Here is a 115343-nt window from a genome sequence, read left to right as displayed (position 1 = left end):
GGGAGCGAGCTAAATTTTCAGCAGGCTCACTCCCACAGGTTTTCTCGGTACAATCCGCCCCCGTCTTCAACTCCCCCAAGGAACCCCCATGTCCGGGCTTGAACTGTTTGCCGCCGCTCTCGGTGTGATCGCCGTGTGGCTGACGGTCAAACAGAATCCGTGGTGCTGGCCGATCGGGCTGGTCATGGTGTTGCTCTATAGCTGGATCTTCTTTGAAGTGAAGCTGTATTCGGACATGTTGCTGCAAGTAATCTACGCCGCTTTGCAACTCTACGGCTGGTGGCAGTGGACGCGTGCGGGGACGATGCATGACGGGCGCGAGGTGACGCGTCTGGATACTCGCTCGGTGTTGCTTGGCCTGAGTGTTGGCGCTGTCGGCAGTGTCCTGCTCGGGGCGGCCATGGCCCACTGGACTGACGCCGCGCAACCGTGGCTGGACGCCGCGCTCACCGGTTTCAGCCTGGTCGCGCAGTTATGGATGGCACAAAAACGCCTGCAATGCTGGGCACTGTGGTTTGTGCTTGATGTGATTTTTGTCGGCTTGTTCCTCTACAAGGGGCTTTACCTGACCGCCGCCCTGTATGCACTGTTTACGCTGATTGCGATTCAGGGCTGGCGCGAATGGCGCGCCGATCCGGCGTTGCGTACTTGAAGGTCGTGGTTTTGACCGGCCCCGAATCCACTGGCAAGAGCTGGCTGGCGGCAGGCCTTCAGCAACGGTTCGGCGGACTGCGGGTGGACGAGTATGTGCGCTGGTTCATCGAGCAGAATCCCCGTGACACCTGTCTGGCGGACATTCCCGAGATCGCCCGCGGCCAGCTGCAATGGGAAGATCAGGCGCGAGCGCAAAAGCCGTCGCTGCTGATTCTCGACACCCACCTGCTGAGCAACATCCTCTGGAGCCAGACCCTGTTTGGCGACTGCCCGACGTGGCTTGAACCGCAATTGCTGTCGCGACATTACGATCTGCATCTTTTGCTGTCTCCGGAACAGATCGACTGGACCGATGACGGCCAGCGCTGCCAGCCGGATCTGGATGAGCGCCTTGGGTTCTATCGAGCCACTCGCGACTGGCTTGAGCTACATCGACAGCCGTTCCAGATCATTCAGGGCGACTGGTCCGAGCGCCAGACGCAAGCGTTTGCCGCTGTGGCGACTTTGCTGGACGAGTAAGGGTATTCGGCCCAACCTCCCCACTGTTTACCCCTGCTTTGGGGCAAAAGTGTCCATTCCTGAAACACTCGCGTGAGTGCAAAGTGCCCGTTTCAACGGCATTCATCGCTTTGTCACACCGGTTGTTACGCCGTTGAAACACCCCGCCGCAAACCCTTGTTCCAGAGCATTGCTCAGCCAATAGACCGGTCGGCAATCCTGTACGTGTTTCAACAATGAAACAGCTTGCGCATCAGGCATGCCCGACTTCGCCTTAACTCATTGATATTGCGCAACAATCAAAAAGCGGCACAGCTTTCGCTCTTTCCTTCCCAACGCTGACTAGGGCCAGCCCACTGAAGAAGGAATTGCCGCCGTGGGGAACTTCAATAAAAGCTTGACCTGCCTCCTGCTGATCGGATCAGCAGCCAGCACAATCCTCAGTTTCAACGTTCAGGCCGAAGGCAACGGCGTTATCGTCCTCAACCGCGATGTACAGCCTATCCCTATTGGTCGCAGCGGCGGCAAAGACCCCTACCCAACGACCGTCAACGCCAACCCTTCGGCGCGCATCAACCAAGCGATGAACAGCACCGAACTCAACGACGGTGACTTTGCCAGTGTCGCCAGCGGCTCTTCGATTCGCGGCAACATCACCACGCCTACGGCAAACATGCCGGGCATGAACACCCTCACCAACCCCAACGGCATGCCCGGCATGAACGGCGGTCACGGCGGCGGCGCTGGCGGTTCGATCTCCAACACCGTCAATCGCGCAATGAGCTCCGGCCTTGCTCCGCTGACCCGCATGGCTGGAGGCCAATAAGATGAATCGCACCCTTGTGCTGCTCGCCCTTCTCGGCTGCACCCACGCAATGGCCGACCCCGGCTCAGTGAACAACGCGAACATTCAGGACACCGGCATCCAGTACCGCGGCAATTACAACGTCAACCAGGCCGCCGGCGACCAGATGCAACAGACCAACACCAAGGCTATCGCCATTGGTACTTCGGCCAGCGCCACTACCAACGTCAGGCAGCGGATCGATACTCCGGCCAATGCCTCGACGAATGCCAGCGCAACCATTGGCGGCAACTCTTTCAGTAACGGCAACGGGATCCTGGGCGTGAACCAGGGCGCCGGGGCCAACAACCAGATGGCCAACGTGACGCGCGTCAGCATCAGTGCTGCCCCGCAGAGCGTTGACGACAGCGCCCTTTCGCAACAGAACGTGGCGTTGTTACCGAGCTCAGGAGCAACTGGTACCTCAATCGGCAGTCGCCAGGTCACGACAAGTGATCAGGCCTTCACCGGCAGCCGAGGGGTAATCCAGGTGAACCAGAGTGCCGGGGTGGGGAACCGTATGGCTAACACCCTGAGCATCCGGGTCGCAGACTGACCCAAATAAAAAGCAGTGCAATTAGAAAGTACCAACACTTAACCAACTAATAAGCACGGAGAAACACCATGAAACCTACAATGGCTCTCAAACCACTGGTTTTCGCACTTGCAGCAGTGATGGCAATCGCAGCACAGGCAGGCGGTCGTGATGACGATCATGGTAATGGGCACGGCAATAATCACGGGCCTAAAGGGCCAACTTTAGAACAACTGCTGCAAATCGGCGCTGGCGCCGGGGCTGCCGTACTCGACACCCAAAACAGCGATGGCAACCTGGTCGGCAACCAAGGCACCAAAAATGATGCCAGCGTCAGAGACTCGGCAAACGGCACCAACGGCAACGTCGGCATGAACAACACCGCCGGTGATGGCAACCAGCAAGACAACGCCGCTGCATTGGCTACCGCTGACGAAAGCTTCATCTTCGGCACTGCCGTGGCCGTTTCCAGCGCCACCCAGGTCAACAACAACAACGCGGTTGCCAACTACTCGACAACCAACAACGCCAACCTCAACAACGTGGGTAACGGCGGTTCCGGCAACATTGGTGTGAACAACAGTGCCGGCAACTTCAACCAACAGAAAAACAACCTGGCTATTGCTGTATCGGGTGGTCGTGTAGCTAACGCCGCTGCTGCTGCGAACCAAAGCTCCACAGGCCTTGTGGTGTCCAACAACGGCACTCAAGTCTACAAAAAAGAAACCCTCACTGGCACCATCGCCGCTGCCGGCGCGTTCGCTGCAGTTGGCAAGGCTACCATCGAAGGTGATAAAGGCCATGGTGGTTATGGCGGCAACGACCGCGGTAACGGCGGCTATGGCGGCAGCAAAGACCAGAAAGCAACCTTCGAAGCTGTGGGCATCTTCGGTCTCGCTGGCGTAACCACGCAACAAGTGCTGACCCCAGACGGCTGGAAAAACCCTGTGACCAACAACGCAAACGTCTCCAACGTTGGTAACAACTTCTCCGGTAACGCTGGTTACAACAACGCCGCTGGTGTGGGTAACCAACAAAGCAACTCGCTGTCCATCGCCGCAGGTTGCAAAGCCTGCATGTAATCGCGATCGAAACGAAAGCCCCGGAAACGGGGCTTTTCCTCAGTCCGCAAAGGCGTATCGATCATGCGTAAGACTGCCCTTCTCGCTTTACTTTGCCTGTCCGGCCTGACTCAGGCCGCCCAGATGCCAGTGGCCGCCCTGCCGGGTGGCGTGTTGGTCTACAAGGACGTGCAAAGCATTCGTGAGCGCAAGTTTGCCGACATTGTCGAACAGAAAACCGATTTCAGCTGCGGTGCCGCCGCACTGGCCACGGTGTTACGCCAGGCTTATTGGCTCGACGTCGATGAGGAGCACATCATCAAAGGCATGCTGGTCCACGCTGACCAGGACCTTGTTCGTACTCAGGGTTTCTCCATGCTCGACATGAAGCGCTACATAGAAAGCATCGGCATGCGCGCCAGGGGCTACAAGATTCCATCGGAGAAGCTAGACGCAATCACGATTCCGGTGGTGGTACTGATGGACATTCGCGGCTACAAGCATTTCGTGGTGTTGCAGCGTGCGGACAAGGATTGGGTTTACATCGGAGACCCGGTTCTAGGGCACAAACGCTACAGCCATGGTGACTTTGTCAAAGGTTGGAACGGCATTGTCTTTGCCATCGTCGGTCCCGGATACGACAAGGCCAATGCCTTGCGCAGCCCGCCGACACCGCTGACGGCCAAGAACAAGCTGGATGGCTTCAACCCGGTCAAAGATGCTGAATTGATGGATTTCGGGTTCATACAGAGCGACTTCTTTTAATCGCCGATTATAAAGAATGGGACTGGATGTCCCGGGAGCAGCAAATGAAAACCTCATACTGGCTGGTCGCCGCCTGCCTGGCAGCGAGTGCGTCAGGCTATGCCAATGCAGGATTCAAACCTATAGAAATCAAGGACCAGGAGCTCGCCGAGCTACGCGGTCGTTATGTCATGCCGGGGCGGATCATCAGCTTCGGCATTGTCATGAGCAGTACCTGGCGCAACGCCAGTGGTGATTTGATCGGCGCATCGACCTCGATGCAACTTCAGGCCGCAACGGTCAAACCAGAATTCTATGTCCAGACAATCAAGGAACATGGCAACGGCAATGCCCTCGCGGCGGGTACCGGCACGATTACCGGTGGCGCCGGCCTCGACAGCAGCCAGGGCGTGACACAAAGCGTGCGCGCCGCCGGCGACAGCAACACGGCTTACAACAACGTCGCGATCAATGTCTCCGAAGCCAAACAGGCACCGGCGCTCATGCCCGCTCAGGGTCAAGCCTTGATGGCCGGACAAACCATCGGAGGCAGCAACGCCGCCGGCAGCGTGGCGGTTTCGGCCACCGGCAGTGGCGTTCAAATGGCCATTCAGGCGTCCGGCAATCAAGGCAGCTCCCTGCAACAAGTCGCCCAAGGTGGATTGTTACAAAACACCCGCCTGCTCGGCAGTGCCAACGTGGTCAACAACATGACCCAACTCAACGTTGTACTGAACAATAACGGTATGAGCGCCGGTGCACTGGACTGCAACCTGACTCAGCTCAGGGCACTACGCAATATCGGATATTGAACTACGCTGAGTCTCGATCATTGGGCTTAAAGGGACGGCTTATTCATGTATCGATCAGTATCACTGCGCGCTGCTGTATGTTTGAGCGCTCTTCTACCGGCGACGATGCTGCAAGCTGCACCTGACGCCGATTTAGAAGCTCTGAAACAGGAACTTCTGGAGCTTAAGCAACGATACGAAGTACAACAAAAAGCCTTGGCGGTACTCGAGCAGCGAGTCCGCCAGGTTGAAGATCAACCCGCCGCTCCACCACCCAAACGTCTGGCCAAGTCGCCGTCCGACATGAAAGGCAATCCGAAAGTGGCCACCGGTACCGGGGCCGCAGCCGCGTCGGGGGGCGCTGCCGGGGGTAGTGGCGCTTCCTACGGGCAGTCGCTGGCCGATGATTCGCAACCGGCGCAAAGTGTCTCCAACCTGTATGACGAGGCCAGTGGCTTCTTTGGTGGCGGCAAATTCAGCGTTGAAACCGGCATCACTTATTCGCGCTACGATACCCGCCAGTTGATCCTCAACGGGTTCCTGGCGCTGGATTCGATCTTCCTCGGCAATATCAACCTGGACCGGATCAAGGCGGACACCTGGACGCTCGATCTCACCGGCCGCTACAACTTCGATAACCGCTGGCAATTCGACTTGAACGTGCCGGTGGTGTACCGCAGTTCGACTTATCAATCCGGCGGCGGTAATGGCGGCGCTTCCAACGTCACCACCGAACAGGACGTCGACCGCGATCCAACCATCGGTGACGTGAACTTCGGCATCGCCTACAAGTTCCTCGACGAGTCGGTCAATACCCCGGACGCCGTGGTGACCTTGCGCGTCAAGGCCCCCACCGGCAAGGACCCGTTCGGCATCAAGCTGCGCCAGACCGACGCCAACTCGAACCTGTTCGTGCCTGACACCCTGCCCACCGGCAATGGTGTCTGGTCGGTCACCCCCGGCATCTCGCTGGTCAAGACGTTCGACCCGGCCGTGCTGTTCGGCAGCCTGTCCTACACCCATAACCTGGAGGAGTCGTTCGACGACATCAGCTCCACCGTCAACCAGAAAAACCCGGGCAAGGTGAAGATCGGCGACAGCTTCCAGATCGGCGCAGGTATTGCTTTTGCGCTGAATGAGAAGATGAGCATGTCGTTCTCGATGTCTGACCTGATACAGCGCAAGAGCAAGCTGAAACAGGATGGCGGCGAATGGCAATCTGTGGTGTCCAGTGACGCCAACGCCGGTTACTTCAACGTCGGCATGACCATTGCGGCCACCGACAATCTGACCATCGTGCCCAACCTGTCCATCGGTTTGACGGACGATGCCCCGGACTTTTCCTTCAGCCTGAAATTCCCGTACTACTTCTAAGCGTCAGGACATGAAAAAGGCCCGCTGCGAGATGATCGCAGCGGGCCTTTTCCATGCTCCCGCCCTAGCGGATCTGGTGCTTGTGCAGCAAACGGTAAAACGTCGGCCGGGAAACGCCGAGCACTTTTGCCGCAACGCTGAGGTTGTCACTGTGCCGGTTCAACACATCGCAAAGCGCCTGGCGTTCGGCGCGGGTCTTGTAGTCCTCAAGCGTGCCCATGGGCGTGGCGATCGAGTGCTGGCTGATCAGCCCCAGATCACGTGCTTCGATCTGCCGCCCTTCAGCCAGGACCAAGCCGCGACGCACGCGGTTGGCCAGTTCACGCACATTGCCCGGCCAGTCATGTTTGCCCATCGCAATCAGCGCATCTTCACTGAAACTGCGCGGTCGACGCCCGGTTTCGTGGCTATAAAAGTGGGAAAAGTGGTTGGCCAGCATCGACAGATCACCATGGCGCTCTCGCAACGGCGCCGTGACCACTTGCAGAACGTTGAGCCGGTAATACAGGTCTTCGCGAAAACGCTTCTTCTCGATCGCCGCTTCGAGGTCGACGTGGGTCGCCGCCAGAACGCGGACATCGACAGGGATCGGTTGACTGCCACCGACCCGCTCAATGTGTTTTTCCTGAAGAAAACGCAGCAGGTTGGCTTGCAGCTCCAGCGGCAGATCACCGATTTCATCGAGAAAGAGGGTGCCTCCGTTGGCCGCTTCTATGCGCCCGACCTTGCGCTGATGAGCGCCGGTAAATGCACCTTTTTCGTGGCCGAACAGCTCGGACTGAATCAGATGCTCGGGAATAGCGCCGCAGTTGATCGCCACAAACGGCTTGCTGTGGCGCTGAGACTGCCGATGCAGCGTGCGCGCGACCAGTTCTTTACCGGTGCCGCTTTCGCCGCGGATCAACACCGGCGACTCGGTGGGCGCCAGTTTGCTCAGCAATTTACGCAGCTCGCGGATCGGTTTGCTGTCGCCCAACAGTTCGTGCTCGGGCTGATCCACATGGATCGTGCCCTGGCCACGCAGGCGCGCCATGCCGAAGGCGCGGCCGAGGGTGACTTGCACCCGCGAGACGTCGAACGGCAAGGTGTGAAAATCGAAAAACCATTCGCAGACGAAGTCACCAACATTCTGCAAACGCAGGACTTCCTGATTGAGCACAGCGATCCATTCAGTGCCGCTGCGGCTGATCAGTTCCTTGACGGCTTCGGGACGTTCCAGGTGAAACGGCTGCAAACGCAGAAGGCCGACGTCACAGGTGCGGTCGGCCGCGTTTTCCAGCGTACAACTGTCGACATCCCATCCCACCGCGCGCAAACCGGGCAATAGTCGATGACAGTCGTCACACGGATCGACCACCAATAAACGTCGTAACGCAGGCGCTTCACTCATGACTGTTCCTTGGCGCCAAATTATAGGAAATGATTGTAAAAACAGTCATTTGGCAGACCTGGCTGTAACATTAGCAAGATTTTGACAGCGCCTTGTATCAATTGCTTATACGTGTGCAGGCAAACTCGTTATAAGTGGCTCGGTTGTTAGTTAGCTATCGACTTACTTCCTCTTACAGAGCTTTCACCAGGCTTTCAAAAACTCCCGGACAAGCCGGTAAATGAAAGAAAGTTGAAATTTCTTTGTTTCAGGTGTGACCTGCTCCCCGGTTGCGTGCATCAGTACAAGTAACCAGCCGCACGGTAAGCCCAACCGACGGCACATCATTTGATTGGGCACGACAGAGAGAAGACCCCATGACCGCCCCGCTCCGTATCAACGAAGCTCTTTTGATTGCCAACCACGCGTTCAAACCTTTCCAGTGCGTGGCCTGGGCGCCTCAAGACGGCAATGGCGAACTGAGCCTGACCGTGATTGATCGCACCAATTCCCATATCGGTCGTAAACAGATTCCAAGCAGCGCCTACTCCGATCCGGCACAGCTTGAGCAACTTCTGCAGCAAGCCCGCGCCGAACTGAGCGATGAAGGTTACACGCTGCAATCCTGGTCGATGCCACACTAATAGCCGGGTGATGCGGATGACGTTCAAGTCATCCGCCCTCCTCTTGTTAGTTGCTCTTTCTATTATTTATCCGCACTTCTGTACAACTTTCCGTAACGGGTCCCAGCATAATTGCTTGGCAGGCTCGCTATTGGTTCCAAAAGACACTGTTCTGGCACAGTGTGACCCTCCACCTGTTATTTCTTACAGTTGTACTTCCTCTTGTTCAGGGATTGAATGTTCCGCTCATGCAGTTACCGCCGGTTCCCGGTATTGGTCTACTCGCAAGGAGATGCGTGCATGTCCACACTGAACGCTTTTGCGCTGCCATCGTTATCTAACGATGCCGGTCAACTCGACAAAACGTTTGCCGTCAACGGCGTCGCTCAAGTGTATTTCGCGGGTAGTTTGTCCAGCCTGACTCAGGATGTTGCGCTCGATGCGCAGGGCCGGATTCTGGTGGCAGCCAAAGTCGGGGTGGCCGCCGGCAGCCGTTTCGGCCTTGCGCGGCTGCTCGCGGATGGCTCCGCCGATTTGTCCTTCGGCGAGCAAGGCAGCGTGATCGACACCTTTGCGCATGGGTTCGACGCCACGGCCAGCAAAGTGCAAGCATTGCCCGATGGGCGAATCCTGTTGGCCGGCCTGCATTATGAAAACAGCCATCGCACCCTGCCCGCCCTCGCCCTGTTCGATGCGCAAGGTAATCCGGAGCAAATCTTTGGTGACAATGGTCGTCAGGTGGTTCGCCTGCCGGGCGATTTGTCGATGGGCGCCCGCGACACCTGGCTCCCGCCCGGCGTGCCCGGTGCCGAAGCCTGCGACTTCGCGGTACAGGACGATGGCCACATTCTGTTGATTGCCAACCATCACTTCGAACTGGCCGACCATGCCGGGATGTTGATTCGCCTCAAACCCGACGGCAGCCTGGATGAAACCTTCAACGGCCGTGGCTTCGTGATGATCCGTCACTTGCTGCTCAATACCTGGCTCAATAGCCTGCTGCTTCAGGAAGATGGGCGAATCGTGGTAGCAGGATCAATCGATTTTCCTCAGCAAGGCCTGTTGGCCCGTTACCTGCCCGATGGGCGTCTTGACGAACGTTTTGCGGTGGACGGCTTCATGGCGTTCACTGCCAACGGTCAAAGTGCCCAGGTCAGTCAGGTTCTTGAGTCCACGAACACGCTGCACTGCTTCGGCAGCAGCCGCGATCCGATCCGCTGCCTGGCGTTCAGTCTGCATCCCAATGGCCGCCCGGACTTGCATCGCAACAACGGCCAGCCGCAACTCCTGGAAATCGGCCCCAGCGGCTGCCAGTGGAGCGCCGCCCAACGCATGGCCGACGGTCGCATGATCGCCGTAGGTGCAACGATTGGTGGGTTGGAAGCTGATTTCATCGTTGCCCGCTACTGCGCAAATGGCCATCTGGACTCGAGCTTCGGCAAAGGCTGCGGATGGTTGCGCACACGCCTGGGCCGCAGTCTCGACACGGCCAACTCACTGGCGGTGCAAACGGACGGCGCAATTGTGGTTGGCGGCTACTCGCTGGATGGCAACTACCGGGCAATGGTTGCGCGGTATCTTAATCCCTGAGAGCTTGATCTTCCTCGACACATCCGGCAACTTGCGCGCTTCTTAAAACAAGGAGCAACCGATGTCCGGTTCAATGGCCCAGGCGTTCGCGCAAAATTTTCTCGGGCATTCGCCACGCTGGTACAAGGCGACCATCGTTGGCTTCCTGATCCTCAATGCGCTCGTGCTGTTCACCGCAGGTCCGGTCGCGGCGGGTTGGCTGTTGGTGATTGAGTTCATCTTCACTCTGGCCATGGCCCTCAAGTGCTATCCGCTGATGCCCGGCGGACTGCTGCTGATCGAAGCCCTGCTGTTGAAGATGACCACGCCGCAGGCGCTTTATGATGAACTGGTACACAACTTCCCCGTGATCCTGCTGCTGATGTTCATGGTTGCTGGCATCTATTTCATGAAGGATCTGCTGCTGTTTTTGTTCTCGCGGCTGTTGTTGGGCGTGCGTTCGAAAGCGGCGCTGGCGCTGATGTTCTGCTTTCTCTCGGCATTTCTGTCGGCATTTCTCGATGCATTGACGGTCACCGCCGTGATCATCAGCGCCGCCGTGGGTTTTTATTCGGTCTACCACCGCGTGGCGTCTGGCAACGATCCGCGCCAGGACAGCGGGTTCAGCGATGACCAACATCTGCCGACCTTGCACCACGAGGATCTGGAACAGTTTCGCGCCTTCCTGCGCAGCCTGCTGATGCATGGCGCGGTCGGTACCGCGCTCGGTGGTGTATGCACGTTGGTTGGTGAGCCGCAGAACCTGCTGATCGGCCATGAAATGGGTTGGCACTTCGCAGAGTTTTTCCTGAAAGTCGCGCCGGTATCCTTGCCGGTATTGGCAGCCGGTCTGGTGACTTGCGTATTGCTGGAGAAACTGCGCTGGTTCGGTTACGGCACGCTGCTGCCGGACAACGTTCGCGCGGTGTTGGCCAATTACGCGGCCGAAGATAATGCCGAACGCACCTCACGCCAACGCGCCGCATTACTGGTGCAAGGCGCCGCGGCGTTGATTCTGATCGGTTGTCTGGCCTTTCACGTTGCTGAAGTTGGCTTGATCGGTTTGATGGTAATCGTGTTGATCACCGCGTTTACCGGTATCACTGACGAGCACCGTCTAGGTAGCGCATTCAAGGACGCCATGCCGTTCACCGCGTTGCTGGTAGTGTTCTTTGCCGTGGTGGCGGTGATTCATGATCAACAGCTGTTTGCACCGCTGATCGAGTGGGTGCTGGCACTGCCGGTCGATCAACAACCGGGCATGCTGTTTATCGCCAATGGTCTGCTGTCGGCGATCAGCGACAACGTGTTTGTCGCGACCATCTACATCACCGAAGTGAAACAGGCGTTCCTGGCCGGGCACATGAGCCGCGAGCACTTCGAGACGCTGGCAATTGCGATCAACACCGGTACCAATCTGCCGAGCGTTGCCACACCGAATGGTCAGGCGGCGTTCCTGTTCCTGTTAACCTCGGCCATTGCGCCGTTGGTGCGGTTGTCTTATGGGCGGATGGTGTGGATGGCATTGCCGTACACGATCGTGATGGGCCTGCTCGGCTGGTACGCCGTTAGCTTCTGGCTGTAACACCGCAGAGTAAAACTGTAGGAGTGAGCCTGCTCGCGATGAGGGAGTGTCAAACACCATTCTTGGTCTGACACACCACCATCGCGAGCAGGCTCACTTCTACATTTGTTTCTGTGTCAGTCAGCGCGCGAGGATGTACTGCTCGATCGCCTGAGCCACGCCGTCTTCGGTGTTTGAACCGGTGACAACATCCGCCTGACGCCGCACCGCCTCTTCCGCCTGCCCCATGGCAATCGACAGTCCCGCGCAATGGAACATCGCCGGGTCGTTGCCACCATCGCCAATCGCCGCTGTCTGCTCCAACGGGATGCCGAGATGCGCGGCAATGGTTGCCAGCGCCGTGCCCTTGTTGGCCTCCAGCGCCGTGACGTCAAGATACACCGGCTGAGACCGCGAAACCTGCGCCATGCCGTTGACCTTCGGTAACAGGCGCGCTTCCAGTTCGATCAGAAACTCAGTGTTGTTGCTGGTCGCGACAATCTTGTCGATGCGCTCCAGGTACGGTTCAAAGCTCTCAACCACGACTGGCAGATAGCCGAGACCGTGCTGCTCACGCGGCACCATCGGCCCATGCGGGTCTTTGACCAACCAGTCGCCGCCACTGAACACCCACACTTCGACGTCTGGCTGGTCAGCGAACGTCGCCAGAGCAATCAGTGCGGTCGTCGCCGGCAGGTAATGCGCAACCAGCAAACTGCCGTCCGGATTGACGATGGTGCCGCCATTGAATGCCGCAGTTGGCAGGTCGACGCCCAAGGCTTCAATCTGCTGCAACATCGCTTTCGGCGGGCGCCCGGTGGCGAGGCTGAACAGCACGCCGGCCTCGCGCAACGAACGAACAGCGTAGACAGTGCGCTGGCTCAGTGTGTGATCGGGCAGCAACAACGTACCGTCCATGTCACTCAGGAGAAAACGGATCGGTTTACTCATCCGAGGCCGTGCCAGACGCGACCATCGCGAGTCAGTAGATCTTCGGCAGCCTGCGGGCCGTCTTCACCGGCAGCATACGTTTGCATGCTCGCATCCTGCTGCCACGCATCGAGGAACGGCTGCACCGCACGCCAGCCGTTCTCGATGTTGTCGGCGCGCTGAAACAGCGTCTGATCGCCGGTCAGGCAGTCGTAGATCAGCGTTTCATAGCCGGTCGAGGGCTGCATCTCGAAGAAATCCTTGTAGGCGAACCCCAGCTCGATGTTGGCCATGTTCAGCGCCGGCCCTGGCCGCTTGGCCAGCAGGTCGAACCACATGCCTTCGTTGGGCTGAATCTGGATGCGCAGGTAGGTGGGCTGCAACTCGTCGACTTCGGTATCGCGAAACTGCGCATAGGGCGCGGGTTTGAAGCAGATGACAATCTCGGTATCACGCACGCTCATGCGTTTGCCGGTACGCAGGTAAAACGGCACGCCGACCCAGCGCCAGTTATCGATCATCACTTTTAATGCGACGTAGGTTTCAGTGCTGCTGTCGGGCGAGACGTTGGCCTCTTCGCGGTAACCGGGCAGCGATTTACCGCCGACTTCACCAGCGCTGTACTGGCCGCGTACTGAGTTGGCGCGCGCCTCTTCGACAGTCCATGGGCGAATAGCGCCAACTACTTTGGCCTTCTCGCCACGCACGGCATCGGCGCCGAACGCCGCCGGTGGTTCCATGGCGACCATGGCCAGCAACTGGAACAGGTGATTAGGCACCATGTCACGCAGTGCGCCAGTGTGCTCGTAAAAACTGCCACGGGTTTCTACGCCGACGGTTTCGGCGGCGGTGATTTGTACGTGGTCGATGTAATGGTTGTTCCAGAAGGCTTCGAACAGGCTGTTGGAGAACCGGCTGACCAGAATGTTCTGCACGGTTTCCTTGCCCAGGTAATGGTCGATCCGATAGATCTGCTTCTCGGACATCACCTTGAGCAGGCAGGCGTTCAGCGCTTCGGCGGTTTGCAGATCGGAGCCGAACGGCTTCTCGATCACCACCCTTCTGAACGCATCAGGGGTCTCTTCCAGCAGTTTGGCGGCGCCGAGACGACGCACCACTTCGCTGAAGAAACGCGGAGCAGTAGCCAGGTAAAAGACCGCATTGCCGGTGCCGCTGTCGGCGATTTTCGCCGCCAGGGCTGAATAGGTGCTGTCGTCGAGGAAGTCGCCCTGGACGTAGCTGATACCTTTGGCAAGCTTGGCCCACAAGGCCGGATCAAGCATCTGATCGCCCTTGCCGACCTTCGCCGCCACTTCGGTACGGATGAAGTCTTCAAGCTTCTGCGCGAAGGCTTCATCGGTAATGGCGTTGTGGTCAACGCCGACGATCCGCAGACCATCGTCAAGCAAGCCGTCGCGACTGAGGTTGTACAGCGCCGGCATCAGCAAGCGCTTGACCAGGTCGCCGTGGGCACCGAACAGAAACAGCGTGGTCGGTGGTGCGGGTTCTGCCTTGGATTTTCTGCGGATCGTATGGGTCATTTCTTCGGTGTCTCCACATGGCCGCCGAAGCCGAAGCGCTGGGCCGAAAGAATCTTGTCGCCAAAGGTGCCCTGGCCACGCGAGCGATAACGCGAGAACAGCGAGTTCGACAACACCGGCACCGGCACCGCTTGCTCCATGGCCGCTTCGATGGTCCATTGACCTTCGCCGCTGTCAGCCACCGAACCCGAGAAACCGTCGAGTTTCGGGTCGCTGGCCAGCGCGTCTGCAGTCAGGTCGAGCAACCACGAGGAAACTACGCTGCCACGACGCCAGACTTCGGCAATGTCCGCCACGTTGAGGTCGAAACGCTGATCTTCCGGCAGGCGCTCGCTCGATTTGGTCTTGAGAATATCGAAGCCCTCGGCGAAGGCCGCCATCATGCCGTACTCGATGCCGTTGTGGATCATCTTGACGAAGTGCCCGGCACCGGCGGGACCGGCGTGGATGTAGCCGTGCTCGGCACGGTGGTCATCGGACTTGCGATCCTTGGTGCGCGGAATGTCGCCCATACCCGGGGCCAGAGCGGCGAACAGCGGGTCGAGACGCTGCACGGTTTCGGCGTCACCACCGATCATCATGCAGTAGCCGCGTTCCAGGCCCCAGACGCCACCGGAGGTGCCAACGTCGATGTAGTGCAAGCCCTTCTCGGCCAGGGTCTTGGCTCGGCGAATGTCATCCTTATAGTTGGTGTTGCCGCCGTCGATGATGGTGTCGCCGGCTTCAAGCAGGTTGCTCAGGGTTTCGATGGTGTCTTCGGTCGGTGCGCCCGCCGGCAGCATGACCCAAACCGCGCGCGGCTTATCCAGGCCGGCAACCAGTGCTGGCAAATCGGCAACGCCAGTAGAGCCCTCGGCGACCAGGTTATCGATGAAAGCGGTATTGCGGTCGTAAACAACGGTGGTGTGACCGTTGAGCATCAGGCGCCGCGCAATGTTACCGCCCATGCGGCCCAGTCCAATAATCCCGAGTTGCATGTGCTGATGCTCCTTACTACAAATAAATGTGTGTCAAAGGTTATAGCCCAACGCGACTAATGGAGGTTAGTCCAGAGCGTCGGGATGAAGTTTCCGGGCATTGTGCCCGATTCAGACTGATAACGCCCTGAATCGTGCCGAAGACACACCGACCATGAAAAATAAAAAAGTTCCCTTGAGGGGCAAAAGAAACCAAAATTGGTGCCGATAGTAAGTCAGCAACCCAGAACGGGGGCTATTTACAGTTGAGACACGCCATTTGCGAGGTGAGCAATGGGCACAGTTGTTAACGCACTACCTCCACAGACTCTTTACGTCACCCTTCGTCGCGACGAATTGCGCGAACTCAAGGCAGAGCGCGACCGCCTTCAGGGCGAAGTAGCCCTTCTGCAAGAGCGCCTGCAAGCGCTGCAGCCGGCCGAAAGGCGCCTGCCAACCACAAAAAAAGCCGCGCTCCCCAACAGCCGGACCCGCCACGGATAATCCGGGCAGGTCAAACAAGGCTTGGCCGGTCAAATCACGTTGACTGGTCTGCTGGCGGCAGACGCTTGAAAAAAAGCCTCGCCGCCACGCTGCTGTTGATATTGGCACTTTCTATCGCCTCTACCTGGCTGAACTGCGCTTCGCGCAACTGGTCGGCGTAAGTCTTGTATCTCAGTGCTGCCAATTTCAGATGCCCCTTTCTCAAAGTGCGGGTGTTTCTTGTCCGGCAATGGAAGTGCGCGTACCACAGCAACTTGTGCTTGCGGTTCGACAGGCTTTTCTCATCGAGCACTTCAAATTCCAGCAGAAAGTCTGGCCCGCCAGAAGCCGTGGACTTGTCCGTCCAGCTCGAATTGCCGATACGCACTTCGCCCTTCTCCAGCAGATACTCCAGATTCCCTACTGTCGGCGGCAGGCTACGCGCACCTTGAATGCGCAGACGCCCCCCTTCATCCAGGAGGTTTTGACTGCCCTCCAGCAATTGCCGGCAGACCCCATTGACGACCTCGCGTTGCGCCAGGGGAAACTGATCAAGCCTGCCACTCAAATCTGCGGCGCTTTGCTTGAGTTTGTTCGCCTGACGCTCAAGAATTTCTTCCTGGCTTTTTGGTTCCATCGGCCGGTTGGCCGTCTGACCCACCCGAGCCTTGAGTGCGTCAACCCCGTCCAGTAACGATCGCGCGTCCTTGAGCAACTTGTTCAGCGCCGGTGCTGGCCTGGTCACGGGCAGTTCGGGCGAAGGCGTTTCAACCTGTCGAGCCCTGTAAACCGTCTCGGATTCATCGTGCCGATAATAGGTGGTGCGCTTGCGGGTATAGGGGTCGACAGCGACAACCGTTTCATCCGGCTCACCCTCATCTTCACTTGACTCGCCCATAACGACGCCATCGGTCGTTTCGATGACTCGCCTGCTGGCGCTGCGGATGAGTTTGGCGCGCGGCTTTGCTCCGCTCACGCCGGGCGCTTCCGGTTCGCCGCCCGCCATCTGCGAGCGAGCCAGCTTCGCCAGATCCTCTTCGGCCTTGGCGCGAAAAACCTTTATTCGCGCAAGAAACCGGCTGACAAAATCCTCGGGCACGTAGGACGTGGTGCCCGGCACCCGTTCAAGGTAATGCGCAAACGCCTCGGCATCGCTGAAGTGACGGATGGCGTCCCTGAGCAAGAGCGTGCGCTCAATAGGAGTAAATCCCTCCGTAGAATCGAGTTCCAGGAGGTTCGCGGTCACACGTCCGACAGGAATCTGGCTGAGACCATCCATACCCGCGATTTCGAACATGCTCGGTTCCTGCGCTGGATCGCCAGTCAAAGCGCCACGAATAGAGACCAGTTCGAACGCCCTGAGGCCATCGGTGGTCTGCCAGCGCTTGTTGAAATACTCAATGTGCTTCACCGCCCGCCGCCCCTGGAAAAACTGCTCATCCACTGACGCCAGTTCGGCCATCGTTTCTTCGAGATTCTGACTGACCTCTATGCGCTGCGGGTAATACTTGAGGATCCGTTTGCGTACTTCCAGCAAGGCGTTGTAGGGAATCCCCTCTGGGGACACTGGCGTATCGTAAGCCAGAGGAAAAACGTTTTCCTTGGTAAATCCCAGTTCCGGCAGCGTGCCGGAAGCGCTTTCCAGTGCGACTTCCGTCATGCCGTAACGCACCAGCTTTTCTTCAAGATAATTGAAGCGCTCTTCGCGAAGGTAATGCTCGTCGGCGGCAAGCACTGGCCGAACCTTTTCCAGTTGCGCCAGATACTTGAGCTGCAAGTCGATATACGCTGCGTGGGCCTTGATTCTGGCCTGATTGATGATGCGCAACTTCTGCACAGAAGACGCCATGTCACGCTTGTACTGCGCCAATGCTGCACCTTCAGACTCGGCAGCGCCCTTCTGCGCCTCGTTGAGCCGAGTGGCTTCTTTCTGGAATTCAAGGTGCCTGGCGTTGGTGATATCTCGGGCATTGAAGATCGTCTTGTCCAGCTCCGCCCTTTGTTCCTTGAGCGTCTGCAACTTGTTTTCTCTGGCCGCGCGCTCGGCGTTGAGTTGAGGATCGCCCCACACGTAGGCACTGAGGCGACTGGCCACACGGCCACCATGACGCACACGAAATTCGGGGGCAATGTCCCATAAACCCTCTCCGTTGTTGCGCAGCTGCAGCCATTTGACCGGCGCTCCGGTGTGATCGAGCATTACCACGTTTGCGTTTTCGGCAGGCATGACCCGTGCCCAGCCCCAGCCCGCGATCCGGCCCGGAACGCGGGCATACCAGCGGCCCTCGCGCACCTCAATGCCTGGCCACGGCGGGATGTCGACAACAGGGCCGATATTCTGCACTGACGCACTGATAAAGCGTTCCAGTGCCAGACGAGTCTGTCTCGGTGGATCGCTGGAAAAATCCAGCGTCGATGACAACATCCCGGCTGTATTGCCGGATGATGGCGTAAAGCTCACGGATATTGGCGGTACGGTCTTGTGTGTGCTGGGCAATACGCTCGGCGCATTCCTCGCACCAGAGGTAAATCGATGCACCAGCATTGCAACGGCGAGCTGGCTCAGCACATTGAACAACAACAGTTTCGCCGGCGTGGTTTCGCCCTTGTCCAGTGACTGCAAGGCCTGCAGGACGCCCAGCTCCAGGGTCAACACCCAGCCCACCGCCGCTGCCGGACCCCGCACATAGGGCATGATGCCGCCCAGCAGCACATCAAATGCCTGACGGCCCAATCCGAGCAGAACCGCCCAGCGATACTCGGCATCGGACACGGTTTGATCGTCCGCAAGCTGCACGAGAACCTCCGCATGGGCCAGATAAAGGCCCGCCAGCCAATCCCCGGCCATGACCTGTTCACGCAGCTCAGGCGATACGGGTGCCACCCACGTCGGGAAATCGACATCAAACATGATTCTCGGCAAATGTGGTTCGATAAACCCGCAGTTTCGATAGACCTTGCGCGCCTCCGGCGCCATCCAGTCGATGATCGTTTTGGATAACGCTGCGTCGCTGCGAATGGTGTTCAGCAATGCCGACCAGGATGCAAACTCCAGCAGCGCCGGCGAATACAGCGGACGGTACAGCACGTGAGGCCCGCGACTGACATCCTCAGGGCCGATAATGAACATGTCGTGGATGGCGTCTGTCCGATTGGCTTCTTCGAGTTCAAAGGCCAACGGACGGACGACGACCGGTTGCCCATCGACGCTGCGAGCAAGTGGATCGGTTTGCATGGCGGCAGCGATGTAGCGATAGCCGGCGACCGTCATCCCGCCTTGGCTGGTGATCGCGTATTCAAGGGCCAACATCGGCAACTGCACCCGTAGCTGATCGCAGAAAGACTTCTCTCGCTCGCTGCGTTTGTCGAGATCATCCAGCAGCTCGCGCCGAACCATTTGTGGGTAACCCAGCCCGATATCTGCACGCGAAATCAGTTCACGCACTGTCTGCTCGTTGACCCAGTCCGGCAGTGGCGAGTCGTCCTGGTTGCGCAACGCCGTGGTGGCATGGGTCAATCCACCCAGATTCCGCAGTGCTCGTTGGGTCAGGCTCTCGGTTTCGACGACCACACTCCCGGTCGGCACACCGGGGGCGTCGGCCAGGTAATGGCTTTGCGAGACCTGCAGCACGTCCGGATCGAACACCTCGCCGAAATGTGCCATTGCCCCTTCGAGGGCTTTTTTTGCGAAAGCCGAGGCACTGTCGATGTCGTGATCAAAGGCTTTACCGTCGGTGGCTTGTTGCAGCGCCGCCAGTTCCAGTAAATAACCGCTGTAGGTCAGCAATTCGTCGGGCGTGGCCTGCGCCAGCCAATCCGGTTGTTGGTTAAGGACGGAATCCAGCAAACCGGACTGCACGTCGCCCAGCTCCGGCAAGGCAAAAAGCGCCGCGGTATCGCTGATGAGCGCGTACTGGCGCTCAAGCGCTGCCAGGTCCGCGCCGATAAAGTCACCCATCTGCGCCACGCGCTGCAATTGGTCTTCCAGAATGGCTTGCGCCAGCGAAACGAAGGCGTCGCCACTCATCATCCAAGGCTGGACTTCGAGCACCTGCCCGGCCTTCGCCATCGGATAATCAGCTCCCCGTGCATCGGCAAACGCCTGCAAGGAGTCGAACGCGGCGATCCGCCCTGCGATCCCGAACGACAATACGATTTGCCGGCCTTCGACTGTGCGTGTTGCGAGGATTTCAGCACCGAGCTTCGTCTGCGCCATCGCGTCCTCGCCGTGGCTGTAAGTCACCAGAAAGGCTTCGGTACAATCGGCACCATAAGCCGCAATCCTCGCGCTCTTCTCCGGGCAGTGCGCTATTTGGCGCAACGTCAGCATTTGTTCCCTATCCAGCTTCAGCGTGCTCTGCCCGGCGCTGAGGCTGATCAGCAATGCACCTTTAAAAAGATCACTGAGCCATTGCCAGCGTCGCGTACTTTCTGTACACGGTTCGCTCCAGAACTGTACGAGCGCAGATTGCATCGCCTCGAGCATCACTTCAGGTAGCGCACGCAGTAACATTTCGATGTCACGCATATCGACGTTCAAGCGCTTTTCGTCGCCATCGGTGAGAAAGTGCCCGCGCGTAAAAAACAACGACGCTTTACCAGTAATGCTGTGAATCATGATTTCAAACAGCGGCACAGTGCTGTGCGTGGCACCATAGCCCACATTGTCGGGGAGTAAATTGTCGCGCTCGTGCCCGCTATCCCAGCGTGGCACATGGACAGTAGCGCTCAGGACATCGATATCAAGGCTGGAGTAAAGCCGGTGCAGCGCCGCAGTGAACTGCTTGAGGGCGGCTGTTATCACTATCGGCCGGCCACTGAAAGCCTGGGCGACAGCTCGCTGAAAAACTCCAGCGGTTTCTAGTCGGGATGTGACGGGGGGAAGTCCGTTCATTTCGTGATTCTGCCAAGTTGGGGAAAATCGCAGGTCGTCGGCCTGTGCTTCACCCATAAAACCCGAATGCCAATCTGTCGGTGCGGTATCCCGTTACCGCCACACCCGTCGACGGTTGTAACTCACAAACTTTTCACACGTTTTTACGGATAATCAGGGTAACTATGGATGCCTATGCAGCCGTCGGTGCCCGACACGCGCGTTCGCCGCGCGTGCGCGAGTCAATTGAGTGGAGTGTTGAATGACGATGTTTAAACGCAGCCCCAAGTCTGCGACAGGTTTCGACTGGGCCGGTTTCCTCTGGCTGTTTGTGTTCTTCTGGTACTTTTCCGGCATTACCCAACTGCTGATTCAGATCACCGGCACCTCCGGTTTCACCGGGTTCCGTCAGGCGTTCGTGATGAGCGCGATCTGGCTGGCTCCGATGCTGCTCTTCCCCAAGCGCACAAAACTGCTTGCCGGCATAATCGGTCTGGTGCTGTGGGCCTGTTCGATGGCCAGCCTGGGCTACTTCTTTATCTACCAGCAGGAGTTTTCCCAGAGCGTCATCTTCATCATGTTCGAATCGAACGTGTCCGAAGCCGGCGAGTACATGACCCAGTACTTCGCCTGGTGGATGGTTCCGGCGTTCCTCGCTCATACCGCGTTTGCCTATTTCCTGTGGACTCGCCTGCGCCCGGTGTACATGCCCCGTGGCCGGGCCATGGTCGCTGCCGCCGCCATCGTGATCGCGGTGGTCGGCTATCCGCTGGTCAAGCAAACCCTGCGCATGGGCACCTTCGCTCAGGGTTTCGAGAAGTTCGAAACCCGCATCGAGCCAGCCGTGCCATGGCAAATGGCCGTGGCGTATCACCGCTATCTCGACACACTGGCTGACATGCAGGGCATGCTGCATAGCGCGAGCAAGATCCCGCCACTGAAAAACCTCAAGATTGCCTCGGCCGATCAGCCATCGACCCTGGTGCTGGTGATTGGTGAGTCGACCAATCGTCAGCGCATGAGCCTGTACGGCTACCAGCGTGACACCACACCGGAACTGGACAAGCTCAAGGATCAACTGGCGGTATTCGACAACGTCGTCACCCCGCGTCCTTACACCATCGAGGCGTTGCAGCAAGTACTGACGTTCGCTGACGAAGAAAATCCGGATCTGTACCTGTCCACGCCTTCGCTGGTCAGCATGATGAAACAGGCGGGGTACAAGACCTTCTGGATCACCAACCAGCAGACCATGACCAAGCGCAACACCATGCTCACGACCTTCTCCGAGCAGGCTGACGAGCAGGTATACCTGAACAACAACCGTAATCAGAACGCCGCCCAGTACGATGGCGACGTGATCGAGCCGTTCAACAAGGCCCTGGCTGATGCGGCGCCGCGCAAGTTGATCGTTGTGCATCTGCTCGGCACCCACATGAGCTATCAGTACCGTTATCCGCCGACCTTCGACAAGTTCAAGGACCGCAACGGGGTACCGGCCGGCGTGCGTGACGACCAGGTGCCGACCTACAACAGCTACGACAACGCCGTGCTGTACAACGACTTTGTCGTGTCGAGCCTGATCAAGGATTACGCCAAATCCGATCCGAACGGTTTCCTGCTGTATCTTTCTGACCACGGCGAAGACGTGTTCGACTCGGTCGGCCACAAAACCCTTGGCCGTAACGAAAACAAACCGACGGCGCCGATGTATACCATTCCGTTCATGGCCTGGGCCTCGCCGAAATGGAAGGAAAACCATGACTGGAACTTCGCTGCCGACCTGCAGCGACCGTACAGCAGCTCGCACCTGATCCACACCTGGGCCGACATGGCCGGTTTGAGTTTCGATGAACTGGACCGCAGCAAGAGCCTGGTGAGCGACAGCTTCAAGGTTCGTCCACTGCTGATCGGCGACCCGTATCAAACTGACCAGCGAGCGCTGATTGATTTCAGCCTGATGAAGCCGAAACCCGCCTCACCCGCACCCGCGGATGTCGCGCAAAAGTAATACCGCGAAGGGGCCGAAACCGGCCCCTTTTTCATGCCTGCAACATTTTCAAATAACAATATTTCTCGTTTGATACTAAATCGCAGAACTGCGCTTCGTCTTTGAACAAACGGAATTTTTCCCTCGAAGACAAGGAGTCGGCTGCGATGTTCGCGCCCATTACCCGTTCCATGACCCTCACGCTCGGCCTCTGCGGCGCCGCACTGAGCCCCGATCTGCTGGCGGAATCCGAAGCGGAAAAACAGTCGGAGCCTGCCGCCACGGCGTTGGAACTGGCATCAACCAGCGTCACCGCCCAAGGCCTTGGCAGCAACACCGAAAACACCGACGCCTACACCACCGGTGCCATGAGTACCGCGACGCGGATGAACCTGTCGATCAAGGAAACCCCGCAATCGGTGTCCGTGGTCACCCGCCAGCAAATGGATGATTTCAAGCTCGGTACATTGTCCGAGGCCATGGGTCAGACCACTGGCGTGGTGGTGCAGCACCTTGACTCGGATCGGGTCAACTATTCGTCGCGCGGCTATTCGATCACCAACTTCCAGATCGACGGAATGCTCAACACCTTCGATCGCATGAAGACCGATGCCGACACCATCATTTACGACCGCATCGAAGTGGTTCGCGGTGCAACCGGCCTGACCACCGGCGCAGGCGATCCTTCGGCGACCATCAACATGGTGCGCAAGCGTCCGACGGCGCAATGGCAGGCGCTGGCCGGGGTCAGCGGCGGTAGTTACGACAATTACTACAGCTACGTGGATGTTGGCGGCCCGCTGGCCTTCGATGGTCGCCTGCGTGGCCGCACGGTAATGGCCTATCGCGACAGCCAGTCGATCCGCGACAAGTACGCGCTGCAACGTGAGGTCGGCTACGGGATTCTTGAAGCAGACTTGACTGATTCCACCGTGCTGGCGGTGGGTTATGACTATCAGGATAAACAGGTGCAAGGGTCGTCATGGGGTACCGTGCCCTATTGGAATGCCGACGGCAGCAAGGCAAAACTGGGCCGTTCGACCAACATGGCGACGTCCTGGAGCTCTTGGCCACTCAAGGATAAAACCGCGTTCGCCACCCTTGATCAGGAACTGGCGGGAGGCTGGCGTGTGAAAGCGGCCTACACCCACCGCACCAGCGATGTCGACGGCAAGATCTACTACGGCGGCGCCGGTTATCCCGAGGCTGACCGCAGCGGCATCGTCGCCTACACCTCGCACATGATCGGCACGCAGAAAATGAGCGTCTATGACTTCAACGTCTCTGGTCCTTATTCGCTGCTCGGCCGCGAGCACGAATTGATGCTCGGTTATGGCGAAGCCGAACACCGCTCCTATGCCCCGAAAACCTTCACCGGCAGTCTTCCCGCCGATTACGGCAAGATCCGCGACTGGAAGTACATGGGCAATATCGGCAAATTCCCCGACACCGTCAGCGATTTGACCGGTTCAAGAGGCAGCACCCGGCAAAAGGCCGGCTACGTTGCCACGCGCCTGAGCCTGACTGACGATTTGCATGCCGTGATCGGCAGTCGTTACGGCAGTTGGGAAGGCAAAAATGCCGATTACTACTATGACGATAACCGGCAACTGACCCGCGTTGACACGACTCATCAGCAGCAGAACGACATCTGGACCCCCTATGCCGGCCTGCTCTACGACTTGACCCCGCAATACACCGCTTACGTCAGCTACACCGATATTTTCAAACCGCAGAACAACCGCGACAGCAGCCGCAAATACCTGGAACCGGTGGTTGGCAGCAACTACGAAGTGGGGCTCAAGGGCAGCTTGCTGCAAGAGCGGCTGAACGTTGCAACGGCGCTGTTCTGGAGCAAGCAGGAGAACGTTGCCGAGCGTGACAATTCCGTCCCGCCGGATCCGGCCACTGGCGAAGAGTTCTACAAATCCGGCGGCAAGGGCAACAAGGTCAACGGCTTCGAAGCCGAGGTCTCCGGCGAAATCCTCGACGGCTGGAACATGACTGCCGGTTACACCTACACCCATTCGGTAAACGGCGATAAACAGCGCACCAATGAAAAGGCGCCGCTGAACCTGTTGCGCATTTCCACGGCGTATCGTTTGCCGGGCAACTGGCAGGCATTGACCGTGGGCGGTGCGGTGAACTGGCAAAGCAGCATCTATGGCGATGCGAAACGCCCCGTCGGTCGCGATGCAGCCGGTAAGTTCATCACTGAAAGCACCCGGATCAACCAGGGCGCTTACACCGTGGTCAAGTTGATGTCGCGCTATGCCATCGACAAAAACCTCTCGGCCTCGCTGAACGTCGACAACCTGTTCGACAAGAAGTATTACGAGAACGTCGGTTTCTACAACGGCGTGTACTGGGGCGATCCGCGAACCGTGACGTTGAGTCTGGACTGGAAGCTCTGACAGCGCTGCAAGACTTAACCTGTTGGGGGATAACCCTCCTCCAACAGGTGTTAACTCCGAGTTAATTCCCGCCGCACAAACTTCCTCCCGAAGTCTGCTTCATGGACGAACGGCTCCCACTTGTTCAGTAGGAGGCACCATGAAAATCACCACTGCAATCCTTGCCGGGCTACTCGCCCTTGGTTCCGCCAGCGCCTTCGCCGAAGGTGGCGCAGAACGCATGCGCTATTACTACGACAACTTGCCGGTACACCACGCGCAAAGCGAGCAATCGAGCGACGTCAAAGCGAAAGAAATCCGGGTTCCAGCCGATCAGACGGCGCAAGTGACCGAGTCCTATCGCGACTGAGTTTTATCGAGCAACCGATGAACCTCCCACGACTGTGCGCAGGATGGGGAGATGACAGTTGGGCGCCCTTTTCGGGCGCCTTTTTTATGCCTGCAGATCCTTGATCCAGAACAGCATGCGCCCGTGATTCGGGTCGAACATACCAGGCGCAAAGCCGAACTTGCTGTAGGCGTTTTGCGCAATTGCATTGCCTTCCAAGACTTCAAGAGTGATCTTGCAGCAGCCGCGCTGCCGGGCGATTTCCTCGACCTTGCGCAGCATTTTCTGACTCAGCCCCAAACCGCGAAACTTGCTCATCACCGCCACATCGTGGACGTTGACCAACGGCTTGCAGGCGAAGGTGGAAAAGCCCTCGAAGCAGTTCACCAGCCCGGCCGGCTCGCCGCCGACAAACGCCAGCACGCTGAATGCATGCGCTCGCCGCGCCAGTTCTTCAGGCAACCGGCGCAGCAATTCAGGGTCGATCGGGTGACCGCCGCCCATGGGGTCTTCTGCATAGTGATTGAGCACCACGCCGATGGCCTCGGCGTGCAGTGGATTGGTGTAACTGGCTTGAAGCACAAGAATTTCAGCGGAATCCATTTCCATCCCCAAACACACAAAAGCCCCAACGCGCAAAGTGCTTGCTGAAAGGCTCTGCGACCTTAGCGCGAGCGTGATGCGAAAAGCAAAATCAAAAGATCAATGCCCCCAGACCAGCTCCTCGGTCCAGCCCAGTTCTGCGAAATCCACGGCTCGTAATCCGGCCTCGCCTACGCAGAAAAACTCATCCAGTTGCGGAGGCTTCACCGATGTGTCACTGAGCATCGCGTGGACCTGACCCCGGTGATGGATCTGGTGCTCGAACAGATGCGAAAGCATGCGCAGACGACTGTCGTGCTGCGGGGTATCGCGGGCGATTGTCACGATACGTCCAAGATCGGCATCGCGCAGTTGCTCGCAATAAGCGATCAGCCGCCGGTCTACATGGGCCTGTTCTTCGCGCAATCGAGCAGCGTCGGTAAACGGTTCGTCAGCGTTGAAAAACACATAACAGTCCGGGTGTGGCTCATCAGCGCGCAACTCGCGCTCCAGCGCATCCACGTAGAACCAGTCGCACGTCAGGATGTGATTGAGGGTCAGGCGGATGCCGGGAAAGAAACTCACCCGTGGCGCTGTCAGTGCTGCGTCGTCGAGTTGCGTCCATGCCTTGGCCAAGCGGTGATTGGCCCAGGCATTCTGGTAAGCCATGGTCAGCAGATGATGGGATAGCGGCTGAGTCATGTATGCGCCCTCTTCACTCAAGCTTCGGCAAAGCGCTGCAACTGCATCTCTTGCAAACGGCTGAGGGTCCGCCGGAACGGGAATTCCAGATAGCCCTCGGTGTACAGCGCGTCCATGGCCGCGTGTGCCTCGATGTACAGCGGTACCTTGCGGTCGTAGCACTCGTCGACCAGCGCGATGAACCGCCGGACGCCATCGTCGTGAACCGACAACTGCGGCAACTCGCGATCACCCGCCACCACCCGCTGGGCGCCGTCTTCGGTGCCGCGAGCGATGCGCCCTTCGCGCTTCTGTGCGCTGAGGTTCGGCACGTCGCTCAAAAGAATAGCCCGATAGGTGTCGCACAGTGCGATGAAATCCATCGCGGCGAACGGTTGCTCGCACAGATCAGCGTAACGGCACCACAGCACGGTTTCACTGGCCTGCACCACGTTCAACACGCGATGGCCAACCGGCACCGGCTCGGCGCTGGACGATTGACCGGCCGTCAGCGTTTTGAAGACTTCATCTAATGCGCTGACGCCCTCGGGAGGGGCAACAAAATAGCGCTGCTGGATCGCCCCCGGATGCAAACGATGATCCTCGACGCCGTTTACCGCAACCACATGCATATGCGCCTTGATCGCGGCGATCGCCGGGACGAAACGGTCGCGATTGAAGCCGTCGGCGTACAAATCATCCGGTGGCAGGTTGGACGTACAGACCACCACCACGCCTTCGTCGAACATCACCTGAAACAATCGCCCGAGAATGATCGCATCGCCGATGTCGTTGACGAACAGTTCGTCGAAGCAGAGTACCCGCACCTCTGCCGCCAGCTCTTTGGCCAATGCGCGCAAGGGATCGGCGATCCCGGTCAACTGAAATGAACGTTGGTGCACCCAGCCCATGAAGTGATGGAAATGCTGACGCCGCGCCGGCACCCGCAGGCTCTGATAGAACTGATCCATCAGCCAGGTCTTGCCGCGTCCGACCGGCCCCCACAAATACACCCCGGTGATCGATCGAGCGCCGGTGTGCAAGGCTTCATGGCATTTTTGCAGCGCAAAGACGGCATGCTCCTGAGCCTCATCCTGGATGAAACCCTTGTGTTCGATGGCGTGCTGCCAGGCGCTTAGCGGGGAGTCGAAAGTCATGCGCGCCAGTATGCCACGATGCCCTGCAGCCCAAACATCCCCTGTAGGAACTGCCCGAGCCTTCGGCAGCTCTTACACAGGTTTTTGTGGGCTTCAGAGATCGACTTTGTGCCTGGCGGCGTAGAGGCAGAGCATTTCCATGGCCAATGTCGCCGCCGCAAGCGAGGTGACTTCCGCGTGATCGTAGGCCGGCGCAACTTCCACTACGTCCATGCCCACCAGATTAATGCCGCGCAGGCCGCCGAGAATTTCCAGCGCTTGCACGGTGCTCAATCCGCCGCACACCGGCGTTCCGGTCCCCGGGGCAAATGCCGGGTCAAGGCAGTCGATGTCGAATGTCAGGTACACCGGGTTGTCGCCCACCCGTGCCCGGATCGCCTCGACAATCGCCTCGCAGCCTTGCCGATGCACCTGTCGGGCGTCGAGTACCTGAAAGCCCTGATGATCATCGTTGGTAGTGCGCAAACCGATCTGCACCGAACGCGCCGGGTCTACCAAACCTTCCCGCGCGGCATGCCAGAACATGGTGCCATGATCGACCCGTTTACCCTCCTCGTCCGGCCAGGTATCGCTGTGCGCATCGAAGTGGATCAGCGACAGCGTGCCGTGCTTGCGTGCGTGGGCCTTGAGCAGCGGATAGCTGATGAAGTGGTCGCCACCGAACGTGAGCATGGCGCTGCCGGCACTGAGAATATATTCAGCGTGGGCCTCAATGCTTTCCGGGATGGTGTGCGGCGAGCCGTAATCGAAATCACAATCGCCGTAATCGATCACTGCCAGATGATCGAAAGGATCAAATGCCCACGGCCAGTGGCGTTCCCAGGCAATGCCGCTGGACGCTGCGCGAATCCCCCGTGGCCCGAAGCGCGCGCCCGGACGGTTGCTGGTGGCGGTGTCGAACGGCACGCCGCTGACCGCCACGTCGACACCGCGCAAGTCACGACTATAGCGGCGGCGCATGAAACTGGTAATCCCGGCGTAGGTGCTTTCGGCGGCAGTGCCGAACAGGCTGTCACGGGTCAGGGCCTGGTCATTGAGCATGGGCTGATCCATCGGTGTGCTCCTTGTTGTTATTGATGGCTACGGAAAGTGGTCCACAGACGCGTACGCTGACGCATGTCCTTGAGGTTCATGCTGCGGTCGGCGTAGAGCCGTTCGCGCACGTCGGTCGGTGGGTAGATATCCGGATCGTTGCGCACCGCCGCATCCACCAGCGGTGTCGCGGACTGATTGGCGTTGGCAAAAAACAGGGTGTTGGTCAGTTCGGCCACCGAATCGGGGCGCAGCATGAACTCGATGAACGCCCGCGCCGCCTTGGGATGGGGCGCGTCTTTGGGGATCGCCAGGTTGTCCTGCCAGATCAGCGTGCCTTCCCTTGGAATGCGGTAGGCGACTTCGTACGGTTTGTTGGCCTTGCGCGCCTGGTCGGCCGCCATGCTCGCGTCACCGTTGTACGTCAGCGCCAGACACACGTTGCCGCTGGCCAGATCGTTGATCTGGCGCCCGGTCGCAACATAGAGCACCGATGGTTGAAGTTTCTGTAACAACGCCTCGGCGGCGGCCAGATCCTGCTTGTCGGTGCTGTAGGGATCTTTACCGAGGTAGTGCAGCGCCAGCCCGATGACTTCCTGCGGCGAATCGAGCATCGCGATGCCGCAGTCCTTGAGCTTGCTCGCATATTCAGGCTTGAAAAGTAAGTCGAGGCTGTTCAACGGCACGTCTGGCAGACGTTGTTTCACCGCCTCGACGTTGATGCCCAGACCGAGCGTGCCCCAGGTATAAGGCACGCCGTAGCGATTGCCAGGATCGACGGCGGCGAGTTTCTCCAGCAGATCGGGGTCGAGATTGGCGTAGCCCTTGAGTCCATCGTGAGGAATCTCTTTTAGTGCTCCGGCCGCCAGCCCACGGGCCAATACGCTGGAGGACGGCACGACCACGTCGTAACCGCTACCGCCGGTGAGCAACTTGGTTTCCAGCACCTCAGCGCTATCAAACGTGTCGTAGCGCACGTGGATGCCGGTTTCCTGCTCGAAGCGCTGCAAGGTCTGCGGCGGCACGTAGTCGGCCCAACTATAGAGATTGAGGGTTTTGTCCTCGGCCTGAGCATTGATGACCACGGACAGCAACAGCGTGGGGAAACACAGCTTGAACACGGGAGCCATGACGAACACCTGACCGGAGGAAGTGGTGACAGGATGCGCGCTCGGATACATTGGCAAAATTCCAAGTTTATTAACCTGACTTTATTGCGGAGTAATGTGATGCTCGGGCAGCTTCACGATGTCGACCTGCAGCTGTTGCGCCTGTTCGTCCGGGTGGTCGAGTGCGGCGGGTTCAGTGCAGCGCAAGGCGAACTGGGCTTGAGCCAGTCGAGCATCAGCCAACAAATGGCCAAACTGGAAACTCGCCTCGGCTATCGCCTGTGCAGCCGTGGCAAGGGCGGTTTCAGTGTTACGCCCAAGGGCGAGCAATTGCTGATCGCTGTTCGCACCCTGTTCGAATCGATTGAAACCTTCCGCCATCAATCCTACGGCGTCGCCGGGCGTTTGATCGGTGAAGTGCGCCTGGGTATTTCCGAAGCGGTCGACCAATCGGTGCTTCAACGGGTGGCCGAAGCCATCCGCCGCTTCCGGGAACGGGATGAATCGGTGCGCATCGAGTTGATCAGCGCCATGCCCGGCGAAATGGAGCGTTTGCTATTGCAACAGCGGCTGGATCTGGCGATCGGCTATTTCTCGCAGGTGCAAAGCGCGTTCGACTACCGCCAGTTGTTCAGCGAGACACAGCACTTGTATTGCGCGCCGGGTCATCCGTTGTTCACCGACATTGCGCCCAGTGATGCCGCGATCGAGGCCTGTGACCGGGTCGATCATCCGTATCGGTTTTTGCGGTTTGATGAGCCGTTTCAGGGAAAACACTGCTCGGCGCGTTCGGAGCAGGTCGAGGGCACGCTGGCGTTTATTTTGTCGGGCAAGCATGTCGGTTATCTGCCCGATCACTATGCGCGTGGCTGGCAGGAAAAGGGCTTGTTGCGGCCCGTGCGCGAGGGCGAGTTGAGTTTTGACGTGGCGTTTCATCTGGCTCGGCACCGTGCGCAGGTACCCGGGGATGCGCAGATTGCCTTTGAAGAGGATTTGCTTGCTGCGTTTGCTTGAAGATTAAAAGATCGTCCGAACGCGGCCCGAGCCTTCGGCAGCTCCTACAGATGGATAAACCTTCCTCGCCCAATAAAACCTGACCTTTCAGGCAGTTTTATTGCATTGCCCTCGCCGCCCTCTTCCGGCATTCTGCGCCTCCATTTTCTGACCCGGCCCCGCCTCACGGCACGCAAATCACCATGACCGCCTCTGAAAAAGCCCCACGCAACAACGATCTGATCTACGGCCTCAACGACCGTCCGCACCTCACTGCTACCGTGTTTGCCGCGCTGCAACACGTGTTGGCGAGCTTCGTAGGCATCATCACCCCGACCCTGATCATGGGCGGCGCCCTCGGCCTGCAAAGTGAAATCCCTTACCTGATCAGCATGGCGCTGTTCGTTTCCGGACTCGGCACCTTCGTGCAGGCCAAGCGGTTCGGCCCGGTCGGCTCGGGGTTGTTGTGCCTGCAAGGCACGAGTTTTTCCTTTATCAGCGTGATTCTCAGCGCCGGTTTCATGGTCAAGGCTCGCGGTGGTGGCACCGATGAAATCCTCTCGACAATTTTTGGTGTGTGCTTTTTCGCAGCATTCATTGAAGTGGTGCTGAGCCAGTTCATCGGCAAGCTGCGCATGCTGATCACCCCGGTGGTCACGGGCACGATCATTACGTTGATGGGCCTGTCGCTGATCAAAGTGGCGATGACCGACATTGCCGGCGGTTTCGGCGCGGCCGATCTGGGCGCGGCCAGCCATGTGTTTCTGGCAGCGTTGGTGCTCGGCACCATCGTGGTGTTGAACCGCGTCGACGTGCCGTTCCTGCGGTTGGGCGCGATTGTAATCGGCCTGACCCTAGGCTACGTGGTCGCGTGGCTGATGGGCACCGTGGATTTTGCCAGCCTGCCTGAAGTGCCTCTGGTCAGCGTGCCGGTGCCGTTCAAGTACGGCTTCAATTTCGATTGGGTGGCGTTCGTGCCGGTGGCAGTGATCTTCCTCGTGTCGCCGCTGGAAGCTGCCGGTGATCTGACCGCCAACTCGATGATCTCCCGGCAACCGGTCAAAGGCCCGTTGTACATCCGCCGGATCAAGTCCGGGCTGCTCGCCGACGGTCTCAACTCGGCCATGGCCGCCGTATTCAACAGCATGCCGATGGTGACTTTTGCGCAGAACAACGGCGTGATTCAGTTGACCGGCGTGGCCAGCCGCTACGTCGCTTTCTTTATCGCTGGCCTGCTGGTGGTGTTGGGGCTGTTCCCGATGATCGGTGCGGTGCTGCAACTGATGCCGAAACCGGTACTCGGCGGCGCGGAACTGGTGATGTTCGGCACCGTCGCCGTGGCCGGGATCAAGATCCTCGCCGAGGCTGGCCTGCATCGACGCAACATGCTGATCGTGGCGATCTCCCTGGGTATGGGCCTGGGCATTGCCGCCGTGCCGGAAGTCCTGCGCGAGCTGCCACAAGCGCTGCGTAACATCTTCGAATCGCCAATCACCGTCGGGGCGTTGTGCGCTATCGTGCTGAACATCTTCCTGCCGGAAGAATTCATCGAACTGGAAGAAGACGACTTCGACCCGGAAGCCTCTATTCTTCAGGTCATGGAAAACCCGGATGTCCCGGCCAAAGGTGAACCTGCCTCGTCAGCGGCTGTCGCACAGTTGAACCGTTAAAAGCGACGCCTGCGAAAAAGGGCTGCGCCGGTAACGGTTCAGCCCTTTTTTGTTGAGAGACTGTTTATGCGCCGTCTGCACGCCGTCATCCTGTCGCTACTGCTGTTGTCCCTCAGTGCCTGTGCGCTGTTCCCCAATCGCGATCCGGTGAATATCAATGTGGTCGGCATCGAGCCATTGACCAGCCAGGATCTTGAAGTACGTTTCGCCATCAAGCTGCGCGTGCAGAACCCCAACGAAACCGCCATCGACTACAACGGCATTGCCCTGGATCTGGAAGTCAACGGCCACTCGCTGGCCTCGGGCGTGAGCGATCAGAGCGGCACCATCGGGCGTTTCTCTGAAGCCATCGTCAGCGTACCGGTCAGCGTTTCCGCATTCTCCGTGCTACGCCAGACCCTCGGCCTGAGCCAGACGCAGACCCTCGACAACCTGCCCTACGTGCTGCGCGGCAAACTCGCCGGCGGGCTGTTCGGCACCATGCGCTTTACCGACAGCGGCAAGCTCAGCCTGCCCAAGGCCAGCGCCGCGACCTGGTAAAAATGCGTTAGCTTCGCACGTCTATCAAAGACACTCATGGAGGCCTCAGGTTTATGGAAGACACACCCACGCTGTATACCGAACGGCTGATCCTGCGCCCTTTGCAATTGGCAGATGCCGAGGCCGTACAGCAACAGTTTGCGCACTGGGAAGTGGTGAGATACCTCAACGCCGCTGTCCCTTGGCCCTACCCGGACGATGGCGCCCTCACCTATTTGCGTGACATAGCGCTGCCAGCGATGGTGGCTGGCAAGGAGTGGCATTGGTCGATTCGCCTGAAGGCCTCGCCGCAGCAGTTGATCGGCAATATCAGCCTGATGGATCAACAGGACAACAACCGTGGATTCTGGCTCGCGCCGGCGTGGCAAGGCCAGGGCCTGATGACCGAAGCCAGTGTGGCGGTGACTGACTACTGGTTCAAAACCCTCGACCGCCCGCTGATGCGTGTGCCGAAAGCGGCACCGAATATTGGCTCGCGCAGACTCTCCGAGCGTGCGGGGATGCGCTTGATACGTACCGATGAAGACAACTTTGTCAGCGGCCGACTTCCTCGGGAAATCTGGGAAATCACTCGTGAGGAATGGCAGAGCACTCAACACTGAACCCCGCCCCTGTGGAGCTGCCGAAGGCTGCTCCTACAGGGTTTCAAGTGACAGGAATTATGTGTTGAAACGCACACCCGGCTTGGCGCGTTCGTCCACAGACAATTCGAAGACATCCGGCCGCGCATAGTGGCCGACCACGTCATAGTCATACCGAGCACGCACCAGCTCATCCGTATCGATTTCAGCAGTCAGCAACCCCGCCTCCTCGCGCAACGGCCCCGCAAGCACATCGCCCATTGGCCCGACAATCACGCTGCCCCCGGCAATCAGCGGTCGATCCGCTGGCCAATTGGCAATCGCCACCCCCAGTTCATCCGGCGATGCCTGCACCTGACAAGCACTGACCACAAAACAGCGTCCCTCATGGGCGATATGGCGCATGCTGACCTGCCACATCTCGCGCTCATCCACGGTCGGCGCGCACCAGACTTCAACGCCCTTGGCGTACATCGCCGTGCGCAGCAACGGCATCATGTTTTCCCAGCACACCACCGCACCGAGCTTGCCGACCTGGCTGTCGAGCACCGGCAACGTCGAACCGTCGCCCTTGCCCCAGATCAGTCGCTCCGTGCCGGTGGGCATCAGTTTTCGGTGTTTGGCGACCAGACCGCCCTGCGGATCGAAGTACAACGCCGTGCAATACAGGGTGCTGCCGGCACGCTCGATCACGCCGATCACCAGATTGGCCCCGGTGCGGGCCGACAAACCGGCCAGCGCTTCGGTTTCCGCACCCGGCACATCAATGGCATTGGCAAAATACCGTGCAAATGCCTCACGCCCCTCCGGCAATCGATAACCCAGTTGCGTGCCGAATCCCTCACCTTTCGGATAACCGCCGAGCAACGCTTCCGGCATCACCACCAATGCCGCGCCGGACTCGATGATCGCCGCTTCCCAGCCCAGAATCTGCTCCAGGGTTTCGCCCTTGCCACCGGGCAAGGCACCGATCTGCAGCGCTGCAACAATTGATTTTGGCATCACGATGACTCCGTCAGTATCAAGTGTTGCTGATTCTCCAGCGCACAGCGATCATGAATAAAGACCCGATCACTGCTGAATGATATGAGCCATATGAATATCGCCGAAGTCGACCTCAACCTGCTGAAAGTCTTCGAAGCCCTGCATGAGGAATCCAGCGCCAGCCGCGCCGCACTGCGCCTTGGCGTGACGCAATCGGCGGTCAGTGCGGCGCTGCGGCGTTTGCGGGATGTCTATCGCGATCAATTGTTCGTGCGCACCGGACGCGGACTGGCGCCGACGCTCAAGGCCAATCAGTTGAAACCGGTGGTCAGCGATGCACTGAACAAATGCCGGCAGAGCCTGGCGATGATTGATCCGGCAGCCAATCACTACGACGGTCGTTCAGTCACCGTAGGGCTATCGGACGACTTCGAAATTGCCTATGGCCGACGGTTGATCGAGGAACTCGCCCGCAGCGCACCGAAACTGCGGCTGATCTTCCGCCAGACCCACAGCCAGATCGTCGCTCGCGCACTGATGGAGCGCAGCATCGATCTGGCAATCACCGCCGGCGGGTTCGCTGAACGCTTGCTCAGCCGTCAGGTGTTGGGTGAAGGGGGCTATGCGTGCCTGGTGGACCCGGCGAGCCTTGCGCCCGGCCAGCAGCAGATCGATCTGGAGGAGTTCGTCGCCCGCGATCACCTGCTGGTGTCGTCGGGTGGTTTTATCGGGATCACCGATGAAGGGCTGGCGGCGTTGGGCTTGAGTCGCCGGGTGTGCGCCTCGACCACGCATTTTGCTGCGTTGCCGTATTTGCTAAAGGGCAGCCAGGCCGTGGCGACGATTCCGACGCATGCCGCCGAGAGCATCGCCGCGCTCAACGGGCTGACGCTGCTGCCCTGCCCGCTGGCCTTGCCGCGCTACCCGATCGAACTGGGCTGGCGCACCAGCACGCAGATCGATCCGGTGGTGGTGAAGGTTCGCGAGGCGATTGTCGCGTGCTTCACCCAGGGCTGAAACGGCGTTACTTGCTCGCCGCCATCAAACGATTGATTTCACTGCGCACCATGTTGGCAAACTCCGGCGGCGACATGCCGTCCAGTTCCGCGCGCACCCACTCGGCCCATTTGCCCTTGCGCTTTGCGCGTTCGCCGAACAAGCGCGCGGCTTCACCTTTGGCTTTGCCCAGATTGTTCTGCCAGAGTTCGAACAGACGGGATTTCTCGTCTTCCAGCGCGGCGCGCTCTGCGAGGGATTTGTCGGCCAGATTGAAACTCATGGGGAATTATCCTGCTGCGTAAAATGGCGACATCTTACACGCTCGACGGAAATCTCCCGCGCAGGTTTTTATTCCTGACCTAAATTCAGTGCAACTTTTTACAAAGCGCCACACTCCATTGATCACTGTCCATTCAACTGCAAGGAGTCACCCAATGGCCCGGAAATCCGCCGTGCAAGCCGCCGAAGAGCAAATCAAGGATCAAGCCTTCAGCGAACTTCAGGCTCTGATCGAAGAGTCGGACAAACTGCTCAAGAGCAGCGCATCACTGGTCGGCGAAGAAGCGGAGAGCCTGCGCGGGCAAATCGCACTGAAGCTGCAACAGGCGCTGGATTCGGTCTCCAGCGTGCGCGACCGTACCAAACCCGCTGTCGAGGCCACCGAAAGCTACATCGGCGGTCATCCTTGGCAGACCGTGGCGATCTCCGCCGGTTTCGGTCTGGTGGTCGGCTTGTTGCTTGGCCGTCGCTGAGCCTCAGCGTAATAAAAAAGGCGAGCCTGTAGGCTCGCCTTTTTCATGCCTGCCGAAAACTCAATAACCGGCCAGTTCCCGCAACTGCACCAGTGTCTGTTCATCCAGCACGACACCCTCGACCTGCGACTTCGCCCGCTGCAAATGCCGACGATCACCCGGCAATCGTTTAAGCCCGACCCCGTGCATCTGCCGCACCAGTTCCTCACTGCGCTCGGCAAAACCCTGCCCGGCCGCCTTGCTCGGGTCGATCACGATCAGCAACTGCCCGGTCCACGGTGTTTTCGCACCCGGATGGTTTGACCAATCGAATTCAAAAGAAAAATTGCCGCCGGTCAACGCCGCCGCCAACAGCTCAACCATCATCGACAGCGCCGAGCCCTTGTGGCCGCCAAACGGCAACAACGCCCCGCCTTCAAGAATTGCCTTGGGGTCCTGGGTCGGCTGACCGAGGCTGTCAACGCCCATCCCGGGCGCCAGTCTTTCGCCTTTGCGCGCAGCGATCTGCACGTCGCCATGGGCGATGGCACTGGTCGCCAGATCAAAGACAATCGGCGCGGCACCGGCCCGTGGCGCGGCAAAGGCAATCGGATTGGTCCCGAACAAGGGGCGATCGGCGCCGTGTGGCACTACGCAGGTCATGCTGTTGACGACACTGAGCGCCACCAGTCCTTCATCGGCGAAAGGCTCGACATCCGGCCACAGCGCGGCAAAGTGATGCGAGTTGCGAATCGCCAACACGGCGATCCCGGCGCTACGCGCCTTTTCCACCAGCAAAGGCCGCGCAGCTGCCAACGCAGGCTGGGCAAAACCATTGCCGGCATCGACACGTACAAACCCGCTGGCAACATCTTCAACCTGTGGCACGGCGTGCCCGTTGACCCAGCCGCTGTTTAGGGTCGAGACGTAGCCAGGAATCCGGAATACGCCATGGCTGTGGGCGCCATCGCGTTCGGCTCCGGCGCAGTTGGCGGCCAGCACCTGGGCGACTTCGGTGGACGTGCCATGGCGCAGAAAAATCGTTTCAAGCATTTGCGTCAGCGCTTCGAGGGTTAACGAGGACGAGACAGCAGAAGACACAGAATTGTTTGGCGCAGACATCTGAAGCTCCAGAATGATTATTGGAGGGAACAACAGCGTACGGACAACTTGCCCAGCGATTAACCACGCCGCCCCCGCCCCCTGTCAACCCTTGGACGGCAGCAATGCCTGCAACACCTGCCAAGCGATAACTATCTACCACCTCGGCGTCGACCTCTCCTCCTAGTCTTGGGCCTCCTTTCTCGCGCCGAGCGCGCCATTACCGAGAGTCGAAGATGCCCGATCCCGCCGCCCCGTTGCTTTTCCCCGAAACCCTGAATTTTCCCGGCCAGTGGAAAGCGTTGGGGCAAACCCACAACCTCAACGGCAAGGATTTCGATTGGCTGGCCCATGTAAAACTGGCCACACAGGCGCTGCGCAACAAGCAATCGCCGTCCATGGTCGCGCAAAAAATTCGTATCGCAGCCGGCCCGGCGCCCGCCATCACCCTGGCCGGCAGTTTCATACTCACCGAGACCCCCGACGACAAGGGCGCGATCCTGTACACCCCTTACGACGGCATCAAGAAATACGACAGCCTTGCGACGCTTGAAACGTTACTTGAGAAGCGCTTGCAGGACGCTGATGAGCAGGATCAGACATTGGCCTTTCTCTCGCTGACCCAGCGCAGACAGGTTGTCGAGCAAGGGAGCCTCACGCTGACGTACGAAACCATCGACGGCGATGTGTTCGAGCATCAGCAGGCCGCCATTCTCGCGGGTCAGCAATTGAACGCCGAGGCCATGTTGGCCGAGTTGAAGCAATTGCCTTCGCTGACGTCATTGGTGGAAACGATCCTTGAGGATCTGTTGAAGGCCGATTTCCCCCACATCAAACGGGCCCAAACCCGGGTCAATTTCTACACCGACGCGACCATCAAAGACAGTGTCCCGGCGGCGTCCAGACACTGGCACGACTCAACGAGTCTGAGCGATGCGGTGCTGACGCTTTATCGGCATCAACGTTGGCCGACTGACCAGCTGCATGAGTTTTCCAACCCCAGGCATGCACCGTTCGCAGGCGATCAGGCGATATGGGAAAACGCTCTGCAACAGGCATCGGGCAAACTCAAGATATTGCTGTTTGGCGAAATGGAGCGCTTTTGGGAGGACCCTGCCAGGGCGGGCGCCTCGCGACGTGAATTCTTCGGTGAGGCCCTTGAAGATCAGGCACGCGCCGAGCTGATGCTCAAACGCGAAACCGGCATCATCGATGCCAGCCAGTTCGCCATCCTGCATCAGATGATTCGCCCCGCGGCCTTGCCAACCCGTCGCCCGACCATCGAAACCGTGCGCCTGTGGGAGTACGAACCCAACTTTGTCGAACTGGCAGGCTCGTTGATGATCAGCCACACCGACGCTTGTCTTTACACCCCGACCATGGGGCTGCAGGTGCTTGCCGATTACAACGACCTGAAAAGAACTGTGTTGAGCAAGTTCCGCGCGCCTGGTCACGAGGACGAACTGTACGGATTGCTGGACCTGGAAGAGCGCAAACGCTTTATCGGCTTCGACCGGCCGCAGGTGACCGGAGAAAGCGTTGGCGGCGAGATCTTTAAAGTGCTGTTTGAGGCGATCATCACCAAACAGAGACAGAGCATCGAATACGCCTTGCAAGTGTTCCGTCACAGCGACGGAGCCGTAGACATCCATGCCATGTTCGACAAGGCTCTGGATATTCGCGCCATGATTCATGAACGCCTGCTGGAGCTCGATGCCGGTGAGCGCTGGACCACACGGCCAGTGCTGGCGGGTGTTCAACAACCGTCCGAAGTGCGGGCGCAGAAAGCCGCAGTGGTCGCGAGAACCTGCGAAGAAATCGAGCCCTTGCTCACCAGTTCATTCAAAGTCCAGCCCGTGACCCGCGTCGAAGCACAACGCAGCTACCTGGAAAACATGAAATCACGACTGGCTCATTCACTCTTTGTCGGGGTGACGGGTGAAGCGGCCTTGCGCGTGCTCAGTGGTTCACTGAAAGCCGCCGAACAGATGATCGTCGATACCGTGTTCCACTCCGATCAGCCCAGCCGCGACAATCGGCGTTCACTCAACGGTTTTCGGCCTGATGCCTGGTCGATCACACTGGACACTCCCGGCGGTCAGGATTCATCGACGCTAGCCCACTGTGTGTTGCTGACTGAACGTGGTGGCCTCGACGACTTGCACTCAGGAAGAGTGATTGTGTGGACGCCCGCGCTGGGACTGGAAGCGTTTAACAGCATCGCAGTAGCGCGACTGGCGCTGAATCAAAGGCTCAAGGACAGCGCGGGGCGCCTGTCACTGTTGGAAAATCTGCTTCCACAAGAACGCCGATTCCATCAGCAATACACCTTGGGTGCCTTGCGGTTGATCGAAGACAATGTGCTGCACAACCTCGTGCAATCAGGCATCGAGCACTTCATTGCACGGTGTGACGAGCTTCGTCAGCGCTTCAAAGACCGAAGCGGACTGACTTCAGCGCTGGCCACTCTGACCAATACGGCCATCGATACCAATCTGCTGCGCACCATTCACCTGGCGAAGGCCATCAATCAACAGCAGGCGCTTCCTGCCTGGTTAGGCATGGCACCCATTGGCGAGCAGCAAATACACCTCGAACTGCTTGAGCAATGGCGTCACAGCGTGGTCGACCACAAGGACTACCTCAGCGGCATGCCTTCGCTGGACGAGTACGTCAATCGAACGTTGAAGTCACTGCTCGACACTCGATTCAAAGACAGCAAACTGGAACCGCAAGACATCGAAATCACGCCCAATCTGGCTTTGGCCGGGCCTGCCCGCCCCCTCACCGAGTTTGCGCTGAACCATATCAACATTGCCCAGGGCACCGGTTTCACAGTCGCCTCGAAAACCCTCAAACAGCTCCCGGACGGTCTGGACCAAACGACGGTCAGGCAATTGTTGCTGTCGCTGGACATCCCCACAACCTTCGCCAAATCGATAACGGACGCACTCACCGATGGCCATCCTGAGGCCAAAGAGCGCAAACAGCGCTTCATTCGTCAGATCCCCTGGCAACTGCTGCAACATGCCCATGGATTGAAACTGCAACAACAACTCTCCGGCAGCGCCTTCGACTACCTCTGCCAGGTGTTGGACATACCGGATGGCATAGCGCGCACCACCGTTGAAGGTGCTCATGCGCTTGTGTATCCGTTGTCGTTGATCAAAACCGCAGGCGCAGCAGCCGTGGAAGCGTTAGGTGTTTATGTCATTGGACCGGGCAGCGGCCATACCGGGCCTCGGGTCGTCTATGTGCCTTATGCGGAACAACTGCTGCGTGAATTCGCCGACGAGGCAAGCCTGATCGCGGCAGTGAACACACCGGGCACTTTTCAGGATCTGGTGATTCGCCGCCTGCCGCAGACACAGCAATCGGTGTTTCGGGGGCTGTTGCAATCAAGCGCCGGCCAAGTCAGCGAGATGACGCTGTCGGGCAACACCATCACCGGCAATCTTTTACACAGGTTCTTTAGCGACAACCTCAAGCTACTGCCGCAACTGTTGAGTTGCCAGTCCAAAAGCACCGCCCAAGCCGATTGGGACGCGGCGAAAAAACTGTTCAGCCATGGCGCCAGCCTGATCTCGGGCCTGCTGCCGGGCAAACTCTCGTACGTAACGTTTCTTTGGCAGGCTTACAAAGACTTCAAGGACTCGGCGGAAAATCTGCAGGATCATCACTGGACGCAAGCCCTGAAATCGTTTATCGCCGGTGGCCTGCAAATGATCACTCTGGGGCGCCTGGCGATCGAAGACTCTGCGGCCACGCAGGCCAGCAGCGAAACGCCTGCGCAAACGACAGCCGAAATACCGAGTACCACCCCAATCAAACCCGAAGGTAGCAGCGACGTCGCCGACACGACGACGAACCCGCCCGAAGTGGTCGCCCCCACCTGGTCGCAGATCCGGACAACCTCACCCCTGCGCACCGAGTTACAGCCATTTGAAACATCGGCTGTAGCACTCGAGGATCTCAAACGGGACACGAAGAACGGCACGTACGAGGACCCGACCAGCAAACACACCTACACCGCCATTGCCGGCAAGGTCCATCGTGTCGAACAACCGGGCGCAGTCTGGCAGATCGTCAACGATCAACAGCCCGGTCCGTCATTAAGGCTGACGGGGTCGCGTCTCTTGCTGGCGCCCGATCGTCATGCAGTGCACTACGGCAAAGCGATCTCCAAACTGCACAAGCGTTATGCCGTGGAGATGGATCGCAGGACAATGTTGAACATCGAAGCGATTGGCATGGCGCAGATACGGCGCGATCATCCGCAGAAGGCGCAAGTCATTCAGCACGCTGTCGATCTTGCGCGCTTTTATGCATTCAATTGCCTGCATAACCTGGCCCAGTTGAAAGCTAATGTTCCCGGTACCCGCCTGGACGGATTCCTCAGGGTGTTTTTTGGCGTCACGCAAGTTGATACCGGATTGTTGCGCAAACTCAACCAAGCGATTGTGCCCATTTGCCAGGCGTTAGTGGATCCCGACGATGACCTGATGAACACCGATCGCTTCGTCGTCGGCTCCAATACATTCTTTTCATCGATCATTGCGTTCGTGCTGAGCAACGACGACCGCAAAATGGTTCATTTCACCGAAAACTTTTTCAACCAACAACTGGATTTGTATAAATCGATACTGGGGCAACCTTTCGACATTGATGGCCATGCTCAAGCTGCGATATTGATCCACGAGTTCGCTCATCAATATTCCAAGGCCGAAGATTTCGCCACGTTGGAGTCGCGTCGCCCTTTTCACGACCTGATAACGACCTTCACGTTGTACGGATTGGCCATGAAACACGAACTGGAAACGTTCCAGGCACAAGCACTGTCACTCGCGACGCCCCGCGACGAACTGTTTGCGCGCTGGAGTAAAAAGAAAGGCTCGTACGTCAGTCTGGACAAGATCCCGGGGGCCGAGGACCTCAGCAAATCGATACTTACCCTGACATCCAGCCCAACCATGAACGAAGCACGCAATGCGTTTCTTGATCAGAACTCACCGGATGTGCGCATCGATGTGATTCTGCGCAACGCAGATTCCATCGCCCGGCTGATCTGCGAGATGGGCCGGCAACTGGATCCTGTGCCACAGCCCTGAAACACGCAAAAAAAATGCGCAGGCGGTTAAGCCTGCGCATTCAGTCAAGTACGCAACTCAGTCTTTCTGGTCACGCAACACATTGCCCGACGCACCGTCGATACGGAACTCATAGACGACGCCGTCCGCTTTACGTCCTTCGCCCTCCCAGTAGCCATCGTTATCCGCCTCGATCTTGTAAATCTCCACGTAACCGGCCTTGGTCTTGGCTGTTTCGATGGCTTTTTCGATGGTAATCCAGCCAGCCCCCGGCCTGTCCGCCAGCGCTGCACCCGCAGTCAGCAAAGTGGCTGTAGCAATCAGGGCGGCGAAAGTCTTCTTGATCATTTTTTCACTCCATTTGTGGATAGTGGTCATTGGCGTCCTGTTTTTTGGGCGCCTGAGCGAAAAATAAGTTCCACTTTGATGGGCAAATGCCATGACGGTTGTTCTCGGTGACTTCCCGGCAAGGTTAGAATGCGCGAAATCAGGACGAGTCAATGACCCAAGACACTCTCTCGGAAGCCGAATACGATGCGATCACCGATGCCGCCGCGCACTGGTGCATGCGTCTGCATGCCGTCGACTGCACGGACGAAGAGCGTCGCGCATTCGAACAATGGCACGATGCGCATCCCTTGCATGCGTTCGAGTATGAAGCCATGCTGGAAATCTGGGACGTTGCCGAGCACTTGCCTCGGCCGGAACCAACGCTCGCTGTGCCGATTCGCCAGCCTTCGCGCGCGTGGCGCCAATACGCGATCGCCGCAGGTGTCTGCGCGCTGGCATTGCCGCTGGCCGCTTATACAGGCTGGAACCTCGGCTGGCTGCCCAACAGCTATCAGCACTTCTCGGCCACCGACAATGTGCGCCAGGTCACCTTGAACGACGGCAGCCAACTCGAACTCAACCTGAACACTGATCTGACCTTCAGCAACTACAAGGACGAACGCCGGGTCACGCTGAAAAAGGGTGAAGCGTTCTTTAACGTCAGTCACGACATGGAGCACCCGTTTGTCGTCCGTGCGGGTGAAGGCAAGATCCGCGTCACCGGCACTCGGTTCAACGTCTGGATGTATGAAGATCAAGTGCGGGTGAACCTGATCGAAGGTTCGGTTCTGGTGAAAAGTAATACCGCTTTGCCGGGCGATGGGTTGAGTCTGGGGCCAGCCATGCAGGCGCGTTACAGACACGGCGACTACATACCGCAGATCAGCCAGACCTACGCCAACGACACTGCGCTGGCCTGGCGCAATGGCAAACTGGTGCTGGACAATCTGGCGCTCAATGATGCCCTGCCGCTGATCAACCGTTACCTGGACAAGCCGTTGATGCTTGCTGACAACAGTACCGGTTTGATTCGGGTGGGCGGCATCTACAACATCAAAGAGCTGAACAACCTGGCCAACTCCCTGCCAAAAGTCTTGCCCGTCTACCTGACACGCAACAAGGAAGGCAACCCGGTGATCAATCCGATGCCGCAACAACCGCCAAAAAACTGAAGGCCGCGCCCCTTAAGGGATGCGGCCTTCAATTGTGTCTCAGGTCATGCTGTGTTTACTGCGCGGCGACTTTCCCCGCCTTGTCCACCGCCTCACGAATGGTCTGTACTTGATACTGCGGATCTGCCTTGATCTGCTGTTCGGTAAACGGCAGCACACTCCACTGTTTTTTCGAAAATGCCTCGGTCTGATCGCGCGAATACTTCGATGCCGGATCGCTGGACAATGAAAACGCCAGCAACCCTTGTGCGTGCGGCCCTTTGTCATCGAACGTCACCACTTGCAGGTAACTGGTGCCGCTGACCACCTCAAGTTTGCCGTCCTCGCGTGGCACGCTCTGGATCGCGTTGTAGATCCCCAAAGTGCCCGGCCCGCCATGAATCGGCGTCTGCTGCCCGCCGCTGCTGACCACCTGGATATCCCCCCAACGGGTTTGCGGCGTGAGGCCCATCTTGACTGCCAGTTCGGCCGACGCCAGCATTGCTGCGCGCAATTGCCTGGCCACCGCTGGCTGCTCGACAGCCAGACCGCGCGGTGTGTGTTGCGCATCTTGTGGATCGAAGGCAACGCGCCAGATATCCGCTGACTCTTGCAACGTTTGCATGATGTTCCGGAAATGCACCAGACCCAGACCCGAATCCAGATTGGCCCGCCCGTCCCACGCCTTCAGGCTGGCACAGACCGGCTTCAGTGCTTGCGCGTCGGCGCCAAGATCCGCTGCGCAGAACTTCAGCAGATCCGGCACGACCTGGCTCGCCAGATACACCTGATCGTCCATCACCATCTGCTGCAGATCCTTCACCGCCACCGAACCTTTCTTGCTCAGGCCAGCCAGGCGATCCAGGGCAAACCGGGAACGCAGACCCAAAGGCTGCCCTTCCTGACTGATCAGTGGCGAGAAGCCGGTGAGCGGTTGCGCCGGGTTGGCCAGCCACGCGGAATCGTTAGAGTGCTGGACGAAGTCCTTGCGCAGCAATTGCGGCAATTGGCTGGAAGCATAAATGCCCTTCTGCGCGGCTTGTGGGTCGATGTCCCAGGCACAGCCGCTGTGGGAGCCGTCCAGCACGATCATCCGCGTACCGGCGCGCGGGTCGCTGCACTTGGCCAGTTTTTCATTACTGACGTTCGGCACCACCGACAGGTTCATGTACAGCGTCTGACCCTTGTCATCCACGGCGAGCGTATTGACCCATGGAATGCCTTGAATCTTGTGCACCGAATCCTGCAAATCCTGGAGCGTGGCGGCCTGATTCATTGCATACCACTGCTTCAGCACGCGATCGTTATCGAGGTTGGCATCACGCAGGCTGTAGGCGAACTGATTGTCCCAGTCGAGTTTGCCCGGCCATTGCACAATCGGCCCGAATTTCGAGCTGTAGATGTCGCGCGTGACCGGTACCACCTGCCCGTCGGCCTGTTTGACCTGCACAGACACCGTCTGCTTGCTCATCGGCAGTGATTGGCCATCGAGCAGATATCGCGTCGGGTCTTTTGGGTCGAGTTGCAGGCGATACAAGGTGAAGTGCTTGGAGGAATCGACCGTGTGGGTCCAGGCCAGGTGCTGGTTGAAGCCGATGTTGATCATCGGCAGGCCCGGCAAGGCAGCCCCCATGACATCCAGTTTGCCGGGAATGGTCAGGTGCATTTGATAGAAGCGCATACCGCCGACCCACGGAAAATGCGGGTTGGCCAACAGCATCCCGCGACCGTTGAACGAACGCTCACTGCCCACCGCCACGGCGTTGCTGCCACGATCCAGGGCAAAGCGCTGCTGGCGGGCGTCTGCCATCTGGTAGGCGTGTGCATCGTGCTCAACCTGCGCCGTCGCCTGTGGCGGTGTGGCACCCGCCAGCGCTTCGGCAAACTGGCCGACACCGCCTTCGACCAACAGGCGACGGGTCAGCTTCACCAGATCTTCAGGCGCGATGTCGCGCACCCACTCGCCCTGACATTGTTGCGGCAAGCCCTGCGGTCGGCGTTCGGCAAGGTAGTGGTTGTAGCCGGCGGCATAACCCTCGACCAGATCACGCACCTGGGCAGGCTGTGCCTGCCAGAACGTTTTGACCGCCTCAGGGGTGTTTAGCCAGGTAAAGAACACATCGCTGACGCGGTTTTCGCGCTGCTCGACGGTGAATTGATCCGGGCCGAAATAGCGTGAACGCTGGCCGTTGACCGTGACGATCTCGTTGGCCAACAGACACAAGTTGTCCTGCGCATAGGCATAACCGATGCCGAAACCAAGACCGCGTTCATCTTGAGCGCGGATATGCGGCACACCAAAACCGGTACGGCGGATCTGTGCACTGGTATCGACGGCCGGGCTGAACGCCTGAGCGGACAGGCTCAGCCCGAAAAACATACCGGCTAGGGTCACTCCGGTTAATTGCCTGGAAATAATCACGCTCGCTCCTGATCGAAATACCGAAGAGCGGATCTGGCGTTGCCGCGCGAAAAACATGCCGGGCAGCGGACCCACTCTGGAAACACCCACGCGTCCACGCGCAATGAGCCTGTCCTGAGAACGAAGTCGAAGAAAAAAAATTTAGCCCGCCACAGGGCGTTAAGGCAGTGATTACAAGCAAAAGACGAATTTCCGACAAATTTTCTACATTTTTTCTTTCATGATTTGTCGAGCTGATACGTCTTGTTTAGAGAGTTCACAAAAACCTTTCCCGATCAGGTTCTGAAAAGGAGTAATCGCATGTACAACTCGCAACTACCAACGGACGGTAGCCAGGCCCCAAAAGGAGCTTCCATAAGCCCCCACGCGAGCGATTTCGGGCAACGCGTCGAGCGTCACGGCAACGAACGCATCCGCCTGCTGCTGAAAAGTTTCGGGCTGCGCACCAGCCTGATTCGTCTGAAAGTCATCGATGCCCTGCTGGTTGCGGCGCAAAGCGACCGTCGCCTGGGCGTGCGCGGCGTCCACAGCCAATTGCTGGACCTGGATATTCCGCTGTCCTTCCTCAGTGTGCGCGAAGTGCTCAAACGTTTGTGCGCCGAGGGGGTGATCACCTTCAATGCGGACAAGAGCTACAGCCTGCATCCACAGGCTGCTGCCGTCCTCAACAACGATTGAAGCGCTTGGCGATCGCCGTCAGGGTTTGACCTTGCGGCGCATCACGCCGTTGATAATCACCACGACCACTGCCACGCCAATGGCGATGTACTGGAACGTCTTTTCATCGATCTTCCCGGCGTTTTGCAGCCAGGACAGGCCGAGCATGATCGCCAGCACAGACACGGCGATCAGAATCGAATAAATCAAGCGTTGCTTCTGGGTCATTGCGGTTTCCTGAAACTTTGGAATGTATCCGGTTTGTATCCGCTTGCATGCCATGCACTTACCGTTTTACGGGGATGCGCCGCAGCAATCGGGGTCTCATGTTACAGCCGATGAAGAGTTTTGGCTTCATGACGGCATTACCATGAGGAACTTTCAAATGCTGCGTCGAATCACCTGGCTGATTCCCGTTCTCGCCCTGCTGACCCTGAGTGGTTGCATCATCTTCCCCCACGGCGGTGGGCATGGCGATCATCATCGTTTTTACCAGGGAGGCCCTGGCTATTATCAACACCGCTAGAACAGCACAACTCACCCCGCCCGCCCGGCCAAAAATGTACCGGGCAGGAGCGCCATAACCCCGATCAACTTGAAAACAATGCCCGCCGCTTCGCGGGCATTTTTTTGCCTCGGAACTTGCCAACCGCCGGCAACTTCCGGCACTACGAAAATATTGGATCCATTAAACAACCTGAAAGCATTGGACATTTAATGTCTCAGCAAAGCGTTAGGCGACGCGAACATCTGCACCTAGTCTCTGGCAACTCTTTCGAGACTTTAAACAGGGATGTCCATGCACAGAACATTAATAAAAATCGGCCCCAGACAATTGATCGGCTTTTGTCTGGCGCTCACCATTTTTGAACTACTGACCTATATGGCCAGCGACTTGATTATGCCGGCCATGTTGAACGTCACCGCAGAATTACAAGCGGATGCCCGTCATGTTCCCTACGCGTTCAATCTTTATCTGTTGGGAGGAGTCTGCCTGCAATGGCTGATTGGTCCGCTGTCGGATCAATGGGGTCGACGGCCGGTATTGCTTTGCGGCTGCGCGTTGTTCGCCGCGTCCTGTACAGCGGCATTCATCACCAACAGCATCGAAGCGTTCAATCTGCTGCGTCTTGTACAAGGCATGGGCCTGGGTTTTGTCGTGGCGGTCAGTTATCCGGCGCTCCAAGAAGTATTCTGCGAGGCGGATGCCGTGCGCCTGATGGCTCTGCTCGGCAATGTCGCGCTGCTGTCACCGTTACTAGGCCCGTTACTCGGCAGCCTGCTGCTGGAATGGTTGACCTGGCGCGAATTGTTTCTGGGTCTGGGCTTGATAGCGGGTGCCGTCTGGGTGGGGCTGTACGCCTGCATGCCGGAGACCGTAGGCGTTGTGCGCCGGGATGGGTACCAACCAGCGTCGCACCCTTTCTCCCTTGCTCAGACGCGACAGCGCTACCTTGCCCTGCTCGGCAACCGCAGGTTCCTTGGCGCGAGCCTCGCGCTGGGCCTGATGAGCTTGCCGCTGATCGCGTGGATCGGGCTGTCGCCGTTGCTGCTGATCCAGGTGTCGGGCCTGACACCCCTGCAATACGGCCTGTGGCAAATCCCGATCTTCTCAGCCGTGATTGCCGGGAATCTGATTCTCGACCGCTTGCTGGTCACTCACACGCTACCCCGCTTGATTCGACTGGCGCTTTGGCCGCTCTGCCTGGGCCTGCTGGCGCTGATGGGCTGCGCGTTGCTCGGCGCTGGCCTGGCGCCAGTGGTGGCCGGTCTGGCGCTATACGCCGTGGGACTGGGCATCAGCAATGCTGCGCTGTATCGCCTGGCGTTGTTCAGCACAGACGACAGCAAAGGTCTGGTCTCGGCCATGATCGGAATGATCTCGATTGCCGTGATGGGCATCGGCGGCTCAATCATTGCCGCCATCGGCGGTGGCACTCACCTTGAACTATTCGCCCTGTGTGCCGCGCTCAGCGGCCTGTTGTGCCTGCCCTTGCTGCACGGCTTCTTGCATGGCGCAAAAACTACCTCTGCTCCAATTCGATAAAGGAATATTGATGATCCACTTACCCTCAAGTGACGCGCTCTGCGCGTTGACACACCCCTATTGCGCGGATTCGGTGCCGCCTGACCTGTTCAACCAGGCCATGACCGAAATCAGCCGGTTTCACTGCCAGCACACACCCGGCTACGAACATTGGTTGAATGCGAATGGACTCGACGCGCACGATCTGGAGAGTCTCGATGACTGGTCACGCCTGCCGCCGATATTTGCCAACTACTTCAAACAAAAACTGCTGCTCAGCAGCGTTGGTGAAGACGCTCTGGAATTGACGTCCTCCGGCACCAGCGGCCAGAAAAGTCGCATGCGCTATGACGAGCGCAGCCTGGCCGCCGCCCAATTCATGGTCGCGCAGATTTTCCGTCACTACGGCTGGGACACCCCGAACACGCCGTGCAACTACCTGCTGCTCAGTTATGAGCCGCAAGGTCGCATCACCTTGGGGACCTCGTTCACCGATCAGTTTCTGTGTCGTTTCGCCCCTCCCCATCGCGTGGTCTATGCCCTGCGCAACAATGGTAACGGCCATCAATTTGACGTGTTCGGCGTCATCCAGGCCTTGCAGTCGTTCGCCGAAGAAGGTCTGCCGGTGCGCATCCTCGGCTTTCCGGCCTTTCTCTGGCAAACCCTGCAACGCATGCAGGACACCGGCGTGGGCAATATTCAATTGCCCGCAGACTCGCTGGCCTTCTTCGGTGGTGGCTGGAAAACCCAAGCCGCCGACGAGATCCCCAGACAGCAGCTCTATGCCCGCATCCACCGGCAATTGGGCATTGAAACGTCCCGCTGTCGCGATGGCTACGGCGCCGTCGAGCACGCCGTGCCTTACATCGAATGTACTCAGCACCATTTCCATGTCCCGGTCTATTCGAAGGTATTTGTTCGCAATCCGACAGATTTATCCCTCCTGCCCTACGGTCAAAAAGGTTTGCTGAGTTTTGTCTCACCCTACATCTCGTCCAGCCCTGCGCATGCCGTCGTGATGAGTGATCTGGCCACGCTACACCCCGGCGCGAGTTGCGGCTGTGGACTGGCCAACGACTGGTTCGAACTGCATGGCCGCGCCGGTACAACGGCGGGCAGAAGCTGTGCGATGGCGGCAGCCGAATTGCTGGGGGGGCACTGAGATGTATTTGATAAATGGGCATCTGCACGACACCTGCAACTTCGAAGACGCACTTGAATGCCTGCAACAGGATCTTGCGCAGCACCTGAGTACGCCGCTTGAAAGCAGCACCGTGGTGACGGCCGCCGCACGCTTTGCCGAGCAATTGCGCGACACCCCCGACGCGTTCGCACTCGATACCGAACAACGGCAAGGCCTGATCGACTTCTGCGCCGCGGAAAAATTGCAGGTCAAACTGCAACGCGAACTCGGCACGCAGCCCGACTCTTTGCGGCGGATCGATTATCGGCAAGCGCGCTTCGAATGCTGGAGTCCGCTCGGGTTGGTGGTGCACATCACCCCGGGTAACGCGCCGCTGCTGGCATTCTGCGCGGTACTGGAAAGCTTGCTGGCGGGCAACGTCAATTGGTTGCGCCCCAGCAGCAGCGATCAGCATCTGACCGCCCGACTGCTCGACGCTTTGCAGCAATGCGACCCGAGCGGACAACTCGCCGGTTACGTTGCCGTATTGCCGGTCGGCACTGCGCAGATTGGCCGATTGTGCCAACGCGCCAACGGTGTCGCGGCCTGGGGCGGTGAAAAGGCCCTGCAAGCGATTCGTCAACAGATTCCAGCGGGCTGCCGCTGGATCGATTGGGGACACCGCATCAGCTTCGTCTACCTGACAGCCGATGCCGCCACGCCGCAGGCCCTGGACGCTGTGGCGGATGAAGTCTGTCGGCTGGATCAGCAGGCCTGCTCAAGCCCGCAATGGTTGTTGGTGGACAGCGACGACCCGGCAGTGCTGCGCGACATCGGTGAACGCCTGGCCGCGGCTTTCGAACGGCGCAGCGGGCAATGGCCGGCGCTGCTGCCCACGCCTCAAGAGGCGTCGCAAATCACCACGCACATGCAAATGTCCCGGCTGGCGCAAAGTTTTGCCGATCAAACCGGCTATGTCTGGAGCGCGCCAGGCTGGCGGGTGATCTGGGCGCATGAGCGCCAACTCGGTCCTTCGCCATTGTTTCGCAGTGTGCTGCTGCATCCCGTGCCCCGAGCGCTGATCACTGCCTCTCTGCTGCCATGGCGCAATGTCCTGCAAAGCTGTGCCCTGCTGTGCGCCGACTCGCACATCGGCGAACTGGCCCGGACGTTGATTTCTGCAGGTGTGACACGTATCGCGCCAATCGACGGCATCCACGATGGCTATGACGGCGAACCGCACGATGGCGTCTATGCGTTGCAACGGCTCAGCCGGCGCGTGTCTGTCAGCTTGCCTGCCGCAGTGCTGGCAAACCATGTCACCCTCGACCGCACGCCAACGCCCGCGTTGCCGCCCGGCCGGCCGATCATGAACAAAGAAGCGTTCATCGCCCAGCCGATCAACGCACAAGCCCAGTTGTATTTCCGTTCGGGAGGCAGCAGCGGTACACCGGCGTTGTCGGGTTACAGCCATCGTGATTTCCAGCGACAGATGCGCGCAACCGCCGACGGTTTGTTCGCCGCGGGACTCGACCCATCGCGGGATCGGGTAATGAATCTGTTCTTCTGTGGCGGGCTGTACGGCGGCTTTCTGAGCTTTGCCAAAGTGCTCGAACTGCTCGACATCACGCACCTGCCCATGGGTGCCCCGACCGACGATGATTACCGTGAAATCGCCCAACTGATTGTCGATCAGCGCGTGACCGTACTGATGGGTATGCCAAGTACTCTGCACCGCCTGTTCCTCAACGAACGGCAACGACTGCAAGCCTATGGCGGGATCGACAAGGTGTATCTCGGCGGCGAGCACCTGAGCGAACAGAGCCGGACACTGCTGCGCAGTTGCGGCGTGTCCAGCATCCGCTCGGCGATCTACGGCAGCGTCGACGCCGGCCCCCTCGGTCACGCCTGCCAGGCGACAGCCGATGGCGTGTTCCATCTGATGACCGACACCCAGCATCTGGAAATCGTCGCGTTCGACGATGATCGCCCCGTCGCTGGCGATGAAATCGGCCGACTGCTGTTCACCTCCATCGCACGGGAAGGGCAGCACGTTCAGCGGTACGACGTCGGTGACAGCGGACGCTGGTTGTCCGGCCCCTGCGCCTGCGGACTGACCTCACCGCGCTTCGAACTGCTGCAACGCCACGGCAAGCTGATCCGCATCGGCACCGACTTCATTTCATTGAGCGAATTGGCGTCGCACCTGCAAGTGCCGTTTCAACTGCTGCTCGATCATGCGCCCGACGGCCTCGAGCGCATGCAACTGCGTAGCGAGCTCAACGCACAGGAAGTCCGGACCCGGTTAGCAAACTACCCGACGCTGGCGACCGTTATTGAAACCGCTCTGTTGGTTCTGGAAGTTGAGGTCTGCGCCACGCAAAACTTCACGCGAAACAAACACAGCGGCAAAACACCGATATTGATTGACTCGCGACGTCAATAAAAACCACGAACTCGATTAGCCCATTATTGAAAAAGAGAACGCTGTGAAAACAACTGATTCCGTAAACGAGTTGATAACGTTTGCTCGCCATCACTCGCACTACTATGGGAAACACTTCGCTGATATTCCCGACGCAATTACATCGCTCACACAACTACCACTGATTGATCCGGTTGAATATTGGAGCGACAGTCAGATCCTCAGTCATTGGCCGGTTCTGACAGGATCGGTAGAACAGGCACTGGTATTTAAAACCGGCGGTTCAAACAGTGCCGGCAAACTTTCGGTGTATACCCGTGATGAATGGCGCCGGTTGGTGCGTGAGTTCGGTAGCAGCCTGAAATGGCAATTCAAATCCGGTGACCGAGTGGCCAACCTGTTCTTTGCAGGTGATCTCTACGCCAGTTTCCTGTTCATCCACGACTCCCTTGCAAATGTCGCTGAAAATATCACCGAGTTTCCATTCACTGGCGACGTCGATTCGGCCGTTCTGGCCGAAGCGATCATGCAGAATCGGATCAATGTGCTGGCAGGCTTGCCCGCCCACCTGCTGACCTTTGCGAGCTGGCTCAAGCATCGGGGGCAGACACTGTCCGGCGTTGATACCCTGCTCTATGGTGGAGAAAGTCTGTTTGCGTCACAGCGCCACCTCCTCAACCGGGCGTTTCCCAATGCGCGCATCAGCTCTATTGGCTACGCCAGCGTCGATGCCGGCTTCATCGGCGCTAACCATCGCGACTGTGCCGACGGCGAGCATCGCATGCATGACGGTCACGCCCTTCTGGAGATCATCGACGAACAGTCCGGTGAGGTGATCGAGGCGTGCGATCACGCCGGCTTGTTGGTGATCACCAACTTCAACCGGCGCCTGATGCCGTTGATTCGTTACCCGGTTGGCGACCGTGCCTGCTGGCGCGAGCCCGTCGGCAGTGCGCAGCGCAAATTCGCGCTCAAGGGCCGCAGCGCGAACAGCCAACGGGTACGGGTGGGTATTTTGTCGCTGATTCCTGATGAACTCGCCGAACTGGTTCGACGCACCGCCGCCAGTGACGACTGGCAACTGGTCATAGAACAGGTCGCGCACAAGGACGTATTGAGCCTGAAATGGGTGGCAACCGCCCAATCCACCACCTTGGCCGAGGTCAACCTGGGGCTGGAGGCCGGGCTTATCGAGTTGTACCCGTTGATCACGCAACTGCAGGCAGACCAACTTCTGGATCTGCAAGTGCGCTGTTGCACGCTTGAAGATCTGCCACGCCATCCCCGCTCGGGCAAATGCCTGCGCGTGCTGGATCTGCGCCGCTACGAACACAACGACAAGGAGTTGGCCGATGGAACAGTTGATCCTGCGTAACTATCGCGAAACCGATGCGACGGCCGTCAGCCAACTTTTCCGGCAGGTCTATGGCGACCATTACGTGCAGCCCCATGTGTACCTGCCGCATCTGATCAGCCAGAACCACGCCGACAAGCGCTGGCACTCGCTTGTCGCCGTGGTCGGGCAACAGATTCGCGGCCACGCCACGTTGTTTCGCGACACGAACTCGTACACCGCCGAACTGGCATTGAGCGCCGTACATCCTGATACCCGCGGGCAAAACATCGCCACGCGCCTGGGCCAGCAACTGCTGGCGCACGCACAAGCGCTTGGCTGTCACGACGTATCAATCAAACAGGTGACCCATCATCCGTACACGCAACGCATGGCAACCACCCTCGGCTTCCACAACACCGGACTGTTGCCGGATTACGTGCCCTCACCGTTCGGTAGCCCGGCGCCTGAATCGATCGTCCTGGGCTGTCGCGTCATCGACGGCTATCAACGCCCTTTGCCCAGGCAGACCTGGCCGGCCAGTTGCCGGGACTTCATGCAGCATCTGTGTCGGGTATTCGGTACACAGGAGCAAATCATTCAATGGCGTGGCCCGGCGATTCAACTTGAACAACACGCCAATCGGCATGACATGCGAATCAAGGAATTGGACCCTGGCCTGCTAAAACAGATACGGCGACTGCCGCAGCACTGGTTGATTTCTATCCGGCTCGGGCTGTCGCAGCACTTTGCCCGGGACCTGGACAGACTGACGACTATCGGATTTGTGTTTACCGGGCTGGCACCCGTTGACGGAAATGAAGGGGGATGGCTGGCGCTTTTCCATCGGGGTATGCACCCGCGTGCGCTGGCGCTGCACTGCCCGAACATGCAACGTCTGCACGATCAGATGCAACTGCAAACCGCAGATACCTGGCATTGAAAAAACGGCCCGCTCCTGGCGACCGGGCCGTTTTCAAAAGTCAGGCCTTGGCGCTGATACCCTTATCGTTCGGTGTTGCTACGCTGCGGCCATTACCCATGCCGTAGGTCTTGAGGTTCTGCAACACATAGATGGCCTTTTTATATTCAGGGATCAGGCCATTGGCGTACTTGTCGCCCTTGATGTTGTTGGTCTGGATGGTATCCAACTGCGTGGCGAAGTATTCCAGCGCGTTGAACTTGGCGTCGGGGTCTTTCGGTACGCCGAACCGATCAAACTTGTCGCCAGCATTAAGCAGCGTCATGGCGGTGATCTCGGATATCAATCCACGTCCGCGCAGAAAAGCACTCAGATTGCCCAGACTTTTGGCCGAGACGTTTTCCGGATCGAAGCCCTTGACGTTTTTGTGCAGCTTTTGTCTGTCCATTTCAGCGATGTTGAGCGCGTTGGGATCATTGCCCACCAGGTTCAGCATTTGCTTGACCTTGGCGCTTTGCGTTACCGGTTTTCCTCGAGTACCGGTGTCCTGTACCAACAGACCTGCCTTGCTTTGCCAGGCCCCGGTGTAGCCGATAGTCATGGGTAAGCTCCTTGGAAGACGAGCATGAAAATGTCCTTTTGATCGACTTGAATGCGCAGGAGTATCTACCGGCCAACTAGTGGCACCAACTCTTTTCATGCATCCGCTTACAATTCTTGTACATTCTCGATACAAATCGACAAACGCCCGTAAATGCTGGCCCGCAAGTTCTCTTCCAGACAATTTTAATTAGGCTTTTTGCACTAACGAACCGCCTGGTTAGTTTGTATGTATCAACTCGGATACCTCCCGGCCATCGGGTCGCGTCTTTTTAGTACGTCTGTACCTAAAGCTTCTCGACATAGCGACGATACGTTAGGCATACCCCCACTGTTTACCCCACGCCCCCTAATAAGAAACGCAGCTCAAGGACCGGTCTCCATGCCCGCATTCCGCACCATTCAGGCTCGCTACACGCTGTTTCTGGTTCTGTTCATTCTGTTGTTGTCCGTACTGACCGTGGTTGGCATCAGCCAACTGGTCGCTCCCAAGCTGCGTCATACCGAAGAACAGGTAGTGCTCAACCGCATCGCCGAAGTCGCCGAACAGATTCAGGGCGAACTGAACAAGGTTCAGGCGCAACAGCGCAGCATCACCCAGACCATCCCACTGCTCGACAGCGCGGCCATCGACTCGGTGTTGCCGGGTCTGGTGGATCAGTACGGCGAGCTGAAGGTGTTCGGCGGCGGCATCTGGCCTCTACCGGGCCAACGTGAAACCGGGCGCAACAAGTTCAGCACCTTCTGGCACCGCGATGCCTCGGGCAAACTGGCGGTCAACACGTTCTGGAACAGTGACGCGGCCCCCAACTATTACGACCAGAGCTGGTACAAGGGCGGCATGGCTACGCCACGCGGTCAGTGCGCCTGGGCCGCGGCCTACAAGGACGACGCCAGCGCCGAGCCGCGCACCAACTGCGCCATGGCCATTCAGAAGAACGGCAACGCCTGGGGCGTGTCGACCATCGACGTGACACTGGGCTTCTTCAATGACCTGGTGGCCCGCAAGGAAAAAGACCTCAACGCTGAAATGCTGATCGTCGAGGCCGACGGCAAGATCATCAGCAACAGTTCGCGCATCAGTGGCCCGATCGTGCTGAAGAACATCAGCGAACTGGCCGCCAGCTCCACCTTCGCCAGTCAAGTCAAAACCGGCCTGCAAAACCGCGATCAGGCGCAACGTGTCGAGTTCGACAACAACGGTGAAGCCAGCACTTTCTTCATGCGCCCGATCGAAGGCACGCCGTGGTTCCTCGCCACTGCCCTGCCGACGAAAATGCTCACCGCCCAGCGCGACGACGTGCTCAGCACGCTGAGCCTGTTGCAGATCCCGATGGTGATCCTGCTGGTGCTATTGCAACTCTATGCGATTCGCCAGTTGGTGCAGCGCATGAAAGCGTTGAAAGCCAACATCGACCTGCTCTCCAGCGGCGATGCCGACCTGACCCGACGCATCACCATCCGCGCCGAAGACGAACTCGGCGCCATCGGCCATTCGGTCAACACCTTTATCACTTATCTGCAAAACATGATCGGCGAGGTCACCCAGGCCACCGGCGCAATGGCGTCGAGTCTGGACAACCTGCAGCGCACCTCGGCGCACACCAGCCAGATCCTGTTACGGCATGCCTCGGAAACCGATCAGACCGTTACCGCTATCACCGAAATGAGTTCGACCGCCGAGAGCGTGGCGCAGAACGCCGCTGAAACCGCTGCGTTCACCCAGCGCGCCAACGAAAACGCCGACCGTTCGCGGGTGGTGGTGGGCGAGGCAACCAACAGCGTTGTGGCGTTGATCGACGAAGTGGCCAGCGCCACCCACAAAGTTGAAAACATGCAACAGGACGCCCAGCGCATCACCGAGATCCTCGGGGTGATCGGCGCAATTGCCGGGCAGACCAACCTGCTGGCCCTCAACGCCGCCATCGAAGCGGCCCGTGCCGGCGAGCAGGGTCGTGGCTTTGCCGTAGTGGCTGACGAAGTGCGTGCCCTTGCCGCCCGCACCCAGGCCAGCACATCGGAAATCAACGAGATGTTGACTCGCCTGACCCAAGGGGTGAGTTCGTCGGTCAGCGCCATGGAAAACACCCAAGCCAGTTGCCAATCGGCCGCCGATGCCACGGCACGGGTCAACTCCGGGCTGGATGAAATGGCCGGCTCCGTCAGCCACATCAACAGCCTGAGCACACAAATCGCCACCGCCGCCGAGCAACAGAGTGCAGTGACCGAAGAGATCAACCGCAGCATGGTGCAGATCCGGCACATGGTCGATGAACTGGTGCAAAGCGGCCAGGCCAGCGAACTCAACACCCGTCAGCTGCTGGAAGCCAATAGTCGCGTGAGTGCGATCATGGGTCGGTTCAAGGTAAGTTGAGCCTCTGACAAATTTGTAATCTCACGCTCAGCAGGCTGTCAGGGTTGATCTACGATCATCCTGCCAGCCTGCGCTGTATCAACTTGTAACATTGCGTTGATGCGGGACAGGATAATTCGGTCAAACTGCGTTCTTTTTGGCTGCCATCCAAGTCGAGAGCCCATCATGCGAACCCACCTGCGTCTGGTCGCCCTGAGCGCCCTGTTCATCTCCTCCCTGGCGCAAGCCGCCGATCTGATCCCCATCGAAGTGCATCGCGACGCGAACTGCGGCTGCTGCAAAAAATGGATCAGCCACCTGGAAGCCAACGGTTTCAAAGTCGAAGACCACGTCGAAAGCGACATGAGCAGCTTCAAGCAAAAACATGGCGTGCCGCCGCGCCTTGCCTCCTGCCACACCGGCATCATCAACGGCAAATTCGTCGAAGGGCATGTGCCGGCCGAACAGGTATTGGCGTTGAGCAAGCGTGACGATTTGCTCGGCGTTGCCGCACCCGGCATGCCGATGGGCTCACCCGGCATGGAAATGGACGGCATGAGCGATGCCTATCAAGTGATCGGCCTGAAAAAGGACGGCGCTGACGTGGTGGTGGCGGACTACCCGGCCCATTGATGGGCGCTGCTTACATCGGCTTGTTCTTTGCGGCATTCGGCGCGGCGACGCTGTTGCCGCTACAGTCGGAGGCCTTGCTGGTCGGGTTGATCGTCAGCGACCGTTACTGGCTCTGGGGTCTGCTGGCGGTGGCGACGCTCGGCAATGTGCTTGGTTCGCTGGTCAACTGGTGGCTGGGCCGGGAGCTGGAGCGTTTTCAGGATCGACGCTGGTTTCCGGTCAGCGCCAGGCACATGGCCACGGCTCGCAAGCACTATGAGCGTTACGGGCATTGGTCGCTGTTGCTCAGTTGGCTGCCGATCATTGGCGATCCACTGACCCTGATTGCGGGCGTGATGCGCGAGCCGCTCGGGCGTTTCCTGCTGATCGTCACCCTCGCCAAAGGCGCACGTTATGCCGTACTGGCCATGCTGACGCTGGGCTGGCTCGGTTGAACATTCAGGCCCGGAGATTGCCTGTGTTTAACGTCGCCCTAATCCGGCCATTCCAGCATCCGCCGATTTCAAACGGAGTTTGACCTTATGTCTGTCACGATTTCCCGTTGGCTGCCGGGCTTGTTCCTTACCGCCGCCCTGCCCCTGTTTGCCAATGCTGCAGCCACCCCGGCCGAAGGCCCGGCGTACGGCCCGGAGTTGCAGGGCTTTGAATACCCTTACACGCTTAAACATTTCGCCTTTCAGTCACAGGGTAAATCCCTGCAGATGGGCTACATGGACGTCGCCGCCCACGGAAAGGCCAACGGCCGCACCGTCGTGCTGATGCACGGCAAGAACTTTTGCGCGGCGACCTGGGACAGTTCGATCAAGGCCCTGAGCGAGGCGGGTTACCGTGTGGTCGCACCGGATCAGATCGGTTTCTGCACCTCCAGCAAACCGGACAACTATCAGTACAGCTTCCAGCAACTGGCGACCAACACTCAGCAGTTGCTCAAAGCGCTGGGCATCCAGAAAGCCACCCTGCTCGGCCATTCCACCGGCGGTATGCTCGCCACCCGTTATGCGCTGTTGTTCCCTGATCAGGTCGATCAACTGGCGCTGGTCAACCCGATCGGTCTGGAAGACTGGAAAGCCCTCGGCGTGCCGTATCGCACGGTGGATCAGTGGTATCAGCGCGAACTCAAAGTCACCGCCCAAGGAATACGCGACTACGAGCGCACGACCTACTACGATGGCCGCTGGAAACCGGAATTCGACCGTTGGGTCGACATGCTCGCAGGCCTGAGCAAAGGCCCGGGCAAAACCCAAGTGGCCTGGAACTCGGCGCTGATCTACGACATGATTTTCACCCAGCCGGTGTACTACGAGTTCAAGGACCTGAAGATGCCGACCCTGCTGCTCATCGGCACCTCCGACACTACGGCCATCGGCAAGGATCTGGCACCGCCCGAGGTGAAAGCGCAAATCGGTCACTACGACGTGCTCGGCAAACAAGTGGCCAAATTGATCCCGCAGTCGACGCTGGTGGAGTTTCCCGGCATGGGCCACGCTCCTCAGATGGAAGAACCGGCGCAGTTCCACAAGGCACTGCTCGGCTGGCTGGACAAGACCAATCCCGTTCGTTGATGAGGTAGCGCTGATGGCGGTGCAGATTGCAGTAATCGATGACTGGCAGGACGTGGCCCGCGACGTGGTTGACTGGTCCGTCCTCGACAGCATCGGTGAAGTGACATTCGAACATGATTACCCGGCGGACAACGCCACGCTCGCCGAACGGCTGGGCAAGTACCAGGTGATCTGCGTGATGCGCGAACGCACGCGCTTCGATGAAGACCTGCTCAAGCGCTTGCCCAATCTCAAGTTGCTGGTGACCGGTGGTATGCGCAACGCCGCGCTGGACATGCAGGCAGCGGCAAAATTGGGTATCAAGGTGTGCGGCACCGACAGCTACAAACACGCCGCGCCCGAACTGACCTGGGCGCTGATCATGGCGGCCACGCTCAATCTGGTGAACGAAGTCAATTCGCTGCGTGCCGGTCAATGGCAGCAAAGCCTGGGCGGCGATCTGCACGGCAAGACGCTGGGCATTCTCGGCCTGGGCAGTATCGGTCAGCGAGTGGCGCAGTTTGGCCAGGTGTTCGGCATGCGGGTGATTGCCTGGAGCGAAAACCTCACGGCAGAACGTGCGGCACAGGTAGGTGTGACCCATGTCAGCAAGCAGGAACTGTTCGAACAGGCCGATGTGCTGTCGGTGCATCTGGTACTCAGCGAACGCAGTCGCGGGCTGGTCGATGCGCAGGCGCTGGGCTGGATGAAACCGACTGCACTGTTGGTGAACACGGCTCGCGGGCCTATCGTCGATGAAGCGGCGCTGATCAAGGTTTTGCAGAAACAGCGTATTGCCGGGGCAGCGCTGGATGTGTTCGATCAGGAGCCACTGCCCGCGCTGCACCCTTTCCGCACGCTGGACAATGTGCTGGCGACACCGCACGTGGGGTATGTCAGTCGGCAGAACTATGCGCAGTTCTTTTCGCAGATGATTGAGGATATACAAGGCTGGTCGGCGGGCAACCCGGTTCGTTTATTGAACTGAAACCCTGTAGGAACTGCCGAAGGCTGCAATCTCTTAATCTTGATCTTTGCAAAGCAGGATCAAAAGATCGCAGCCTCGTTTCACTCGACAGCTCCTACAGGAGCCATGCAGTCATCCAAATCAATAACTGCCCGCACCACAACAGTGCGCCATCTCTTCCCGCCAGCACAAAATCGTGACCGATCAGTCACCGTTTTGACCCATCTCCCCAAAAAAACCTGCACTTCGTCGGTGCGTTTCCCCCCTCACACCACGGTTTCCGTGCCTCGCCGACCGATTGTCGAACAATTTGCCCATTCCCCCTCGCCCGCTCTAGGATCTGGCCTAGACTCATTTTCGCGGGGCGAAACCGGCCGGTCACACCACAGCAAAATAATCGAAACTTTTGCTGAAGACGGCGGGTCATCTGAAAGGCAGGGGGAACGCGACTGGTTCATTCCTTGCAATGGCCTCACCACCCATTCTGCTAGCGCGTGTTGGGTAGCGTTTGCTCACCGATGCGAGGCGCGTTTGCGCCCGGCCACAGGACTTGGCCATGGACATCGCTTGTTCAAGACAAGAATCAGATCAACGAGACGGGAGATTCATATGATCAGTGCGGCATTGGATATTCAGGGAGAGCGTGCTCAGCAGTCAGTAGGCGAATCGAGTACCGTCAGCGTTCCCGGCAGCCGATCGATCAGCGTCCCAGGCACCAAAACGCTGACTCCGGTAGCGAGTCAGAATCCCAACAAGAAAAAAGTATTGTTCGTGACCTCGGAAATCGCAGATCTGGTGAAGACCGGCGGCCTGGGTGACGTTTCCGCCGCCCTGCCCCGCGCCATGGCCCATCTGCACGACGTGCGGGTGTTGATCCCCGGTTATCCGCAGGTGATGCACAGCGAAAACCCGATCCATATCATCGGCGAACTCGGTGGCCACGCCGCGCTGCCACCGTGCAAGATCGGACGCATGGACATGCCGGATGGGCTGGTGATCTACGTGCTGATCTGCCCTGAGCTCTACGAGCGCGAAGGTTCGCCCTACGGCGCCAACAACGGTCGCGACTGGCCGGACAACCACATTCGCTTTGCTCGCCTGGGTCTGGCTGCTGCCGATATCGCCGCCAATCTGGCCCAGATTCACTGGTGCCCGGATCTGGTGCACGCCCATGACTGGCCGGCCGGCCTGGCCCCTGCCTATATGCACTGGCGCGGGCAGCGCACGCCAACACTGTTCACCATTCACAACCTGGCCTATCAAGGCGTCACCAGCCTCGGCTCCTGCCCCGAGCTCGGCATTCCGAACCATGCCCTGCAACAGGAAGGCATGGAGTTCTACGGCAAGATGTCGTTCCTTAAGGCGGGGATGGCCTATTCGAGCCACATCACCACAGTCAGCGCCACCTACGCACAGGAAATCACTACCCCGGATTTCGGCTGCGGCCTCGACGGCTTTCTCGCCGCCAAGACCCAGCAGGGTTTGCTCAGCGGTATCCCCAACGGGATTGATGAGAGCTGGGACGCGGCCACTGACCCACATCTATTCGCGCCCTTCGCCATTGGCGATTGGGAAGGCAAAGCAGTCAACGCCGCTCACGTTCGTGACCTGTTCGGGTTGAAAGACTCCGAAGGCCCGTTGTTCGCCGTGGTCTCGCGCCTGGTCTATCAGAAAGGCCTGGACCTGACCGAGGCAGTCTCCGAGTACATCGTACAGAACGGCGGCCAGATCGCGATTATCGGTCGTGGCGAGCCGGAAGAAGAGCAAGCCATGCGCGAATTGGCGCTGCGCTTTCCCGGCCAGGTCGGCGTACGCATCGGCTTCAACGAAACCGACGCCCGCCGGATGTTTGCCGGCAGCGATTTCTTGCTGATGCCTTCGCGTTACGAGCCATGCGGCTTGAGCCAGATGTACGCCCAGCGCTTCGGTTCGTTGCCGGTAGCACGCAACACCGGGGGGTTGGCCGACACCATCGAAAACGGCGTCACCGGGTTCCTGTTCGACGAGTCCACCGCCGACAGCTACCGCGAAGCCCTGAGCCGCGCCTTCAAGGTCTTTGCCTTTCCCGAACTGCTCAACGCCATGCGTTGCCGGGCCATGGCCGCGCCATTCAACTGGTGCAAAGCGGTCGAACCCTACGCTGAACTCTATGAACAACTGGTCGCCAAGGCGCTGGGTAAAGCACACCACAAATAATCAGGGAGTTTTCCACGATGCCGTTACGGACCCAAATTAACTGGCCCCACGGCGCGATCATGCAGGACGCCGAACACACACAATTTGCGCTGTGGGCGCCGGATGCGTTTTACGTCAGCGTGGAGTTGGAGGACGGACAGTCGCTGCCGATGCTACCGCAGGCCGATGGTTGGTTTGTGATCAAGACCCGTTGCCCGGCGGGCACGCGTTACCGCTACAACATCGATGGCGAACTTGAGGTGCCCGACCCAGCCTCCCGAGCACAGGACGGCGACCTCGACCGCCGCAGCGTGGTAGTCGATCCGCTGGCCTATCAGTGGCGACACACCGAATGGCGCGGTCGGCCGTGGAGCGAAGCGGTGATCTACGAGCTGCACGTCGGTGCGCTTGGCGGATTTGCCGAGGTCGAACAGCACTTGCAACGCTTGGTTGAGCTGGGTGTCACCGCCATCGAACTGATGCCGCTGGCGCAGTTCCCAGGTGATCGAAACTGGGGTTACGACGGCGTCCTCCCGTATGCGCCGCAAGCGTCCTACGGCACCCCGGAACAACTCAAGCACCTGATCGACAGCGCTCACGGCCACGGTCTGGCGGTGATTCTCGATGTGGTCTACAACCACTTCGGCCCCGATGGCAATTACCTGCACCGTTACGCCAAAGGCTTCTTTCGCGAGGACAAACATACCCCGTGGGGCGTGGCGATCGATTTTCGACGTACCGAGGTGCGCGAGTTTTTCATCGAAAACGCACTGATGTGGCTGCTCGAATACCGCTTCGACGGCCTGCGCCTGGACGCGGTGCACGCCATCGAAGATCCCGACTTTCTCAGTGACATGGCCCAGCGCATCCGCCAGCAGATCGACCCGACCCGTCATGTCTGGCTGACCGTGGAAAACGAGCTCAATCAATCGAGCCTGTTGGAGAATGATTACGACGCGCAGTGGAACGACGACGGCCATAACGCTTTACATGTGTTGCTGACCGGCGAAACCGATGCCTATTACGCCGACTATGCCCTGCAACCCACCGAGCAATTGGTGCGTTGCCTGAGTCAGGGCTTCGTGTTTCAGGGCCACATCACCCGCCATGGCGAACCCCGGGGCGAACCGAGTGAACACCTGCCTTCGACCGCGTTTGTCCTGTTCCTGCAGAACCACGATCAGATTGGCAACCGCGCCTTTGGCGAGCGCCTGCATCAACTGGCCGATCCCCGCGCAGTGCAGGCAGCCACCGTGCTGTTGCTGCTGTCACCGATGATCCCGATGATGTTCATGGGCGACGAGTTTGCCGCCGAGCAGCCGTTCCAGTTCTTCACCAGCCATCACGGCGAACTGGCGGAGTTGGTACGCGAAGGCCGGCGCAATGAATTCGCTGCGTTCGGTGCCTTCAACGATCCGCACAAACGCGAGCAAATTCCCGATCCTAACGCCGAGCAAACCTTCCATGCCTCACAGCCACGGCTGATCGGAAACGGCACGCCACTGCAACAGCAAACCCTCGCGCTGTACCGGCAACTCCTGCAATTGCGCCATAAACACATCATCCCCCACCTGTCTGGTACTCAGGCGCTGGGAGCGCAAATGCTCGGCCATGGCGCCGTCAGCGCACGTTGGCGCCTGGGCGATGGCAGTGAGCTGAGAATCGACCTGAACCTCAGTGATACGGCGGTGGTCAACCCTCCACGGACCGGCGCAGTGTGGCTTTTTCAAAAGCCACCTGCCGTCGAACTGTCGGATGAGGGCCTGCTGCCCCCGTATTGCGCGCTTGTCAGCCTCACGGCCGCAACCCCTTTGCAACCTTTGGATGGAGAGCGCCTATGAGCGATGCGCAACTGGAAATTCTTGCAAGCAGAGCCGGTCTTGCCGTCGACTGGATCGACGCCAACGGCCGCCCGCAAAAAGTCGCCCCGGCGGTGTTGCGCAATGTCCTGATCGGCCTTGGCCACCCTGCCAGCACCTCCCAGGAAATCGACGCCAGCCTGCTCGAACTACAACAGGTCCAGCAAGACCGTCACCTGCCGCCGCTGCTGACCAGTGATGTCGGCGTCGGAGTTGACCTTGCGCGTTATTTCAAACCTGAAACCCCGTGTGAGATCCACCTGGAAGACGGTTCGCGTATGAACCTGAAACTCGATTCCGAGTCGGTACTGCCCGGCCTGATCCCGGTCGGCTATCAACAGGTTCATATTGACGATCAATACTTCACCCTCGCCGTGGCGCCTGAGCGCTGCTTCAGCGTCGGCGACGCGGTCGACAATCCGATCCCTCGCGCCTGGGGGCTCAGCGTGCAGCTATATGGCCTGCGTCGCCCCGGCGATGGTGGCTTCGGCGACACCCAGGCACTGGAAGAACTGGCGCGGGTGGCCGGTGAACGCGGTGCCGACGCACTGGCGATCAGCCCGCTGCACGCGATGTTCAGCGCCGACACCGGGCGCTACAGTCCATATTCGCCATCCAGCCGTTTGTTTCTCAATTCCCTGTATGCCGCACCCGGCACAATTCTCGGTGAACGGGCTTTGCGCGATGCGATCGACAGCGCTGGTCTGGCCGAGCAGTTTGCGAAACTGGAAGACCTGAAACTGATCGACTGGCCCGCCGCTGCCGAGGCCAAGCTCAAACTGCTGCAAGCCCTGTACGACGGATTCACTGCGGGCGATCACCCGTTGCACCCGGACTTCGCCAGTTTTCGTCATGCTGGTGGCGAGGCACTGGAAAACCACTGCCGCTTCGAAGCCATCCAGGAAATGCGCGCCGCACGTGGCGAAAGCCTCGACTGGCGCGAATGGCCGGAACATTGGCACGACCCGCGCGGCGCCGCCCTCGAAGCGTTTGCCGAAGAATATGCCGAGCGCATCGGTTACTTTGCGTTCTGCCAATGGCTGATCCACCGATGCCTGGAGCGTGCGCAAACCGCCGCGCGCAGCGCCGGCATGGGCATCGGCCTGATCGCCGACCTTGCCGTGGGTGCCGATGGCGCTGGCAGTCAGGCCTGGAGCTTTCAGGACGAACTGCTCGCCTCGCTCACCGTTGGTGCGCCACCGGACATTCTTAATCGCTCCGGTCAGGGCTGGGGGATTTCCGCGTTTTCCCCCGAAGGCCTGATCCGCAACGGCTTTCGTGCCTTCATCGAAATGCTGCGCGCGAACTTCGCCCACGCCGGCGGTTTGCGCATCGACCATGTCATGGGCCTGCAACGCCTGTGGGTGATTCCCAACGGCGCGGCACCGGCCGACGGTGCCTACCTCTATTACCCGGTGGACGATCTGTTGCGCTTGCTGACGCTTGAATCCCATCGTCATCAAGCGATTGTGCTCGGCGAAGACCTCGGCACCGTGCCCGACGGTCTCCAGGAAAAACTCATCGCCCGCTCCATGCTCGGCATGCGCGTGCTGTTGTTCGAACAGGACAACACCCGTTTCAAGCCGATTCTCGACTGGCCGGATAACGCATTGGCGACCACCAGCACTCACGATCTGCCGACGCTAAACGGCTGGTGGCATGGCCGCGACATCGACTGGAATTCGCGACTGGGTTTTGTCGATGCCAACGGCGAAATCGAATGGCGCCGGCATCGTCAACGGGAACGTGAAGGCCTGCGCGGAGCGTTGAGCCAAGACCCGCAGAACTTTCGCGAAGAATCCCACGAGGCCGATCAGGTGGTGGACGCCAGCGTGCGTTTCCTCGGACATACTCGCGCGCCGCTGGTGTTGCTACCGCTGGAAGACGCGCTGGGCATCGACGAACAAGCCAATCTGCCAGGCACGATCGATACGCATCCGAACTGGTCGCGGCGCCTGCCCGGCGCCAGCGAAGCTTTGCTCGACGGTGCGGATGCAGCGCGGCGTCTTGAACTATTGGCGTGCGCACGCCTTCAGGCAGCCGAGCGTGACCAATGAATCAGGCGCTCATACAGCCATTGCGCACCACCCTGCGCCTGCAATTTCACAAAGGCTTCACCCTTGAACAAGCGGTGCCACTGGTTCCGTATTTCGCCCGTCTGGGCATCAGCCACATCTATGCCTCACCATTGCTCGCGGCGCGGGCAGGTTCGATGCACGGCTATGACGTGGTTGATCCGACTCAGGTCAACCCGGAACTCGGCGGCGAACCCGCGCTACGGAACCTGGTCAGCGCCCTGCGCGAACACAACATGGGCCTGATCCTCGACATCGTCTCCAACCACATGGCGGTTGGCGGCAGTGACAATCCATGGTGGTTGGACCTGCTGGAATGGGGACGCCTGAGCCCCTACGGTGAGTTCTTCGACATTCAGTGGCACTCGCCGGACCCGTTGATGGAAGGCCAGTTGCTGCTGCCGTTTCTCGGCAGCGATTACGGCGTCGCGTTGCAGGAAGGCACGCTGAAACTGCATTTCAATGCGCAGAACGGCAGCTTCCACGTCGAGCATTACGATCACCGCTTCCCGATCTGCCCGAACGATTACGGCGAATTGCTCAAACCCGAAGATGCGCTGAAATCGCTCGCTGATCATTTCAGTGCCCTCAGCTATCAGACCCATGCCCATTCACTGGCCGGCCCGCTCAAGGAAGAACTGCGGCAACTGGCCAGAGATCCGCAGATCCTTGAAGCCATCCAGCGCAATCTGGAGCATTACGACTCAACCACTGAAGAAGGCTTCCACAAGCTCCATCAGTTGCTGGAGCGCCAGAGTTATCGCCTCGCCAGTTGGCGCACGGCGGCTGACGACATCAACTGGCGGCGTTTCTTCGACATCAATGAGTTGGGTGGCTTGCGCGTCGAACGTCCGGCGGTGTTCGAAGCGACCCACGGTAAAATCTTTCAGTTGATCGCCGAAGGGTTGGTCGACGGTTTGCGCATCGACCATATCGACGGCCTCGCCGATCCGCGCGGGTACTGCCGCAAACTGCGTCGGCGTGTTGACCTGTTGGCGCCGGGACGGCATCTACCGATCTACATTGAAAAAATCCTCGGCGCCGGCGAAACCCCGCGCCGCGACTGGGCGGTGGACGGCACCACCGGTTACGAGTTCATGAATCAGCTGTCGTTGCTGCAACACGATCCGGACGGCGAATTCGTACTGGGTGACTTGTGGCAGCGCCGCACCGAACGCCCCGCAGCGTTTATCGAAGAAGCCCAATTGGCGCGTCAGCAGATCCTTAATGGCTCGCTGGCCAGCGATTGCGAAAGCGTTGCCCAAGCGCTGCTGCAAGTGGCCCGCGATGACCTGATGACCCGCGACCTGACCCTCGGCGCAATTCGCCGCGTACTACAGGCGTTGATTGTGCATTTCCCGGTGTATCGCACCTACATCAGCGCGATGGGTCGCTCGGCGCAGGACGACGTGTTTTTCCAGCAGGCCATGGACGGTGCGCGGCAGACTCTCGGCGAAGGCGACTGGCCGGTGCTCGATTGCGTTGCAGCATGGCTCGGTGGCACCCCGTGGCGACAAAAGCCACGCGGACGCTCGCGCAAAATCCTCAAACATGCCTGCGTGCGCTTCCAGCAATTGACTTCGCCGGCGGCCGCCAAAGCCGTGGAAGACACCGCGCTGTATCGTTCGGCCGTGCTGCTGTCGCGCAATGACGTCGGCTATAACACCGAGCAGTTCAGCGCGCCGGTCAGCGATTTCCACGAGATCAATCTGCAGCGCCTGGCTCAATTCCCCGACAACCTGCTGGCCACTGCCACCCACGACCACAAACGCGGCGAAGACACCCGTGCGCGCCTCGCGGTACTCAGCGAGCGCAGCCACTGGTACGCCGAACAGATCGAACTGTGGCGCGCCCTCGCCCGCCCTGTGCGCGTTGACGAGCAAATGCCGTCGACCGGTGATGAGCTGATTCTCTATCAGGCGCTGCTCGGCAGTTGGCCGCTGGATTTGCATGACGGTGATCAGGCAGGTTTTGCCGACTACGCCAAACGCATCTGGCAATGGCAACAGAAAGCCCTGCGTGAAGCCAAGCTGCAAAGCAGTTGGAGCGCGCCGAACGAAGCCTATGAAAACGCCGCGCAGGCATTCACCGAAAAACTCCTCACAGGTGAAGAAGGTGAACTGCTGCGCGCAGCGTTGAGCAAAACGGTCAACAGCATTGCCGCAGCCGGCGCGCTCAACGGCTTGGCGCAAACCTTGCTGCGCATGACGGTGCCGGGGGTGCCGGATTTGTATCAAGGCAACGAGTTCTGGGACTTCAGCCTGGTCGATCCGGACAACCGCCGGCCGGTGGACTACCCCGCTCGCGAGCAGGCTTTGGCGGCGCAGACGCCGACCACGGAGCTGCTGTCGAACTGGCGTGACGGTCACATCAAGCAAGCCTTGATCGCCCAGGTGCTGAACCTGCGCGCTGAACACGCCGAGCTGTTCCGGCGTGGCACGTACCAGGCGCTGGAGGTGCTGGGCAGCCAGGCGCATAACGTGCTCGCGTTTGCTCGCGAGCATGAAGGTCAGCAAGCCATCGTAATCGTGCCGATTCGCTGCGCGACATTGCTGGAAAACAGTGCCGTCCCGCAAATCGATGCGCTGCGCTGGGGCGATACGCGGGTGGTTTTACCGTTCGCCGCCTCTGACAAAAATCTGAAGGGACTTTTTGCAACCACAGCAGTCACAAAAAGCAGGGAGCTGAATGTCAGCGACGCGCTGGGGGATGTCCCGGTCAATCTCTTTATCCAACACTTAACGTAAGCATGAGTTCAGTTCAGGAGCATTGCGATGAGCACCGACGATAAACGCATCCGCGAATTCGCCTATCAGATCTGGGAATCCGAAGGTAAGCCCGAGGGCCACGAAGAACGCCATTGGGAGATGGCGCGCAAACTGGCCGAGGCCGAAGCACTGGCACCGAAGAAATCACCGAAGGCTGCCGGCAGCAAAACAGCAGGCAAAACCGCCGAGGTGAAGGCGCCAGCCGCCAAGCCCAAAGCCCCGGCCAAAGCCAAGCCTGCGAGCGCCGCCAAAGTCGTGCCACCGGGCGAAAAAGCCGTCGAGAAAAAGCCCAAGGTGCCACGCAAGCCCCCGGCGAACTGACGCTTCCCCCGATTATTGAACTGAATGACTGTGTGGCGGGTTTGCTCGCCACAGAGGGCGCGTTCGCCCTCAAGAAACACGCATAACCCCTGTAGGAGTGAGCCTGCTCGCGAAGGCGTCGGTCCATCCGACATATTTAATAGCTGGGCCACCGCTTTCGCGAGCAGGCTCACTCCTACAGGGTTTGTGTCAGCCCAGAATTCACCCGTTTTGCAGGAGCAATCATGACCCGTCCAAAAAAAGCCGAGCCCGCACAGCACGCCGAGCCTTCGAGAATTCGTGAGGGTCTGCCCTTCCCGCTCGGTGCGACCTGGGATGGCTTGGGGGTGAACTTTGCCCTGTTCTCCGCCAACGCCACCAAGGTCGAACTGTGCATCTTCGACGATGCCGGTGAAGTCGAGCTCGAACGAATCGAACTGCCCGAATACACCGATGAGATCTACCACGGCTACTTGCCCGACGCCCATCCGGGGCTGATTTATGGCTACCGCGTCTACGGCCCGTATGACCCGGCCAACGGCCACCGCTTCAACCACAACAAATTGCTTATCGACCCCTACGCCAAACAACTGGTCGGCCAACTCAAGTGGTCCGAAGCCTTGTTCGGCTACACCATCGGCCACCCCGACGCCGACCTCAGTTTCGATGAACGCGACAGCGCTCCCTTCGTGCCCAAATGCAAAGTCATCGACCCGGCGCATACCTGGGGCAACGACCAGCGCGTCAGCGTGCCGTGGGACAAAACCATCATCTATGAGACTCATGTGCGCGGCATCAGCATGCGGCATCCATCGGTGCCGGAAAACGTGCGCGGCACCTTCGCCGGTTTGATGAATGACGATGTGCTCAAGCACATTCGCAGCGTCGGGGTTTCATCGGTCGAGTTGCTGCCGATCCACGCTTTCGTCAACGACCAGCACCTGCTGCACAAGGGCATGACCAACTACTGGGGCTACAACAGCATTGCGTTTTTCGCCCCGGACCCGCGTTATCTCGCCAGCGGCAAGATCGCCGAGTTCAAGGAGATGGTCGCGCACCTGCACGAAGCCAATCTCGAAGTGATCCTTGACGTGGTCTACAACCACACCGCCGAGGGCAACGAGCAAGGCCCGACCCTGTCGATGCGCGGCATCGACAACGCCTCGTACTACCGGCTGATGCCCGACGACAAGCGCTTCTACATCAACGATTCCGGTACCGGCAACACGTTGGATCTGAGTCACCCGTGCGTACTGCAAATGGTCACTGACTCGTTGCGTTACTGGGCCAGCGAAATGCATGTCGACGGTTTCCGCTTCGACCTGGCGACTATTCTCGGCCGCTATCACGACGGTTTCGACGAGCGGCACAGCTTCCTCGTTGCCTGCCGTCAGGACCCGGTTTTGCGTCAGGTGAAAATGATCGCCGAACCGTGGGATTGCGGCCCCGGTGGCTATCAGGTCGGCAACTTCCCGCCGGGCTGGGTCGAGTGGAACGACAAATTCCGCGACACCGTGCGCGCGTTCTGGAAGGGTGACGACGCCCAGGTCGCCGACTTTGCCAGCCGCATGACCGCGTCCGGCGAGATGTTTAACCAGCGCGGCCGGCGGCCGTATTCATCGGTGAACTTCATCACTGCCCACGACGGCTTCACCCTCAACGATCTGGTGTCGTACAACGACAAGCACAACGAAGCCAACGACGAGAACAATCAGGACGGCAGTAATAACAACCTGTCCTGGAACCATGGCGTTGAAGGTCCGACCGACGATCCCGAAATCAACGCCCTGCGCCATCGGCAGATGCGCAACTTCTTCGCAACGCTGCTGCTGGCCCAAGGCACGCCAATGATTGTCGCCGGCGACGAATTCGCCCGCACGCAGGATGGCAACAACAATGCCTATTGCCAGGACAGCGAGATCGGCTGGGTCAACTGGGATCTGAGCGAGGACGGCAAGGCCCTGCTCAAATTCGTCAAACGCCTGATCAAGCTGCGTCTGGCTTATCCGATTCTGCGTCGTGGGCGCTTTCTGGTCGGCGAGTACAACGAGGACATCGGCGTCAAGGACGTGACCTGGCTCGCCCCGGACGGCACCGAGATGACCACCGAGCATTGGCATGACGCGCACAATCGTTGCCTGGGCATGTTGCTCGACGGTCGCGCGCAGGAAACCGGGATTCTGCGCAAGGGTGCCGACGCGACCCTGCTGCTGGTGGTCAATGCGCACCACGACATCGTCAACTTCACCTTGCCGGAAGTCCCGGAAGGCAGTTTCTGGACCTGCATGGTCGACACCAATCAACCGGCGATCCGAGGCCAGGAGCGCTTCGACTTCGGTCACGAGTACTCGGTCACCGGACGTTCGCTGCTGCTGTTTGAACTGCAACGTGAAGAAGAAGACTGATATGGACTTGCAGAACTATCTGGCCCGCCGTCCACCGGACTATGCCGACACGTTAGCCCTCGGTGGATGCCTGCGGGCCATGGTTGAAGCCGGACTGGATCGTTTACCGCTGCCGGGCAGCGGTCACACGCTGGAGCGTTTTCGGCATCTGGCGAATGTCGGCGGGCATGATCTGGGGTTATGCAAACTCTATGAAGGCCATACCGACGCGCTGGCAATCATCGAGCAATTGGGTGGTTCGCCAACGCCCGGCAGCACGTGGGGCATGTGGGCGGCCGAACCGCCGCAAGCGCGGGTGCAAGTGCGTCCCGCCGGGCATATGGTCACGCTCAATGGACGAAAAGCCTGGTGTTCCGGCGCCGCCGTGCTGAGCCATGCGCTACTCACCGCGTGGGATGCCGATGATCAGCAACAATTGGTCGCCGTCGCACTGGATCAACCGGGTGTGACCGTTACCGATCAAGGCTGGCAAGCGGTGGGCATGGGCGCCACCGGCAGCGTCGAAGTGCTGTTCGACGGCGCCGAAGCGCAGGCCATCGGCAATCCCGGTGATTACCTGCAACGCCCAGGCTTCTGGCAAGGAGGGATCGGCATCGCAGCGTGCTGGTATGGCGCTGCGCGGCAAATCGGTGAATACCTGCGCAAGCAATGTGCTCATCGAGACGAGCCGCATGCCCTCGCCCATCTCGGCGCGGTCGACAGCGCCTTGCAGGCAGCCGCCGATGTGCTGCGCTTCAGCGCCTTGCACATCGATGCAAATCCCGAGGACAGCGCCGAACTGCTGGCCCGACGCGCCCGCGCCGTGGTGGAACAATCCGCCGAGCAAGTCATCCGTGAGGTCGGACGTGCCCTGGGGGCCGGGCCCTATTGCAAGGATCGGCATTTCGCCCGACTGATCGCCGATCTGCCGGTGTTTCTGCGTCAAAGCCACGCCGAACGCGACCTCGCCGGCCTCGGCCAACTGGTTGCCGCTCAACCCGCAGAGGCATGGACGCTATGAATGCGGTCAAGAAAGATAATCCGATCGTCGGCCAAGGCACATCCCTGCACCAATGGCAGGGTTCGCGGCAACTGGCGCAATTGGACAGCCTTGATATTCAAAGTCTGGTTCCGCCGGGCGCAAGAGCAGTAATCATCGCGCCACACCCGGACGATGAAGTGCTCGGTTGCGGCGGCCTGCTGCAATTGCTCGCCGCTGCCGGCCGCCCGCTGCAATTGATCTCGGTCACCGACGGCTGTGCCAGCCACCCCGGCTCCGAGCGCTGGCCAGTGGAGCGCCTGAGCGTGATCCGTCCGCAGGAATCCGCCGAAGCGCTGCGGCGCCTCGGCCTGCCCATGCATCGAGTGAAATGGCTGCGTGGCGGTTTCACTGACACGCAAGTAGCGGCGCAAGAAGCTGAGCTGAGCGACTTCATCGAGCGGCATCTGCGCGCCGATGATGTCATTTTTACCACTTGGCGCGAGGACGGCCATTGCGACCATGAAGCCGTCGGTCGCGCCAGTGCCGAAGCGGCGCGCAGAGTCGGCGCAACCTGCCATGAGCTACCTGTGTGGACATGGCACTGGGCAACGCCTGAAGACGCTTTGGTGCCGTGGCAACGAGCACGCAAGATTCTGCTGTCGCCTGAGCAAGTGGCGCGCAAACGCCACGCAGTACACGCCTTCGCCAGCCAACTGGAAGGCGACGCGGCCGCCGGACTCGGCCCGGTGCTGGCGCCGTACGTGCTCGATCGCCTGCTGCAACCGTTTGAAGTGGTGTTTCTATGAGCGTCGAGGATCGTTACTTCGAAGGCCTGTTCGCCGGCAACGACGATCCGTGGGCGTTCCGCCAGCGCTGGTACGAGCAACGCAAACGCGCGATCACACTCGCCGCTTTGCCGCGTCCGCATTACCGGTCGATTTTCGAGCCGGGCTGCGCCAATGGCGAGTTGAGTGCCGAACTGGCCGGTCGCTGTGATCGGCTCCTGTGCTGTGACACCGCGAGCGCTGCGGTGAGTCTGGCGACCACGCGATTGAGCCTGTTTGATCACACCGAAGTGCGCCAAAGTCGTTTGCCCGGCGACTGGCCGGAGGAAAAATTAGACCTGATTGTATTTAGCGAGATCGGCTACTACCTCGACAGTAAAGATCTGACAGAAGTGATCCGCCGGATCAGTGATTCCCTGACCGCCGACGGCCAACTGCTGGCCTGCCACTGGCGCCCCCCCATCGACGGCTGCCCGTTGAATGCACGGCAGGTTCACGACTTGATCCACGAACAATTGCACTTGCCGCGCCTGGTGCTGCATCAGGAGGCCGACTTTATTCTTGAAGTATGGAGTCGCGAACCGCGCTCGGTGGCGGCGCTGGAGGGTTTGCGATGATTGGCATTTTGATCCCGGCGCACAACGAGGAAGACCTGCTCGACGAATGCCTGAACGCCGCGCTAAGGGCCAGCCGGCACGGTTTGCTCGCTGGCGAACGGGTTGAAGTGCTGGTGGTGCTCGACAGTTGCACTGATCGCTCGGCGCAGATCGTCAGCGGCTATCCGGTGCAGAGCCTGCATATTGATGCACGCAATGTCGGCCAGGCCCGAGCCGCTGGCGCACAGCTGTTGCTTGAGCGCGGGGCGCGCTGGATCTCCTGCTCCGACGCCGACAGCCGCGTCGCCGATGACTGGCTGGTGGCGCAGCTTGGGTTGGGTGCGGACGCGGTATGCGGTACGGTCACTGTCGAGCGCTGGCATGAATCGTTCGATCAGGCGGCACAAATTCGCTATCACCGGCACTATCGGGCCTGCGAGGGCCACCGGCATATCCACGGCGCCAATCTGGGCGTCAGCGCCGATGCCTATCGTTGGGCTGGAGGCTTTAAACCGCTGGCTTGCGACGAAGATGTGCAACTGGTGCGGGCGCTGGAACTGGTCGGCGCGAACATCGCCTGGAGCCATCGCCCGCAAGTTCACACCAGCGCCCGTTTCGACAGCCGCGCGAGTGGCGGATTTGGCGACTACTTGCGAAATCTGGCACAGATGACACAAAAAAAAGCGGATCAGATTGATCTGTGACGCGACGAACCACGCTTCATGAGCAATACTCTGCTGCGCGGCAATCCAGGGTTCGGAGCACCGCACGGCAATCAACCAGCCTTCACGGGTCGGCCACCGCAGATGTTTCTGGCTGTGGGCACGATTGAGGGCGAGACAACACAAGGACGTCGTACCCATGAAACCGTTATCGCTCATCGAAAACACCCCGTCGGCGCAAATCTGGAACAGCGCCGCGCAACTCGACAATATTCCCGTCATCAACACCCGCAGTCTGGTGCCGCCCGGCGCCCGCGCCGTGGTGATCGCCCCGCATCCCGGGGATGAAGTGGTGACCTGCGGTGGCCTGCTGCAATTACTCTCAAGTCTCGGTCATCCGCTGCAATTGCTCTCCATCACCGACGGCAGTGCCAGCCACCCCGGCTCGCGGCAATGGTCGGAAAAACGCCTGAGCGTATTTCGCCCGCAGGAAAGCGTCGAAGCCCTGCGTCGCCTCGGCCTGCCGATGCACAGCCTGAAATGGGTGCGCGGCGGTTTCACCGACAACGCGTTGAGCGACCAGCATGTTCAACTGACCGAGTTCATCGGCCGCTACTTGCGGCCAGGTGATGTGGTGTTCAGCACTTGGCGCGGCGATGGCAATGACGATCATGAGGCGGTTGGTTGCGCTGCCGCCGAAGCCGCCGAACTGGCCGGGGCGACCTTCCACGATGTGCCGGTCTGGGCATGGCACTGGCCAGAGCGTGATCAAAAACTGATCCCTTGGCAGCGCGCACGCAAACTGCGCCTCGACACCTGGACCGTCGCACGCAAAAGCCACGCGACCCACGCCTACGCCAGCCAGCTCAAGGGCGAACCGGCGATCGGCATTGCGCCGATGCTGCCGCCGGTGATTCTGGAGCGGATGCGTTTGCCTTACGAAATTGTTTTCGTCTGAGCAAAAGCCTCCGTCCCCATTAATAACCACTCGTCGCCACCTGTCATGTCTGACAGGTGCGCAATTCACCGTTTAGCGCTCTGATAACTCCTGCCCATTCCCACTACGCAGGAGCTTCGCCCATGACCACCTCAACCCCACCGGACAACACTGTTCTCGTCCTCTACCCCCCTAGGGCTCCTGAAGCCACTAACCCGGTGATCGGCGCCGACCGGGGGGTGCCCAAACATGTCTATGACCTCCTACCCATGGGCCTGAAAATCGACGTCGACCCGCCGGCGTTTGGTACGGTTAAGGGGGGCGACGTCATCCGGCTGTTCTTGAACGGCGCCAGCACCGAAGCCACAAGAACCATCCCGGTTGGCGGTGAGAACGACGTTCAAACGTTGTATCTGCCCAAAGACCTGCTGCTGGAAGGTCGTGTCAACGAACTCGTTTACAACATCACCCGCGGCAGTGACAACCAGGGGACTTCGGAGCCGCCGTTGACATTGTTGTACAACAACATCCGCCCAGGCATCGAGGATCGCACCCCCGGTGATGGTGCTCACTCCGAACTGGAGCTGATCCTGCCACAGGATGTGCTCGAAGACGGCATCGATGCCGACCGGGCGAAACTGGGTGTGCAGGTGTGTTTTTCCTATCCCTACTGCCGCGCTCATGACGTGATCCGGCTGAACTGCAACGGCAAGGATGTGCGTCGCACCGTCACCGCTGCCGAAGCGCCGGCCATTCCTTCGGCCGAGCCGACTACGGTTTGCGTCATGGTCGACGAGGCCGTGTTCGTAGACGCCGGTGACAGCCCACGATTCGTGTTTTCCTACACCGTCACCGATCAGCTCGGCAACGGGCCGGACACCGACTCGCCCTACTCGGGCGCGGTGGAAGTCGATGTGCATCTCAAGGAAACCCGCCTGGCCGCGCCCGATCTGGCCGAAGATCCGGACGATCCCAACGATGACCCGACCACCATCGACCTTGAAAAACTCGCTAGCAAAGACTTGACCGTGCTCGTGTACACCTTCGCGCCACAGTGGCAAGTCAACGACAAAATCCGCGTGAGCTACACCGCGAAAGGCCCCGGCGATGGGGAGGTGCTGCACACGGTGGAGGCGGACGTCGGGCGGATTCCGTTCACCTACAAACTGCTGGTGCCCAATGCCAAGGTCATCGCGGGCAGTGTGGTGCGGGCGAAATATGAGCAGATCAGAAATGGAGGTGTGTTCGCTACCTCCAAAACCACCACCGCTGATGTCACGGGCGGAGGAACCATTGTCTTGTTGCCGCCGACGCTGGTAAGTCCGGCGGTGAACCCGATTGATCCACTGGCTTACCCAAACGGGGTGACAGTACGGATTGAATACCTCAGTGCACTGGACGGCGACCGGGGCCGGTTGGTTGAAGTCAATCCACCGGCGGGTTCGCCGCAGTTTCCGCTGGTGAACTTCAACCAAAACAAGCGCATCAACGTTGTCGTGCCTCCGGCTTTTTTAGCAGCTCGGCATGGGAAGGAGATGCCGCTGCGGTGGAATTTGAATCGCAATGGCGGGCAGGCTGGAAAGTCCCCTGCGACAGAATTAAGCGTGAAAAAGGTGGCGAATGAGGATGGTCGGTTACCGACCCCGAAAATCCTGCAGGCCCCTGATGACAAAGTGCTGGATTTAAATACCTTTGAAGGCGACGCTGAAGTTACGGTACTTCCTTGGATCGGAATCAGCACGGACAACACAGTGCAACTTACACTTACAGGAAAAGACGACAACAACGAAGATCACGCACTTCCAATACTGACGAACCACAAAATAACTGAAGAAGAAAGAGTCTCAGGAATAAAGGAAGTACTGTACAGAGAAAAACTATTCACCTTCAAAAACAAAACCCCGATCAAAGTAACTTTTGAAGTACTGCCGGGTCGCGATTCGACATCAATTTTATTCCCCACGCTGACATTGGACCTGCTAAACGCCCCTCAAGTGATTACGGAAAGCTTCGAAACAGCCATAGCGGAATGGAAAAACGAAGGCACTGTTATCGATTTTCCAACAATGACTGTAACGGTAGTAAAAGGGCCGGTGGCTTTAAACGCTAACGCTCCCAGTGAATATACTCCTTTCCTGACGGGCAACTACTTCCACCTGAACATTGAAGAAACCCTACGACTTACACTAAAAACCCCTTCAAAAAGTTTTAGGTTTGGCTTTGTAACCGGCATCAAAACAACCGCACTGATCCAATGCTATGACGAGGGCCTCGTGCCATTCAAAAATCAATCCACACCCTCTTATGATGACGTCCATCAGGACTGGATTGACGTAACAGAAACAGTCAACAAAAAAATAAAGTACATCGACATAACCATTAAAGGTCGCGCCACGTCACGACTGGACAATTTCTCAATGTTTTACTGAGTGCTATTTCTTGAATAAAATCACTGAAACGTCTATTCCAGTGTATTGCTGAGCATTGCGCAGGGGTTTGGATAACACGATGGCACTACAAACCTGATCAAAGATTCACAGCCTCGTTTCACTCGACAGCTCTGTTGAGTGGCTGTGTTGATTCAGACGGAACTGCCATCCCCACCCATCAGTCGCATGAATACGCACTCAGGATTCAGAGGAGTAACCGTGTCCAGCGACCCCAAGCGTCACACCGTCGACGCGCCCGTCATCCATCGCCTGCGCGTGTTGACGGTCAACACCCACAAGGGTTTCACCGCGCTCAATCGGCGTTTCATCCTCCCGGAACTGCGTGAAGCGGTGCGCAGCACGTCGGCCGATCTGGTGTTTTTGCAGGAAGTGGTGGGTGAGCACGAGCGGCATTCGAACCGTTACAACGAATGGCCGCAAACCTCGCAATACGAATTTCTTGCCGACAGCATGTGGAGCGACTTCGCCTACGGGCGCAACGCGGTCTACCCCGACGGCCACCATGGCAACGCGCTGCTGTCGAAATACCCGATTCGCGAATACCGCAACCTCGATGTGTCGATCACCGGCCCAGAGCGCCGTGGCTTGTTGCACTGCGTGCTGGACGTGCCGGGCCACGCCGAAGTCCATGCGATCTGCGTGCATTTGAGTCTGCTGGAAAGCCATCGCCAATTGCAGTTGCAACTGCTCTGTCAGTTGCTTGAGTCGTTACCCGACGATGCGCCAGTGATTATTGCCGGCGACTTTAATGACTGGCAGCTTCAGGGCAACGCTGCCCTCGCCCGCCGCGACTATTTGCACGAAGCCTTCGAACGTCATCACGGGCGTCCGGCCAAGACGTATCCGGCACGGTTTCCATTGTTGCGTCTGGACCGAATCTACCTGCGCAACGCCAGCAGTCATGACCCGCAGATTCTCGGCAACAAGCCGTGGACGCACCTGTCGGATCACTTGCCGCTGGCGGTTGAAGTGCATCTTTGACACTGGTTGCGATAAGACCGTCTGTCAGAACTGCTTGATCAGCGCGAAAAAACAACTACACCTTAAAAAGCTGAAGGATTGGCACTTCAAAACGTTAGGGTTCGGATCTCACGTAGTTCATTAGCTTCAGAAGCTTTTAGATCAAGCACCCATTCAAGGATGAATTCCCCAATGGTTACAGCAGGGAATTGCCGACATGCGATCTATCAAAGCTCTGAGGACTTTGCCGCACACCTTTATTTTGTCCGCCTCTATTGTGCTGCTCGCCAGCCCACCCGCTTGGTCGGCGTGTGTGTTGACGCCCGGCGCAGGGAACGATGCCTACACTTGCGACAGTGGCAGTAGCGGCCCGTTGACCGACCTCTCCGGTAACAACAGCCTGACCCTCCCCGCCAATGGCAGCGGCCAGATCAACGGCAGCGTGACCTTTGGTGCGGGCAGTGACCGGGTCGAAATCAACTCTGGCGTCATCACTGGCGCCGTCAACCAAGGCGCGGGCATCGATGACTTCGTCATGACGGGCGGCTCACTGGGATTTCTTGCTCAGGGTGACGGTCGCGACACGTTCCTGATGACCGGCGGCACCATCGTTGCAGCCTTCGAGGACGGCGATGTCGCGCGCATGACCGGCGGCACCATCGGCCGCGTCGACATGAAGCTCGACAACAATATTTTCGACCTGTCCGGCGGGCAGATCATCGGCAATCTGGTCACCGGATTCGGCACCGACACCATCATCGTTTCGGGCGGACGGATTGGCGGCAACGTCAGTGTCAGCGGTGGCAACGACAGCATTACCGTGACCGGTGGGGAAATCGTCGGCGAGATCCGCGCCAGCGCCGGTGATGACCGCTTGCTGTGGGACGGAGGCGGCATCATCCGTTCGGCGATCCTGATGGACGTCGGCAATGACAGCGCCACCCTGCGTAACCTCGATGACAGCATTCTCGCGCTCACGCCCAACGTTGATGGCGGCGTCGGCAACGATGTGCTGACCTTCGACAACACCCGCACCGCCCTGCCCGCGCGCTTCAGCAATTGGGAAACCGTCAATCTGAGCAACGGCTCGCAACTGGATCTGGGCTCAAGCAACCTTATGCTGGGTGATGCCGGAACGGGCAGCGGCGTGCTGAATGTCGATGCCAGCAGCGTCGTGCTGTCCACGCAAGGCTCTGTGTCTCCCGCCGTGGCCGGGCAAGCGGTGACGTTCAACAACGCAGGCGTCATTGACCTGACTCAGGGCAACAGCCGCACAGACGACACGCTCACCGTACAAGGCAACTACGTCGGCAACAGTGGCCAGTTGTTATTGCAAAGTGTGGTCGCAGGCGACGACTCGCCCAGCGACAAACTGGTGGTCAATAACGGCAGCCTGAGTGGCGGGACAGTGATCAGCGTCACCAATCTTGGCGGGTTGGGCGCGCTGACTCAAGCCAACGGCATTCAACTGGTGCAGGCGCAAGGCAGCACGGTCAGCGCCGATAACGCCTTTACCCTGAACGGCCCGGTTTCCGCCGGGGCCTACGACTACTACCTGTTCAAGGGCGGCGTGACTGCCGGTACGGAAAACAGTTGGTACTTGCGCTCGGCCGTCGTCGCACCGCAAGTGGTGAGCGTGCCCAACCCCGATCCGACCTTGCCGCCGATTCTGGTGCCTGTGGTTGCCGCGCCGATCGCGGCCGTGGCTCCGGCTGGCAGTCCGCCATTGCCGGTATTGCCTGCCGCCGTGGCGGGTGCCGCGCCGATTCCTCTGTACCGTCCGGAAGTTCCGACCTGGTCGGTGCTGCCACCTGCCGCCGCGCAACTGACCCTCAATGCGCTGGGTACTTTCCATGATCGTCAGGGCGACCAGCGCTTGCTCAACGAAACCGGCGCGTTCGGTGCAGGTTGGGGCCGGGTCTATGGGAAAAATCTAGAGCAAACCTGGGCCGGCACGGTCACCCCGCGCCTGGATGGGTCGCTCAACGGCTTTCAGGTCGGCACCGACCTGTACAGCTCGCAGACCTCTGGCGGCCAGACTCAACGCATCGGTTTCTTCGTCGGCCATAGCCGTTTGCAAGGAGACGTCGATGGTTTCAATGAAGGTTTCGAGGGCAACAGCGCCGGCAAAATCAAACTTGAAGGCGACAGCTACGGCCTGTACTGGACGTTGACCGATCCCTATGGCTGGTACATCGATACCGTGGTCATGGGCACGCGCTTCGATGGCGACAACCATTCTGATCGAGGCGTAAAACTGGACAATCGCGGGCATGCGCTGACCGTGTCGGCAGAGGCTGGCTACCCGTTGCCAATCAACGATACCTGGGTGGTCGAACCGCAAGCACAGGTCATTCACCAGAAAATATCCCTCGACAGTCAGGACGACGGCATTTCGCGTGTGTCGTTCGACTCCGACGGTGCGTGGACCGGCCGGCTCGGCGCGCGGATCAAGGGTCGATATGAAGTCAGCGGCTTACCGGTAGAACCCTACCTGCGGGCTAATCTGTGGCACACGTTTTCCGGCACCGACTCGGTAACCTTTGGCGACAGCGATGTGATCAGCACTGAACAGAAGTCCTCAACGGCGGATCTCGGACTCGGTGTGGTAGTCACCCTCGACCGCGCCGTCAGCGTTTACGCCAGCACCGATTACAGCCGCAATATTGACAGTAATGACCTGCGCGGCGTGACGGGGAACCTGGGAATCCGGATTAGCTGGTAGACCTTCCGTCGGTAATAAAACACCTCTGGCGCGGGGCTTTCATGGCGTTTTTCCATACAAACAAACACTTAGTTATGTACAGAAAAACAAACGCTTGCGAAGCCTGATTTACCACTACCGCTCATCGTTCAATTTCTTGACGCACGGGCACAGCTCTTCTTATCTCTACCTTACTACCCCGAGATTTACTTCCGGGGCGACCCTCAGGACACTCGCGAAATCGAGCGGGCACGGTTCGCCCCGCTCCATTCGGTCGCCCCTCGTTCGGGGTAGGAGAGACGCCATATCGAGATGCCACATGCGCTTGCAAGGTAGACCTCCATGAAAACTTCATTCCACACACACGAGATCAAAATAAGCTTCTGCACAGTGTCGAGTTCTCTCTTGCTGTGCTCATCCATGGAGGCGCAGGCCGGCCCTGCGGCGGATGAAACGACCCCGTGGTATCGAGAGAACGTACCGGTCATGTCCCTGCCCGCGACAGTGATCACGCCCGGTCCGCAACGCATCAACCCGCGCCCGGACCTGCGAGGGGCCACCCTCATCACAGAAGATCTCGCCCCGGGCGCCTGGGAGCAGCTTTACGGGCGCAGTGCCCGACAGGCGCAAACCGACGTGCTGTCCTCAAGCTTCGCAACGCCTGGCAGCGGTCATTTCAAAGGTCCCGCCGTCCTTACCCTGCGAAGCGGCAATGGGCCTACCCAGACCATAGGACTCATCGGCGGTCAGAACCAGATTCAAGCCAATGGCAGCGGGCTGATCACCAGCCGCGCCCTCAGCGACCCGACCACCGATACGCTTAACCTCCAGGGCCAAAGCCTGGGTGCGTATTACAGCCTGACGGGCGCGCAGGGCTGGCACGTCGACTTGTCAGCCAGTGGTGGCCGGGTCAGCGGTTTTAGCCGCAACGAACAAGGAGCACGGCAAGCCACCGAAGGCAGCGCCATGACTTTCTCGGTCGAAGGCGGATACCCGATCGGTTTGAGCGAAAACTGGGTGGTGGAACCGCAGGCGCAATTGATCAATCAGCGCATCACCCTCGACACACCTTACGCGGGCTCTGGCAATGCCTCTTCCACGGATGTGACCTCCTGGAGCGGGCGCGTCGGTGCGCGTTTGAAAGGCAGTTATGACTTGAATGGCTTGCCGGTCGAACCCTACGTGCGCACCAACCTCTGGCACACGGTGTATACCGGCAACACGGTGACACTGGATCAGGTCGACAAGATCAGCAGCAGCCGCAAATCCTCGACCGTCGAGTTGGGCTTGGGTCTGGTGGCGCGGGTGACGCCGGCCGTGAGTCTGTATGTCAGCGCCGATTACAGCAGTGATGTCGATGACAATGATTTGAATGGCTTGATTGGCAGTATGGGCGTGCGGATGAGGTGGTAGGAAAAGATCAAAAGATCAAAAGATCAAAAGATCAAAAGATCGCAGCCTGCGGCAGCTCAGGGAAATGCATTCCAATGTAGGAGCTGCCGCAGGCTGCGATCTTTTTCAAGTCACCCCCCAGGTCTGAGGATCAACACCGCCAACGGCGGCAGATTCAACTCCAGCGACAGCGCCTGACCATGGCTCGGCACCTCTTCGGTAAACGCCCCGCCACCGTTGCCATAGTTGGAGCCGGCGTAAGTGTCGGCATCGCTGTTGAGCAATTCAGTCCAGCGCCCGGCAAACGGCACGCCGACCCGATACGACTGACGCGGCACCGGCGTGAAGTTGGCCACCACCAGCACCGGTTCGCCGTCCTTGCTCCAGCGCAGCCAGGCATAAACGCTATTGATCGCATCGTCACCGATCAACCACTGGAAACCCTGCGGTGCGTCGTCCTGATCGTGCAGCGCGGGCAATTCGCGGTACAGACGATTGAGGTCGCCCACCAGTTTCTGCACACCTTTGTGCTCGGAGTACTGCAGCAGATACCAATCGAGTTGCTGATCGTGATTCCACTCGCGCCACTGACCGAACTCGCAGCCCATGAACAGCAGCTTCTTGCCCGGATGGGTCCACATGAAACTCAGATAGGCCCTCAGGTTGGCGAACTTCTGCCAGCGATCACCGGGCATCTTGTCGATCAGCGAATGTTTGCCATGCACCACTTCATCGTGGGAAATCGGCAGGATGAAACGCTCGGACCAGGCGTAGACCAGGCCAAAACTCAATTCGTTGTGGTGATGAGCGCGGTACACCGGATCCTGCTGAATGTAGTGCAGCGAATCGTGCATCCAGCCCATGTTCCATTTGTAGGCAAAGCCCAGTCCGCCCTGCTGCGTGCTCTGACTGACGCCCGGCCACGCCGTGGATTCCTCGGCGATGACCAGCGCGCCCGGCGCTTCCAGCTCGACCACATCATTCAAATGACGCAAAAAGTCGATGGCCTCCAGATTCTCCCGCCCGCCATGGCGGTTGGGCACCCATTCGCCAGCCTTGCGCGAATAGTCGCGATAGAGCATCGAGGCCACCGCGTCGACCCGCAGGCCGTCGATGTGGAAATGCTTCAACCAGTGCAACGCCGACGCCAGCATGTAGCCATGCACTTCGGTGCGGCCAAGGTTGTAGATCAGCGTGTCCCAATCCTGGTGAAAGCCTTCCAGCGGATTGCCGTATTCGTACAACGCCGTGCCGTCGAATTGCGCCAGTCCATGGGTATCGGTCGGGAAATGCGCCGGCACCCAGTCGAGAATCACGCCGATGTCGGCGCGGTGGCAGGCGTTGACGAAATCCCCGAACTGTTCCGGCGTGCCATAACGCGCGCTCGGGGCGAATTGCGAGAGCAATTGATAGCCCCATGAGCCACCGAACGGGTGCTCCATGATCGGCATCAATTCGATGTGGGTGAAGCCCAGTTCCTTCACATACGGAATCAAGCGCTCGGCCAGTTCCGGCCAGGTGTACTGACGCGCGACTTCGCCGAGATCATCCAGCTCGCACTGCCATGAACCGGCATGCAGCTCGTAGATCGACAGCGGCGCGGAATGCTTCTGCCGTTCGCGGCGGCCGTTCATCCAGTCCTGATCCTGCCAGTCGACTTGCAGCGGCGCGGCGACTTTCGACGCCGTGTCCGGCGGCAGGCTGGTGGCCAGCGCCATCGGGTCGGCCTTGAGCGGCAGAATTCCTTGGGCACTCAGGATTTCGTATTTGTAAAACTCCCCCGCTTGCAGGCGCGGGATGAACAATTCCCAGACCCCGGATGGGTGGCGCAGACGCATCGGATGCCGGCGCCCGTCCCAGACGTTGAAATCACCTACTACCGACACTCGCCGCGCATTCGGCGCCCACACGGCGAAGCGCACGCCATCAACGCCATCGACAGTTGTCAGTTGTGCGCCGAGGCAGGCGCTGAGGTCGCGGTGATTGCCTTCGGCGAACAGATACAAATCCATTTCACCGAGCAACTGGCCAAAGCTGTAGGGATCTTCCGCCACCTGCTCGCCGCCGGCCCAACGGGTGCGCAGCAGATACGGCCGCGCCTGATCGAAGTGAGCGACAAACAATCCCGGCGTTTCACTTTGCTCCAACGGGCCGCGCTCTTCGCCGGACGCCTTGTCCAGCACCACAACGCTTAGCGCACCCGGTAAATAGGCGCGGATAAACTGCCCGCCGGCGCCATCGCCGTGCGGGCCAAGAATGGAAAACGGGTCTTGATGTTCCGCACGTACCAGCGCGTCAATATCGCTGGCTGACGGTAGCAATGCTTCTTTGACCTGACCCTGTTCCTTGTTCGAGAAACTCATGACTACTCTCCACCAAGATCGGAAAAGGGTTTAAGCCCCGTCAATAACCCATACAAACCGTGCAACGGCACGGGCAGCCACGTCGGGCGATTTTCGGCTTCATAGGCCACTTCATAGGCCGCCTTCTCCAGACCGAACAACGCCAGTGCGGCGTCGGCACCCTCAGGATCTTGCCAGGCATGATCAAGACTAGCTGCCGCACGGCGATATGCCTGAACAAATGACTCTCGGGCCTCACGCAAATAACGCTCGGCCACACGGTGACGGGACGCTTCGGACTCAGGACTGTGATCAACGTTGTGTACGTTGATGGTCATTGCCGCCGCGTAATCGAAGGATCGCAGCACGCCGCTGACATCCTTGTACGGGCTGTGTTTGCCACGACGTTCGCTCAATGGCCGCGCCGGTTCACCCTCGAAATCGATCAGATAGGCATCGCCCTTGATCACCAACAGCTGCCCCAGATGCAGGTCGCCATGCACGCGAATACGCAACCCGCCGACGGCTTTTTTCGCCAGATCCTGCACATGGGCCAGGATGGTTTTTTTCTCGTCGACCAGTCGCTTGACCAGTTTCTGATCCGCCGCACTAAGCTCGCCCTGATGCTGCTTGAGCAGCTTCAACGCATGCTCGACCTGCCCGGCGACATCCTTGCCAGTGGCCTGCATATCTTTGGCCGTACTGGTTTGCGGGGCAAAGTCGGGGTTATCGGTCGGCGCCGCTAACACCTGGTGCATTTCCCCCAAACGCTGGCCGAGCATCCCGGCAAAGTCCTTCAATTCGCCCAGCGCGTTGTAGTGCTGGTCCTGCTCGGACATGGCATCGGCCAGTTCGTCGCGCAACGCCCGTTCGAGGTTGTTCTGCGTCCATTCCCACGCGTCGCCCTGATTGCTCAGATAGCCTTGGGCGATCATCAGCAGGTTGTCCTCGCCCTTGCCGTCGCGGCGAATCACCGAACCGAGCAGCGGTGAGATATTGGCAAATCCGGCTGCGGTCAGGTAAGCGCTCATCTCCAGTTCCGGGTGTACGCCAGAAGCGACTTTGCGGATCAGCTTAAGTACCAGGCTGTTGCCGATCACCACCGAACTGTTCGATTGCTCGGCCGACAGATAACGCACTTCGGACTCGCCACCCAGGTTGAGTTTGTCCAGATGCGGCGTCGGTTCGAAACGGATTTCGCCTTCGGACGATTCCAGCACGGTGTTATTTTGCATGCCCTGCAGGACAGCGCGGATAAACGCCTCAAGGCTGAATGCATCAGTGATCAAACCGACCTGACGCACACGGCGAACGCGGGCCAGGGCCAGTTGCTGCGGCAGCGCAGCACCGACCTGATCTTCGGAAATGAAGCCGAATGGCAGTTGATAACGGCTGGTCTGGCCACCGCTGGTGACTTCAATTTCACTGAGCAGCACCGGATGCTCCGCATCGCCGAAACGCACGCCATAGGCCAGATTGACTTTGTCGATAGCCGCGTCCTTGCCGGCAAACCAGCGACGGTTTTGCAGCCAGCTCGGCAGAATGCCCTGCTCCAGCGTCGCGCGGGATGGCGCTTCGAGCAGTTCTTCCATGCGTTTTTTCAGCACCAGCGTGGTGAAGTCCGGGAGGCTCTGCGCCGGTTCCACATGCCAACTCGGCATCTGGTTTTCGGTCGCCAGTGCGAACCAATAGAAGCCGTACGGCGCGAGAGTCAGAAGGAAATTCAGTTGGCCAATGGGCGGGAAGGCGTTACCGCCGAGCATTTCCACCGGTACCATGCCGACATACGCCGACAGGTCCAGCTCCGCTGCTTGCGCGCTGCGCGACACGTTGGCCACGCAGAGAATGATTTCGTGCTTGCCATCGGCATCGGTGAATTCGCGGGTGTAGGCCAGAATCCGTCGGTTGCTCGGCGAGAGCATTTTCAGCGTGCCACGGCCGAACGCCTTGGACTGCTTGCGCACCGCGAGCATGCGCCGCGTCCAGTTGAGCAACGAATGCGGGTCGCCAGCCTGGGTTTCAACGTTGACCGACAGATAGCCGTACTGCGGATCCATGATCGGCGGCAGCACCAGACTCGCCGGATCGGCGCGGGAGAAACCACCGTTGCGGTCGATCGACCATTGCATCGGTGTACGCACGCCATCGCGGTCGCCGAGGTAGATGTTGTCGCCCATGCCGATTTCATCGCCGTAATACAGGGTCGGCGTACCCGGCATCGACAGCAGCAGGCTGTTGAGCAGCTCGACGCGGCGGCGATCGCGCTCCATCAATGGCGCCAGACGCCGACGAATGCCGAGGTTGATGCGCGCGCGGCGGTCAGCGGCGTAGTAATTCCACAGGTAGTCGCGCTCCTTGTCGGTCACCATCTCCAGGGTCAGTTCGTCGTGGTTACGCAGGAAAATCGCCCATTGGCAGTTGGCGGGGATTTCCGGGGTCTGCCGCAGAATATCGGTGATCGGGAAGCGATCTTCCTGGGCCAGCGCCATGTACATGCGCGGCATCAGCGGGAAGTGAAACGCCATGTGGCATTCGTCGCCATTCAGGCCTGCGGCATCGGTGTCGCCGAAGTACAACTGGGTGTCTTCCGGCCATTGGTTGGCCTCGGCCAGCAGCATGCGATCGGGGTAATTGGCGTCGATTTCGGCGCGGATCTGCTTGAGGACGTCGTGGGTTTCCGGGAGGTTTTCGTTGTTGGTGCCGTCGCGTTCGATCAGGTACGGAATCGCGTCAAGGCGCAGGCCGTCGATGCCCATGTCCAGCCAGTAACGCATCACCGACAGCACGGCTTTCATCACTTGCGGGTTATCGAAGTTCAGGTCTGGCTGGTGCGAATAGAAACGGTGCCAGAAGTACTGGCCGGCGACCGGGTCCCAGGTCCAGTTGGACTTTTCGGTGTCGAGGAAAATGATCCGCGTGCCATCGTATTTCTGATCGTCATCCGACCACACATAAAAGTCCCGCGCCGCTGAGCCGGGCTTGGCTTTGCGCGCACGCTGGAACCACGGGTGCTGATCGGAGGTGTGGTTGATGACCAGCTCAGTGATGACCCTCAACCCACGTTTGTGCGCCTCGGCGATAAAGCGCTTGGCGTCGGCCATGGTCCCGTAATCGCTGTGGACGCCACGGTATTCGGCGATGTCGTAGCCGTCATCACGGCGTGGCGACGGGTAGAACGGCAAAAGCCAAATGGTGTTGACGCCGAGTTCGGCGATGTAATCGAGTTTGGCGATCAGGCCGGGAAAGTCGCCGATCCCGTCGTTGTTGGAGTCGAAAAACGATTTGACGTGAACCTGATAAATCACCGCATCCTTGTACCAGAGCGGGTCTTTGATAAAGGTGGCTGCCTTGGGTTTCTTCGCCATGTGAAACTCCTGTTCAATTCGCTGAGACCACACGAATACCCTGTGATGAGAGGGCTCTTGTGGTGAGGGGATTTATCCCCGATCGGCTGCGCAGCAGTCGTAAAATCGCGCAACTCGGTTTAAATGGTAAACAGCGGGGCCGCTTCGCAGCCCAGCGGGGCGGTGCGACGTTTCGATAAATCCCCTCGCCACAGTGAATTCATTTCTAACCACAGATTTGATTGTCAGCTTCAGGCGGCGGTGATCCGCCAGATCCCGAACGGTTGATGACCCGGATCAATACGCATGAACTGATACTTGCCGTGCCAGTCCCAGCGATGCCCGCTCATCAAATCCTCACCGTGGGTAGTCGCGTCATCGGGCAGGCCCATTTCCCACAACGGCAGTTCGAAATTCGCTTCCTGCACGTTATGCGGATCAAGGTTCACGGCCACCAGAATGAAGTTGCTGCCATCCGCGCTGCGCTTGCCGAAATACAGAATGTTGTCGTTCCAGGCGTTGTAGATCGTCAGGCCCAGATGCGTGTGCAACGCAGGGTTCTGTCGACGGATGCGGTTGAGTTGAGCGATCTCGGCAATGATGTTGCCGGGCGCGGTGAAATCGCGGACGCGAATCTCGTATTTCTCCGAATCGAGGTATTCCTCCTTGCCCGGCACCGGCGCCGCTTCGCACAGTTCATAACCGGAATACATGCCCCACAGGCCAGAGCCCATGGTTGCCAGCGCCGCGCGAATGAGAAAACCCGCGCGCCCGGATTCATGCAGGAACGCCGGGTTGATGTCCGGCGTATTGACGAAGAAATTCGGTCGGTAGCATTCACGCCATGGCGATTCGTTGAGTTCGGTGAAATACGCGGCCAGTTCCGATTTGGTATTACGCCAGGTGAAATAGGTGTAGCTCTGCGTGTAACCGACCTTGCCGAGACGCGCCATCATCGCCGGCGTGGTGAATGCTTCGGCGAGGAAGATCACTTCCGGATGCAGCGCCCGCACATCGGCAATCAGCCATTGCCAGAACGGCAGCGGCTTGGTGTGCGGATTATCGACGCGAAAAATCTTCACGCCCTCTTCGACCCAGCCGACAACAATGTCACGCAGCTCGACCCACAGGCTCGGTATCGCGTCTGGCGCATAGAAATCGACATTGACGATGTCCTGATATTTCTTCGGCGGGTTCTCGGCGTATTTGATCGTGCCGTCGGGGCGCCAGTTGAACCAGCCGGGATGCTGCTTGAGCCACGGGTGATCCTGAGAACACTGGATGGCGAAATCGAGGGCGATTTCCAAACCATGGTCGGCGGCGGCAGCCACCAAACGGCGGAAGTCTTCGCGGGTGCCGAGTTGCGAGTGAATCGCCTCGTGGCCGCCCTCCTCGCTACCGATGGCATAAGGACTGCCCGGATCATCGGGACCTGCGGTGAGGGAATTATTGCGACCCTTGCGGTGGGCGCGGCCGATCGGGTGGATCGGCGTGAAGTACAACACGTCGAAACCCATGTCCTGAATCATTGGCAACCGCGAGTGCACGTCGTTAAAGGTGCCGTGACGGTTGGGATCGTCGGTGATCGAGCGCGGAAACAGTTCGTACCAGCTGGCGAATTCAGCCAGCTCACGTTCGACGTCCATGGGGAACTCGGGGCTCACGCTCAGATAAGCGCGGTGATCGGCCTGGGCCATCAATTGCGCACTGCGCGAGTGCAGAAACAGCGCCACTTGCTCGGTTTCGAGCAGACCGGACAGTTCGTGATGCAGGGCGGCGAGTTGTTCGCTGAGCTGACCTTCGCTGCGCTCGGCGGCCTGTTGCACCATGGTTCGGCCTTCTTGCAGTTCCAGCGAGACGGGCACGGCGGCGGTGTGTTTCTTTTCCAGTTCGTACTGGAAACTTGCGAAATGATCGATCCACGCTTCGATGCAGTACAGAAAACGACCCTGATGCTCAGGGCGGAACTGACCTTTCCAGCCGTTATTGCCCTGATCGGCCATGACCTCGCTTTGCCAGGTGTCTTCACCCTCCTCACGCCAGCGAATGCGCACCGCCAGTTTGTCGTGGCCGTCGGCAAATACCTTGCTGGTGACGACCACGTCGCGTCCGGCAATCGACTTCACGGCGAACTGGCCGCCATCGAGGGTCGGCATGGTGTTTTCGATGACAATGCGTGGTAACAGCAATGCCTGCGACAGCGGCATGTGGGGGTTGTAGCTCAGCTCTGAGGGTTTTTCAGCAGTCATTGAGCATCTCTCCTTAACGCCCAAAGGACGCTCTTGTAGCGGATCAGTTTTCGCAACGAAGCGCCTGCCCCGCAATGAACTCACTTAGGTTCCGAGCAGCCGGCGCCGGGAAAAGTTCAGCGAAATTTGCCTGGGTGAAAAAGCGGATCGAATTCGCCGAGAGGTGGTCAACTCACTTAAGCACTTCTCACGCCATGTGCCACACGGAGGTCTATCTGATGAACATCCCGATCCCGGCTGAAACCCCTGATCCGAACATCGACAACCCGACGATTCCCGAGACCGAACCTCAACCGATTCCCGAGCAGGAACCGCCGGGCACCACCCCACCACCCAAGGAAGATCCGCCGACGACCATGCCGCCAGTCATCGTCTAACCACGCAATACTCCTGTAGGAGCTGCCGAAGGCTGCGATCTTTTGATCTTGTTTTTAACAATCAAAGTCAAAGGATCGCAGCCTTCGGCAGCTCCTACAGGGGACTTTGGCCAGCTAGAGGTGATCGTTTTTCTGTTCGTCCTTTTCGAACAAACTCACCACCCGAGGCATCAAGTTGAAAATCCCCAACGCCAGTATCGTACTGAGCAACGCCGTCGCCTCCCTGCCCAACCCGGCAGCCACCCCGATGGCGGCCGTCATCCACAACCCGGCGGCAGTGGTCAGGCCTTTGACGTGGCCCTGATCGCCTTCCTGGTTTTTCAGAATGGTGCCGGCGCACAGGAAACCAACCCCGGCAATCACCCCCTGCAACACCCGACTCATCGCGTCCGACTCGGCTCCCGAAGTCTGCGGCACCAGCACAAACAGCGCCGCCCCCAGTGCCACCAGCATATGGGTGCGCACTCCGGCAGCCTTGCCCTTTTGTTCTCGTTCAAACCCGAGGATCCCGCCCAGCACCGCCGCCATCAACAGGCGCACGGTAATCCGCGTCAGTTGCGAGGCATCGCCGATGTCGGCAAATTCCGCTTGCAGGGTTACCCACACTTCATGCCACCACGCGTTCATCCTGCAGTCCTTCCAAGAGGCTTATAGAAGATGGACAGCGGCGACCATTAATCAGTTGCGCAGAACGATCGGCGAAGCGTGCGCCCTAAGGTCTCAGACACCCCAGGAAAAAGGACAGCCACCATGACCGTTCGAATTGATGAATCCAATCCCGAGAGCAAAGTGTGTTTTTTCACCGTTGAAAATGGTGAAGAAATTCGTATCTGCGATACCTTGGAAGTCAAAACAGATAGCGAAAAATCAATGTCGTTTGTTGAGATAGAAGGCAAGCGCATTTACATCACCGAAGCAGAAGCCGACGCCTTGACCGTCGCCGGAGCCAAAGACGGGCGTAAGCACCTGAAGGCGGAAGAGAGTGATTCGGTGATTTGACTGACCCTGGTCAACACCCCACGCAAACGTCTGGGATAGGCGTTTGCGCCCTTGTCTGTGGGCTGCTTCAAGTTGTCGCAGGGTCTGAGCCCGATACCATCTGATCCGCTTTTTATTCAAATAGCTGAGTCTGTTATGCAAACAGATCGGCGCTCATAGTGCATCAGCCTGATGGAGGCTGATGAGCGAACGACCATGAGCGAACAAATCCCCGTCCGAACCGTAGAAGCAACGCCCACAATAGCTCCTCATATAAAGAAGGTGCCCGCACGCCCAATGAAGGCGACGGCCAAATCCAGCGATAACCAGATCCACACCCGCAGCTTCACCGGCCTGTTTCGTAGCCTGCGCATCAGCGGCGCGGGTTTTCTGTTTTTGCTGTTCTTCGGCACGGTGTGGCTGAACTGGGGCGGACGTCAGGCCGTGTTGTTGGATCTGTCGGAAAGCAAATTCCACATCTTTGGTGCAACCTTCTGGCCACAGGACTTCATCCTGCTCTCGGCCTTGTTGATCATTGCCGCGTTCGGCCTGTTTGCCATCACCGTGTTCGCCGGGCGTGTCTGGTGCGGGTACACCTGCCCGCAGAGTTCGTGGACGTGGATTTTCATGTGGTGCGAGAAGATCACCGAAGGCGAACGCAACCAGCGAATCAAACTGCAAGCGGCGCCCTGGAGCCTGAACAAACTCGCGCGCCGCGCCGCCAAACACACGCTATGGCTGGCGATCAGCGTGCTCACCGGTTTGACGTTTGTCGGCTACTTCACCCCGATCCGGCCACTGGCAGAAGAACTGCTGACCCTGCAAATCGGTGGCGTCAGCCTGTTCTGGGTGCTTTTCTTCACCGCCGCCACCTACATCAATGCCGGTTGGCTGCGTGAAGCGGTGTGCATGCACATGTGTCCATATGCGCGGTTCCAGAGCGTGATGTTCGACAAGGACACCCTGACGATTGCCTACGACGTGGCCCGCGGCGAAAACCGTGGCCCGCGCAAGCGTGATGTGAAACCGGTTGAGGCCGGGCTGGGCGATTGCATCGACTGCCAGTTGTGCGTGCAGGTGTGCCCGACCGGCATCGACATCCGCGACGGTTTGCAGATGGAGTGCATTGGTTGCGCGGCGTGCATCGACGCCTGTGATTCGATCATGGACAAGATGAACTACCCACGCGGTTTGATCCGCTACAGTTCCGAGCGCGAATTGCAGGGTGGCAAGACTCATCTGCTGCGCCCACGGCTGATCGGTTACGTTGCGGTGTTGCTGGTAATGATCGGCGCGCTGGCCCTGGCCCTGATCGAACGTCCCATGGTGTCGCTGGACGTGACCAAGGATCGCGGGCTGTTCCGTGAAAACGGTCAGGGCCAGATCGAAAACATCTATTCGCTGAAAGTCATCAACAAGACCCAGCAGCGCCAGAACTACAACCTGACCCTGGTGGACGGCGACGGCTTCCAGTTGCAAGGCAAGACCGAACTGAGCCTGGCACCGGGTGAGATTGTCGATGTGCCGGTGTCGGTGGCGATGACCACAGATCGGCCGAGCAGCAGCTCGCAGACCTTGAGCTTCAAGATTGCCGACAGCGATGAGCCTGAGGTTTACAGCGTGGCGAAGAGCAGGTTTGTGGCGCCGATGAATCGCTGAGCCGTTAGAATCGTTTCCCCCTCACCCCAGCCCTCTCCCGAGGGAGAGGGGGAAAGGGAGCAGATCTCGGTTGCTTTCAAAACCGAGTTCGACTCGATATCTCAGGTCGATGTATAGCGAAAGAACACCACGGTCAGTCCCCTCTCCCTTTGGGAGAGGGCTAGGGTGAGGGGCAGTTCCCTGACACCCCACACAATCAACAAGCACCAAGGCTCCTCGATGAAACGCTACGAAAAATTCGCCGACGACATCGCTGAACTGATCCGCTCCGGCGTCCTTGGCCCCGGCCAGCGCGTGCCCTCGGTGCGCTACGCCAGCCAGACCTACGGCGTCAGCCCGTCCACGGTGTTCCAGGCTTATTACTTGCTGGAACGCCGCGGCCTGATCCGAGCGCGCCCGCGCTCTGGCTACTTCGTCAACACTCACGCCCCGAGTCCGTTCTCCGAGCCGGTGATCAGCAGCCACGTAAACGATTCGACTGAGGTTGACGTCAGTGAACTGGTGTTCTCGGTTCTGGAATCGATCAAGGACCCCAGCACCGTACCGTTCGGTTCGGCGTTCCCCAGCCCGACCCTGTTCCCGCTGCAACGCCTGTCTCGCTCGCTGGCCAGCGCCGCTCGGGAGATGGACCCGCGCATGGTGGTCACCGACATGTCGCCGGGCAACCCGCAACTGCGCCGGCAGATCGCCCTGCGCTATATGGTCGGCGGGCTGATGCTGCCGATGGAAGAACTGCTGATCACCAATGGCGCCCTCGAAGCGCTGAACCTGTGCCTGCAAGCCGTAACCGAACCGGGCGATCTGGTCGCCATCGAAGCCCCGGCGTTCTACGCCAGCCTGCAAGTGCTGGAACGGCTGAAACTCAAAGCGGTGGAAATCCCCGTACATCCGCGCGATGGCATCGACCTCGGCGTACTCGCCCAGACACTCGAGCGCCACCCGATCAAGGCCTGCTGGTGCATGACCAGTTTTCAGAACCCGATGGGCGCAACCATGCCCGAGGCCAAGAAGCAGGAACTGGTCGAACTGCTGCGCCGCCATCAGGTGCCGCTGATTGAAGACGATGTCTACGCCGAACTCTATTACGGCCAGCAAGCGCCGAAACCGGCCAAGGCCTTCGACACCGAGGGGTTGGTGATGCATTGCGGCTCATTCGCCAAAAGCCTGGCCCCCGGCTATCGCATCGGCTGGGTCGCCGCCGGGCGTTACGCGCAGAAAATCGAACGGCTGAAACTGATGACCTCGCTGTGCGCCTCGATGCCGGCGCAAGCGGCGATTGCCGACTACCTGCAACACGGCGGCTACGATCGGCATCTGCGCAAATTGCGTTATGCGCTGGAAGAACAGCAAAGTGCGATGCTCGCGGCGATTGCCCGTTATTTCCCGGCGCAGACGCGGGTCAGCCAACCGGCGGGCGGCTACTTCTTGTGGCTGGAACTGCCACCGCAGATGGATTCGTTGAAGCTGTTTCAGATGGCGCTGGCGCAGGGCATCAGCATTGCGCCAGGGCCGATCTTTTCGCCGACTCAGCGGTTCCGCAACTGTATCCGCTTGAACTACGGCAGCCCGTGGACCGAGGATTCGGAAAAGGCGATGGAGACGTTGGGGCGGATTGTGCGGTCGTTCTGACAGCAAAAAGATCGCAGCCTTCGGCAGCTCCTACAGGGAAACGCCTAATCCTGTGTAGGAGCTGCCGCAGGCTGCGATCTTTTGATCTTGCTTCTTTTACCGCCCACCACCCAGATCAACAAACGTCCCGGTGGCATAGGAAGCCTTGTCCGACAACAACCAGATAATCGCCTCCGCCACTTCATCCGGGCGCCCGCCACGGGCCATCGGAATCACCGACTCAAGCTTGCTGACCCGGTCAGGATCGCCACTCAGGGCGTGGAAATCGGTGTAGATGTAACCCGGACGCACCGCATTCACGCGAATCCCCTCGCCCGCCACTTCCTTGGACAAACCGATGGTGAACGTGTCGAGCGCGCCTTTGGAGGCGGCGTAATCGACATACTCGTTCGGCGAACCCAAGCGCGATGCCACCGACGACACGTTGACGATACTGCCGCCCTGCCCGCCATGCTTGGGCGACATGCGCAGGATCGCGTGCTTGGCGCACAGGATCGGCGCCAGAACATTGGTTTTCATGATTTTCAAGATGCGGAATTCGGACATCTCATCGACTCGCGACTTTTGCCCGACAGTGCCGGCGTTGTTCACCAGTGCGGTGACTCGCCCTAACTCGGTGTCGACCCGCTGAAACAGTGCGATCACTTCGTCTTCGATGCTGACGTCGGCGCGTACTGCGATGGCCTGTGCGCCCAACGCGCGGACTTGCTCCAGCACGCTTTGCGCGGCCTGTTCGTCTGACTGGTAGTTGATGCAGATGCGATAGCCCTGCTCGGCGGCCAACAGCGCCGTAGCGGCGCCAATCCCGCGCCCGCCACCGGTGATCACAATGACTTTATCCATGCTGGCCTTTCCCCTGAATGCACACGTAACAGTCGGGGGGAAGAATAACCGCCATTGGCGGGTTTTGCATGAGGTCTGTTTTTGACTGGGCCGACGCTTTCGCGAGCAAGCTCGCTCCCACAGGGGATTGCATTTCAAATGTGGGAGCGAGCTTGATGGCGCGGTTTATCAGACTGTCGCCAGGCGCTGTGCACTGACAATGTCCTGCATGAACGTGTCTGCCGGCTTCGGATACCCCAGCAGATACCCTTGCAGCGAATCACAGCCCAATTGCGTCAGGAAATCCTGCTGCGAACCCGTTTCCACGCCTTCAGCCACAATCCGCAGCCCCAGCGCCTGCCCCAATGCAACAATCGCCGACACGATGGCCGCATCGTCACTGTCATGCTCCAGATCCCGCACAAACCCACGGTCGATCTTCAGCTCATTGGCCGGCAAACGCTTGAGGTACATGAGGCTCGAATAACCGGTACCGAAGTCATCAATGGACAAGTCGACACCCATGTCCGACAACTCCTGCAACACCGTCATGCTTGCATCGGCATCGCTCATTGCCGTGGTTTCGGTGATTTCCAGGGTCAGGCTATTCGCAGGTAAATGGTGCGTAGCCAAGGCTTTGGCAACACTTCGGACCAATCCGGCATGGCAGAACTGTAACGCCGAGAGGTTCACCGCGATACGCCAGTCGGTGTAGCCCAGCACGTACCACTCGCGCATCTGCCGGCAGGCTTCGTTGAGCACCCACTCGCCGATTGGAATGATCAGGCCGGTTTTCTCCGCCATATCGATAAACTTGTCCGGCATCAGCATGCCGTCGACCGGATGTTGCCAGCGCAACAACGCTTCGGCGCCCACCGGATGACCGCTGGCGGCGTCGAACTTGGGTTGGTAATGCAGGCTGAACTGGCTGTGCTCCAGTGCCGCGCGCAAGTCCTGCAACAGTTGCAGCTGTTTGCGTGCGTTGGTGTTCATCGACGCATCGAAGAAGCTGTAACCGTTCTTGCCGCCACCCTTGGCGTGATACATCGCCGCGTCGGCGTTCATCAGTAGTTCCGGGGCGTTCTGGCCATTGCCCGGATACAGGGCAATGCCGACGCTGGCGGATATCTGCAAGTCATGTTCGGCCACGCGGAACGGCTGCGCGATCAGGCTGACCTGGCGTGCAGCCAATCCCAACGCATCATCGGGCTCGGCCAGACGCACCAGCAACACAAACTCATCGCCGCCGATGCGTGCCAGCGTGTCGAGGCTGCGCAAATCTTCGCGCAAGCGCACACCGACTTCGCGCAGCAGTTGATCGCCCATGTGATGGCCAAAAGCATCATTGACCGGTTTGAAGCCGTCCAGATCAATGAACATCAAAGCAAAACAGCCGCCCTGCTCTTGGACTTTCTTGATCGCCTGATTGATCCGGTCGTCGAGCAGCATGCGGTTTGGCAGACCGGTCAGGGTGTCGTGCAGCGCCAGTTGCGTGAGTTCGCGGTTGGCCACCGTCAACGAGTGCGCCAGATCGGCGGTGCGCGCTTCAAGCCGTGCATCGAGGATTGAGGTCAACAAGGCAATCGTCAGCACCGCTAGCGTGGTGATCAGCACCAGGCTGTCCAGACCATTACCCTTCAGACCATTGAGCGCAGCACCGCAGAAACTGCCGTCAGGAAATTGCGCAGCGGCCATGCCGGTGTAATGCATGCCGACAATGGCGATGCCCATGATCACCGCAGCCCCGGCGCGAATCAGGCGTACATAGGGCGAATGCTGGCGCAGGCGAAAAGCAATCCACAACGCCGCAGCCGAGGCACCGATGGCAATCAGTAACGAGGCGCCAAACAGCGTCGGGTCGTAATCGATCCCGGGCGTCATGCGCATCGCCGCCATGCCGGTGTAATGCATGGCACTGATACCGGCGCCCATGATCAGCGAGCCAAAAGCCAACTGCAAAATCGGCAATTTCGGCTGACTGACCAGCCACAAGGCAAAACCGCAGGACAGTACCGCGATCAACAGCGACAGCGCGGTGAGCGTGATGTCGTAGCCCAGAGAGATCGGCAACTTGAAGGCGAGCATGCCGATGAAGTGCATCGACCAGACACCCACCCCCATGGCGAACGCGCCCCCGGCTGTCCAGAAATGCACGGCACGGCCCTTGGCTGTTGCAATGCGTCCGGTAAGGTCGAGGGCGGTGTAGGACGCGAGGATCGCTACACACAACGAAATGAAAACCAGGGTGGAGGAATAACTACCGATGAGCATGCGGATTCTCACGACTACCCAAACCGGATCGCGTCCATTCTCGGTCGGGCAAATGCGGCGATTGTACTGATTGCACAGCAGAACGCACTGACTAAGTAATCAAATTGCCATCAGTCCGATGAAACGCTTGTTTGATGGCCCGACAATGCTCTGAACCGGGACGATCCAGCGACAGAGCTGACGACAACTCGCTCCCACAGTTTTTGCGCTCGCTTTGCCTAGCGGTTGTCACTCACATCGAGCTGGCCATCCCAACCGCCGCCCAGCGCGGCAATCAATTGCACACTGGCAATCAAACGGTTCTGCAGAATAGTCAACACACTGCGCTCATTACTCAACGCAGTGGCTTGCACCACTACCACGTCGATGTAGGCAATCAGCCCGGCCTTGTACTGGTTTTCCGTAAGGCGCAAGGAATCGCGGGCAGCATCGAGGGCTTCCTGGCGTACCGCCGCTTCGTCCTCATACACCTTGAGCTGCACCAGATAGTTTTCTACTTCGCGGAAACCGTCGAGCACGGTCTGCCGGTACTTGGCGACCGTCTGGTCGTACACCGCTTCAGTTCGGTCGACTTCTGCCGAGCGGATACCGCCGTCGAACAGCGGCAAGGCCAGTTTTGGTCCGACGGACCAGAAGCGGTTCGGCAAACTGATCAGGTTTTGTGAGGTACTGCTGCTGTAACCGCCGCTCAGGCTCAGGGACAGATCAGGGTAGTACGCCGCTTTCGCCACACCGATGTTGGCGTTGGCGGCGATCACCGAGCGCTCGGCCGAGGCGATGTCCGGACGGCGCTCCAGCAATTGCGACGGCAGGCTCAACGGCACCTGCGGCAGGTTCGGGATGGTCTGGGTTTCGGCGAGATTGAAGTCCGCTGGCGCCTGACCGGTCAGCACAGCAATGGCATTCTCGAATTGCGCGCGTTGCCAGATCAGATCGACCAGATCAGCCTGGGTGCTTTTCAGTTGCGTCTGCGCCTGCGCCACCGCATCACGCCCGGAAACACCCGCGCGGTATTGGTTCTGGGTCATTTTCAGCGAGCGCTCATACGCCGCAACCGTCGCTTCGAGCAGACGCTTCTGCTGATCGATCACCCGCAGTTGCAGGTAGTTCTGCACCAGCTCCGATTGCTGACTCAAACGCATCGCGGCAAGATCGGCGAAACTCGCCTGTGCGCTGGCCTGATCGGCCTCAAGACCGCGACGCAACTTGCCCCAGACATCGGCCTCCCAACTCACGCCCAACTCCGCGCTGTAGGTGTCGCGAATGCCGCTGGAAGAACTGCTCAAACTCGAACTGCTGCTGCCGGTGCCTTGGCTGGAGCGGGTTTTGCCCACGCTCAGGTCGACGCTTGGGTAGAACGCCCCGCGCGCACTGCGGACGAGGGCCTGCGCCTGTCGAAACTGGGCTTCCGACTGGGCGACGGTCTGGTTGGAGCTGTTGAGTTTTTCGATCAGCCCGTTGAGTTGCTGATCGCCATACAACTCCCACCACGCGCCACGCGCCAGCGAATCGCTCGGGTTGGCTTGACGCCAGCCTTCAGCTTCCTTGTATTGAGGAATTTCAGCCGTCTGCGGGCGCTGGTAGTCCGGGCCGACGGCGCAGGCACTGAGCATTGCCACGCACAGCGACAGGCTCAACAGACGCGAGCCGCGAACAGTGGCCAGATTGAAAAGCGAACGGTCAGTCATAGCGGAGTTTCCAGAGCAGCGTCAGTACGCACGCCACGCCATTTGTTGAAACGATGGCGAAGCTTGTCGAGATAGAGGTAGACCACCGGGGTGGTGTAAAGCGTCAGCACCTGGCTGAAAACCAGCCCGCCGATGATGGTCAAGCCCAATGGCTGGCGCATTTCCGCGCCTTCCGCCCGGCTGAGCAGCAACGGCAAGGCACCGAGGATGGCCGCCAATGTGGTCATCAGAATGGGGCGCAGACGTTGCAGGCAAGCACTGCGGATCGATTCCAGCGGCGACATGCCCTGATGCCGTTCCAGTTGCAGTGCGAGGTCGATCATCAGGATCGCATTTTTCTTCACCACCCCGATCAGCAGGAACAGCCCGAGCAACGAGATCAGGCTGAATTCGCCGCCCAATGCATAGATCGACAGCAATGCGCCAACACCGGCCGACGGCAGCGTCGACAGAATCGTCAGCGGATGAATGTAGCTTTCATACAGCACGCCCAACACCAGATACACCGCCAACAGCGCGCCAAGAATCATGAACGGCTGGCTCTTCTGGGTGGCGGCGAACGCATCGGCAGTACCGGCCATTTTCGCGATCACGCCTTCTGGCAAGCCGAGCTTGGCAATCGCCCGTTCGATGGCGGCACTGCCCTGCTCTACCGTCACGCCTTCAGCCATGTCGAAAGAAATATCTTCCGAGGCGAACTGGCCTTCGTGGCTGACGCGATCGTCCTCCAGGCTGCTCTCATAGTGAGCGATGGTCGATAGCGGAATCCGTGCGCCGTCGGCGGTGATCACCTGGACCTGCTTGAGGGTAATCGGATCCTGGGCGTATTTCGGATTGACCTCCATCACCACTTGGTACTGGTTCAGGCTGTCGTAGATCGTCGAAATCTGCCGCTGGCTGTAAGCGTTGTTCAGCACCGCAGTCACCATGCTCATGTCCACCCCCAGGCGCTTGGCCTGATCGCGGTCGACAATCAAAGTCACCTGCTGCGCGCCTTTGCCTTCACGGGCATCAATGGCCGTCAACTCCGGCAACGCCCGCAACGCGGCGACCACTTTCGGGTACCACTCACGCAACTCGCCAAGATCACCGCTTTGCAGGATGTAGCTGTACTGCGAAGTGGTCTGCTCACGACCACCGCCAAACTGCAGATCCTGGTCGGCCATCAGCATCAATTGTGCGCCGGCCACCTTAGGCATTTCCTTGCGCAGGCGCTCGATGACTTTCTGTGCCGACAACTGGCGATCCTTGATCGGCTTCAGCCGTACCAGCATGAAGGCGTTGTTGGTGCCGTTGGTACCGCCGATGAACCCGGCGACGCTTTCCACCGCCTCGTCCTTGAGCACGGCGCGACGGAAGGTTTCCATTTTCGGCTGCATCACGCTGAACGACAGGCCGTCGTCCCCGCGCACGAAACCGATCAACTGGCCGGTATCCTGCTGCGGCATGAAAGTCTTCGGCACCACCACATAGAGCGCGACGTTGACGCCAACGGTGATGAACAGGCTGAGCAACGTCAGGCGGCGGTGACGCAGCACCCAGTCGAGGCTCGTGGCGTACTTGGCCACCATCCAGTCGTTGGTCTTGCGACTCCAGCGTTGCAGACGGTTTTCCTGCCCCGGCGTATGCGGCTTGAGCCAGCGGGCGCAGAGCATCGGCGTCAGCGTCAGCGAAACCACCAGCGAGACCACAATGGCCGCAGCCAGCGTGATGGAGAATTCGCGGAACAAACTCTCGACAATCCCGCCCATAAACAGAATCGACAGGAACACCGCGACCAGCGAGACGTTCATCGATAACAAGGTAAACCCGACTTCCTTGGCCCCCAGATACGCGGCCTGCATCGGTTTGACGCCTTCGTCGATGTGCCGCGAAATGTTCTCCAGCACCACGATGGCGTCGTCCACCACCAGACCGGTGGCGAGAATCAGCGCCATCAGTGACAGGTTGTTCAGTGAGAAGCCATAGAGGTACATCACCGCGAAAGTACCGACCAGCGACACCGGCACCGCCAATGTCGGAATCAGCGAGGCGCGGAAGTTACCGAGAAACAGGAACACCACCAGAATTACCAGTGCCACGGCGATCAACAGGGTCATCTCGGCTTCGTGTAACGTTGCCTTGATCACCGGCGAACGGTCCATCGCCAGATTCAGCTTCACGCTGGCCGGCAGCACCGCTTGCAGCGCGGGCAGTTGCGCCTTGATCTCGTTGACCGTCTCGATAATGTTGGCCCCGGCCTGGCGGTTGATCACCAGCAGCACCGCCGCGTCGTCGTTGAAGAAACCGCTGTTGTAGCGGTCTTCGACGCCGTCGCTGACCTTGGCCACGTCCTTCAGGCGCAACGCGGCACCATCGGCGTAATGGATGATCAGCGACTCGTAATCCTTGGCTTTCTCCAACTGGTCGTTGGCCTGGATCTGCCACAAGCGCTGGCCGTCCTCGACCGAGCCCTTGGGCCGGCGCACGTTGGCATCGGCGATGGTCTTGCGCACATCATCGAGCGCGACGCCGTACTGGTTCAGGGCCTGCGGTTCGAGTTCGATACGCACGGCCGGCAACGAACTGCCGCCGATCTGCACCTCACCGACACCCTGCACCTGCGACAGACTCTGCGACAGGATGGTCGACGCCAAGTCGTAGAGCTGACCTTTTTCCAGCACATCCGAAGTCAACGACAGCACCATGATTGGCGCCTGCGACGGGTTGACCTTCTTGTAGGTCGGCATGCTGCGCATCCCGCTCGGCAGCAGGTTGCGCGAAGCGTTGATCGCCGCCTGCACTTCCCGCGCCGCGCCGTTGATGTCACGGTCGAGGTCGAATTGCAGAATGACCCGGGTTGAACCCTGACTGGAGCGGCTGCTCATGGTGTTGACGCCGGCAATGGCACCGAACGAACGCTCCAGCGGCGTGGCCACCGTGGAGGCCATGACCTCCGGGCTGGCGCCGGGCAGGCTCGCCTGCACGACGATCACCGGGAAGTCCATCTGCGGCAACGGCGAAACCGGCAGCAGACCGAAGCTGACACCGCCCAGCAGCATGATCGCCAGGCTCAGGAGCATGGTGGCAACCGGGCGCTTGATGAAAGGACCGGAGAGGTTCATTGACCGCAATCTCCGAATTCACACCACTCCCCTGTAGGAATGAGCCTGCTCGCGATAGCGGTGTATCTGTTCGCATGGATGTTACAGGTGCCGGCCTCATCGCGAGCAGGCTCACGCCTACAGGTTTTGCGCTGCGTCATACCACCACCTCTTCGGTGTCGGCATTGGTTTTGCCAAAGCGACGGCCCAGGCGGTCGAAGTACAGGTAAATCACCGGCGTGGTAAACAGCGTCAACACCTGACTCATCAACAACCCGCCAACCATCACCAGACCCAGCGGCTGACGCAACTCAGCCCCGGAACCGGTGGCCAGCATCAATGGCACCGCGCCGAACAGCGCGGCCAACGTGGTCATCAGGATCGGCCGGAAACGCAGCAGCGCCGCTTGATAGATCGCCTCCTCCGGCGCCATGCCCTGGTTGCGTTCAGCGTCGAGGGCGAAGTCGATCATCATGATCGCGTTTTTCTTGACGATACCGATCAAGAGAATGATGCCGATGATTGCGATCATGCCCAGGTCATTGCCGCTGAGTAGCAACGCCAGCAACGCGCCAACCGCCGCCGATGGCAGAGTCGAGAGAATGGTGATCGGGTGGATGTAGCTCTCGTAAAGCACGCCGAGCACGATGTACATGGTCACCACCGCCGCCAGAATCAGCAGCAAGGTGCTCGACAGCGACGCTTGAAACGCTTCGGCCGCGCCCTGGAACTGGGTCTGCACGCCGACCGGCATACCGATGTCTTTCTGCACCTGTTCGATGACGTCCACCGCATGCCCCAGCGCCACGCCCGGTGCGAGGTTGAATGACATCATCACCGCCGGGAACTGACCGATATGAGTGATCGCCAGTTGCGCCTGGCGTTCCTCGACATGCGCCAGACTCGACAGGCGCACCTGCGCGCCGTCAGTGGTCTTGACGTGAATCTGATCCAGCGCCTGCGGGCCGATTCTTTCCCCCGCCTGCGCCTGCAGCACCACGCGGTACTGGCTGGCCTGGGTGTAGATGGTCGAAATCTGCCGCTGACCGAAGGCGTCGTACAGCGCATCGGTGATGTTCGCCACCGATACGCCGAGGCGCGAGGCCGCATCGCGGTCGATCACCAGATACACCTGCAAGCCCTTGTCCTGCAAATCACTGGCGACGTCGGTCAGTTCCGGGCGCTGCGCCAAGGCTTCGACCAAGCGGCCGCTCCATTGGCTGAGCAGTTCTGAATCCGGCGACGACATGCTGAACTGGTATTGAGTACGGCTGACGCGGTCTTCGATGGTCAGGTCCTGCACCGGTTGCATGTACAGACGAATGCCGACCAGTTTGTCCAGTTGCGGTTGCAGTCTCGCGATCACCTCGGTGGCGCTGAGATCACGCTCGCCATGGGGTTTGAGATTGATCAGCAGGCGGCCGCTGTTAAGCGTGGCGTTGTCACCATCGACACCGATGTAGGACGACAGACTTTGCACTGCCGGGTCTTCAAGAATGACCTTGGCCAACGCCTGCTGACGCTCACCCATGGCGGCGAAGGAAATCGACTGCGGCGCTTCGGAAATGCCCTGAATCACCCCGGTGTCCTGCACCGGGAAGAAGCCTTTGGGCACGACCATATAAAGGAACACGGTCAGCGCCAGTGTGCCAATGGCCACCAGCAGGGTCAGCGGCTGATGTTTGAGTACCCACTGCAAACCGCGACCATATTTGGCAATCATCCAGTCGATGCACGCGCCGCTGGCCCGGTAGAAACGGCCCTGTTCGTGCTCTTCGGGCTCGCGCTTGAGCAGACGCGCGCACATCATTGGCGTCAGGGTCAGCGACACCACGAGGGAAATCAGGATTGCCACTGCCAGGGTAATGGCGAATTCGCGGAACAGGCGCCCGACCACATCGGCCATGAACAGCAGCGGGATCAGCACCGCAATCAGCGACAGGGTAAGGGAAATCAGGGTGAAGCCGATCTGTCTGGCGCCCTTGAGCGCCGCTTGCATCGGACTGTCGCCCTCCTCGATGAAGCGCGAGATGTTTTCCAGCATCACGATGGCATCGTCGACCACAAAACCGGTGGCGATGGTCAACGCCATCAGGGTCAGGTTGTTGACCGAGAACCCGGCGAGGTACATCACACCGAAGGTGCCGATCAACGACAGCGGCACGGCCACCGACGGAATGATCGTCGCGCTGAAACGGCGCAGGAACAGGAAGGTCACCATCACCACCAGCGCGATGGCGATCAGCAACTCGTGCTGCACGTCGGTGACCGAGGCACGAATGGTCTGGGTGCGGTCGGTCAGCACGGTGACATCAAGACCGGCCGGCAGGTTGTCGGTGATGCTCGGCAGCAAGGCCTTGATCCGGTCGACCACTTCAATCACGTTGGCGCCAGGTTGACGCTGAATGTTGAGCAAAACCGCCTGATTCTGGTTGGCCCACGCGGCGAGGCGTTCGTTCTCGGCACCGTCGACGATCTCCGCGACATCCTTGAGCCGCAGCGGTGCGCCATTCTTGTAGGCGAGGATCAGGTTGGCGTAGTCCTTGGGCGACGTCAGCTGATCGTTGGCGTCGAGCATCGACACCCGCGTCGGGCCGTCGAAGTTACCCTTCGGCTGGTTGACGTTGGAGGCGCTGATCAACGTGCGCACATCCGACAGGTTCAGGCTGTTGGCGGCCAGGGCCTCCGGGTTGACCTTGATTCGCACCGCCTGACGTTGACCGCCGGCAATGCTGACCATGCCGACGCCACTGATCTGGGCGATTTTCTGCGCCATGCGCGTATCGACCAGATCATTGAGCTTGGGCAGGAGCATGGTTTTCGAGGTGATGGCCAAGGTCAGCACCGGGGTATCCGCCGGGTTGACCTTGTTGTACACCGGCGGCGCCGGCAAATCGGTCGGCAACAGATTGGTCGCGGCGTTGATCGCGGCTTGCACCTGTTGTTCGGCGACGTCCATGTTGATGTCGAGGCTGAACCGCAGGGTCAGCACCGAAGCACCGCCGGAACTGGTCGAGGCCATTTGCGTCAGGCCCGGCATCTGCCCGAACTGGCGCTCAAGCGGCGCGGTCACGGCGCTGGTCATCACGTCCGGGCTGGCACCGGGATACAGGGTCATGACGCGGATGGTCGGGTAATCAACCTGAGGCAACGCCGACACTGGCAATAAGCGATAAGCGATCAGGCCGGCCAGGATAATGGCCAGCATGCTCAGGGTGGTGGCTACCGGACGGAGGATGAACAGCCGCGAAATGTTCATGCGCCCTTCTTGGCCTTGTCGGTGACAGCGGCGTCAGTCGGGGTGGCGGCGGACTTGCCTTGCAGGTGTTCGGTCGGCGTGGTTGGCACCTGGTTGCTGTCGTTGACCACTTCCACTTCGCTGCCTTCTTTGAGGCGGTCGGTGCCTTCCAGCACTACGCGATCGCCGGCGGCCAAGCCCTCGGTGATTACAGTGTTCTCGCCGTCACTGGCGCCGATCTTCAACGGGCGGATGGTGACTTTCTTGTCGCCTTCAAGCGCGTAGACAAAAGTGCCGTTGGTGCCGAACTGAATGGCGGCGGACGGTGCCAGCACCACGCCTTTGAGGGTGTCGGCCAGCAGGTGTACGTTGACGAACTGATTGGGGAACAGCGACTGATCGCGGTTTTCGTAACGCGCCTTGAATTTCAATGTGCCGGTGGCCACATCGATCTGGTTGTCGAGACTTTGCAGCACACCGGTCGCTTGCAGTTTGCTGTCGCCACGATCCCAGGCTTCGGCCGGCAGTTTGGCGCCGCTGCGATAGCGGGCGAGCACGGTTTCGAGGCTGTTTTCCGGCAGGGTAAATGCAACGCTGATCGGCTGGGTCTGGGTGATCACCGCGATGAACGTGGTGTCATTGGCCGTTACAAGGTTGCCCACGTCGACCTGACGCAGACCGACGCGACCGGCAATCGGCGCGCGGATCCTGGTGAATTCGAGATTGAGCTTGGCGTCGTTGACCGCCGCCTGATTGGTCTTGACCGTGCCCAGATATTGGCCGACCAGCGCTTCGGCGGTGTCCAGGGTCTGTTTGGCGATGCTGTCTTCCTTGTACAACCCGCGATAACGCTCGACATCGACCTGTGCGTTTTTCAGTTGCGCCTGATTCTGCAACAACGTGCCTTCAGCTTGAAGCAAGGCGTTCTGGTACGGGCGCGGATCGATCTCTGCCAGCAAGTCGCCAGCCTTGACCATCTGCCCCTCTTCGAAATTGATCTTGACCAGCTCACCACCCACCCGGCTGCGCACGTTGATGGTGTTGAGTGCGGTCACGGTGCCCAGCGCCTTGTAATACAGCGGGAAGTCGCCCGTGACGGCCGGCGCCACCCGCACCGGAATCGGCCCGGTGCCGCCACCGAAGCCCGGTCGCATCATCCCCGAACGCCCGGCATGTCCGGCCGCTGCCTTGTCGGCGCCCTCTTTCTGGGTTGAACCGGCAGGCCAGAACTTCCAGCACAGAACGGCGATAACCAACAAGACAAGCAGGCTGATCAGCCAGCGACGGGAGTTGCGTGGGGACGATTGCATGGAGTGATTAACCATTGGGCGCGTGGGCTTCTTTTACGGGAGGCTGAACGATAAGCACTGATGGGGATTAAGCAAAGCAGCTTTACCGGCTATTTACCTTCAACTTACGTTTCAAGGTGTGTGAGGCAAAACACTGATACACAAATGAAAACGGCCTGGACAGGGCCAGGCCGTTAACAATTGTAAAGCGCTTGTTTCAGAACACTTACTTCAAGACGGCAAGTGCCGCTTCGTAATCAGGCTCTTCAGCGATTTCCTTGACCAATTCGCTGTGCAGGACGTTGTCGTTTTCGTCCAGCACCACAACGGCACGGGCGGTCAGGCCTTTCAGCGGGCCGTCAGCAATGGCCACACCGTAATTCTCGATGAACTCGGCACCGCGCAGGGTCGACAGGTTCTGTACGTTGTCCAGACCTTCAGCGCCGCAGAAACGCGCCTGAGCGAACGGCAGGTCAGCCGAAATGCACAACACCACGGTGTTGCTGATGTCGTTGGCCTGAGCGTTGAACTTGCGCACGGAAGTGGCGCAGGTCGGGGTGTCGACGCTTGGGAAGATGTTCAGCACTTTGCGCTTGCCGGCAAAGTCTTTCAGGGTGACGTCGGACAGATTGCCGGCAACCAGAGAAAAGGCTGGCGCCTTGGAACCGGCTTGTGGCAACTGGCCGTTGACTTGAACCGGATTGCCTTTAAGGGTGACTTGAGCCATGACTTGAGTCCTTCTGAACGTTGTTTTAGAAAATCACGCAAGGGCCGAAGTTAACCACGAAATTGTTCGACAACCTATGCTTTGACCGAAATTGTCATGTACCGAAACGCAAAACTGCATACAACTGCAAGTCCTGTGGGATCTTCGCGGACTTCGGGTCTGCATCATTTATTCAAAGTCCCTGTCGATTCGTGATGTGCCCATTCGACTAAGCAGTGAATCCCCCACACTCCACGGAGTTAACACCATGCGATTCATGATCCTCGTAAAAGCCAGCGCCGATTCCGAGGCCGGCATCATGCCCAGCGAAGAACTGCTTACCGCCATGGGCAATTTCAACGAAGAACTGGCCAGGGCCGGCATCCTGGTCGCGGCCGACGGCCTGCACCCGAGCAGCAAAGGCGCCCGCGTGCAATTCTCGGGTGATAAACGCACAGTAATCGACGGCCCCTTCATCGAAACCAAAGAGCTGGTGGCCGGTTACTGGATCTGGGACGTGAAGTCGAAAGAAGAAGCCATCGAATGGGTCAAGCGTTGCCCCAACCCGATGCCGGGCACCGACTCTGATATCGAGATTCGCCAGATATTCTCCGCCGAGGATTTCGGCGCCGAATTCACTCCGGAACTGCGGGAGCAGGAGGAACGCATTCGCGATCAGGCGAAGAAGCCCTGACCGCCCCCGCAACGCGCTCAACTGTAGGAGCTGTCGAGTGAAACGAGGCTGCGATCTTTTGATTTTGCTTCTAAAAATCAAGATCAAAAGATCGCAGCCCGCGGCAGCTCCAAAAAAAGTTGCTGTTCAGATGAGCTGTATGTTTTCAGCTTGTTTGCCTTTGGGGCCTTGCGTTACCTCGAACGAAACTTTTTGACCCTCTTGAAGCGATTTGAACCCTGCACTTTGAATCGCAGAGAAATGCGCAAAAAGATCCTTCCCGCCGTCATCCGGCGTGATAAAGCCAAACCCCTTTGAATCGTTAAACCACTTCACCGTTCCCGTTGCCATATTTGCCTTCCCGTTGCTGGTCTGCGCACAAGCCAAACAACTTGCGCGTCGCCCAACAATCAAACAACCAACCTCCCATTCCAACAACTGTCAAACCTGACAGGGTGTAAATATCTACAGCCCCACCCGCCCTGCGCTGGCCAAGCCCCGATTAGCTGCTAGCTTCAATCGGAGGTGTCCTGAAGGCTTGGTAAAAGCAGGATTACTTAATAGCGGCACAGGCGTGCCGGCATCGACAATGCACACCAGAGAATCGTGACGTCATGGCGAAGAAAATGAGAATGCATGCATGGCTGTTGGCGGCGGCACTTGTGCCGGGGATTGCGTTTGTCAGCTGTGGTGTCGGAACTTGAGTCTCGGATCCCAAGCCCTTAGGCGCTGCCTCAGATCACGCCTGAGGCAACGCCTGCAGCATTGGCTTATTTGGACTTGAGCTTGAGATAAGACTGGTTCAGATCCGACGCCCAGCCATCGATCACGTTTTTCACGTCATCAGCCTTCATCACCTGCGATTCGTTTGCCAGCGGCTTGCCGGTGCCTTTGCGTACTACCTGAGCAACCACTTTGTTGTTGCCGCCATCAAGGAACACCGCCTCGGTGGCCAGGGTGGTTTCCTGATCACGAATGCCGCTGGCTGTGCTGACAGCCGCAGCCAGCAGCGCAACAGGGATCACTTCATAGGGTTTGAGGCCTTCGGTCTTGCTGCTGACGGCGGTGATCGCCGCACGCACCACCATCACACCAGGGCCTGGCCCGTTGGCCAATGGCAAGGACTTGCCGATTTCACGTTTGAGTGCCTTATCGTAGTAGCTGGTGATGCCGTTGAGAGTCTGCTGTGGAATCTTTGTGGTCGGTTGCGGCTGTGGATAGAGCTGGGTCGGTTCGACATAGACGCTGGTGAATTTATTGATGTCGGCTTTGGGGTCGATCCAACGCATTACCTCAGCACCGGAGGGTGACTTGGCCTCCTTGAGTTGGCTGTAGTCCTTGAGAAACCCGGAATACTCATCGGGAGCAACGGTTTTGCTGGAACAACCCACCAGTGCGAGAGTGGCAATGCACAGTGTGCCCATCATTACTGCTGGCTTCATGCTGTAACTCCTGTCAGAAGGCCTGGGTTTATTGCGTAGGGGGGAGTTACAGGTATAGCTAAAACCTGAGCATTTGCGATGGCAAAACATAATCTTCACCCAAGGCTGGGCGGCGCATCACAACGGCCGAAGGCGCAGGTGCTGTTACGGGGGAGGAAGAGGATGACTGGGGGGCGATCCGGCGTTGAAATAATTCCTGCTCCGCTACCTGCGGTGCCCCGTGCAGGAGCTGCCGCAGGCTGCGATCTTTTGATTGCAAAGACCAAGATCAAAAGATCGCAGCCTACGGCAGCTCTTACAGGGTAAGTGGTTTACCAGGAAGACGTCTCGCCACTACGAAGCTTTATCTCGCGCCGGGTATTGGCGCGCATTGCCTTGTACAACGACACCGTCCCAACCAACAAAATCGCCGCACCAAACAGGAAGTCGATGTTGTACAGCCGGAAGTCCTCCACCGGCCCGATCAACAGCACCCGGACCAGCGCAACGCCCATCAACGTGGCAAGGAAGTCGATCCCCGGCTCTTCGCGATAGAACACCAGCATCAACGGCAGGCACAGCACCAGCAGCGTCAACAACACGACGACCTTGAACGACCCCTTGCGCTCGACGCTGAACGCGCATTCGTGCGGGCCGTAGGCCTTGTAGTCTTCGTCGCGGATCATCGAGGTTTTCTCGTTGATGTAATCGACGCGGTTGTACTTCTGGACCGGCGTGAAGGTGTTGGACATCTCCATCAGCGTGGTGATGTTCTTGAAACGCAGGTCGATGCGCTCGCTGCCCTTGAGGTAATAGAGCACCGGTTTGTAGCCGTAGCGGTAAGTGTCGAACGGAAACTCGGCGACTTGGCCCTGAACGCCGATCGGGCGAGGCTCAAGTTCGGCGTAGGCACTTTTGTTGGTGGCCGAGAGGTTGCGGCTCAGTGGCTGAACCTTGACCTGCTCGAGGAAGATTGGCGTGACGCCGTAGGACCACTGCAACGGTTCCAGACGCAGGCGCAATTCGTTGCGGCTCAGGTCATAACGGTTGAAGGTGCGTTCGGACACCACCAGAGAACCGCTGAGCATGAACTCGCCGCGCAGGTTGTTGGTGACGCGCAAGGTCAGTTGATCCTTGCCCAGCAACGCCGCTTCGTTGGTCGGCGGAGTGCCGCACCACGCAGTGCTTTGGCCGGCCCCGCCAAGTTGGCCGTCGCGGTTTTCCTTGAATACATAAAAGTAACTGGCCCACAGCGTCAGCATCAAAAGCAACGCGGTGAGGCCCAGGATTTTCTTGCCCGGACTCACTGATCAGACTCCCTTCTTCGGTTCCATCGGCCAGCCGAAAACCCGCTGGCGACGGCGACTCTACCAAAAGGCCAGCATCGACCCAAGGAAAAATCCCCGATTCGTCGGCGCTCTAAGGGTTTCCCCTGCACTGGCAAAGGGTTAGCGGCGGCGGAATAACGGCCTTGGCTCGATCACCGAGCGCCCATACAGCACGCTCATCCCCGCCAGTCCTTTGAGTGCATCTTCGGCCGACTTGTCTTCGCGCACGGCAAAACTGTCGAAGCCGCATTGGCGCATATGGCTGAGTTGATCACGCAACACATCGCCAATCGCGCGCAACTCCCCTGCCCAACCGAAACGGCTGCGCAGCAGGTACGCCTGACTGTAGGCACGGCCGTCGCGAAAGCTCGGGAAGTCCAGCGCGATCAGCGGCAGCGATGCCAGCCACGGAATCAGGCTTTCAACCTCATCGTCCGGCCCCAGCCACACCGCGTGGGTGGACGGCGATTCCAGCCAATGGGCGAGCGGCAGAATCAACAACCCTGCGGGCCTTGGCGTCGACGGCTCACGCACCAGCATCCACGGATCATCCCTTTCAATCCGCGCCACGCCCTGCTCAAGTCGCAACAGATTGTTCATGCCGATACCTCCAGCGCCTTCGGATAGACCCGCTCCTTGAACGGCTCCAGGCCGATACGTGTCAACGTATCGACAAACAATTCCTCGCTCTCGCGATAGCGCACGAAGGTACCGATGATCCGCTCGATCACCTGCGGCACTTCGGCGGCGCTGAAGGACGGGCCGATGACTTTGCCCAGCGCGCTGTGCTTGCCCTGCGCGCCGCCGAGGGTGATCTGGTACCACTCGCTGCCATTCTTGTCGACGCCAAGGATGCCGATATTGCCAATGTGGTGATGACCGCAAGCGTTCATGCAGCCGGAGATGTTCAGGCTGATGTCACCCAGATCATGCAGGTAATCGAGATTGTCGAAGCGCGCCTGAATCGCCTGGGCGATCGGGATCGACTTGGCATTGGCCAATGCGCAGAAATCCCCACCAGGGCAGGCAATGATGTCGGTCAACAAGCCGACGTTGGCCGTCCCCAGAGTCAGCTCACACGCCAACTGCCACAGCGCATACAGATCGGCTTTTGGCACATCGGGCAGGACGATGTTCTGCTCATGGGCGATGCGAATCTCGCCGAAACCGAAACGCTCCGACCAGTCAGCGACCGCAAGCATCTGCAAGCCGGTGACATCTCCCGGCGGCGCGGCCAGGCCCGGTTTGGTCGACAGCACGACGCTGGTGTAACCCTGCACCTTATGCGGCTGCACGTTACGCGCTGCCCAACGGGCGAACGCCGGGCTCTCGGCCAGGTGCGTGCCGAAGTCCAGATCGGTATCCGCCAGCGTGCGATAGGTCGGTGGAACAAAAGCACTGGCAACCCGTTGATACTCGTCGACGGTCAGTTGCGCCGGGCCGTCCTTGAGGTGTTGCCATTCCTCTTCGACTTCCTTGGCGAACGCCTCGATGCCCAACGCCTTGACCAGAATCTTGATCCGCGCCTTGTACTTGTTGTCGCGTCGGCCATGGCGGTTGTAGACCCGCAACACCGACTCGACGTAGGACAGCAAGTGCTGCCACGGCAAACCTTCGCGAATCTGTAAACCGAGGATCGGCGTGCGCCCCAAGCCACCACCTACGATCACCCGCAGGAGCATTTGCCCATCGCGGCCGGGGTAAAGATAGAGGCCGATGTCGTGCATCATGATCGCCGCCCGATCCTGCTTGGCCGAGCAGATGGCGATCTTGAATTTGCGTGGCAGAAACAGGAATTCAGGGTTGATCGTCGACCATTGCCGCAGGATCTCTGCCAGCGGGCGCGGGTCGATCATTTCGTCCGCCGCGACCCCGGCAAACGCTTCAGTGGTGATGTTGCGTACGCAGTTGCCGGAGGTCTGGATCGCATGCATGTTGACCTGGGCCAGGCGTTCGAGGATGTCCGGCACCTCGCTCAGCTCAATCCAGTTGAACTGCATGTTTTGCCGCGTGGTGAAGTGGCCGTAGCCGCGGTCGTAGTCGCTGGCGATGCTCGCCAGCGTGCGCATCTGTTCGGCGCTCAGCGTGCCATAGGGAATGGCCACCCGCAGCATGTAGGCGTGCTTTTGCATGTACAGACCGTTTTGCAGACGCAGCGGCAGGAACTCCTCCTCACTCAACTCTCCCGCCATGAAGCGCTCGACCTGATCGCGGAATTGCGCGACGCGCTCGAACACCAGTGCGCGGTCGTAATCGTCGTATTGATACATGCAGCGGCTACCTCATCAGGATTGTGCGCAATTCCTGTAGGAGTGAGCCTGCTCGCGATCGCGGTGTGTCTGACAC

At 59.2% G+C, this 115343-nt stretch carries 88 protein-coding genes and 2 pseudogenes; 56 read left to right on the top strand and 34 right to left on the bottom strand.

The window, feature by feature from the left end; translation table 11 throughout:
* Positions 1 to 88 precede the first annotated feature (88 nt).
* From pnuC to IAI51_RS10245, 8 genes are all read left to right on the top strand, one after another.
* Entirely contained in the window at positions 89 to 652 is a 564-nt protein-coding gene (gene pnuC, locus IAI51_RS10280; RefSeq protein WP_187678374.1) for a nicotinamide riboside transporter PnuC, read from the top strand.
* On the top strand, positions 649 to 1173 hold the full coding sequence (locus tag IAI51_RS10275; protein ID WP_187678380.1) for an AAA family ATPase: 525 nt from the start codon (positions 649 to 651) through the stop codon (positions 1171 to 1173). The genes pnuC and IAI51_RS10275 overlap by 4 nt, the downstream gene beginning before the upstream one ends.
* A 355-nt stretch (positions 1174 to 1528) precedes the next feature.
* Positions 1529 to 1978 (top strand): hypothetical protein, encoded by a 450-nt coding sequence (locus IAI51_RS10270; protein ID WP_187678373.1) that lies wholly within the window; start codon positions 1529 to 1531, stop codon positions 1976 to 1978.
* A 1-nt stretch (position 1979) separates the two neighbouring features.
* Positions 1980 to 2552, top strand: coding sequence for an adhesin (locus IAI51_RS10265; RefSeq protein WP_187678372.1), 573 nt, complete (start codon positions 1980 to 1982; stop codon positions 2550 to 2552).
* A 68-nt stretch (positions 2553 to 2620) separates the two neighbouring features.
* A complete protein-coding gene (locus IAI51_RS10260; RefSeq protein ID WP_187678371.1) occupies positions 2621 to 3613 on the top strand; it encodes a heme utilization protein in 993 nt (330 codons plus the stop codon).
* A gap of 63 nt (positions 3614 to 3676) precedes the next feature.
* Positions 3677 to 4357, top strand: a complete 681-nt coding sequence (locus tag IAI51_RS10255; protein WP_187678370.1) for a C39 family peptidase — start codon at positions 3677 to 3679, stop codon at positions 4355 to 4357.
* A gap of 44 nt (positions 4358 to 4401) precedes the next feature.
* A complete protein-coding gene (locus tag IAI51_RS10250; RefSeq protein ID WP_187678369.1) occupies positions 4402 to 5148 on the top strand; it encodes a hypothetical protein in 747 nt (248 codons plus the stop codon).
* 45 nt (positions 5149 to 5193) lie between these two features.
* Entirely contained in the window at positions 5194 to 6501 is a 1308-nt protein-coding gene (locus IAI51_RS10245) for a hypothetical protein (RefSeq protein WP_187678368.1), read from the top strand.
* A gap of 64 nt (positions 6502 to 6565) precedes the next feature.
* On the opposite strand, the gene IAI51_RS10240 is transcribed toward IAI51_RS10245, so the two are convergent.
* Positions 6566 to 7891, bottom strand: a complete 1326-nt coding sequence (locus IAI51_RS10240) for a sigma-54 dependent transcriptional regulator (RefSeq protein WP_187678367.1) — start codon at positions 7889 to 7891, stop codon at positions 6566 to 6568.
* 356 nt (positions 7892 to 8247) lie between these two features.
* Here IAI51_RS10240 and IAI51_RS10235 point away from each other — a divergent pair, with 356 nt between their 5' ends.
* The 3 genes from IAI51_RS10235 to nhaB all read left to right on the top strand — a co-directional run bounded on the left by IAI51_RS10235 (position 8248) and on the right by nhaB (position 11647).
* Positions 8248 to 8514, top strand: coding sequence for a hypothetical protein (locus IAI51_RS10235; protein ID WP_095188991.1), 267 nt, complete (start codon positions 8248 to 8250; stop codon positions 8512 to 8514).
* A gap of 279 nt (positions 8515 to 8793) precedes the next feature.
* On the top strand, positions 8794 to 10083 hold the full coding sequence (locus tag IAI51_RS10230) for a delta-60 repeat domain-containing protein (protein WP_187678366.1): 1290 nt from the start codon (positions 8794 to 8796) through the stop codon (positions 10081 to 10083).
* Positions 10084 to 10144: 61 nt separating this feature from the next.
* A complete protein-coding gene (gene nhaB, locus IAI51_RS10225; protein ID WP_187678365.1) occupies positions 10145 to 11647 on the top strand; it encodes a sodium/proton antiporter NhaB in 1503 nt (500 codons plus the stop codon).
* 120 nt (positions 11648 to 11767) lie between these two features.
* Here the strand turns inward: nhaB and IAI51_RS10220 are convergent, their stop codons facing one another.
* The 3 genes from IAI51_RS10220 to gnd are packed head-to-tail and all read right to left on the bottom strand — an operon-like array spanning position 11768 to position 15074.
* The gene (locus tag IAI51_RS10220) at positions 11768 to 12577 is read right to left on the bottom strand and encodes an HAD family hydrolase (RefSeq protein ID WP_187678364.1); all 810 of its coding nucleotides are present in this window, start codon (positions 12575 to 12577) and stop codon (positions 11768 to 11770) included.
* The gene (gene zwf, locus IAI51_RS10215) at positions 12574 to 14097 is read right to left on the bottom strand and encodes a glucose-6-phosphate dehydrogenase (RefSeq protein ID WP_187678363.1); all 1524 of its coding nucleotides are present in this window, start codon (positions 14095 to 14097) and stop codon (positions 12574 to 12576) included. Before zwf ends, IAI51_RS10220 begins: the two co-directional genes overlap by 4 nt.
* Positions 14094 to 15074, bottom strand: a complete 981-nt coding sequence (gene gnd / locus IAI51_RS10210) for a phosphogluconate dehydrogenase (NAD(+)-dependent, decarboxylating) (RefSeq protein WP_187678362.1) — start codon at positions 15072 to 15074, stop codon at positions 14094 to 14096. Before gnd ends, zwf begins: the two co-directional genes overlap by 4 nt.
* A gap of 273 nt (positions 15075 to 15347) precedes the next feature.
* On the opposite strand from gnd, the gene IAI51_RS10205 reads away from it, so the two are divergent.
* Positions 15348 to 15557 carry a DUF6026 family protein gene (locus tag IAI51_RS10205; protein WP_187678361.1) on the top strand — a complete coding sequence of 70 codons (210 nt, stop codon included), beginning with the start codon at positions 15348 to 15350 and terminating at the stop codon, positions 15555 to 15557.
* Between the two features lie 34 nt (positions 15558 to 15591).
* Here IAI51_RS10205 and IAI51_RS10200 read toward each other — a convergent pair whose 3' ends face one another.
* Positions 15592 to 20487 (bottom strand): dermonecrotic toxin domain-containing protein, encoded by a 4896-nt coding sequence (locus IAI51_RS10200; protein WP_187678360.1) that lies wholly within the window; start codon positions 20485 to 20487, stop codon positions 15592 to 15594.
* Between the two features lie 184 nt (positions 20488 to 20671).
* Between IAI51_RS10200 and IAI51_RS10195 the strand changes: the two genes are divergently transcribed.
* From IAI51_RS10195 to IAI51_RS10185, 3 genes are all read left to right on the top strand, one after another.
* Positions 20672 to 22420, top strand: coding sequence for a phosphoethanolamine transferase CptA (locus IAI51_RS10195; protein ID WP_187678359.1), 1749 nt, complete (start codon positions 20672 to 20674; stop codon positions 22418 to 22420).
* A gap of 146 nt (positions 22421 to 22566) precedes the next feature.
* Positions 22567 to 24813, top strand: a complete 2247-nt coding sequence (locus IAI51_RS10190) for a TonB-dependent siderophore receptor (protein ID WP_187678358.1) — start codon at positions 22567 to 22569, stop codon at positions 24811 to 24813.
* Positions 24814 to 24952: 139 nt separating this feature from the next.
* Positions 24953 to 25162, top strand: coding sequence for a hypothetical protein (locus IAI51_RS10185; protein ID WP_187678357.1), 210 nt, complete (start codon positions 24953 to 24955; stop codon positions 25160 to 25162).
* Between the two features lie 84 nt (positions 25163 to 25246).
* Here IAI51_RS10185 and IAI51_RS10180 read toward each other — a convergent pair whose 3' ends face one another.
* The 5 genes from IAI51_RS10180 to IAI51_RS10160 form a co-directional block, all read right to left on the bottom strand.
* Positions 25247 to 25744 (bottom strand): GNAT family N-acetyltransferase, encoded by a 498-nt coding sequence (locus IAI51_RS10180; RefSeq protein ID WP_187678356.1) that lies wholly within the window; start codon positions 25742 to 25744, stop codon positions 25247 to 25249.
* 99 nt (positions 25745 to 25843) lie between these two features.
* Positions 25844 to 26425, bottom strand: coding sequence for a DinB family protein (locus IAI51_RS10175; protein WP_187678355.1), 582 nt, complete (start codon positions 26423 to 26425; stop codon positions 25844 to 25846).
* 17 nt (positions 26426 to 26442) lie between these two features.
* Positions 26443 to 27561 (bottom strand): cell division protein ZapE, encoded by a 1119-nt coding sequence (zapE, locus tag IAI51_RS10170; protein ID WP_187678354.1) that lies wholly within the window; start codon positions 27559 to 27561, stop codon positions 26443 to 26445.
* A 93-nt stretch (positions 27562 to 27654) separates the two neighbouring features.
* The gene (gene speB / locus IAI51_RS10165; protein WP_187678353.1) at positions 27655 to 28614 is read right to left on the bottom strand and encodes an agmatinase; all 960 of its coding nucleotides are present in this window, start codon (positions 28612 to 28614) and stop codon (positions 27655 to 27657) included.
* A 17-nt stretch (positions 28615 to 28631) separates the two neighbouring features.
* Positions 28632 to 29723 (bottom strand): polyamine ABC transporter substrate-binding protein, encoded by a 1092-nt coding sequence (locus tag IAI51_RS10160; RefSeq protein ID WP_187678352.1) that lies wholly within the window; start codon positions 29721 to 29723, stop codon positions 28632 to 28634.
* Positions 29724 to 29822: 99 nt separating this feature from the next.
* Between IAI51_RS10160 and IAI51_RS10155 the strand changes: the two genes are divergently transcribed.
* The 4 genes from IAI51_RS10155 (at position 29823) to IAI51_RS10140 (ending at position 33507) form a co-directional block, all read left to right on the top strand.
* Complete coding sequence (locus IAI51_RS10155) at positions 29823 to 30716, top strand: LysR family transcriptional regulator (RefSeq protein WP_187678351.1); 894 nt, start codon at positions 29823 to 29825, stop codon at positions 30714 to 30716.
* A gap of 182 nt (positions 30717 to 30898) precedes the next feature.
* Complete coding sequence (locus tag IAI51_RS10150) at positions 30899 to 32365, top strand: nucleobase:cation symporter-2 family protein (protein WP_187678350.1); 1467 nt, start codon at positions 30899 to 30901, stop codon at positions 32363 to 32365.
* A gap of 66 nt (positions 32366 to 32431) precedes the next feature.
* Entirely contained in the window at positions 32432 to 32905 is a 474-nt protein-coding gene (locus IAI51_RS10145) for an LEA type 2 family protein (RefSeq protein ID WP_187678349.1), read from the top strand.
* A gap of 53 nt (positions 32906 to 32958) precedes the next feature.
* Positions 32959 to 33507, top strand: a complete 549-nt coding sequence (locus IAI51_RS10140; RefSeq protein ID WP_187678348.1) for a GNAT family N-acetyltransferase — start codon at positions 32959 to 32961, stop codon at positions 33505 to 33507.
* 57 nt (positions 33508 to 33564) lie between these two features.
* On the opposite strand, the gene IAI51_RS10135 is transcribed toward IAI51_RS10140, so the two are convergent.
* Positions 33565 to 34488, bottom strand: coding sequence for a carbon-nitrogen hydrolase family protein (locus IAI51_RS10135; protein WP_187678347.1), 924 nt, complete (start codon positions 34486 to 34488; stop codon positions 33565 to 33567).
* Between the two features lie 84 nt (positions 34489 to 34572).
* Here IAI51_RS10135 and IAI51_RS10130 point away from each other — a divergent pair, with 84 nt between their 5' ends.
* Positions 34573 to 35487, top strand: coding sequence for a LysR family transcriptional regulator (locus IAI51_RS10130; protein ID WP_187678346.1), 915 nt, complete (start codon positions 34573 to 34575; stop codon positions 35485 to 35487).
* Between the two features lie 7 nt (positions 35488 to 35494).
* Here the strand turns inward: IAI51_RS10130 and IAI51_RS10125 are convergent, their stop codons facing one another.
* The gene (locus IAI51_RS10125; RefSeq protein ID WP_187678345.1) at positions 35495 to 35749 is read right to left on the bottom strand and encodes a hypothetical protein; all 255 of its coding nucleotides are present in this window, start codon (positions 35747 to 35749) and stop codon (positions 35495 to 35497) included.
* A gap of 154 nt (positions 35750 to 35903) precedes the next feature.
* Between IAI51_RS10125 and IAI51_RS10120 the strand changes: the two genes are divergently transcribed.
* Positions 35904 to 36221: a YqjD family protein gene (locus IAI51_RS10120; protein ID WP_187678344.1), complete on the top strand. Its 318-nt coding sequence runs from the start codon at positions 35904 to 35906 to the stop codon at positions 36219 to 36221.
* Between the two features lie 60 nt (positions 36222 to 36281).
* Here the strand turns inward: IAI51_RS10120 and IAI51_RS10115 are convergent, their stop codons facing one another.
* Positions 36282 to 37322, bottom strand: coding sequence for an Ldh family oxidoreductase (locus tag IAI51_RS10115; RefSeq protein WP_187678343.1), 1041 nt, complete (start codon positions 37320 to 37322; stop codon positions 36282 to 36284).
* Positions 37323 to 37537: 215 nt separating this feature from the next.
* Between IAI51_RS10115 and IAI51_RS10110 the strand changes: the two genes are divergently transcribed.
* Positions 37538 to 42409 carry a dermonecrotic toxin domain-containing protein gene (locus tag IAI51_RS10110; RefSeq protein ID WP_187678342.1) on the top strand — a complete coding sequence of 1624 codons (4872 nt, stop codon included), beginning with the start codon at positions 37538 to 37540 and terminating at the stop codon, positions 42407 to 42409.
* A 57-nt stretch (positions 42410 to 42466) separates the two neighbouring features.
* Here IAI51_RS10110 and IAI51_RS10105 read toward each other — a convergent pair whose 3' ends face one another.
* Positions 42467 to 42736, bottom strand: a complete 270-nt coding sequence (locus tag IAI51_RS10105; RefSeq protein ID WP_187678341.1) for a PepSY domain-containing protein — start codon at positions 42734 to 42736, stop codon at positions 42467 to 42469.
* A gap of 152 nt (positions 42737 to 42888) precedes the next feature.
* Between IAI51_RS10105 and IAI51_RS10100 the strand changes: the two genes are divergently transcribed.
* Positions 42889 to 43890, top strand: a complete 1002-nt coding sequence (locus IAI51_RS10100; RefSeq protein WP_187678340.1) for a FecR family protein — start codon at positions 42889 to 42891, stop codon at positions 43888 to 43890.
* 55 nt (positions 43891 to 43945) lie between these two features.
* Here the strand turns inward: IAI51_RS10100 and IAI51_RS10095 are convergent, their stop codons facing one another.
* Positions 43946 to 46291 carry an acylase gene (locus IAI51_RS10095; RefSeq protein WP_187678339.1) on the bottom strand — a complete coding sequence of 782 codons (2346 nt, stop codon included), beginning with the start codon at positions 46289 to 46291 and terminating at the stop codon, positions 43946 to 43948.
* A 300-nt stretch (positions 46292 to 46591) separates the two neighbouring features.
* On the opposite strand from IAI51_RS10095, the gene IAI51_RS10090 reads away from it, so the two are divergent.
* Entirely contained in the window at positions 46592 to 46969 is a 378-nt protein-coding gene (locus tag IAI51_RS10090) for a fe2+ zn2+ uptake regulation protein (RefSeq protein ID WP_187678338.1), read from the top strand.
* Between the two features lie 18 nt (positions 46970 to 46987).
* Here the strand turns inward: IAI51_RS10090 and IAI51_RS10085 are convergent, their stop codons facing one another.
* The gene (locus IAI51_RS10085) at positions 46988 to 47176 is read right to left on the bottom strand and encodes a hypothetical protein (RefSeq protein WP_187678337.1); all 189 of its coding nucleotides are present in this window, start codon (positions 47174 to 47176) and stop codon (positions 46988 to 46990) included.
* A 157-nt stretch (positions 47177 to 47333) separates the two neighbouring features.
* On the opposite strand from IAI51_RS10085, the gene IAI51_RS10080 reads away from it, so the two are divergent.
* Positions 47334 to 47474, top strand: coding sequence for a hypothetical protein (locus tag IAI51_RS10080; RefSeq protein ID WP_187678336.1), 141 nt, complete (start codon positions 47334 to 47336; stop codon positions 47472 to 47474).
* Positions 47475 to 47485: 11 nt separating this feature from the next.
* On the opposite strand, the gene IAI51_RS10075 is transcribed toward IAI51_RS10080, so the two are convergent.
* Positions 47486 to 47662 (bottom strand): hypothetical protein, encoded by a 177-nt coding sequence (locus tag IAI51_RS10075; protein ID WP_187678335.1) that lies wholly within the window; start codon positions 47660 to 47662, stop codon positions 47486 to 47488.
* Positions 47663 to 47747: 85 nt separating this feature from the next.
* On the opposite strand from IAI51_RS10075, the gene IAI51_RS10070 reads away from it, so the two are divergent.
* The 5 genes from IAI51_RS10070 to IAI51_RS10050 are packed head-to-tail and all read left to right on the top strand — an operon-like array spanning position 47748 to position 54798.
* A complete protein-coding gene (locus tag IAI51_RS10070; protein ID WP_187678334.1) occupies positions 47748 to 48995 on the top strand; it encodes an MFS transporter in 1248 nt (415 codons plus the stop codon).
* 10 nt (positions 48996 to 49005) lie between these two features.
* The gene (locus tag IAI51_RS10065; RefSeq protein ID WP_187678333.1) at positions 49006 to 50136 is read left to right on the top strand and encodes an acyl-protein synthase; all 1131 of its coding nucleotides are present in this window, start codon (positions 49006 to 49008) and stop codon (positions 50134 to 50136) included.
* A gap of 1 nt (position 50137) precedes the next feature.
* Positions 50138 to 52543, top strand: coding sequence for an aldehyde dehydrogenase family protein (locus IAI51_RS10060; protein WP_187678332.1), 2406 nt, complete (start codon positions 50138 to 50140; stop codon positions 52541 to 52543).
* Positions 52544 to 52586: 43 nt separating this feature from the next.
* Positions 52587 to 53897: a phenylacetate--CoA ligase family protein gene (locus IAI51_RS10055; RefSeq protein ID WP_187678331.1), complete on the top strand. Its 1311-nt coding sequence runs from the start codon at positions 52587 to 52589 to the stop codon at positions 53895 to 53897.
* Positions 53875 to 54798 carry a GNAT family N-acetyltransferase gene (locus tag IAI51_RS10050; RefSeq protein WP_187678330.1) on the top strand — a complete coding sequence of 308 codons (924 nt, stop codon included), beginning with the start codon at positions 53875 to 53877 and terminating at the stop codon, positions 54796 to 54798. Before IAI51_RS10055 ends, IAI51_RS10050 begins: the two co-directional genes overlap by 23 nt.
* A gap of 40 nt (positions 54799 to 54838) precedes the next feature.
* Here the strand turns inward: IAI51_RS10050 and IAI51_RS10045 are convergent, their stop codons facing one another.
* Positions 54839 to 55378: a hypothetical protein gene (locus tag IAI51_RS10045; protein ID WP_187678329.1), complete on the bottom strand. Its 540-nt coding sequence runs from the start codon at positions 55376 to 55378 to the stop codon at positions 54839 to 54841.
* Positions 55379 to 55606: 228 nt separating this feature from the next.
* On the opposite strand from IAI51_RS10045, the pseudogene IAI51_RS28230 reads away from it, so the two are divergent.
* The 21 genes and pseudogenes from IAI51_RS28230 to IAI51_RS09945 form a co-directional block, all read left to right on the top strand.
* Positions 55607 to 56890, top strand: a pseudogene (locus IAI51_RS28230) (cache domain-containing protein); the annotation flags it as partial.
* Between the two features lie 339 nt (positions 56891 to 57229).
* Positions 57230 to 57751, top strand: a pseudogene (locus tag IAI51_RS28225) (methyl-accepting chemotaxis protein); the annotation flags it as partial.
* Between the two features lie 165 nt (positions 57752 to 57916).
* Positions 57917 to 58363, top strand: a complete 447-nt coding sequence (locus IAI51_RS10035; RefSeq protein WP_187678327.1) for a DUF411 domain-containing protein — start codon at positions 57917 to 57919, stop codon at positions 58361 to 58363.
* A complete protein-coding gene (locus IAI51_RS10030; RefSeq protein WP_187678326.1) occupies positions 58363 to 58797 on the top strand; it encodes a YqaA family protein in 435 nt (144 codons plus the stop codon). The genes IAI51_RS10035 and IAI51_RS10030 overlap by 1 nt, the downstream gene beginning before the upstream one ends.
* An 87-nt stretch (positions 58798 to 58884) precedes the next feature.
* On the top strand, positions 58885 to 59925 hold the full coding sequence (locus IAI51_RS10025) for an alpha/beta fold hydrolase (protein WP_187678325.1): 1041 nt from the start codon (positions 58885 to 58887) through the stop codon (positions 59923 to 59925).
* A gap of 13 nt (positions 59926 to 59938) precedes the next feature.
* Entirely contained in the window at positions 59939 to 60892 is a 954-nt protein-coding gene (locus IAI51_RS10020) for a D-2-hydroxyacid dehydrogenase family protein (protein ID WP_187678324.1), read from the top strand.
* Between the two features lie 588 nt (positions 60893 to 61480).
* Entirely contained in the window at positions 61481 to 63067 is a 1587-nt protein-coding gene (glgA, locus tag IAI51_RS10015) for a glycogen synthase GlgA (RefSeq protein WP_187678323.1), read from the top strand.
* A gap of 17 nt (positions 63068 to 63084) precedes the next feature.
* Positions 63085 to 64887 carry a malto-oligosyltrehalose trehalohydrolase gene (gene treZ, locus IAI51_RS10010; protein ID WP_187678322.1) on the top strand — a complete coding sequence of 601 codons (1803 nt, stop codon included), beginning with the start codon at positions 63085 to 63087 and terminating at the stop codon, positions 64885 to 64887.
* Positions 64884 to 66962, top strand: a complete 2079-nt coding sequence (gene malQ / locus IAI51_RS10005; protein WP_187678321.1) for a 4-alpha-glucanotransferase — start codon at positions 64884 to 64886, stop codon at positions 66960 to 66962. The genes treZ and malQ overlap by 4 nt, the downstream gene beginning before the upstream one ends.
* Positions 66959 to 69727: a malto-oligosyltrehalose synthase gene (locus IAI51_RS10000; protein WP_187678320.1), complete on the top strand. Its 2769-nt coding sequence runs from the start codon at positions 66959 to 66961 to the stop codon at positions 69725 to 69727. Before malQ ends, IAI51_RS10000 begins: the two co-directional genes overlap by 4 nt.
* Before the next feature lie 27 nt (positions 69728 to 69754).
* Positions 69755 to 70069, top strand: a complete 315-nt coding sequence (locus tag IAI51_RS09995) for a DUF2934 domain-containing protein (protein WP_187678319.1) — start codon at positions 69755 to 69757, stop codon at positions 70067 to 70069.
* 224 nt (positions 70070 to 70293) lie between these two features.
* Positions 70294 to 72453: a glycogen debranching protein GlgX gene (glgX, locus tag IAI51_RS09990; protein WP_187678318.1), complete on the top strand. Its 2160-nt coding sequence runs from the start codon at positions 70294 to 70296 to the stop codon at positions 72451 to 72453.
* A gap of 1 nt (position 72454) precedes the next feature.
* Positions 72455 to 73453: an acyl-CoA dehydrogenase gene (locus IAI51_RS09985; protein WP_187678379.1), complete on the top strand. Its 999-nt coding sequence runs from the start codon at positions 72455 to 72457 to the stop codon at positions 73451 to 73453.
* Positions 73450 to 74220: a PIG-L deacetylase family protein gene (locus IAI51_RS09980; RefSeq protein ID WP_187678378.1), complete on the top strand. Its 771-nt coding sequence runs from the start codon at positions 73450 to 73452 to the stop codon at positions 74218 to 74220. The genes IAI51_RS09985 and IAI51_RS09980 overlap by 4 nt, the downstream gene beginning before the upstream one ends.
* Positions 74217 to 74816: an SAM-dependent methyltransferase gene (locus IAI51_RS09975; protein ID WP_187678317.1), complete on the top strand. Its 600-nt coding sequence runs from the start codon at positions 74217 to 74219 to the stop codon at positions 74814 to 74816. Before IAI51_RS09980 ends, IAI51_RS09975 begins: the two co-directional genes overlap by 4 nt.
* Positions 74813 to 75499 (top strand): glycosyltransferase, encoded by a 687-nt coding sequence (locus IAI51_RS09970; protein WP_187678316.1) that lies wholly within the window; start codon positions 74813 to 74815, stop codon positions 75497 to 75499. The genes IAI51_RS09975 and IAI51_RS09970 overlap by 4 nt, the downstream gene beginning before the upstream one ends.
* Positions 75500 to 75656: 157 nt before the next feature.
* Positions 75657 to 76415: a PIG-L deacetylase family protein gene (locus IAI51_RS09965; RefSeq protein ID WP_187678315.1), complete on the top strand. Its 759-nt coding sequence runs from the start codon at positions 75657 to 75659 to the stop codon at positions 76413 to 76415.
* A 122-nt stretch (positions 76416 to 76537) separates the two neighbouring features.
* Entirely contained in the window at positions 76538 to 78823 is a 2286-nt protein-coding gene (locus IAI51_RS09960) for a hypothetical protein (RefSeq protein ID WP_187678314.1), read from the top strand.
* A gap of 219 nt (positions 78824 to 79042) precedes the next feature.
* Positions 79043 to 79825 (top strand): endonuclease/exonuclease/phosphatase family protein, encoded by a 783-nt coding sequence (locus IAI51_RS09955; protein WP_187678313.1) that lies wholly within the window; start codon positions 79043 to 79045, stop codon positions 79823 to 79825.
* A 196-nt stretch (positions 79826 to 80021) separates the two neighbouring features.
* Positions 80022 to 82529 carry an autotransporter outer membrane beta-barrel domain-containing protein gene (locus IAI51_RS09950; protein ID WP_187678312.1) on the top strand — a complete coding sequence of 836 codons (2508 nt, stop codon included), beginning with the start codon at positions 80022 to 80024 and terminating at the stop codon, positions 82527 to 82529.
* Positions 82530 to 82850: 321 nt separating this feature from the next.
* On the top strand, positions 82851 to 83921 hold the full coding sequence (locus IAI51_RS09945) for an autotransporter outer membrane beta-barrel domain-containing protein (protein ID WP_187678311.1): 1071 nt from the start codon (positions 82851 to 82853) through the stop codon (positions 83919 to 83921).
* A gap of 110 nt (positions 83922 to 84031) precedes the next feature.
* Here the strand turns inward: IAI51_RS09945 and glgB are convergent, their stop codons facing one another.
* The 3 genes from glgB to IAI51_RS09930 form a co-directional block, all read right to left on the bottom strand.
* Positions 84032 to 86263 carry a 1,4-alpha-glucan branching protein GlgB gene (glgB, locus tag IAI51_RS09940; RefSeq protein WP_187678310.1) on the bottom strand — a complete coding sequence of 744 codons (2232 nt, stop codon included), beginning with the start codon at positions 86261 to 86263 and terminating at the stop codon, positions 84032 to 84034.
* A 2-nt stretch (positions 86264 to 86265) separates the two neighbouring features.
* Positions 86266 to 89607, bottom strand: coding sequence for a maltose alpha-D-glucosyltransferase (gene treS, locus IAI51_RS09935; RefSeq protein ID WP_187678309.1), 3342 nt, complete (start codon positions 89605 to 89607; stop codon positions 86266 to 86268).
* 230 nt (positions 89608 to 89837) lie between these two features.
* Positions 89838 to 91835 (bottom strand): alpha-1,4-glucan--maltose-1-phosphate maltosyltransferase, encoded by a 1998-nt coding sequence (locus tag IAI51_RS09930; RefSeq protein ID WP_187678308.1) that lies wholly within the window; start codon positions 91833 to 91835, stop codon positions 89838 to 89840.
* A 218-nt stretch (positions 91836 to 92053) separates the two neighbouring features.
* Here IAI51_RS09930 and IAI51_RS09925 point away from each other — a divergent pair, with 218 nt between their 5' ends.
* Positions 92054 to 92212, top strand: a complete 159-nt coding sequence (locus IAI51_RS09925; protein ID WP_187678307.1) for a hypothetical protein — start codon at positions 92054 to 92056, stop codon at positions 92210 to 92212.
* A gap of 114 nt (positions 92213 to 92326) precedes the next feature.
* On the opposite strand, the gene IAI51_RS09920 is transcribed toward IAI51_RS09925, so the two are convergent.
* Positions 92327 to 92839, bottom strand: a complete 513-nt coding sequence (locus IAI51_RS09920; protein ID WP_187678306.1) for an MgtC/SapB family protein — start codon at positions 92837 to 92839, stop codon at positions 92327 to 92329.
* A gap of 123 nt (positions 92840 to 92962) precedes the next feature.
* On the opposite strand from IAI51_RS09920, the gene IAI51_RS09915 reads away from it, so the two are divergent.
* The 3 genes from IAI51_RS09915 (at position 92963) to mapR (ending at position 96478) form a co-directional block, all read left to right on the top strand.
* The gene (locus IAI51_RS09915; RefSeq protein WP_187678305.1) at positions 92963 to 93211 is read left to right on the top strand and encodes a DUF3203 family protein; all 249 of its coding nucleotides are present in this window, start codon (positions 92963 to 92965) and stop codon (positions 93209 to 93211) included.
* Between the two features lie 195 nt (positions 93212 to 93406).
* Entirely contained in the window at positions 93407 to 94849 is a 1443-nt protein-coding gene (gene ccoG / locus IAI51_RS09910) for a cytochrome c oxidase accessory protein CcoG (RefSeq protein ID WP_187678304.1), read from the top strand.
* 219 nt (positions 94850 to 95068) lie between these two features.
* The gene (gene mapR / locus IAI51_RS09905; RefSeq protein ID WP_008087199.1) at positions 95069 to 96478 is read left to right on the top strand and encodes a GntR family transcriptional regulator MpaR; all 1410 of its coding nucleotides are present in this window, start codon (positions 95069 to 95071) and stop codon (positions 96476 to 96478) included.
* A gap of 96 nt (positions 96479 to 96574) precedes the next feature.
* Here mapR and IAI51_RS09900 read toward each other — a convergent pair whose 3' ends face one another.
* From IAI51_RS09900 to tpx, 7 genes are all read right to left on the bottom strand, one after another.
* The gene (locus IAI51_RS09900; protein ID WP_187678303.1) at positions 96575 to 97321 is read right to left on the bottom strand and encodes an SDR family oxidoreductase; all 747 of its coding nucleotides are present in this window, start codon (positions 97319 to 97321) and stop codon (positions 96575 to 96577) included.
* A 168-nt stretch (positions 97322 to 97489) separates the two neighbouring features.
* Positions 97490 to 99571, bottom strand: a complete 2082-nt coding sequence (locus IAI51_RS09895) for a putative bifunctional diguanylate cyclase/phosphodiesterase (protein ID WP_187678302.1) — start codon at positions 99569 to 99571, stop codon at positions 97490 to 97492.
* Positions 99572 to 99789: 218 nt separating this feature from the next.
* Positions 99790 to 101259: an efflux transporter outer membrane subunit gene (locus IAI51_RS09890; protein ID WP_187678301.1), complete on the bottom strand. Its 1470-nt coding sequence runs from the start codon at positions 101257 to 101259 to the stop codon at positions 99790 to 99792.
* Positions 101256 to 104363 (bottom strand): efflux RND transporter permease subunit, encoded by a 3108-nt coding sequence (locus tag IAI51_RS09885; RefSeq protein WP_187678300.1) that lies wholly within the window; start codon positions 104361 to 104363, stop codon positions 101256 to 101258. The genes IAI51_RS09890 and IAI51_RS09885 overlap by 4 nt, the downstream gene beginning before the upstream one ends.
* Positions 104364 to 104499: 136 nt before the next feature.
* Complete coding sequence (locus IAI51_RS09880) at positions 104500 to 107601, bottom strand: MdtB/MuxB family multidrug efflux RND transporter permease subunit (protein ID WP_187678299.1); 3102 nt, start codon at positions 107599 to 107601, stop codon at positions 104500 to 104502.
* Positions 107598 to 108905, bottom strand: coding sequence for an MdtA/MuxA family multidrug efflux RND transporter periplasmic adaptor subunit (locus IAI51_RS09875; RefSeq protein WP_187678298.1), 1308 nt, complete (start codon positions 108903 to 108905; stop codon positions 107598 to 107600). The genes IAI51_RS09880 and IAI51_RS09875 overlap by 4 nt, the downstream gene beginning before the upstream one ends.
* A 190-nt stretch (positions 108906 to 109095) precedes the next feature.
* Positions 109096 to 109596, bottom strand: a complete 501-nt coding sequence (tpx, locus tag IAI51_RS09870; RefSeq protein ID WP_187678297.1) for a thiol peroxidase — start codon at positions 109594 to 109596, stop codon at positions 109096 to 109098.
* Between the two features lie 247 nt (positions 109597 to 109843).
* On the opposite strand from tpx, the gene IAI51_RS09865 reads away from it, so the two are divergent.
* On the top strand, positions 109844 to 110269 hold the full coding sequence (locus IAI51_RS09865) for a YciI family protein (protein ID WP_187678296.1): 426 nt from the start codon (positions 109844 to 109846) through the stop codon (positions 110267 to 110269).
* Positions 110270 to 110395: 126 nt separating this feature from the next.
* Here the strand turns inward: IAI51_RS09865 and IAI51_RS09860 are convergent, their stop codons facing one another.
* The 5 genes from IAI51_RS09860 to IAI51_RS09840 all read right to left on the bottom strand — a co-directional run bounded on the left by IAI51_RS09860 (position 110396) and on the right by IAI51_RS09840 (position 115267).
* Positions 110396 to 110599, bottom strand: coding sequence for a cold-shock protein (locus tag IAI51_RS09860; RefSeq protein ID WP_187678295.1), 204 nt, complete (start codon positions 110597 to 110599; stop codon positions 110396 to 110398).
* 419 nt (positions 110600 to 111018) lie between these two features.
* Positions 111019 to 111690, bottom strand: coding sequence for a DUF3313 domain-containing protein (locus tag IAI51_RS09855; RefSeq protein WP_187678294.1), 672 nt, complete (start codon positions 111688 to 111690; stop codon positions 111019 to 111021).
* Positions 111691 to 112001: 311 nt separating this feature from the next.
* Positions 112002 to 112976: a hypothetical protein gene (locus tag IAI51_RS09850; RefSeq protein ID WP_187678293.1), complete on the bottom strand. Its 975-nt coding sequence runs from the start codon at positions 112974 to 112976 to the stop codon at positions 112002 to 112004.
* A gap of 141 nt (positions 112977 to 113117) precedes the next feature.
* Entirely contained in the window at positions 113118 to 113597 is a 480-nt protein-coding gene (locus tag IAI51_RS09845) for a DUF934 domain-containing protein (protein ID WP_187678292.1), read from the bottom strand.
* Positions 113594 to 115267, bottom strand: coding sequence for a nitrite/sulfite reductase (locus IAI51_RS09840; RefSeq protein ID WP_187678291.1), 1674 nt, complete (start codon positions 115265 to 115267; stop codon positions 113594 to 113596). The genes IAI51_RS09845 and IAI51_RS09840 overlap by 4 nt, the downstream gene beginning before the upstream one ends.
* Between the last annotated feature and the right edge of the window lie 76 nt (positions 115268 to 115343).

It is taken from the genome of Pseudomonas sp. N40(2020), from assembly GCF_014472415.1.
GTDB lineage: Bacteria > Pseudomonadota > Gammaproteobacteria > Pseudomonadales > Pseudomonadaceae > Aquipseudomonas.
Note: the sequence above shows the minus strand (reverse complement) of the source record. Positions and strands in the feature narration are given on the sequence as shown.

Coding starts and splice junctions, on each gene's coding strand:
- pnuC (WP_187678374.1), top strand. CDS start 89: ATGTCCGGGCTTGAACTGTTTGCCGCCGCTCTCGGTGTGATCGCCGTG.
- IAI51_RS10265 (WP_187678372.1), top strand. CDS start 1,980: ATGAATCGCACCCTTGTGCTGCTCGCCCTTCTCGGCTGCACCCACGCA.
- IAI51_RS10260 (WP_187678371.1), top strand. CDS start 2,621: ATGAAACCTACAATGGCTCTCAAACCACTGGTTTTCGCACTTGCAGCA.
- IAI51_RS10255 (WP_187678370.1), top strand. CDS start 3,677: ATGCGTAAGACTGCCCTTCTCGCTTTACTTTGCCTGTCCGGCCTGACT.
- IAI51_RS10250 (WP_187678369.1), top strand. CDS start 4,402: ATGAAAACCTCATACTGGCTGGTCGCCGCCTGCCTGGCAGCGAGTGCG.
- IAI51_RS10245 (WP_187678368.1), top strand. CDS start 5,194: ATGTATCGATCAGTATCACTGCGCGCTGCTGTATGTTTGAGCGCTCTT.
- IAI51_RS10240 (WP_187678367.1), bottom strand. CDS start 7,891: ATGAGTGAAGCGCCTGCGTTACGACGTTTATTGGTGGTCGATCCGTGT.
- IAI51_RS10235 (WP_095188991.1), top strand. CDS start 8,248: ATGACCGCCCCGCTCCGTATCAACGAAGCTCTTTTGATTGCCAACCAC.
- IAI51_RS10230 (WP_187678366.1), top strand. CDS start 8,794: ATGTCCACACTGAACGCTTTTGCGCTGCCATCGTTATCTAACGATGCC.
- nhaB (WP_187678365.1), top strand. CDS start 10,145: ATGTCCGGTTCAATGGCCCAGGCGTTCGCGCAAAATTTTCTCGGGCAT.
- IAI51_RS10220 (WP_187678364.1), bottom strand. CDS start 12,577: ATGAGTAAACCGATCCGTTTTCTCCTGAGTGACATGGACGGTACGTTG.
- zwf (WP_187678363.1), bottom strand. CDS start 14,097: ATGACCCATACGATCCGCAGAAAATCCAAGGCAGAACCCGCACCACCG.
- gnd (WP_187678362.1), bottom strand. CDS start 15,074: ATGCAACTCGGGATTATTGGACTGGGCCGCATGGGCGGTAACATTGCG.
- IAI51_RS10205 (WP_187678361.1), top strand. CDS start 15,348: ATGGGCACAGTTGTTAACGCACTACCTCCACAGACTCTTTACGTCACC.
- IAI51_RS10200 (WP_187678360.1), bottom strand. CDS start 20,487: ATGGGTGAAGCACAGGCCGACGACCTGCGATTTTCCCCAACTTGGCAG.
- IAI51_RS10195 (WP_187678359.1), top strand. CDS start 20,672: ATGACGATGTTTAAACGCAGCCCCAAGTCTGCGACAGGTTTCGACTGG.
- IAI51_RS10190 (WP_187678358.1), top strand. CDS start 22,567: ATGTTCGCGCCCATTACCCGTTCCATGACCCTCACGCTCGGCCTCTGC.
- IAI51_RS10185 (WP_187678357.1), top strand. CDS start 24,953: ATGAAAATCACCACTGCAATCCTTGCCGGGCTACTCGCCCTTGGTTCC.
- IAI51_RS10180 (WP_187678356.1), bottom strand. CDS start 25,744: ATGGATTCCGCTGAAATTCTTGTGCTTCAAGCCAGTTACACCAATCCA.
- IAI51_RS10175 (WP_187678355.1), bottom strand. CDS start 26,425: ATGACTCAGCCGCTATCCCATCATCTGCTGACCATGGCTTACCAGAAT.
- zapE (WP_187678354.1), bottom strand. CDS start 27,561: ATGACTTTCGACTCCCCGCTAAGCGCCTGGCAGCACGCCATCGAACAC.
- speB (WP_187678353.1), bottom strand. CDS start 28,614: ATGGATCAGCCCATGCTCAATGACCAGGCCCTGACCCGTGACAGCCTG.
- IAI51_RS10160 (WP_187678352.1), bottom strand. CDS start 29,723: ATGGCTCCCGTGTTCAAGCTGTGTTTCCCCACGCTGTTGCTGTCCGTG.
- IAI51_RS10155 (WP_187678351.1), top strand. CDS start 29,823: ATGCTCGGGCAGCTTCACGATGTCGACCTGCAGCTGTTGCGCCTGTTC.
- IAI51_RS10150 (WP_187678350.1), top strand. CDS start 30,899: ATGACCGCCTCTGAAAAAGCCCCACGCAACAACGATCTGATCTACGGC.
- IAI51_RS10145 (WP_187678349.1), top strand. CDS start 32,432: ATGCGCCGTCTGCACGCCGTCATCCTGTCGCTACTGCTGTTGTCCCTC.
- IAI51_RS10140 (WP_187678348.1), top strand. CDS start 32,959: ATGGAAGACACACCCACGCTGTATACCGAACGGCTGATCCTGCGCCCT.
- IAI51_RS10135 (WP_187678347.1), bottom strand. CDS start 34,488: ATGCCAAAATCAATTGTTGCAGCGCTGCAGATCGGTGCCTTGCCCGGT.
- IAI51_RS10130 (WP_187678346.1), top strand. CDS start 34,573: ATGAGCCATATGAATATCGCCGAAGTCGACCTCAACCTGCTGAAAGTC.
- IAI51_RS10125 (WP_187678345.1), bottom strand. CDS start 35,749: ATGAGTTTCAATCTGGCCGACAAATCCCTCGCAGAGCGCGCCGCGCTG.
- IAI51_RS10120 (WP_187678344.1), top strand. CDS start 35,904: ATGGCCCGGAAATCCGCCGTGCAAGCCGCCGAAGAGCAAATCAAGGAT.
- IAI51_RS10115 (WP_187678343.1), bottom strand. CDS start 37,322: ATGTCTGCGCCAAACAATTCTGTGTCTTCTGCTGTCTCGTCCTCGTTA.
- IAI51_RS10110 (WP_187678342.1), top strand. CDS start 37,538: ATGCCCGATCCCGCCGCCCCGTTGCTTTTCCCCGAAACCCTGAATTTT.
- IAI51_RS10105 (WP_187678341.1), bottom strand. CDS start 42,736: ATGATCAAGAAGACTTTCGCCGCCCTGATTGCTACAGCCACTTTGCTG.
- IAI51_RS10100 (WP_187678340.1), top strand. CDS start 42,889: ATGACCCAAGACACTCTCTCGGAAGCCGAATACGATGCGATCACCGAT.
- IAI51_RS10090 (WP_187678338.1), top strand. CDS start 46,592: ATGTACAACTCGCAACTACCAACGGACGGTAGCCAGGCCCCAAAAGGA.
- IAI51_RS10085 (WP_187678337.1), bottom strand. CDS start 47,176: ATGACCCAGAAGCAACGCTTGATTTATTCGATTCTGATCGCCGTGTCT.
- IAI51_RS10080 (WP_187678336.1), top strand. CDS start 47,334: ATGCTGCGTCGAATCACCTGGCTGATTCCCGTTCTCGCCCTGCTGACC.
- IAI51_RS10075 (WP_187678335.1), bottom strand. CDS start 47,662: ATGTCCAATGCTTTCAGGTTGTTTAATGGATCCAATATTTTCGTAGTG.
- IAI51_RS10070 (WP_187678334.1), top strand. CDS start 47,748: ATGCACAGAACATTAATAAAAATCGGCCCCAGACAATTGATCGGCTTT.
- IAI51_RS10065 (WP_187678333.1), top strand. CDS start 49,006: ATGATCCACTTACCCTCAAGTGACGCGCTCTGCGCGTTGACACACCCC.
- IAI51_RS10060 (WP_187678332.1), top strand. CDS start 50,138: ATGTATTTGATAAATGGGCATCTGCACGACACCTGCAACTTCGAAGAC.
- IAI51_RS10050 (WP_187678330.1), top strand. CDS start 53,875: ATGGAACAGTTGATCCTGCGTAACTATCGCGAAACCGATGCGACGGCC.
- IAI51_RS10045 (WP_187678329.1), bottom strand. CDS start 55,378: ATGACTATCGGCTACACCGGGGCCTGGCAAAGCAAGGCAGGTCTGTTG.
- IAI51_RS10035 (WP_187678327.1), top strand. CDS start 57,917: ATGCGAACCCACCTGCGTCTGGTCGCCCTGAGCGCCCTGTTCATCTCC.
- IAI51_RS10030 (WP_187678326.1), top strand. CDS start 58,363: ATGGGCGCTGCTTACATCGGCTTGTTCTTTGCGGCATTCGGCGCGGCG.
- IAI51_RS10025 (WP_187678325.1), top strand. CDS start 58,885: ATGTCTGTCACGATTTCCCGTTGGCTGCCGGGCTTGTTCCTTACCGCC.
- IAI51_RS10020 (WP_187678324.1), top strand. CDS start 59,939: ATGGCGGTGCAGATTGCAGTAATCGATGACTGGCAGGACGTGGCCCGC.
- glgA (WP_187678323.1), top strand. CDS start 61,481: ATGATCAGTGCGGCATTGGATATTCAGGGAGAGCGTGCTCAGCAGTCA.
- treZ (WP_187678322.1), top strand. CDS start 63,085: ATGCCGTTACGGACCCAAATTAACTGGCCCCACGGCGCGATCATGCAG.
- malQ (WP_187678321.1), top strand. CDS start 64,884: ATGAGCGATGCGCAACTGGAAATTCTTGCAAGCAGAGCCGGTCTTGCC.
- IAI51_RS10000 (WP_187678320.1), top strand. CDS start 66,959: ATGAATCAGGCGCTCATACAGCCATTGCGCACCACCCTGCGCCTGCAA.
- IAI51_RS09995 (WP_187678319.1), top strand. CDS start 69,755: ATGAGCACCGACGATAAACGCATCCGCGAATTCGCCTATCAGATCTGG.
- glgX (WP_187678318.1), top strand. CDS start 70,294: ATGACCCGTCCAAAAAAAGCCGAGCCCGCACAGCACGCCGAGCCTTCG.
- IAI51_RS09985 (WP_187678379.1), top strand. CDS start 72,455: ATGGACTTGCAGAACTATCTGGCCCGCCGTCCACCGGACTATGCCGAC.
- IAI51_RS09980 (WP_187678378.1), top strand. CDS start 73,450: ATGAATGCGGTCAAGAAAGATAATCCGATCGTCGGCCAAGGCACATCC.
- IAI51_RS09975 (WP_187678317.1), top strand. CDS start 74,217: ATGAGCGTCGAGGATCGTTACTTCGAAGGCCTGTTCGCCGGCAACGAC.
- IAI51_RS09970 (WP_187678316.1), top strand. CDS start 74,813: ATGATTGGCATTTTGATCCCGGCGCACAACGAGGAAGACCTGCTCGAC.
- IAI51_RS09965 (WP_187678315.1), top strand. CDS start 75,657: ATGAAACCGTTATCGCTCATCGAAAACACCCCGTCGGCGCAAATCTGG.
- IAI51_RS09960 (WP_187678314.1), top strand. CDS start 76,538: ATGACCACCTCAACCCCACCGGACAACACTGTTCTCGTCCTCTACCCC.
- IAI51_RS09950 (WP_187678312.1), top strand. CDS start 80,022: ATGCGATCTATCAAAGCTCTGAGGACTTTGCCGCACACCTTTATTTTG.
- IAI51_RS09945 (WP_187678311.1), top strand. CDS start 82,851: ATGAAAACTTCATTCCACACACACGAGATCAAAATAAGCTTCTGCACA.
- glgB (WP_187678310.1), bottom strand. CDS start 86,263: ATGAGTTTCTCGAACAAGGAACAGGGTCAGGTCAAAGAAGCATTGCTA.
- treS (WP_187678309.1), bottom strand. CDS start 89,607: ATGGCGAAGAAACCCAAGGCAGCCACCTTTATCAAAGACCCGCTCTGG.
- IAI51_RS09930 (WP_187678308.1), bottom strand. CDS start 91,835: ATGACTGCTGAAAAACCCTCAGAGCTGAGCTACAACCCCCACATGCCG.
- IAI51_RS09925 (WP_187678307.1), top strand. CDS start 92,054: ATGAACATCCCGATCCCGGCTGAAACCCCTGATCCGAACATCGACAAC.
- IAI51_RS09920 (WP_187678306.1), bottom strand. CDS start 92,839: ATGAACGCGTGGTGGCATGAAGTGTGGGTAACCCTGCAAGCGGAATTT.
- IAI51_RS09915 (WP_187678305.1), top strand. CDS start 92,963: ATGACCGTTCGAATTGATGAATCCAATCCCGAGAGCAAAGTGTGTTTT.
- ccoG (WP_187678304.1), top strand. CDS start 93,407: ATGAGCGAACAAATCCCCGTCCGAACCGTAGAAGCAACGCCCACAATA.
- mapR (WP_008087199.1), top strand. CDS start 95,069: ATGAAACGCTACGAAAAATTCGCCGACGACATCGCTGAACTGATCCGC.
- IAI51_RS09900 (WP_187678303.1), bottom strand. CDS start 97,321: ATGGATAAAGTCATTGTGATCACCGGTGGCGGGCGCGGGATTGGCGCC.
- IAI51_RS09895 (WP_187678302.1), bottom strand. CDS start 99,571: ATGCTCATCGGTAGTTATTCCTCCACCCTGGTTTTCATTTCGTTGTGT.
- IAI51_RS09890 (WP_187678301.1), bottom strand. CDS start 101,259: ATGACTGACCGTTCGCTTTTCAATCTGGCCACTGTTCGCGGCTCGCGT.
- IAI51_RS09885 (WP_187678300.1), bottom strand. CDS start 104,363: ATGAACCTCTCCGGTCCTTTCATCAAGCGCCCGGTTGCCACCATGCTC.
- IAI51_RS09880 (WP_187678299.1), bottom strand. CDS start 107,601: ATGAACATTTCGCGGCTGTTCATCCTCCGTCCGGTAGCCACCACCCTG.
- IAI51_RS09875 (WP_187678298.1), bottom strand. CDS start 108,905: ATGGTTAATCACTCCATGCAATCGTCCCCACGCAACTCCCGTCGCTGG.
- tpx (WP_187678297.1), bottom strand. CDS start 109,596: ATGGCTCAAGTCACCCTTAAAGGCAATCCGGTTCAAGTCAACGGCCAG.
- IAI51_RS09865 (WP_187678296.1), top strand. CDS start 109,844: ATGCGATTCATGATCCTCGTAAAAGCCAGCGCCGATTCCGAGGCCGGC.
- IAI51_RS09860 (WP_187678295.1), bottom strand. CDS start 110,599: ATGGCAACGGGAACGGTGAAGTGGTTTAACGATTCAAAGGGGTTTGGC.
- IAI51_RS09855 (WP_187678294.1), bottom strand. CDS start 111,690: ATGAAGCCAGCAGTAATGATGGGCACACTGTGCATTGCCACTCTCGCA.
- IAI51_RS09845 (WP_187678292.1), bottom strand. CDS start 113,597: ATGAACAATCTGTTGCGACTTGAGCAGGGCGTGGCGCGGATTGAAAGG.
- IAI51_RS09840 (WP_187678291.1), bottom strand. CDS start 115,267: ATGTATCAATACGACGATTACGACCGCGCACTGGTGTTCGAGCGCGTC.